Below are 113790 nucleotides of genomic sequence, written 5' to 3'. Positions count from 1 at the left end.
GCATCCGCCGCGACCGCCGCGACCGACGGGGCCGCCGCGACCGACGGGGCCGCCGGGACCGCCGGGCGGGACGGGCACAAGACGGCCCTGGCGCTCGAAGCCGGACGCGTGGAGGCCTCCGCGGACGTCCTGGCCGAAGTGGCCCTGGCGGTGCTCACGGCATCCGGCGCGTCGAGACCGCTGGCCCACCGGATGAGCGACGCGGCCGGCGTCGCCGCGCATTACGTGATCGGCCACAGCAGCGCGGCGCACATCCGTCTGCTGGTCAGCGTGCACGAGGCGCGGATCACGCTGGCGGTGACCGACTACGACGGGCGCAGTCCGCGGCCGCCGGCCTGGCTGCCGGTGTCACGCCACGACACCCTCGAACTGGCGGGACTCTGCCCCGGCGTCGACCCCCTGCGGACGTCCCCGGACGCGGCGGACGGCCTGCAACTCCACCGCACCCCGGACGGGCACATACGCCTGGCCCTCTGCGTCCCCTGGCAGTCGGCCCCCGCGCTTCCGTGATCCCGCGGCCGCCGCGGGCGGTCACCGGCATACGTCACCGGTAGCGGTCACCGGCGTACGTCACCCGGAGCGGGCGACGTGCGGCGAGGCGGTGGAGCTGAGGGTGTCCGGCAGGAGCCGGTCGGTCCGGCCGGTCCCTGCTACGAGAGGACACCGTCATGCGGATCGCCTTCGCGGCCCTGCCGCTGGCGGGGCGCGTCGTCCAGCAGCTCGTGCGCGTCACCATTCTCGACATGTCGACGCGACTTGCGGCACAGGCGTTCCTGGCCGCGCTGCCGATGCTCATCGCGGTGGCCTCGTTCAGCCCGCACGCCGTCCGGCAGGAACTGGTGCGCTCGCTGCGCACCATGCTCGGGTCGAGCGGTCCGGTGGTGGAGCGGGCCGAGGTGGTGTCCGCGGCCGGGGACACCGTGTTGCACAACTGGGGCGCGGCCAGCGTGCTGGTAGCGCTGCTGTCCGCCACGGCCTTCACCCGCGCCCTGCAACGCATGTGCGAACGCTCCTGGGACCTGCCACGCCCCGCCGTACGCCTGGTGGCCTGGCGCTGGGCCGTGTGGCTTCTCGTGTGGATCGCGATGCTCATCGTGCAGGGAGCGCTGCACCGGGCGTTCGGCGCGGGACCCGTACTGGGGGTCATCCTGCAGTCCCTCGCCGCGGTCCTGATGTGGTGGTGGACCCAGCACCTGCTGCTCGCAGGACGGGTGCCCTGGCTGCCCCTGCTGCCCGGCGCCGTGCTCGCGGGTGTGGGAGGAGCTGCCTTCAGTGCCGCGTCGGGGCTGTGGCTGCCGCGTGCGCTACGGATGAGCGAGCAGCGCTACGCGGCGCTCGGCTCGGTGTTCACCGTGCTGTCCTGGCTGATCCTGTACTTCACCACCATCGTGTTCGGCATAGCCGTCGGCCGGATACTCGCCCAGGAGGAATTCCTGCGCCACTGGCTCGGCGGGCCGAGGGCGGATCACTCGGTCGACGCCGCGGTGACCCGGCCGGCCCGCACGGCGGCGGCCAGCGCACGGTGGTCGCGCTCGTTCTGGTCGGCGTACGACTCCGCGAACCGCGCCAAGGCCCGGTCGAAGGAGTCGGAGCCGCCCAGATAGGCGGCGACGGCGATCCGGTCGCCGGAGCGCGCATGCGCGCGGGCCAGGGTCGCACCGCACATCCGGCCGAACAGCCGCATGACGTCGGGGGTCATCAGCTCGGCCTGGGGTATGGCCTTCCAGTCCCGCAACTGCCGTACGTAGAAGTCGCGTTCGCGGCCGTCGAGTCCTGTCACCCGCTCCCAGCCCAGGAACATGTCGCTGGTCGCCTGCATCAGACGCTGCCCCGCGACGACCCGTTCTCCCTGATTGAGGTGGCTGCTCACGCCCGCGAACTCCGCGAGGACCGACGACGACGCCTCCTTGGCCTGCAGCAGGAGCGGGTCGTCGTCGTCCCGGCCGAGCAGCAGAATGATCCAGCAGCGGGTTCCCACGCTGCCCACCCCGACCACTTTCCGGGCCATGTCGACCACCCGGTACTGGGCCAGCAGTGCCTGGCGGTCGCCGGGCAGCGTCAGCGCGTACCGGTCGATCAGCTCCCGCAGTTCGTGTTCAAGCTGCTTGCGCTCGACACCCGGCATGAGGTCGTGCAGCGGGGTGATCAGGGGCGGGTCGGGCGTGATCCGCAGCTGGCCGTCGACCACCCGGGCCAGCTTCTCCAACGCCTGGAGGTGGTCACGGGTGCGGGCCTTCTTGAGCGCGCGGGACATCCTCCGCCGCGCCCCCGTGTCCAGCTTGCCGGACATCGTGGCGAACAGCTCCTCCGCGTCGATCCGCGAGTACCACACGTCGAGCGTCCGCATCCCGGCGAACTCGCTCATCGACTCGCGGTACGCGCGCACCGTCGCGCGCACCACGCGGGCCCGCTCCGGCGTCTTGAAGCCGTTGTCGCGCCCCGCGATGACGAGGCTGACCACGAGACGTTTGAGGTCCCACTCCCATGGCCCGGGAAGCGTCTCGTCGAAGTCGTTGACGTCGAACATCAGATGCCGCTCGGGTGAGGCGAGCAGCCGGAAGTTCAACATGTGCGCGTCTCCGCACAGCTGGGCCCGCAGCCCGCTCGACGGGGAGGTGGCCAGGTCGGTGGCCATGATGGCGGCTGCTCCGCGGAAGAAGCGGAACGGCGACTCCAGCATCCGCCCGTAGCGGATCGGCACGAGCTCCGGGATCCTGCTCGCCGACTGCCGTTCGATCACGTCGACCGGGTCGGGCCGGTCTGGTGCGGGTACGAACTCGGCGTGGTCGGATCGCCGGGCATGGTCGCGGGCGGCCCTGCCCAGGGCTGCCCGTTCCCGCGGGGTGAGGTGCTGGTGCGTGGTCTCGGTCATGGCTCGCTCCCTCCAGGCGCTGAGGACTCTGGGCCAGGAGCGGCCGCACGGCGTCACCCCGGCGGTGTGAGGTCGCCTCTCAGGGGTGAGGCCCCGGGGCCCTCCGGGGCCGCAGACTGGGAGGCATGGAACCGACGATGCGAGGACAGCGATGGCTGGCCCGGGCGTCCCTGGCATCCGCCGCTGCCGCGGTCCTGGTGCTCGCGGTGTTCGCGGGGTTCAGGACCTTCGCGCTGCTCGGCGTGGGGCTCGCGGGCCTGGCGGTCACGGCCGCGGCGGTCTGGTGGATCCTCAGCAGGCGCGGCCTGCCGCGGATCCTGGCGGTACTGCTCGCGCTGGCTGCTCCGACCTGGGTGCTCGTGGAGTACACCCGGGCCCGTCTCACCTGGGTGGTCCTGGTGTCCGCCGCGCTGTGGCTCCTCGCGGCGGGCGCGGGCCGCGCCGCTCTTGCCCGGCACAAGGCCCCGGAGACGATGCCCGAGCGGCCGGCCGGGACGTTCCGCCGGCCGGTCCTGATCATGAATCCGCGCTCCGGCGGCGGCAAAGTGGGACGGTTCGAGCTGCGTGAGCTCGCGGGCGCGCGCGGGGCCGAAGTGGTGCTGCTTGAAGGCCCCGGTGAGACCGATGTGGCGGCCCTCGCGCGAAAGTGCGCGGCCGAGGGCGCCGATCTGCTCGGCGTCGCGGGCGGCGACGGCACCCAGGCGCTGGTCGCCGAGGTCGCGGCCGCCCTCGATCTGCCCTTCCTGGTCATCCCGGCGGGCACCCGCAATCACTTCGCCCTCGATCTGGGCCTGGACCGCGACGATCCGTCGACGGCCCTGGACGCGTTGCAGGACGGGGTGGAGCTGCGGGTGGACCTCGGCCGGGCCGGAGGGCGGCCCTTTGTGAACAACGTGTCGTTCGGTGCGTACGCCGAGGTGGTGCAGAGCCCGGCGTACCGGAACGACAAAACGCGTACCACCCTCAAGCTTCTGCCCGATCTCCTCGTGGGCCAGGAGGGGGCCCGGCTCTCCGCACGCGCCGGGGAGCACGAATTCTCGCAACCGCAGGCCCTGCTGGTGAGCAACAACCCCTACGGCACCAAGGACATCGCCGGGCTCGGCCGCCGGACACGGCTTGACGGCGGGGTTCTCGGCTGCGTCGGCGTGCGGGTCACCAGTGCCGCCCAGGTCGCGGGGCTGCTGCGGGGAGAGCAGGCCGCAGGCCTGAACCGGGCCACCGCCGCCTCCGTGATCGTCGACGCCGACCAGGAGGAGATCCCGGCCGGCATCGACGGCGAGGCGGTGCATCTGAGCGTCCCCGTGCACTGCGAGGTGCGGCCCGGGGCCCTGCGGGTGATCGTGCCGAGGAAGCGGCCGGGGGCGTACCGGGAGCGTCCGCGGCTCGACTGGCGTCAGATCGGCAGGCTCGGGCTGACCTTCCGGAGCTGAGAAGGGCTGGCCTCCCGGCGCCGGGTGACCGGCCGCGGACCAGCCGCAGGACCGGCCGCGGGACCGGCCCGGCGACCGGCCACGCCCGTCTAGAGAGGCGCTCCGTAGACCTTGTGCGCCTGAGGATGGCCGTACACGGCCAGTGCCCAGATCACCAGAACGTCGAGGCCGATGATGATGGCCGACCACACCGGGTGGTACGGGGTGAAGAAGAAGTTCTCCATCGCGCTGAGCCCCGCGACGGTGATCCCGACGGCACGGGCCCAGGTGCGACCGCTGAAGAGGCTGAACGCGGCCGCCAGGACGACGACGCCGGAAATCATCTGGATCCAGCCGCGGACGTTGGGGTTGAAGTCGAAAGGGTATTCGTTCTGCGACTGGTAGTAGTTGTCGCTGAGGACCGTGGAGAGTCCCGCGATCGCGTGGAACGTGCCGATGATGCCCAGCACACACACGGCGAAGACGACTCCTCCGACGGCGACCGGATTGACGCGCGGCTGCGGTTCGGGGACATCGGAACGGGCCTGGCCCCGAGAGACCTGATCTGCCATGTCGAACCTCCTCATGGGTGAACCCGGAGCATCCGCCCGGCCCCGCCCCCGCCGGTTCACCCGCAACGGATGAGCCCGCCGGCCCCGGTGGGAGCGCCGTCACCCGTGCAAGGTGATGCCGTCCGCGGTGGGGCCGCGAGAATGGCGGCCGATGGCCAGGCCGTCGTACAGGAGGTGTCGCCATGGGCGGGGCACAGGAGGAATCGGGGCCCGGGCCGGCCGGTACCCCACCCGGCGGCGCCGACTTCGAGATCCGCGTCAGGGGCAGGATCGGTGAGGCTTTCCGGTCGGCCTTCACAGAGATGACGATCGTGCTGCGCCCCGCCGAAACGGTGCTGGTGGGAGCGGGCCTTGACCAGGCGGCGCTGTACGGGATCCTCGACCGCATCGAGGCTCTCGGCCTCGAACTGCTCGAAGTCCGCAGGCTGCCCGGCACGGGAGGCTAGACCGCGGCGCCGACCGGTTTCCGGAGAGGGGCGGGATCCTGTTCGAAAAGAGCCGACCAGCCCCTTCCGCAGCGGTGCCGACCGCCTCACGGTGTAGGGGTAATGCCCTGCACATGGGGAGGTGAGGGGCATGTCCGTGGCGCTGTGCGCCGAGTCGCGAAGCGGCTCCAGGGGTGGGGCGGGCGAAGTTTCCGTCCTGCACGGCCGGTTGCACGTTCTCAGCCGAGAAGCCCGAGCGGCCGATAAGACCGATCTAACCGATCTGACCGGTACAGCCGATGCGACCGAACCCGCCGTGACGGCCTGTCTGGTATGGGTCGCAGGCGCCCTGGTACGGATCGCGGGGGGTATGGGCGACCTACGCAGTGCGGGTGCGCTGGTGGGGGAGGCGGCCGCTGTACTGGCCTTCGTGCCCGCGCAGCCGGAGCGGCCCGCCCGGCTGCCCGCGCAGCCGTTGACGCAGTGTCAGCTGGCCGTGCTCCGCAGGTTGCGACAGGAGGTGCCGCTGCGTCAGATCGCCGACGATCTGTACGTGTCGGTGAACACGGTCAAGAGCCACGTCCACGCCGTGTACCGGAAGCTGGGCGTGTGTTCCAGGGCCGAGGCCGTGGAGCGGGGGCGCGCGCTGGGACTCTGTTAGCGCGGCGCGTCTGCCGCGATCGGGAAGCACCGTCGCCCGTCCCGTTCCTCACAGGATCTGGAGTTCGCGGGCTCGCCGGACGGCGGCCGAGCGCCGGGTCACGGCGAGCTTGCGGTAGACGCTCTTGAGATGCGTCTTCACGGTGTTCACCGAGAGGTACAGCTCCTCGGCGATCTCCTCGGTGGTCATCATCTGCGCCAGCCGGCCCAGGACATCGCGCTCGCGCGCGCTGAGCCGCTCGGCCGGGGCACCGACGAGGGTGAGGGCGGGCCGCGCCGCCACCTGCTGCGGCGCGGCGCCGACGGCGCCCCTGTGGCGCACTGAGTCGAGCAGGGAGACGCACGCCGGCACCACGGCCCGCAGCAGGGTGCGGGGCAGCCGGGACGCGGCCACCACGTCACCGATCGGGACGACCGCCGTACCGCCCCGCTCCACCGCCGTCGCCAGCCACGCAAGCAGGGAGGCGACCTCGGAGAGGAACACGTCGGGCATGGCACGCAACACGGCGTCGGCTCTGGTGAGTTCGTGCCGCGCGCGGCCGGGTTCGGCCCGTGCCAGTTCGACCCAGGCGCGCACGAGGTGCAGGGATCCCTGGGAGCGCTCCGCCACGGTCCAGGCGGGCAGGGGCGGCTGGGTGGCCTGGGCGGCGAGTTCGTCGGCGCCCCGGAAGCGGCCGCGAAGCGCCTCGAGGAGTGCGAGGTCGACGAGGCAGTCCCGGCGCAGCGCGCCGTTGCCCGCGGCGCCCGCGGCCTTGAGGCCCCCGGTGAGAGAGGCTTCGGCGGCCTTGAGGGCGCCGGCCCGCAACTCGCCGCCACCGCGGATCATCAACGTGAGCGCGGGAATCTCGGGATGCTGCGACAGGCCTGCCTGCGGCAGACGCGCCAGAGCCGCCTCCGCGTCGGCCGCGGCGGCACGGGCCTCCTCGGGGGCACGGGAGTGCAGCTGGTCCATGCGGATCACGGCGTGGGCCAGGCGGCACCGGACGGCGCGGTCCTCACCCGCCGTCAGCTCGGCTATCAGTCGCTCGGCCAGCTGGAGATGGCGGCAGCACAGCTGATCGTCGTCGCGCACCCGGGCGACCGCCGCGGCGAGCAGAGCGGGTTCGGGGTCCCGGGCCGACAACTGTTCGGGCAGCTGCCGGATGAGCTCGTCCGGCAGTCGCAGCCTGGTGAGACCGAGCACCTGGCCGATCGCAAGCCGGTCCACGATCAGCCGGGCCGCCTGGTCCCAGTCGCCTGCGGCGAGCAGGTGCCGTACGGCGTCGGCCAGCAGACCGTGCTCGCCGAGCCAGGCCGCCGCGCGGCGGTGCAACGGCGCGACCAGGCCGGGCGTCTCGTGGCGCAGGCACATCCGCAGTACGTCGGCGAACATCTGATGGCAGCGGTACCAGCCCTGTCCGACGGGTTGCAGGAACGAGTTCTCGCGTACGAGGGCGGCGAAGTGCCGCCCCGCGTCCTCGCCGGAGAGCTCGACGGCGAGTTCGGCGTTCACGTGGTCAAGGACACTGGTCGTGAGCAGCAGTCGGCGCATGCCGTCGGGCTGCAGGTCGAGCACTTCCTCGATGAGGTAGCTGGCGATGGCTTCGTCGTCTCCGGCGAACTGCGCCACGAAACGCTCGGGATCGCTTCGCCGCTCCATGGACATCGCCGCGAGGCGCAGCCCGGCCGCCCAGCCGTCCGTGCGCCGCCGCAGCGCGCTGACCGTCTGCTTCGGCACGTCGATCCCGTGCTGGGCCAGCAGCGCCGTCGTCTCCCGGTCGTCGAAGGCCAGGTCATCGGTCCGCAGCTCGGTCACCTCGCTGGTGAGCCGGCCCCGGTGCAGGTGCAGGGGAGGGTCCCGGCGGGCGAGCACCACCAGGCGCAGCACGCCGGGCAGGTGCCGCAGGAGGCTGCTGACCCCCTCGGCGATCGGCGAGCCGGGAGCGGGCTGGAAGTCGTCGAGGACAAGGACCACCGGTCCGCCGAGCTCGTTCAGATCGGCGGCGAGCGCCGCCACGAGCAGCGGTTCGGCTTCCGGGGTCACGGTTTCCGGCAGGTCGAGGCCGGCCTCGCGCAGCGCGCCGACCACCCGCGGCCAGAAGACACCGGACTGCTCTGCGCGGCCGTCGCAGGTGACCCAGGCGAGCGGGCCCGGCAGGCGCCGGGTGTGGGCCCATTCCAGGGCCAGAGCCGTCTTTCCGGCGCCCACGGGACCCACGATCACCGTCAGCGGTCCGAGGACACCCCTGGCTAGACGGTCGGTCAGACGCGGCCGGGGGACGAGCCAGGCGGGGACCGCGGGCGCTGTGCCGGCGGGCGCCCGGTTCTCGCCTGTGACCTGTGCGGGGCCGACGGACTCGGCCATGGTAGGCACCTCGCTCTCGGAGCAGAGTGCGGCGGCTGCGGCAAGTATGCGGTCCCCGGGACAGCGGGAGCACACGGCAAGCGCCATCTCACCCGGATGAAATCCCGGTGTGAGACGGCGCCTGTCGCGCGGCCCGGTCCGAAGTCGGCGGGCCGCTTCGGGTCACTTCGTCTGCAGGGCCTCGACCAGCTCCTCCTCCCTGTCCTTGGTGAGCGACGTACGGATCACCGTGGGGTTGAAGGGACGTACCGCCTCACGTACGCGGTCGGGTGTCGAGCGCCGGACGAGGGCGAAGAGCGCCGCGCGGCCCGGTTCGAGGGTGCTGGCTGTCTCCTTGACGAAGGCGTCGTTGATGCCGATGTCGGAGAGCTTTCCGGCGATGGCGCCGGTGGCCGCGCCCACCGCGGCACCGAACACCGGCATCAGGAAGAGCATGCCGAACAGCGAGCCCCACAGGGCGCCGCCGGCCGCGCCGGTGGACGTGGTGCTGAACGTCTGGTGCACATGGAGCTTGCCGTCCATGGTCCGCCAGGCGATCGCCGCGTCCTCCAGGTCCAGCAGTTCCTGGCGGGACAGTTCCTTCGCGAGCCGCAGAACTCCTTCCGCCTTCTCCTTGTCCGAGAATCCGAGCACGACGAGATCGGCCATCAGGCCCTCCTCCGGGGGTTGGGGGTCTTGGGGTCCGGCCGGACTTCGGGTGTGACCGGGTCACCCAATTTCTGTGCCATCGCCGTGAGTTCGGCGAGTACGGGGGCCAGTGCCTCGTCGGTGAGGAAGCCCTCGGCGACAGGGACGGCACCGGCGTCGCGGAGGGCTTTGCGCAAGTACTTGGCCCACACGTGTTCCAGCAGGACGAAGGCTGCCGCGGCCCCCGGGTCGAGGGACTCGGCCATTTCCCTGATCTCACCGGAGGTCAGGCCGAAGGCGTTGCCGTCGGCCAGGCTCGGGTAGGCCTCCTCGGCCGCCTTGACGTGCTCGCCCGACAACCCGAGCAGCGCGCCGACGGTCTCGCCCATGCCCTCCGCCTGGAAGTCGAGGGCGAACAGATTCCCGCCGGGCTCCTTGCGGACGAAGAGCATGTCGAGGACGCGGATCTGCCCGTTCGCCTCGAGGATCGCCAGTTCCTCGATGATCCGTCCCTCGAATTTGGCGTCGGGTCCGAACTCGACCGTCAGAAGTTGTACCGGTCCGATCCCAGCCATCGTTTCTCCTCTCGGGAAAAAGCCGCCGTCACGGCCGCCATCACAGCGTCGGCACCCCGTCGGCGCGTCCCCCGCCGCGGGTGAAGGAAGCGGGCGCGTGCGCGGTGACGGTGGGAGGCGGAGGTGCGATGCCCATGACGCATCACGAGACACCCGACCGGGACGACGACGGGCCCGGCCGGGGCAATGCCACCGAAACCGAACTCGAGCGCCTGCGTGCGGAGGTCAGCGAGCTGCGTGAGCGCGCCGGCACCCAGCGGCGCCGCCGGGTCCGTCTGCTGTCGGTGCGGCGGATCGTGGCGGCGATCCTGATCGCGCTGGTCGCCGTCCTGGCGACCACCTCGATCGTCGGCGTGTGGGGTGCGCGGACCACGCTGAACACGGACCGCTGGATCGCCACGGTGGGTCCGCTGCCCGAGGACCCCGACGTGAACGCCGCCGTCTCCACGTATCTGGCGCGCGAGATCTTCGACCGGCTGGACGTGGAGCAGCGGCTGTCCGAGGCGCTGCCGCCACGCACGTCCTTCCTGGCGGCGCCGGTCACCGGAGCCGTCCACGACTACGTGCGTGACTCGATCTCCAAGCTCATCGACAACGAACGGTTCCAGGAGCTGTGGCGTGCGACGAACCGCCGTGCCCACGCCCGGATCATCGAAGTGATCGAGAACCGCAACGACAGCGTGAAGGTGCGCGGTGACACGGTCACCCTGAACCTGCTGCCGGTGGTCAACAACGTGCTGCGGTCCCTGGAGGAGCAACTGCCCACCCTGTTCGGCAAGAAGCTCGACCTGCCGGCCCTCTCCTCCGGCGAGCTCCCGCCGGGCCTGCACACACGCATAGAGGCCGCGCTCGGGGTGTCCCTGCCGGAGAACTTCGCGCAGATCCGGCTCTACAACCGGCATGAGCTGGGCCAGTTGCAGGACACCGTGCTCCTTGCCAAGCGTTCCGTGGTGGGCCTGCTGATCGCCGTGCCGGTGCTGCTCGGGCTCGCCCTGTGGATATCGCCACGGCGACGGCGCACCCTGCTCCAGTTCGGCCTGTGGCTGGTGGTGACCGTCACGATCCTCGCCGCGGTACTGCGGGCGGTCCGGGACCAATTGCTCGGCCAGGTGCCCTCGGGCGTCTACCGGGAGGGGGCGCGCGCCGCGATGTGGACGATCTTCGAGACCCTGCGTGACCGGGGCGACCAGTTGCTGTGGCTGGGCATCGCCATCGCCGTGCTGGCCTACCTCGTGGGGCCGGGACGCCTGCCCAAGGCGCTGCGCCGGTACACGGTGCAAGGCGCGCGCTCCACCGGCCATGTCCTGGCCAAGGCGGGCGACCGGGTGGAGGGCGCGCGGGTACGGCCGTGGCTGGCACGCCACTCCGACGTGCTGCGGGTCTCCGGCATCGTCGTCGCGGCCCTGATCGCGCTGCTGCTCACGTCATGGACCGGCCTGCTCGTCGTCGGCGTGCTGCTTGCCGCGTACGAGATCGGGCTCACCCTCCTCACCCGCGCGGAAGATCCTCCCCCGAAGGGCTCACCCCCGGAAGGTGAAGCGGGCCGGGCTGCCCCCGCGAAGACTGGCGCATCCGGTTGACCGAGGCAGGGAGACGCGCATGAAGACGCGGACGCACGCCGGGCGGATCGGACCGAAGGGTGACGGGAGCGCGCGAGCGCGCCTGTGGGGCCCGTATCTGAGCGAACGGCAATGGGGCACGGTCCGCGAGGACTACAGCCCCGGCGGCGACGCCTGGTCCTACTTCCCGCACGACCACGCCCGTTCACGTGCCTACCGGTGGGGCGAGGACGGCCTCGGAGGCGTCTGCGACGACAAGCAGCGCCTGTGCCTGGCCCTCGCCCTGTGGAACGGCCGCGACCCGATCCTCAAGGAGCGGGCCTTCGGTCTCACCAACGGCGAGGGCAACCACGGCGAGGACGTCAAGGAGTACTACTTCTACCTCGACAGCACCCCCAGCCACTCGTACCTGAAATACCTGTACAAGTACCCGCAGGCCGAGTACCCGTACAACGACCTCGTGTCCGTCAACCAGCAGCGCACGCGCCAGGAGTTCGAGTACGAGCTCATGGACACCGGTGTGTTCGAGGACGACCGGTACTTCGACGTGACGGTGGAGTACGCCAAGGCGGATCACGAGGACATCCTGATGCGCGTCACCGTCGAGAACCGGGGCCCCGACGAGGCGACCCTGCACGTCCTTCCGACGCTGTGGTTCCGCAACACCTGGTCCTGGGGCGATGACCCCGACAGGGAGCACAGGCCACGGCTCAGGGCGGTCGACGGACCCGACTCGACCGTCACGGTCCGGGCCGACCACCCCGAGCTCGGCAGCTACGACCTGCGGTGCGCGGACGGGCCCGCGCTGCTCTTCACGGAGAACGAGACCGACAACCAGCGGCTGTTCGGCTCGCCCAACGCCTCCCCCTACGTCAAGAACGCCATCGGCCGGTACGTCGTCGAGGGCGCACAGGACGCCGTCAACCCGGCGCACGAGGGCACCAAGGCGGCCGTCCACCACACGCTCACCGTGCCCGCGGGAGGCTCGCACACCCTGCGGCTGCGCCTCGGCCCCGCCGACGCGAAGCTCCCGCTGACCCGGGGATTCGACACGGTCTTCACGGACCGCATCGCCGAGGCCGACGACTTCTACCGGGAACTGACGCCCGAGGGGGCGGGAGAGGACGAGGCACGCGTTCTGCGCCAGGCCCTGGCCGGAATGCTCTGGTCCAAGCAGTACTACGCGTACGACCTGGAGAGGTGGCTGCACGAGCACGACATGACCCCGTGGAGCCCGCCGCGTCCGGGCCTGCGCAACGGCGAATGGTTCCACATGGTGAGCGACGACATCATCTCCATGCCGGACAAGTGGGAGTACCCCTGGTTCGCCGCCTGGGACCTGGCGTTCCACGCCGTGGGCCTGTCCGTCGTCGACGTCGCTTTCGCCAAGGAGCAGCTCGAACTGCTGCTTCGCGACACCCACTTGCACCCCAACGGCCAGATACCGGCGTACGAGTGGAACTTCAGCGACGTCAATCCGCCCGTGCACGCCTGGGCCGCGTACTTCGTGTACACGGTGGAGAAAGGCACGACCGGCAACACCGACCACGCCTTCCTGGAGCGCACCTTCCAGAAACTGCTCACCAACTTCACCTGGTGGGTCAACCGCAAGGACCCCGGCGGCCGGAACATCTTCCAGGGCGGCTTCCTGGGCCTCGACAACATCGGCGTCTTCGACCGCAGCGCCCCCCTGCCCACCGGGGGAACCCTGGAGCAGGCGGACGGCACCGCCTGGATGGCCCTGTACTGCCAGTCGATGCTGCAGATCGCGATGGAACTCGCCGAACACAACCCGGCCTACGAGGACCTGGTCCTGAAGTTCGTCGAGCACTACCTGTGGATCGCCGCCTCGATGGACCGGGCCGGGGAACTCCACGACGAACTGTGGGACGAGGAGGACGGGTTCTACTACGACGTGCTGCGGCTGCCCGACGGCCAGGCGGTCCGGCTGAAGGTCCGCTCCATGGTGGGACTGCTGCCGCTCTGCGCATCGACCGTCTTCCGGACGGACCAGCTGGAGCGCCTTTCGGGTCTGAGCGAGCGGCTCCAGCGGTTCGCCGAGCGCCATCCCTCGCTGAACGTGACGCTGACCTCGGCGCAGTCCGGCGCGGTGGGCGGTCCGCGGCTGCTGTCCGTCCTGGACGAGAAGAAGCTGGTGCGCGTGCTCGCCCGGCTCCTGTCGGAGGACGAGTTCCTGAGCCCCCACGGCATCAGGGCGCTCTCCCGGCACCACGCCGAGCACCCGTACACGTTCTGGGTGGGCGGCGAGGAGTACAAGGTCTCGTATCTGCCCGCGGAGTCGGACACCGGCATGTTCGGCGGCAACTCCAACTGGCGCGGCCCGGTCTGGATGCCGATGAACGCCCTCGTCATCCGGGGCCTGATCAACCTGTACGGCTTCTACGGCGACGACTTCACCGTCGAGTGCCCGACCGGCTCGGGGATCCAGAAGAACCTGTACGAGGTCGCCGAGGAGATCTGCTCGCGCCTCACCCGGATCTTCCTGCGCGACGACGAGGGACACCGCCCCGTGTACGGGGGCCAGGCGAAGTTCAGCGACGACCCGCACTGGCGCGATCTGATCAGCTTCTACGAGTACTTCCACGGCGACAACGGCGCGGGCCTCGGTGCCTCGCACCAGACCGGCTGGACCGGTCTCGTCGCGGCCCTGATGAAGATCTTCGGCACGCTCGAGCCGGACGACTTCCGGTCCGGCCCCGCGAGGAGGAAGAACCGATGACCGAGTTGCCCGCGCAACCCGTCGTGCATGAAGTCAACACCCGCGTCTGGCTCAGGGAGACAGCGCTGCGTACCGGCGGTCCGGCCGGACTGGCGGACGTGCCCAAGGACGTGTGGGACGAGATCACGCCCTCCGGGGTCGACGCGGTCTGGCTGATGGGGGTCTGGGAGCGCAGCCCGCTGGGGCGTGCCATCGCCCTTCAGGACCCGGCGCTGCGCGGCGCCTTCGCCTCGGCCGTCCCCGGCATCGGCGAGGAGGACATCGCCGGTTCGCCGTACTGCATCCGCCGCTACGAGGTCGACGAGGCCCTCGGCGGCGCCGCGGGTCTGGCTGCCGCGCGGGCCGAGCTCGACCGCAGGGGGGTCGGGCTGCTGCTCGACTACGTGCCCAACCACGTGGCGCCGGACAGCCCCTGGGTGAGCGAGCACCCCGAGTACTTCGTGCAGGGGGACGAGGAGGACGCCCGGCGCGATCCGGCCGGGTTCCTCGACACCGGGCAGGCCGTCCTCGCGCGGGGCCGTGACCCGTTCTTCCCGCCCTGGCCGGACGTGGTGCAGCTGAACGCGTTCGCCCCGGCCCTGCGGAGGGCGACCGCGGAGGTGCTCGACGGCATCGGCGGGGTCTGCGACGGGGTGCGCTGTGACATGGCGATGCTGATGATGAACGACGTCTTCGCCCGGACGTGGGGCGAGCGGGCGGGCACACAGCCGCAGGAGGACTTCTGGCCCGAGGTGCTGAGCGCCGTCCGCCGCCACCACCCCCGCATGGTCTTCGCGGCGGAGGCGTACTGGGACCTCGAATGGGCCCTGCAGCAACAGGGGTTCGACTTCTGCTACGACAAGCGGCTCTACGACCGGGTGCTGAACGAGAGCGCCGAGTCGGTCCGCGGGCATCTGCGGGCGGAGGAGCGGTACCAGCGCGGACTGCTCCGGTTCCTGGAGAACCACGACGAGCCGCGGGCCGCGCGGACGATGCCGGCGGCCAAGGAACGGGCGGCGGCCACGCTGATCGCCACCCTGCCCGGCGCGACCCTGTGGCACGAGGGCCAGTTCACCGGCCGCCGCGTCCATCTGCCGGTCTTCCTCGACCGCCGTCCCGAAGAGCCGCCGGACCCCTCGCTGCGAGCCTTCCACGAGCGGCTTCTTTCGGCCGTGCACCGCAGCGGCATGCGGACCGGGCGGTGGCAGCTCCTCGACTGCGAGGGCTGGCCCGACAACGACTCCGGCCGTGACGTGATCGCCTCGTGCTGGACCAGCGGGGCGGGCCGGTTCCTGACGGTGGTGAACCTCTCGGATCACCCGGCACAGGCGATGATCCGACTACCGTGGAGCGAACTCGGCCCGCATGACTGCGAGTTGACCAGCCTCCTCGATGCCGATCGCTACGAGCGACCGGGCAGGGAACTGACGGCGGGCGGGCTCTACGTCGATCTGCCGCCGTGGGGCACACACCTGCTCTCGGTGGCCCCGGCGGGCGTATATCTTCCCGCGTCCTAGCCCGCCCCGGACGGACGTGAATCAGCCCTGGTCCCCGGTGTCCCGGTGGACCGGGGCCCAGTCCGCGCCGCTGTCCGAACGGAAAGCCTCCACGGCGCCCTCGACGGTGGGGTGGAAACGGTCGGCGCCGAACGTACGGGCAAGGCCATAGCGCTCGATCTTGCGCCGGACCGGATCCTTGAGCTCGGCGAAGACCAGCTCCACGCCCAGCCCCCGCAGCGTCGCGTCCAGCTCTTCCAGGACGTCCGCCGCGGTCGTGTCGACGTCGGTCACCGGCTCCGCCGCGATCAGGACGCGCCGCGGCGCCGGGTCGGCGTGCACGTACCGCAGGACCTCTTCGCGGAACGACTTGGCGTTGGCGAAGAACAGGGGCCCGTCGAAGCGGAAGATCACCAGGCCGGGCAGGAGCTGGGCGCCCGGGTGCGACCGTACGTCGTGATAGCCCTCCACGCCGGACGCACGCCCGAGCACGGTGCTGTAGGGCCACCACGAGCGCCTGAAGACATTCAGGATGGACAGTCCGACCGCGACGGCGATCCCCGGCAGCACGCCGAGCAGGGCCACCCCGAGGAAAGCCGCGATGCACAGCCAGAACTCCGCCTTGCGCTGGCGCCAGAGCCGCCTGGTGCCCGCGAGGTCGGCCAGCGACAGGGAGGCCGTGATGACCACCGCGGCGAGCGCGGGCTGCGGCAGATCGCGGAAGAGGCCCGGCAGCAGGACGAGCATGAGCACGATCAGCGCCGCGCCGACGAGCCCGGTGAGCTGTGTCTTGGCACCGGCCCGCTCGGCCACGGCCGTGCGTGACCCGCTGGTGCTCACGGGGAACCCCTGGAAGAGACCGGCGGCCATGTTCGCGGTGCCGATCGCGATCATCTCGTCGTTGCCGCGGACCTCCTGTCCGGTGCGGGCCGCGAACGCGGAGGCGTTGGAGATGGTGTCGGCCAGGGACACCAGGGCGATGCCGAGGGCGCCGATGAACAGCGGGCCCAGATCGGCCAGGCCGATGTCCGGGACGGTGAACGGCGGGAGCCCCTCGGGGAGCCGTCCGACGGTCTTCACCCCGTGCTCGTCCAGGTCGAGCGCGACGGACGCGGTGATGGCCAGGACCACCATGACGAGGACGGCCGGGATCTTCGGCATCAGCCGTTGCAGCAGCAGGATCAGGAGGATGCAGCCGCCGCCCACCGCGACGGCCGCCGCCACGGTCCGCCCGTCCGCCACCCCCTGGACGAAGTCGTCCACCTCACGGATCAGCCCGTCGGACTCGGTCGAGAAGCCGAACAGTTTCGGCAGCTGCCCGATGAGGATGGTCAGGGCCAGGCCGTTCATGTAGCCGATCATGGTGGGCTTGGAGATGAGATCGGCGACGAAACCGAGCCGCGCCACCCCGGCCAGGAGCGTGATCGCGCCGACCATCAGGGCGAGGACCGAGGCGAGCGCGATCGCGCGTCCGCTGTCCCCGTCCGCGGCCACCAGTGGCAGGACCGTCGCGGCGATCATCGGGCCGAGCGAGGAGTCGGGGCCGAGCACCAGGACACGCGAGGGCCCCGCCACGGCGTAGGCGAGCAGACACATCACGGAGGTGTACAGACCGGTGATCGCCGGCAGCCCGGCCAGTTCGGCGTAGGCCATGCCCTGCGGCACCAGGAGCGTGCTCAGGACGACGCCCGCGACCACGTCCTTGAGCAGCCACTCCCGGCGGTAGGTGCGCAGTGTCTTGATCCCCGGCGGCGTTCCGACGCGCACCGGCCTCTCACCTCTGCCCGGTGGCGGACGGCGGATGACGGCGGCGTGCGGCGAGTTTGCCGAGTTCCCACAGCGCGAGGAGCGCCAGGGCGGGGAGCAGGGCCCAGCCGAACTGGCCGATGCCCAGCGGCGTGGTGTCGAGCAGCCGGTTGAAGGCGTCCGTCTGGGTCACCAGCACGGCGAGCACGAACTCCGCGAGCACGGTCCAGTTCAGCTGCTTGCTGTCGAAGGTGTCGGGCGTGAGGACCGTTCCAATCTGGCTGCGGCATTCCAGGGCGGCCACGGTCAGGCACAGCGCGAACGCGGTCAGGGCGATGGAGTTGCCCACGCGGGCGCTGTCGTAGCGCGACTCGCCGATCTGGATCATGGTCAGCAGGCCGGCCGCCACGGCCGCCCCGGCGAGCCCGACCGTCAGCATCAGGGCGCCCGTCATCACGGGCTGCCCGCGGGGCCGCGGGCGGCGGGACATGAGTCCGTGGCTGACCCGGTCGAACCCGAGGGAGAAGCCGAAGGCGGCGTTGACGACGAAGTGGATCCACAACACCTGGGCCGGGGTGAACGGTTCCCCCTCGGCGATGTCGAACAGCGCCGCCCCCAGGAACGTCAGCACGAACACGACGAGCAGCACCAGGACGAACCGGATGTACTTGGTGAGGTTGTCGTAGATCTTGCGGCCCTGTTCCACCGCGTGGACGATCGTGGCGAAGTTGTCGTCCGACAGGACCATCCGTGCGGCGTTCTTGGCGACCTCCGTGCCCGATCCCATGGCGATGCCGATGTCCGCGGCCTTGATGGCCGGGGCGTCATTGACGCCGTCGCCCGTCATGGCGACCACGTCGCCCTTCTTCTTCAGGGTCTCGGCAAGCAGCACCTTGTGCTCGGGGGCCACCCGGCCGACGACGCCGATGTCGTCGATGCGGGCGAGCCGCTCGTCCGGCGACAGGGCCGCGAAGTCGGCGCCGAGTATCGCCCGGCCTTCGATGCCGACCTGCTCGGCGATGGCGGCGCCGGTGACGATGTCGTCGCCCGTCACCATCCGCACGCGGATATGGGCGGCTTGAGCCGCGGCCACGGCCTCCCTCGACTCGGCGCGAGGAGGATCGGCCATGCCGACGAGACTCGTCACGCACAACCCCGTGACGTGGGCCAGCAGATCACCGTCCGGCGTGAACCCGGCGGGGTCGAGGTCGCGGGTGGCGGCCGCCATCACGCGAAGGCCCGCCCGCTCCATCCGTACGAGTTCGTCGTCGGCCCGCGCCCGCAGGGCGGTGTCGAAGGGGATGACCGCGCCGTTCGACAGGGCGACGGTGGTGCGTTCCAGGACGGCGGGAGCCGCCCCCTTGACGAAACAGCGCACGACCGGAAGCCCCGTGCTGTCGAGGGCCCGGTGGAAGGTGGCCATGAGTTTGTACGCCGGGTCGAAGGGCAGGGTGGCCAGCCGGGGGAGCCGTTCGCGCGTGGCGCCGACATCGAGGCCCGCCTTGTGGCCGAGCACGAGCAGCGCGCCCTCGGTGGGATCGCCCACCACCCGCCCGTCCACCAGTGAGGCGTCGCTCGCGACGAGATAGGGCAGGATCGCGTCCTCGATACGGGGGGAGCTGCCGGCGGCGTGGTGGATCCTGCCCTCCAGGCCGTAACCGCTGCCGGAGACCGTGTAGCGGTCGAAGGGGTCCACCACTTCGACGACCGTCATCTGATTCATCGTCAGTGTGCCGGTCTTGTCGGAGTTGACCGCCGAGGTGAAACCCAGCGTCTCCACCGACGGCAGGTCTTTGACGATCGCGTTCCGCCGGGCCAGGTCGAGTCCCCCGCGCGAGAGGATGGTCTGCGTCACCGTGGGCAGTGCCTCGGGGACCGCGGCGATCGCCAGCGAGACGGCGCTGACGAAGAGCACCTCCCACGACACGCCACGCTCGCGTCCCAGGGCGAACATCATGACCATGGTCACGCCGGCCGCTCCCACGATCCAGAGCGTCAGCCGGTTCAGCTCCCGGGTCAGCGGGGAGTCCTCGCGCCGGGTGGTCGACAGCATCCCCGAGATCTTGCCCAGCTCGGTGGAGGCGCCGGTGGCCGTGACCACGAGCACGCCGCTGCCATGCGTGACAGGGGTGTTCATGAACGCCATGTCCGTCTGATCAACGGGGCCGAGTCCACTGCCCCGTACCGGCACGGCGTCCTTCGCGGCGGGGACGCTCTCCCCGGTGAGCGCGGACTCGTCGATCTGCAGGGCACTCGTGGCGACGAGCCGCCCGTCCGCGGGCACCTCGTCCCCCGCGGAGAGCAGGACGACGTCCCCGACGACCACCTCCGCCGCGGGGATCTCGGCCTCCGTCTTGTCGCGCCGCACCCGCGCGGTCGCCATCGTCATCTCCTTGAGGGCGTTCATGGCGCTCTCGGCCTTGCCCTCCTGCCGTAGCCCGATGACCGCGTTCAGGACGGTCAGGGCGAAAAGCACCACCGCGGTGCCCCACTCCTGGACGGCGAGCGACACCACGGCGGCGGCGATGAGGATGATCTGCATGTACGAGGTGTACTGACCGAGGAACCGCAGCCAGCCGCTGGGCGTGCGTTCCTCCGGCAGCGTGTTGGGCCCGTCCTCGGCGAGCCGCGCGGCCACCCGCGCGGCGTCGAGGCCCACGGCCGGGTCGACGTCGAGCGCTCCGGCCACCGCGTCGGCGGAGAGGGCGTACCAGGCGTCCGCCGGTGCGAGGAGGTCCCCGTGGCCGGGTGCCTGCGCGGTCATCGTGCCCGCCTCCGATCGTCCCGGCGGCGCGGAGCGCCGGCGGCGGCCCGCGCCGCGTACGGGTCCGCCACCGCTCCGTCGGGCGCCTCGTCCACCAACTGCTGCTTCGCCAGCCGCAGCGCGTCGCGGCTCTTGTCGTCGATGACGGGATACTGCGGGTCGACCTCGATGAGGGTGTGGGCGAGTACGGCCGCCGCGCAGGTGCGCGCGAACCATTTGCGGTCCGCGGGCACGACGTACCACGGCGCCCAGGGAGTACTCGTGGCGGACAACATCTCGCTGAACGCCGTCTGGTAGGCGTCCCAGAACGTGCGTTCACGGGCGTCGGCCGCCGAGAACTTCCAGTTCCGCTCCGGGACGTCGATCCGTTTGAGGAAGCGGATGCGCTGTTCCTCCCTGGACAGGTTCAGGAACAGTTTGACGATCCTGAACCCGTTGTCCGTCAGGTACCGCTCCCAGTCGTTGATCTCCCGGTAGCGGCGGCGCCAGATCTTCTTGCCCGCGGCCTTGCCCGGCAGCCGCTGGCGGGTGAGGTGTTCGGGGTGCACCCGCACGACCAGGACCTCCTCGTAGTGGGACCGGTTGAATATGCCGATCTCCCCACGGCGCGGCAGGTTGCAGGCATAGCGCCAGAGGTAGTCGTGGCTGAGTTCCGCGGCCGAGGGCACCTTGAAGCCGGCCACCCGCACGCCCTGCGGATTCACCCCGCTCATCACATGGCGGATCGTGCCGTCCTTGCCCCCGGCGTCCAGCGCCTGCAGGCACATCAGGACACCGTGCGTGCCCTGGGCGGCCAGCCGGCGCTGGTAGTCGGCCAGCAGGAGGACGCCGCTGCGGAGCAGTTCCTGTCCGTCCTTCTTCTTCTTGACGCCCGCCTTGAAAGCGGGATCGAAGTCCCTGGACAGGTCCACCTTCGAGCCGGGTTCGACCCGCAGCGGCGCGATGAACTCCGCGATCCGTTCCGCCTGTTCGTCTGCCGCGTGTGCCCGTGCGTCCTTCATGGACCACCTCGGCCTAGTAGACGGATTCCTTGTCCACCGTGCACAGGGCCCAGATGATGAACCCGCTCATCGCGATCAGGGTGATGGACCAGATGGGGTAGTAGGGGAGGGAGAGGAAGTTGGCGATGATCACCAGTGAGGCGATGATCACGCCCGTGATCCTGGCCCACTTCGCGGCGACGAACAGACCGAAGCTGACGACCACCGCGATCGTGCCGATGATCATGTGGATCCAGCCCCAGCTCGTCAGGTCGAACTCGAAGGCGTAGCTGGGCGTGTTGACGAAGATGGTGTCCTCGAGGACGGCCATCAGACCTCGGCAGAAGTCCAATGATCCGGAGAGGAACAACATCACCCCGGCGAAGATGGTCAGCCCGGCGGCTGCGGTCTGCTTGGCGTCGGAGCGATGGTGCTGAGCTGTCGAGGTGGCCATGACAGGGCCTCCGTATTCGAGGAGGGTGCCGATTGCACCGCTGTGCCACGAGTGTTGCCCCTGACCGGTACCCCCGGTCGTCACCCTCCGGGGGTGACGTCGCGAGGATCGCGGCCCAGCAGGCTTGCCGTCGTCCGGCCCGTGCACGGGACGCGAACGGAGGCGAGGCGATGACCGTACCGTCCACCCCAGAGGGAGCAGACGCCCGGGAGGAGAAGCGCCCCTGGCCGCGGCAGGTGCTCCTGCCGCTCGCCCTCGCGCAGTTCGTCTGCAGCTTCGCGGGGTCCAACATGAACGTCATGATCAAGGACATCAGCGAGGATCTGGACACCACGGTGCAGGGCGTGCAGACCGCGATCACGGTCTTCCTCCTCGTCATGGCGGCGCTGATGATTCCCGGCGGCATCCTGACCGACCGCTACGGCCGCAAGCGCTGCCTCATCATCGGTCTCTCGGTGTACGGCATCGGCACCGTGCTCAGCGCGGTGGCGCCCGGCCTCGGCATCCTCATCCTGGGCAACTCCATCTTCCAGGGCGTCGGCACGGCCCTGCTCATCCCGCCCGTCTACATCCTCACCACCCTCCTGTTCACGAACGTGGCCGACCGAGCCCGCGCTTTCGGGGCGATCATGGCGATGGGCGGCATCGGCGCCGCCGCGGGACCCCTGATCGGAGGCCTCATCACCTCGGCGATCAGCTGGCGGGCGGCCTTCGTCTTCCAGGCCCTGGTGGTCGCCGTGATCATCGTGCTGACCCGGCGCGTCGACGATCCGCTCCCTCCGGACCCCGAGCGCGTCTTCGACACCGGCGGCGCGGTGTTGTCCGCGACCGGTCTGGTCCTGGTCGTCATGGGCATCCTCGCCGCCGACGACAACGTCTGGCTGATGAGCGGTCTGCTCCTCGTCGGCGCCCTGCTCCTGCTGGCCTTCTTCCGCTGGGTACGGGCGAAAGAGCGCGCCGGGACCCAACCGCTGCTGCACACCGGGCTTTTCCGCAACCGCACGTCCAACCTCGGCCTGATCACCCAGCACACCCAGTGGCTGATGCTCATGGGGGTGTCGTTCGTGGTGGCCGCCTATCTCCAGGTGGTCCGGGGATACAGCGCCATCGACACCGGCGTGATCTTCAGCGCGTCCACGCTGGGTCTGCTCGTGACCTCGCTCGGCGCCTCCCGGTTCGCGAGGAGGCGTGAGCAACGCACGCTCGTCATGGTCGGGTTCGCGGCGACGGTCTGCGGCATCGGTGTGCTGCTCGCCCTGGCCCACGGGGAACCCAGTGCCTGGACCTTCGTCCCCGGGCTGCTGCTGATCGGCCTCGGGATGGGAATGATGCTGACACCCTCGGTCAACGTCGTGCAGTCGAGTTTCTCCGAGGACCAGCAGGGTGAGATATCCGGCCTCTCGCGCAGTGTGTCGAACCTCGGCTCCTCGGTGGGCACCGCGATCGCGGGCACCATTCTCGTCGCGAACCCGGCCGCGGGACCGTACGCCGTGGCGCTCGTGGTGCTCGCCGCCATCGGGCTCGGCGGGTTCGCCGCCGCCGCGATGCTGCCCCGGACTCCGGTCCCCACCCGGCACGGGTGAGCACGCGCGGCCCGCGGTGCCGGCCGGCCTGCCGCCGGCCGGCTTCAGCGCCAGTCGTAACGGACGGCGCTGACGACCACCAGATCCTGTAGCGCGGCGCGGCGTCTGCTGAACGGGATCCAGACAAGGCCCAGCGGGAACGTCACGCACAGGGCGGCACGCAGCAGGGACCGGGGGAGCCCGAGCAGCGCCCCGGCGCGGTCCGTGACACGCAGCCCCATCAGCCGGGCTCCCGCCGTGCGCCCGATCGCGGCCCAGGAGCAGGCGAGGTACAGCACGGCGAGGACCCACCCGGAGACGCCGGAGAGCCAGAGGGAAGGTTCGGGGAAGCGGAACGGAGGCCCGGTGACGAGCAGTCGTACGCATCCGACGCCCGCCTGCACCGCGAAGCAGGCAGCGACCAGGACCAGCACGTCGAGTGCCGCCGCGACGCCGCGCGAGACGATCCCGGCCGGTTCGGGCCCGTTCCCGCCCTCCGGTACGGTCACCGCGCACGCCCGGCGGGTGGACCCGCGCCCTCGTCCCGAGCCGGGCCCGCACGCCTGAGGAGCAGGTCTCCGAAGCGGTTGGCGCTCCGGTCGCCGCGCCTCCCGAGCAGGCGGACCGCGTCGGTGGTCTCGGCGGCCATTCCGCCTCCGGTGTCGCGGACGATCCGTCCGAGATCGATCTCGGACAGGACTTCGCGGGTGAGTGCCACCAGATCGATCCGGACGATCACCGCGTCGACGTCGACCCGTGCGGCGATCCGGTTGACGTCGACCTGGCCGGCGACGCGGTCGACATCGATGCGGTCGGCCACGGCGTTCACGTCGACCCGGCCGGCGATCGCGTCCACGTCCACACGGTCGACGACGCGTTGCACGTCGACGCGGTCGGCGACGCGATTCACGTCGACACGGTCGGCGACCCTCTCCACGTCCACGCGGTCGGCGATCGCGTCCACGTCCACGCGTTCGACGATCTGTCGTATGTCGACACGGGCCACGATCCCGTTCACGTCGACGCGGGACACGAGATCGTCCAGGTCCATGCGGTCGAGAACCGCGGCAGCCAGCCCACGGATCACCGTGCTCGCCGCCTCATCCACGATGCCGAGCACACTCCGCGCCTGTCGTACGGCGAAGGTGACCGGGTTCCACGCGCTTGCTTCAGCCATCCGTAGATCGCAGCGGGAACCGGCGGTTCTGGCATCCTCCGCCGCGGGTGAGTCGCCCGCGGCCGGGAGGTCCGTCAGTAGTGCGGGACGACGACGACCGGGCACCGGGCGTGATGGAGCGCCGCGTGCGTGGTCCGTCCGAGACGCGGCCCGGCGGGGACGCGGCGGCCGATGACCAGCAGGCCCGCCGCCCTGGCCGCCTTGACCACGTGGTGGCCGACCAGGCCGTGCACGAGCCGGCCGGTGACCCGGGTGCCGGGGAACTTGTGCCGCCAGGGGGCGAGTTCGGCCGCGAGGCGGTGCTCCTTCTCCGGCCGGGGGTCGATGGCGTCGGCGGAGGGGATCAGGGGGGCGGTCCAGACGTGCACGACGTGGAGCGGCGCCTCGCGGGATGCCGCGGCGTCGAAGGCGTACTCGAGGAGTTCGTCTCCGGCACGTTCGAGGTCGAGTCCGAGCACGACCGGGTGGTCGGGGCCCTCCGCCGGGCCCGGGCCCGTACCTTCGGAGTCGGCGCTGGCCCGCACCAGGGCGACGGGACAGGACGCGCGTGCGGCGACGGCAAGGGCGACCGAGCCGATCAGGGCCCTGCTGAGCGCGCCGGAGCCGCGTGAGCCGACGACGAGCAGCGCCGAGGATCTGGCCGCTGCGAGCAGTGCTTCCACCGGTGGCCCGGCGACCTCCTCGTCGAGGACGGCAAGGGTGGGGTGGGTGTGCGCGATGTGCAGGACCGTGCGGTCGAGGGCGTTGTTCTCGCGGTGGGCGGGGGCGTCGACGTCCGGCGGGCGAGTGTGCTTCGCCGGTGGGCCGCCGGCGTGGACGAGGTGGAGGGGCAGGTCTCGTCGCAGGGCTTCGCGGGCCGCCCAGCGGGCGGCGTCCAGGCTCTCCGGTGAGCCGTCGATTCCGGCGGTGATGGTCTGTTGCGTGGGCATGGTGCGCACCTCCGCGGTGCGGTGTGGGAGTCAGGGGGGTCCGGGGAGCCCGGGTACGGGGGACGGCGGTCCCGGTGGCCGGGAGAGGTGGCCTGATGTGTTCGGGCTGTGACGGCAGGTCGGGGCGGAAGCGCTCGTCGCGTCGGTCTGCCAGCCGCGAGGACGGTTCGTCACGCGCCCGCGCCGCGAGTCCGCGCCCGCAGGCGTGGAGCGCCGCCGCTCGCGCGAGGGTCACAGTGCCTGCCGGGTACGGGTGTTCAGGGGCGCTGCCCGAGTGAGCGGAGCTCTGAGGACCGGCGTCGGGCCGGGGACTCCAGTGGGCGGGGTGTCGTTCACGCGCCACCACCTTCCGGCGGCCTCCGGCAGGGTCCGTGCTTCGGACGGTTTCACCGAAGGGGCCGGCCCGGGAGGGGCGAACCGGCCCCGGTCGGACCGGCCGAGGCCGTCGGCTTTTGGTCGCGGCTGTTGATTACTGTGGCCGACACACGCCTGTTCGACCCCGCCGAGTCCCTCTATGGTGGCTAATGCCCCAGACCTCGGCGTTCTACCTTTCTGTGTAGTTTTCAACTGACAGCGGGAGAGCCGGGATGTCGCGCCTCGGGGCACAGCCGCGGACTGCGTCGGCCTGCAAGGCCCGGTGCCCTTTCCCCGCGCCGCGTCCACGACGCCTCGCCCGGCAGCCGCCCATGGCGCCTGCCCGCCGGCGCGGGGGCGGCGGCCTTTCCCGGTCCGGCGAGCATTCTCGATGTTCCGCGATCCCCGTGCGGCTCCCGGGAAAGGCCGTACCCCTGTCCCGCATCTGTGTCCACGTCCTGCGAGCGGCCCGTGCCCACGTCACGGAAGAGGAGCTGCGGAATGAACATCCTGGTCGGCTACACCGGGGTGCACGGCTCCACCCACGGCATCGCCGAACGCCTCGCGACACGCCTCGCGGAGTGCGGGCACGTCACGGTCGTCGTGCCGCTGGCCGCCGAGCAGAAGACGGGCGTCTACGACGCGTTCGTGCTGGGCAGCGCGGTGCATAACGGGGCCTGGCTCGGGCAGGCCACCGACTTCATCCGTAGCCACCCCAGCACCCTGGCCACGCACCCCACATGGCTGTACAGCGTCAGCGTGCCGCCCCACGCGGGCCGCTGGCCCGTCCGCGGCGGCGCCGAGCCCCGCCAACTGGCGGGCATCCGCTCCCTCATCCGCCCCAGGGAGCACCAGATGCTGGCCGGGGCCGTCCACCGGGACCACGTCACCAGGTGGCAGCATCTGGCCTTCCGGGCGCGCGGCGGACGCTACGGCGATCACCGGGACTGGAAGGCCGTCGACAACTGGGCGGAGCGCATCCACCACCGGCTCGCCGGCGCCGACGCCGCCGGCACGGGCCTGTGAGCCCCCGCACCCCCCGCACCACGACGGGTCGGCGCGGCATGGGCCCGATACCGGGCCCCGAGGGGCGCGGCGAGATCGCGGACGCGCCCGTGGGCGGCACACGCAGCCTGCTGGAGGCGGTGCTGCGCGAGCTCAATCAGGGCCTGCACGGCCGCGGTTCGGGGGCGGCGCTGATAGCACGGGCGGGCGCAGGCGACAACAGGCGTGACACCAGCGGCAGTTGACGGTGATGTGGCGGCCGTCGCCATTCTGACCCGCCTTCGGTGCCTCCTACGGTTGCCTGCACCCCGGCGTCCCGGCCCGCAGCAGGAGTGGACGGCCCGGGGTCGCGTGATCCGCCCCGGAGACCGCGCCGCCCTCCGTCGGGAGCCGCCATGCCGTCGTACGCGAAACGTCCGAACCGCCAGTCGCCCGGAGGACCACCGCCCCGGGCACGACGCGGCGGCCGGTGGCGACGCGCCCCGGGACGGGTGATCGCCGTCGTGGGCCTGATCGTGGCCGCGGCGGTGTCCGCGCCGTCGCCCGCCGCGCAGGCGGCGCCGGCAGCCGTCGCCCTGGAGAAGGTCACCAGTTTCGGCGCCAATCCCGGCAGCCTGAACATGTACGTGTACGAGCCGGCCACCCTGGCGGCCGAACCCGCCGTGGTGGTGGCCATGCACGGCTGTAGTCAGAGTGCGCAGCTGTACGCGGACAACGCGGGCCTGGTGAAATTCGCCGACCAGCACGGCTTCCTGCTCGTCTTCCCCGAGCAGACCTCCGCCAACAACAGCAGCAAGTGCTTCAACTGGTTCCAGTCGGGCGACACCCGGCGCGGGCAGGGCGAGGCCGCGTCGATCCGCCAGATGGTGGCGCATGCCGGTTCCGTCTACGGCGCCGACCCGCAACGGGTGTACGCCACAGGGCTGTCGGCCGGCGGCGCCATGACGTCGGTGATGCTCGCCGCCTACCCGGACGTGTTCGAGGCGGGAGCCGTGGTCGCGGGCCTCCCGTACGACTGCGCCGATGACGTGATGTCGGCGTACAGCTGCATGAACCCCGGCGTCGACCGCACTCCGTCGGCCTGGGCGCAGGGCGTCCGTGACGCCCATCCCGGCTATGGCGGCCCCTGGCCGCGGGTGGCCGTCTGGCAGGGCGACAGCGACCCCACGGTCGCCAAGCGGAACGCCGACGAACTGCGTGACCAGTGGACCGCCGTGCACGGCATCGACCAGAGCCCGGACCGCACCTCCGCCATCGGGCCCAACTCCACGCGCAGGGATCAGTATCTGGGGGCGGACGGGAGCGTCGCCGTGGAGGTCGACCGGGTGCCCTCCATGGCCCACGGCACCCCGGTCGACCCGGGGACCGGCGCACAGCAGTGCGGTGCGACCGGCACCGTGAACTTCATCGACTCCATCTGCTCCGGCTACTGGATCACCGGTTTCTTCGGCCTGGACGGCTCCGAACCCGACCCCGGCGGTCTGCCGGCGCCGGGCGGCCTGGCCGCGACCGGCACGACCGACACGTCGGTCACCCTGAACTGGAACAGCGTCGCCGGCGCCGTGTCGTACGCCGTCTACCGGGACGGCAACCGGGTCGCCACACCGGCCGCCCCGCCGTTCACGGACACCGGTCTCAGCCCCGGCGGCAGCCACACCTACACCGTGGCGGCCCGCGATTCGGCCGGCAAGGAAGGCACGCGCTCGGCCGCGGTCACCGCCTCCACCACGGGCTCCGGCGCCAAATGCTGGACCGCGAACAACTACCAGCACGTCCAGGCGGGCCGGGCCACCACCAGCGGCGGCTACACCTACGCCAAGGGCTCGAACCAGAACATGGGCCTCTACACCATCGCCGTCACACACACCCTCAAGGAATCACCGACCGGCCACTACACCATCGCCGACGGCGCCTGCCCTTGACGGCCCCGCTCGGGGGCCCGGGTCGGCGGCACCGGCTTCGGCTCAGCCACTGTTCCCGCCCGCCCAAGCGCCGAAGCAGCTGACCCATGACGGCCCCTGCCCAGACCCCGGGGCGGTCGCACCCGCTTCGCCCCTGCCACCGTTCCCGCCCGGTCAAGCGCCGACGCACATGCCCCCTGCGGGCTCTCGCCCGGCAGCCCAACGCTGCGGCACCGACCCCGGTCCTGCCGCCGCTTCCTCCCACGTAAGCCCCCTGATACATACGCACGCGCCCACCGGAGGTACACGTGCCACCCGCAGTCCCGCCGAGACGCCTGCCCCGCCGGGGGCGCCAGGCCCGTTCGCTCCGCAGTGCCCTCGCCCTGTCGGCGCTGCTCGTCACGTTCGCCGCGGTCCCGGCCGCCGCCGAATCGTCGGATGCAAGGCAGGGCGGCAGCGCCGGGCACTGCGCGTCCGCGGGGAAGCTGAAGGTGCCCGGCGCCGAACGCCAGGAGATGTCCTGTCTGGCCGAGCTGACCACCGCGGGGACCGTCTCCTCGGGGCACACCGACCCGGCCGACTGGGCGGGCCTGACCCCCGCCGAACTCGCCACACCTCGCGGTGTGCCGGGTCTGCAGATCGACGGCTACTTCCCCGACAGCTCGGCCACCAACACCAACCACGGCTGGAAGCACGACGCGCAGTTCGTCATCCGGCTGCCCGACCGATGGAACGGCGGCCTGGTGGTCGCGGGCACACCCGGAGTGCGCGAGCAGTACGCCAACGACCGGGCGATCGGAGACTGGGCGCTCTCCAAGGGCTACGCGTTCGCCTCGACCGACAAGGGCAACACCGGCGCCGCCTTCTACCGGGACGGGAAGGCGCCCGGCGACGCGATCGCCGAATGGAACGAGCGCGTCACCCAACTCACGCGCGCCGCACGGGCCGTGGTCACGCAGCACTACCACCGGCCCCCCGCGCGCACGCTGGCCACCGGCATGTCCAACGGCGGCTATCTGGTGCGCTGGCAGCTGGAGAACCATCCCGAACTCTATGACGGGGGAGTGGACTGGGAAGGCACGCTGTGGCGGACCGACGGCCCGAACCTGCTCGACTTTCTGCCGCCCGCGCTGCGCGCCTACCCCCGTTACGCGGCGGGAGGCGAAGAAGCTGCCGCAGCCCATCGGCAGCTGGTCGCCGCCGGTTACCCGGCCGGTTCCGAATTCCTGTGGCCCTACCACCACCAGGTCTACTGGGACCTGACCCAGCGGATCTACCGCGAGGAGCTGGACCCCGGCTACGACGGCGCGACAGAGGCCGGCACCCCCTTCTGCACACCGGGGACACCGGCCTGCGACGCCGATTACGCCTACGCGACGCGCCCGCGCGAAGTCCGCGCCGCCGTAGCGAAGATCGCCCTGACCGGACGCATCGGCAGACCGCTGATCACCGTGCACGGCACCCTCGACGTCCAACTGCCCATCAGCAGGGACTCGGACGTGTACGCCAAGATGGTGCGGGGCGCGGGCCGCGGCGAGCTGTTCCGCTACTACCGCGTCGAAGGCGGCACCCACGTCGACTCGCTCTTCGACACCTTCCCCGACAAGCTGCGTCCCCTGGTGCCCTGTCACCGCTCCGCCTTCACGTCGATGGAGACGTGGCTCGACCGGGGAAAGCAGCCGCCGCCCAGCCGTACCGTGCCGCGTCCGCCCGTCGGCGAACCGGCCGCGGAACCGGCCGCGCTGATCGCCCGGTGTCCCCTCACGGAGTAGAAAATCCGGCAAACCCCGCCAGTACCAGGCACACCGGAAGGTCGGCTTCCTCAACGACAAGCGGAAAAAGCGGAGTTGCCCTAAGATCGCCACGCTCCCCATTCGTAAGGGAGTTCGGTGCGTTCGGGGAGGGTTCGTTCGCTGTGCTGAAGGTGTCCAGGATCGCCTGGTCAGGTACGCCGTGGTGAGCCGGCTGGGGCGCGGGTCCGTGGGCCGCGAGGCCTTGGTCTGGCTGATGGTGGTGGTCCTCGCGGCCGCGGGCGCGGTGCTCGCCGCACTGGAGGCGGCCGCCGAGTGGCGCCAGGTCCTCGCGGGCGGCTGCGCCGCCGTCGCGGTGCTGCTGCTGGCCTGGGTGCTCGTGCTGGTCCGGCAGCTGTCCGCCGAGCGGGCCGACAGGGCCCGGCAGGAGCGGCTTGCCGCGGCCCGCGAGGCCGAGGTGGCGCACTTGGCCGGCGTGCGCCTCCCGGCGATCGCGGAGCGGGTGCGCGCCGGGCAGCGCCTCGAAGGCGTACCGGGGCCGCTGGCCGCACCGGACGAGACCGGTGAGGAGTTCGCGCGGGCGCTGGCCGCCGTGTCCGCCGCGCTGGGTTCGGACGAGGCGGTACGCCGCGAGCGCGGTCTGCGCGATTCGGTGCAGGCCGCCTTCGAGTCCGTCGCCCGCACGATGCACGCGATGGCCACCGTGCAGCAGCAGGTACTCGACCGGGTCGAGCGTTCCATCGACGACCAGCACCTCATGGCCGAGGTGATGAAGGCCGACCACGCGGCCGCGCAGATGACCCGCAAGGCCCAGACGCTCCTGGTGATGTGCGGGATCTGGCCCGCCCGCCGGGAGACCCGGCCGGTCTCGCTGTACGACTGCGTACGCGGCGCACAGTCGCGCATCGTGGAGTACGGCCGCATCGAGGTGCACGGCGGACAGACGCTCTACGCCGTGCCGCCCGCGGTGGAGGGGCTGATGCACGCCATCGCCGAACTCCTGGAGAACGCCACGGTGTTCTCGCCCTCGCGCTCCCAAGTCGTCGTCACCATCCGCGAGGTGGGCGCCGGAGCGGTCCTGGAGATCGACGACGCCGGACTCGGGATGCCGCCCGACGTGCTGCACCGCGCGATGGGCCAGCTCCGCGACGACCAGGACCTCGCCCGCCTGGGCGCGGTACCCCGCCTCGGCCTGGCCTGTGTGGGCCGCTGGAGCCGCGAGCTGGGCTTCAACGTGGAACTGAGCGGGGCATCGGCCTACGGCGGCACCCGCGCGGTGACGTTCGTGCCGTTCCGGCTGCTGACCGAACCGCCGTCCCGCGTCACGGGATCCCACCGTATGAGCGCCCCGACAACGGTGTCATCGCAGCAGTCCGCCGCACCGGAGCCCGCTGCCGCACCCGCGCGGCAGCCGGTGGCCCGGGGCGGGGCACCGGAGCACGCCGCCGCGCACGTGCCGGAACAGCACGACTCCGCCGAGCAGGTGGAGTTGTCCGGACGGGCCGCGCCGAGCGCGACCCCGGCGAACGAGACAACGGCCGGCCTGCCCCGGCGGCGCAACCGGCGCCAGGCTGCCCCCGGCACGCACCGCCGGCCGGTGCCGGAGCAGCGGCAGGCGCCGGCCGCACCCGCGGCTCCCTGGACCCCCGAGGCGGCGCGTGCGTCGATCGCCAGCGTGGTGTCCGGCTCGCTGCGCGGCCGTGCGGCTCTCGACGCGGACCAGTTCGCGGCAGAGGAAGCGCATCGGTCGGCCGACCAAGGGCTGACCGCGACACCGACCCAACTCCCCACCCCTGACGAGCATGACGGAGGCCGGCAGTGACCGGAATCATCACCCCCCTTCCCGACCTGGGCTGGATGCTCCGCCCACTGATCGAGATCCCCGGTGTCCGGCACAGCGTGGTGGTCTCCGAGGACGGTCTGCGGCTCGGGCACGCGTCCGCGGAGAACCTTTCCGGGCCGGTGTCCGACCTGAGCGTCGCCGAAGCCGAGTCCCTCTCCGCGGCCTGTGCGGCGATGACCATGACGGGCCGCTCCACGACCGCGCTGCTCTTCGGCTCCGGTGCCGACGTACGGCAGTTGATGGTCGAGTCCGACCAGGGGTTCGTGCTGTTCACCCACGCCGGCGTGGGCGCGCACCTGGGAGTCGCCACCGACCTGCACGCCGATGTCGGCCTGGTGGCCCAGCAGATGCAGCTGCTCGTGGTGAAGATCGGCTCGCACCTGAGCAGCCTGCCGCGGGATCCGGCCGCCGCGGCGTCATGACGGAGCCGCGGCCGGAGGAGCCGACGGCCTCGGCGGTCCGCCCGTACGTGATCACTCGCGGGCGGGCGGCATCCGACATCGAGTCCCTGGCCTGGGAGTCCCTGGTGATGGCGACGGACGCGGCGTTCCCCGCCTCGCTGCAGCCCGAGCACCAGACCATCCTGGCGCACTGTCAGGGGCTCCTCTCGGTGGCCGAGGTGGCCGCACACATCGGCCAGCCGCCGTCGGTCGTACAGGTGCTGCTCTGCGATCTCCTCGAATGGGGACTCATCGTGACCCGTCCGCCCGTGCCGCCGGCCGAACACACCGATGTGACCATGCTCAGAAAGGTCCTCCATGGTCTCGAAAGCCGCCTCTGACGCGCCCTCGCAGGCGCCGCAACCATCCGGCTCCGGAGCCGAGGCCGCTTCAGGGCCCGGATCCGGGTCCGGGAAGTACCTCACCTCCAGCGTCGCGGGCGCCGCCAAGATCCTCGTCGTGGGGCCGCTCGGGGTCGGCAAGACCACCCTGATCGGCACCGTCTCGGAGATCAAACCCCTGTCCACCGAAGCCGTCATGACCCAGGCGGGCGCCCGGGTCGACACCGTCGTGGCCGGCGGCAAGACGACCACCACCGTGGCCCTGGACTTCGGCCGGATCACCATCGACGGCGACCTGGTGCTCTACCTCTTCGGCACCCCCGGCCAGCAGCGGTTCCTGCCCGCGTGGCGTGACCTGGCCAAGGGCGCGCTCGGTGCGCTCGCCCTGGTGGACACGCGTGACCTGGAGGCGTCCTTCGACGCCCTGGGCAACCTGGAGGACCTCGGGCTGCCCTTCGCGGTGGCCGTCAACGTCTTCCCCGGCAGCCCCGAGCACGGCCCGGACGAGCTGCGCGCGGCCCTGGACCTGCTTCCCGACACCCCCGTGGTGGCCTGCGACGCACGCGACCCCGCGTCCTCGGTCCGGGCCCTGATCGCCCTCGTCAGCCACCTCATCCACGTCGCCACGGAGACTTCATGACCTCGCCCCACGCCGCGTCCGGGCCGGCATCGCGCTGCCCGGTCACCGGAGCCCCGGCGCCGGCGACCGCACTGTACGGATCCGACCTCGACGGCGACGCGATGCCCGCCTTCTACGAGCAACTGCGCGGCACCCACGGGCCGGTGGCGCCCGTCTCCGTCGCCCCGGGCGTGGATGCCTGGCTCGTCATCGGCCACCGGGAAATGCTCCAGCTGACCCGCGACGAGCAGGACTTCTCGCACGATCCGCGCCGCTGGAGCCTGCTTCGGGAAGGCCGGGTGCCCGCCGACTCGCCGATCCTGCCCATGGTCGGCTGGCGGCCCGCCCTGCTGTTCGCCGACGGACAGCAGCACCGCCGGATGCGCGCCGCCGTCTCCGCCGCGCTCGCCGGGATCAACGGCCATGAACTGCGGCGCTCCGTGCGGGCCACGGCCGAGGAGGTGATCGTCTCCTTCGCCGAGCGCAGCGAGGCCGACCTGGTGGCCGACTACGCGCGCAAGCTGCCGCTGCGCGTCATCACCACGCTGCTCGGCCTGGACGACGAGACCGGCCGCCACCTGGTGGAGGCCCTCGCCGGCACGGCCGCCGCCACCAGCGGCTCCGCGGACGCCAGCAAGCGGATGGGCGCGATCCTGCACCGGCTCATCGAGGAGAAGCGACGCCACCGCGGCAACGACATCACCTCGGCCCTGCTGCACCACCCGGCGCAGCTCACCGACGAGGAGGTCCTGCACAACCTCGTGGTCATGTTCGTCGCGGGCAACCAGACCACCGTCAACTGGATCGCCACCACCCTGCGCATCCTGCTGTGCGACCCGCAGTTCCGCTCCTCGCTCACCGGCGGCCACCTCAGCGTGGACGACGCGCTGGACCTGGTCCTGTGGCGCTTCCCGCCCACCCAGAACTTCCCCGCCCGCTACGCCACCCGCGACATGACCTTCGGCGGGCAGCACATCCGCACCGGCGACATGCTCGTCCTCGGTCTGGCCGGCGCCAACGCGGACCCGGAGATCCTCCCGGACGACGGCACGCCGGTCGTGGGCAACCGCTCCCACCTGGCCTTCGGCGCGGGCCCGCACATCTGCCCCGCCCAGGACCCGGCCCGGCTGATCACCCGCACCGCCGTGGACACGATCCGCCACCGGCTGCCCGACCTCGAACTGGCCATCCCGCAGGGCGACCTGCAGTGGATCAAATCGCCCTGGAGCAAGGGGCTCGCCTCGCTCCCGGTCCGCTTCACCGCCCCTGTCCTGCCCCAGCACCCCGCCCCGACGCCGGAGCCCACGGCCGTGCTGTGAGCGGAAACCCCGTCAGCCCCTGCCACGCGCCCGGGCCGCAACCGGCCCCGCCCCTCGACCAGGAGAGCCCGTTGAACACGTCACAGGTGAACACCGCAGCCAGTCAGCCGCACCGCTTCGACCCGGCCGGCGGCTGCCCGCACGCGGACAACGCCCGGCTGCTCGCGGGCGGTGCCGTCACGCCGGTTGTCCTGCCCGGTGACGTGGCGGGCATGGCCGTACTGGGCCATGACGCGCTCAAGGAGTTCCTCGCCCACCCCGACGTCGCCAAGAACGCCAGGCACTTCGCGGCGCTTCAGGCCGGCGAGATACCTGACGGCTGGCCGCTGAAGACGTTCGCCACCGTGCAGGGCATGACCACCGCCGACGGCACCGACCACCGCAGGCTGCGCTCCCTGATGGGCAAGGCGTTCACACCGCGCCGGGTGGCGGAACTGCAGCCGCGGATCACGGCCTTGACCACCGAGCTGCTCGACAACCTCGACCGGGCCGCCGCCGAGGGCAACGGCGTCGCTGACCTGCGCAGGCACTTCGCGATGCCCCTGCCGATGGGCGTCATCTGCGAACTCCTGGGCGTGGACGCCGAATACCAGGACCGCCTGCACCACCTGTCGAACCAGATCGTCGCCACCGACATCGGCCCGCAGGAGGCGATGGCGGCCAACAAGGAGATGATCGAGGTCCTCACCGCGGTGGCCGCGGCCCGCGCCGCGAGCCCGGGGGACGACCTCACCACCGCCCTGATCGCGGCCAGGGAGGAGAACGGCGACCGGCTCAGCCCGCACGAGCTGATCGGCACCCTGATGCTCACGATCATCGCCGGGCACGAGACCACCCTGAACCTGATCACCAACGCCGTACGCGCCCTGTGCACCCACCCGGAACAGCTCGCCCTTGCCAAGGCCGGCAAGGTGGCGTGGGCCGACGTGGTGGAGGAGACCCTGCGCTGGGACAGCCCCGTCAGCTACTTCCCCTTCCGGTATCCCACCCGCGACCTCACGCTCGACGGCACCGTCATCCCGCAGGGCACCCCCGTCCTCGCCGGCTACTCCGCGGCGGGCCGCGACAAGCAGGCCCACGGTCCCGACGCCGACCGCTTCGACATCACCCGCGACCAGACCACGACCCGCCATCTGTCCCTGGGCCACGGCGCGCACTTCTGCATGGGCGCGCCGTTGGCCCGCATGGAGGCCACCATCGCCCTGGAGCAGCTGTTCACGCGCTTCCCGGACCTCGACCTCGCCGTCCCGGAGCCCGAACTGCCGCGCCACGCCTCCTTCGTGGGCAACAGCGTCCACAAGCTTCCCGTGCGCCCGGGCGACCGGCGGCCGTAACCGATCAGCGTCAGGTGCCCGCGGTGTCGGCGAGGACCTGGTGGGCCAGTGCCACCAGGTCCGGGATGGCCGGGTGGCCGGGCCCCGCGCGCCACACCAGGGTGACGGCAACGGGCGGCGCGTCCGGCAGCGGACGGAAGACCAGCGACGGATGCGTGTGCTGGCTCGGCGTCGCCGTGGTGGAGACCCCGACGGCGCGCCCCGCGGCGATGGCGACGAGCCACTCGTCGGTGTTGGTCACCTCGATCGAGGAGACAGGGCGGGCCGACGCCGGCCACAGGTCCATCGTCGTGGTGCCGGAGACGCTGTTCAGGGCGATGGGGTAGGCGGCGAGATCCGCCAGGGTGACCCGGGGGAGCGAGGCCAGCGGGCTGTCCGCCGGCATCACCACCACCCGCTCCTCCGAAAGCAGCAGCTCCGTACGGAGGCCGGCCCCGGTGACCGGACCGCGCAGCAGCGCCACATCGACCTTCCCCCGGGTGAGCCCCGCCGTACGGTCGTCGACGCGCAGCAGCTCCAGCGGAGTGCCGGGGTGCGTCTCGTCCCAGCGGCGCAGCAGCGGAACGGTGTGGTCGCCGAGCGCCGCCCAGGTGTGGCCGAGGCGCAGCGGCCACTTCCGCGGCCCCCGCGGATCGAGGGCGGTCTCGACCGCCGCGAGCGCGGCGGCGGCCTTGTCGCGGAACGTGCGCCCCTGGTCCGTCAGCTCCAGGTGATGGGTGGAGCGGTCCACGAGGCGCGCGCCCAGATGGTCCTCGAGCTGGCGCAGGGTGCGGGAGAGGGCGGGCTGACTCAGGTGGAGGCGGGCGGCGGCACGGGTGACACTGCCCTCCTCGGCGATGGCGAGGAAGGCACGCAGATGTCGCAGCTCCATGGTCATGTCTCTGGAGCATAACCGCAGCCGACTCGGCATTTCACGCGCAGTGCCATGCTCTCTAGCGTGGTACGCATGACCCCTCCGGCGCACACACCATCGGCACGCACCTCGTCGGTGCACACGTCTTCCCCCGCGTCCCCCGGGACCCCGGCGCCGACCCCGTCCGCGCCCACGCTCCTGCGCCACAGTGCGGGACGCGGCACCCTCACCGGCGTCGGCCTGGTCCTGGCCGGGACGGTGTCCGTCCAGTTCGGTGCCGCCTTCGCCGCGCTGCTCTTCCCGCGCGCCGGAGCGCTGGGCACGGTCGCGCTGCGGGTGGTCTTCGCCGCGCTGCTGCTCCTCGCCGTCACCAGGCCCCGGCTGCGCGGGTACTCGCGTGCCGACTGGGCGGTGGCCGGCGGGTTCGGCCTCGCGCTCGGCGGCATGAACATCCTCTTCTACCAGGCGATCGACCGTATTCCGCTGGGAGCGGCGGTCACCCTCGAGGTGCTCGGCCCCCTGCTGCTCTCCGTCGCCACCTCGCGCCGCGCCGCCAGCCTCCTGTGGGCGGGCCTCGCGCTGGCCGGGGTCTATCTGCTCGGCCGCGGCGGCTTCGACCAGCTCAACGCCGCGGGCGTGGCCTTCGCCCTGAGTGCCGGGGCCATGTGGGCGGCGTACATCGTGCTCAACGCCCGCGCGGGAGCCCGGTTCCCGCGCCTGGACGGACTGGCGATCGCCATGGCCGTCGCCGCCCTGGTCAGCCTGCCGCTGGGCATCGGGGCCTCGGGCGGGACGCTCCTGGAACCGGGGGTGCTCGTGCTCGGCCTGGTCATCGCGGTGCTGAGCTCCGGCGTGCCGTACACCCTGGAACTGCTCGCGCTGCGCCGTCTGCCCGCGGCCACGTTCGCGGTCCTGACGAGTCTGGCGCCGGCGGTCGCCGCCATGGCGGGCTACCTGATCCTCGACCAGGGCCTGTCGCTGACGCAGTGCGCCGCGATCGCACTGGTGGTCGCGGCAAGCGTGGGCGCCCTGCGCACCGGCAGGCGCCGGACCGCGGGGACGGCCGACACACACTGAGCGGGGCGGGTCACCGCCGCTGTCCGAGGCGGTAGACGGCGCGGTCCCGCCAGCGTGTGCCGTCCCTGGCGATCAGGTGCACCGCGGACACGCGACTGCTCAGCGGCAGGAACGGCTCCAGTTCGGTCTGCAGCGCGTCGTACGCGGCGTCCTGGGTCGCGGGACCCTCGCTGTTCGCGAGCGTCAGATGCGGGGCGAGCGGAGGGTCGAAGATCCCGCGGTAGGGCACGGCGTCGGGCCAGCGCCGGGTGAGGTCCTTGGTCAGGGCCGTGATGGGGGAATGCGGCCACGGGTCGAGGTAGAGGACGCCGGGGTAGCGGGCGAACTCGGCGAAGGTCAGGGTGAAGGCGTCGTGCCCGGCGAAGAGCGCGGTCAGTTCCCGGTGGGCCGCCGCGTCGAGCCGGCTCTCGTGGACGAACGGATAGAGGACCGTCACGTGGGCGGGAAACCCGGCCCGTACCAGCGGGTCGGCTTCGGGAACCTTGATGGTGAGCGCGGTGTCACCCGGTACGTCCGGCCACCCGTCCTCCGCGCTCCCGCCGTCCCGCACGCTCCTGCCGCCCTCCGCGCTCTCGCGCCCGGCGCACTGTTCATCGGCGTTCATCACACGCCATGATCGCACCGGAGGCCGAGCGTTCCCGCGGTGACCGGCAAGGCCGCCCGGGTGCGTGCGGTGTGGTGGCGGCGTTCGGCTCAGATGCCGGTGACCGCGGTCAGGATGACGGCCGAGTCGTCCAGGGCCCTCAGTCCGTGGCGCTCGTGCGGGACGGGCGCGAACTCGCCCTCGCCCAGTTCCAGGTCACCGCTCGTGGAGGTGAGCCCGACCCGGCCGCGCAGGACGAACAGGGTCGCCGCCGCGGGCGTCTCGTGTTCACCGAGCTCGTGTCCGGTGGTGAGCACGATGAGGCTCTGCCGCAGCGGGCCGTCGTGCAGGAGCAGCTCGGCGCTGCGCCCGTGCGCTGAGCCGCGGGCCATTTCGAGGTGTTCTCCGACAAGGGCGTAGAGATCGGCCACGGTTATGTCCCTTCGACAGAGAGCCGGCGAATGCGCGCGGACACGCGTCCCCAGTGTTGCCGCTGCTGACGCGGACCGCACCCGGCGGCCGGAACCTGATCACCCGATGGTGGCGTCCTACCAGGCACGTTGCCCTCCCGGACAGGAGTGGCGCAGGAGACGGGAGCTCGGGGTGGAGCAAGTGCGCACAGGCGCGCGGCCGGGGACGGTGCGGGCGTGGCTGCGACGGTGGCCGCGCTGGGGCCTGGAGGCGACAGGGCGCTCTCCCTGGGCGCGCGGCCGGATCCTCGCGTCGCTCGCCGTCCTGACCGCCGCCCTGCTGGCGTTCCACTCCGCCGTGCCCAACACGGTGGGCCGCGTCGGCAGTCTCCTGGAGACGTTCCTGCCCTGGCTCGGCCTGGGCGTTCCCCTGCTGCTCGCCCTGGCGCTGCTGCGCCGCTCGGCTCTCGCACTGGTGGCGCTGCTGATACCCGTCGCCGTCTGGGGCGTTCTTTTCGGCGACCGGGTGGCGGCCGGGGACGGGGACGACGCTGCCGCGCCTGACATGACGGCCGTCCAGCACAACGTCAGCGACGTGAACGCCGACCCGGCGGGCACCGCCCGCGCCCTGATGGACGCGGGAGCGGACCTCATCGCCCTTCAGGAGCTGACGGACTCCGCACTGCCGGTGTACGAGAGGACTCTGGCGCCGCGGTACCCGCACCGGGCGGTGCGGGGCACGGTCGGACTCTGGTCGAAGCATCCGCTGACCGGCGTCCGGGCCGTGGACATCCGACCGCGGGGGGTGGGCGAGGGCTGGAACCGCGGGGTGCGGGCGCAGGCCCGTACGCCCCGGGGAGACATCGCGGTGTACGTCGCCCACCTGCCCTCGGTGCGCGTCCAGTGGCGCGGCTTCAGCTCGCAGCGGCGGGACGAGAGCGCGGGCCTGCTGGGCGCGGAGCTGGCCGCCGAGAAATTGGACCGGGTGATCCTGCTCGGCGACCTGAACAGCACGGTCGACGACCGCGGACTCGACCCGGTCACGGCACGGATGGACTCGGCGGGAGAGGACTTCGCCTTCAGCTGGCCCGCCTCCTTCCCCGTGTCCCGGATCGACCACATCATGGCCCGCGCGGCGACCGTCGGCGGCGTGCGGACCCTGCCCGCCACCGGCAGCGACCACCTGCCCGTCGCCGCCGGCATCGAGTTCGGCCGCTGATCAGGAGGAGTTCTGCCGCTTCCAGTCGGACTGCGCGGTGTTGAGCTGGTCGGCGAGGTCATCGAGGAAGTCCTTGGCGCTCGTCTTGCCGAGCATGACCTTCTGGAAGGCGGGTTCGTTGTCGGCCTTGGAGATCGTGTTCCAGTCCGGCAGGTAGTACGGCAGCTGAACGATCGTGGTGTCAGGGGAGTTGAGCGCTTCGGCGGCCAGCCGGGTGGGCTCCGACTTCTCCACCCAGGCGTCCTCGACGGCCTTGTTGTTGGCCGGGATCAGGCCGGCGGACTCGTTGAACCTCGAGCTCGCCGCGTGGGAGGAGGCGAACTCGATGAACTTCCAGGCCGCCTTCTTCTTGGTGCTGGTCTTGAAGATCGACAGCCCGTCGATCGGGTTGGACACCTGGACGCGCTTGCCGCCCGCCGTCTTCGGGTTGGGTATGCCGCGGAACTTGCCGGGGCCGAGCGCCTTCACATGGTCCTGGTAGGAGCCCAGGTTGTGGCTGAGCATGCCGATCTGCCCGCCGTCGTACTGGGCGACCATCTGCGTGAAGTTGTTGTTGAGGTCGGCGGCCGGGGTCGTCTTCTTGTAGAGGGCCGTGTACTTCTCCAGAGCGGCGACGTTCTTCGGGTCGTTGACCGTGGTCTTCGTCTTGTCGGCGTTCCAGAAGGACTTGATGCCGCTCTGCCCGTAGACCGCGTCCAGGGCCTGTGCGATGGACCCCACACCGCCGCGGATGGTGTAGCCGAACCGGTTCTTGTCCTTGGCGGTGAGGCGGCCTGCGGCCTCGTAGAACTTGTTCCACGTGGTCGGCGCGTCCAGGCCCGCGGACTTGAAGAGGTCGGTGCGGTAGTACAGGACGCCGTTGTTGGCTGATGTCGGGATCATGAGCAGCTGCGAGGTCCCGCCCGCCGAAGTCGTCGACGCGAGCATGTTCTTGCTGAGTTCGCCGTCCAACGGGCTCTCGGCAAGGCGGTCCTGCAACGGTTCGAGCGCGCCCTGGGCCGCGATCGCGGCGAGCATGGCGGCACCGACGCCGCCGACGTCGGGCAGGCCGCCGCCCTGGATGGAGTTGTCGTACTTGGACTGGGCGTTCTCGGCGGGGATGCCGACGTACTCGACCTTGATGTCCGGGTACTTCTTCTCGAAGTCCTTGATGATCTCCATCCAGATGCCGCGCCGGACAGCCGTGTTGTTGTCCCAGAAGGTGATGGTCCCCTTGCCCGACCCCTCGCTGCCCGCCTCGCCCGCGATACCGGAGCCGTCGTCCCCGCAGGCGGTGGCGGTGATGCCGAGGAGGAGAGAAAGGGCTATGGCTACGGGGGCCGATCGACGGTGCCCCTTGCGGATACGGGAACTCATGATGGGTTCGCTCTCCTCTGAACTCGGCTCGGTACGCCACACACCGACTCGGCATGCGTACACCGCGTATGGCATACCGCGTCTCGTATATGACATACGAACCGCGGCGAACTCGAAGCTAGGAGGAGGTAGTTGGTTCGTCAACGCATCTGACAAAAGTCGCCGCGGCACGTCGCCCTCGGCGCGGGCGGTACGGCAGGATGTGCCAGGAATGGCTGGTGAAAGGGGCGTTGGGGTGGCGTATGACCTGCAAGCGGTGATCGCGGACGAGGCGTTGCTGCGCGCCGCGTCGAGAGAGCTGCCGGAGGCCCGGCCGGCGTCGATCGGGCAGGGCCTGTCGCTGCTGCCGATGACGGACACGGTCTTCGATTCCGTCACGGACGGCGACGCATCGGAGACTCCGGGATTCTGGCGGCTGCCCACCGGGTTCGCCCGGACGCTCGCCGACTGGTCGACTGCCGGGCCCGTGGCCTACGTAGAAGCCGAATACTTCGGCGGTGTGGGCGAGCAGCAGGCAGCCGTCTGGGACCGGGGCGCCCTCGTCCTCGGGCCACTCCATGAGCCGGAGGACCAGCCTTTTCCGCCCGAAGGCAGCGCGATCAGCCAGGCCCTGCGGTGGCTCGGCGTCGTGGCGGGTGACGGCGAGGACGAGTTCACGGCGGCGGGACTCGGGCGGCACAGGAGCGTCGACCACTGGATCGGCTGAGAGCGGAGTCGGGGACCGGCCGCTGTAAGATCCCCGCCACATCACAGTGGGGGGATCATGGACAACACCGCAGCGCAGATGCCTGGCTCGGCCGCGAGACGAGGACTCAACAGCTGGATGATCCTCTGTCTCGTGCTTGCCGCCGTGGTTCTCGGCGTCGGAGGGTTCCTCGCCGGGCGGGCCGGCGCGACGAGCGGCGACGACACGGACGGAGAGGACTGTTCCAAGCTCCTGCGAGTCGCCGAGAGACTGCGGGGGGAGATCCAGCGTCTGGAGACCGCCGAGGATCAGGACGACTGGCTTCTCGGCGTGCGCACGCGCGCTTACCTCATCACGCAGAACCCCGACTGCTTCACGGCCGAAGCCCGCGCGAAGGCGCGGGCCACCCTGGACGAGTACAAGCGCGGCTGACGCGTCGCCGTGGCGGCGGCGCGCAGCCTGGAGTCAGGTGCGCGCCGCCCGGGTCAGCGGGGTCTCAGCGACCGAGTATCTGCCCGTAGTACAGCGCGCCCCGCAGGCCGAACAGCGCGGGTGTCAGCGCCTTGGAGCCCGTGCCCGTGCCGTTCGGCAGGGTCCAGACACCGCCCGTGTTGCGGGTCTGGTCGTATTCCGCGCTGTTCTCGTGGTAGGCGCCGGCCGTGACATCGCCGTCCCCGTCACCGTCGTAGTCCCCGATGGCCAGCGCCGAGCCGAACTCGTCGTTGACCTCCGCCGCCCCCGGCACCCCTGCGGAGTCCTGGTGCCAGGCCGCTGACTTGGCGGTGCCCGAGGCGTCGAGCAGTCCCTCCGGGCCCGAGGCCAGCACGGTCGCCGAACCCGCGCGGGCCGCCGTCCCGATGGCTTCGGCGGGCGTGCCCGCCACCAGCTCGTCCCGGCCGTCCCCGTTGAGGTCACCCGCGGACAGCTCGATGCCGAAGTTGTCCGCGTCCTCCGCCGTGCCCGCGACACCCGGAGTGTCCTGGTTGATCGTGTGGGCGCGGGTGCCGAAGCCTGCGGCGCCCCCGCCTCCGTAGAACACCCGCACCTTGCCGCCCTTGGCCGACTCGTCGGGGCCGCAGGCTCCGGTGGACCGGTCGGCCTCCGCGGTGATCAGACAGTGCCCCAGCGCCAGGTCGTCCACGCTGTCGCCGTCGAAGTCGCCCGCGGTGATGTCGTAGCCGACGGTCGGGGACTTCCAGTACTCCTGTAGCGCCGAACCGTTCCAGCGCCACAGGGTGGTACGCGAGTAGTCGTTGGAGTACGAGGAGATCGCCAGGTCGGTCTTGCCGTTCCCCTCGAAGTCCCCGGCCACCAACGCGCCGGAGTTGCCGCCGAAGCCGGTGTCGAGCAGATGCGTCAGCGGCTTGTCCTCGGTGAGCGGGCCCGGCCGCAGGGTGACCTCGCCGAACTCCCCGTGCGTCAGGCCCACCGCCACGTCCACGGCACCGTCCCGGGTGAAGTCGCCTACGGCGAGCGAGGCACCGGCACCGCCGCCCGGCGGACCCTGCGCGATCGTCCTGCCGCGCTCGAAGCTGCCGCCGGACGAGCCGTACAGGACGACCACCGAGCCGTGGCCCGTGGCCGACGAGTCGCTGCCGACGTCCTCGCCCAACGCCCCGACGACGACATCGGTGAACCCGTCGCCGTCCACGTCGGCCGTCGCGACGGAACTGCCGAACCAGTCGTTCTTCTCGCTGGTGCCGGGCACGCCCGGGCTGTCCTGGCTGACCGTGGCGGTGGAGGCGCCGGCCCCGCCCGCTCCGCCGTAGAGCACGTGCAGATAGCCCGCGGACTGCCGGCCGTCCACGTCCCCCCGATACACGCCGGTTACGGCGTCGGCGTACCCGTCACCGTTGAAGTCGGGCCCCTGGACGGCCGCCGCCGGCGCCGCGCCGGCCGTGGGGACGAGCCCCGCCGACATCAGGACGGTGGCGGCGCCGAGCAGGGCGGCCGAGAGTCTCTTGCTGCGCACTGGTACTCCACATCACGAAGCTTGCGGGAAAGTGAGTTCGCGTACTGCCGGGCAGGCGGGTGCCTACGACTCCAGCACTTCGCCGTACGCGATGGCGCCGTTGGGCAGCGCGAAGCCGAACGGGGTCAGCGACTTGCCCACCGGGTACGTCTCCTCGGTGCTGCCCGGCGCGAACCAGACGCCACCGGACCTGGGCTCACCCGCGTTCTCCCCGGGCGCGCTCACCGCGGTGTCCCCCAGGCCGTCGCGGTTGTAGTCGCCGACGGCCACCCGGGCGCCGAAGCGGTCGCCGGCCTCGGCCGCGCCGGGCATGTTCCGGGTGCTCTGGCTGCGGGCCAGACCGCCGTAGAGGCCCTGGTCCGTGCCGTTCAGGGTGACGTATCCGCCCGCGTCCTTCACGGTGCCGACGTCCTCGCTGGGCACGCCCACCACCAGCTCGGGGTGGCTGTCGCCGTTCAGGTCGCCCGCGCTGAGCGCGGCGCCGAAGTCGTCGTCCCCCTCGGCGGTGCCGCCGACCTCCGGGCTGGACTGGGTGATGCACTTGTTCTCAGTGCCGAACGGCGCGGTCTTCGAGCCGCCCAGCACGAGCACCGCGCCGCCGTAGCGGTCCTCGCAGTGCGTGCCGTCCGACTCGGGGTTGGGCTGTACGAGGCCGACCGCGAGGTCGTCCGTGCCGTCCCCGTCGAAGTCGGCGGCGGCGAGCGCGCTGCCGCGGTCGCCGTCGGCGTACCACTGGGCGGGCTCGGCCTGCTCGTCCCAGCGCGTGATGAAGGTGCCGGAGTCCTCCATGGCCTTCCAGGTGGTGGCCAGGTCGTCCCGGCCGTCGCCGTCGAAGTCGCCCGTGGCCAGGTCGCGGGTGCCGCCGCCCATGCTGTAGTGGCGCAGGGTGGTGGTGGTCACCGGGTCGGCGGTGAGCGGGCCAGGTCGGAACCGGAGCGAGCCGCTCTCCTCGCTGCTCTCGCCGTACGCGAGGTCGGTGTCGCCGTCGCCGTCGTAGTCGCCCGTGGCGATGGTGCGGCCGATGCTGCTGAACTCGCCCGTGCCCCTGGCCACGGTGGTGCCCTTGATGTTCCACTCCGAGTTGTCGAGGACGGTGATGGTGCCCTCGTCCCTGAGCTGCTCGGAGGTGAGCGACTCGCCGCTCGCGCCGACGACGAGTTCGAAGGTGCCGTCGCCGTTCACGTCGACGGGTGCCACGGAGGAGCCGAAGCGGTCGCCCGCCTCGGGCGTGCCGGGTATGCCGGCCTCGGCCTGGCTGATGACGCCGGTGGACTGGCTCGGGCTCTGCGGGCCGCCGAAGATCACGCTGACGTAGCCGGCCTTGGCCTTGCCGTCCACCGTGGCATCGGGCATGCCGACCGCCATGTCCGCGTATCCGTCGCCGTTGAAGTCGAAGCGCGGGGTCGTGGAGGCCGCCGCGGCGCTCCCGGCGAGGGGCAGGGTCAGGCCGGTGGCGGTGAGGGCCGCTACGGCGGCGATGGCGGCCAGAGTACGTGCGCGCACGGTGGAACTCCCGGGGTCGAGAAGGGAAACGAGCGAGAAGGGAAACGAGCAGGAAGGGCTTCCTTCCGGAGGTGTGACTCACGAGGCGTACGAGTGGTTGTGCGAAGGTGGCCGCCGGGTGAACACGACTCATGACCGGCGCAGTTCGCGGTTGCGGCGCACCGGGGCGAAACGCCCTTACCGTGGGTGATCAGACGGCGATCGGTCCGCGCGTGTCGAGAACGCGGCGGCGTCTCCGTCCCGGGGACAGAGCGGCCGCGAGCGGTGGCCGCGTGACGGTGAGGACGACGCGTCATGGACCCCGAGCAGATCGCACAGGAGCTGGCCGACGCCCACGAGTTGCTGGCACAGGCGTCCATGGCGCGCCTTGCCTACAACGGACCCGACGGGCTGCCGCGCGTCATCCCGATCGGGTTCTTCTGGACCGGCGACGAGATCGTCATGTCCACCGCGGCCACGGCGCCCAAGGTCACAGCGCTCTCCGCCCGCCCCGAGGTCGCCCTGACCATCGACGCCGGCGACAGCCCCGGCTCGGCCAAGACGCTCTCGGTGCGCGGCGTCGTGCACCTCACCATCGTCGACGGGGTGGTTCCGGAGTACCTCGCTGCCGCCCGGAAGAACTTCGACGCCGAGTACGCGGCCGAGTTCGAGCGGAACTGCCGGGCCCTGTACGACCGGATGGCACGCATCGCCGTCGAGCCGCGGTGGGCACGGTTCTACGACTTCGGCGCCGGCCGGGTGCCGCGGTTCCTCGCCGATCTCGCCGAGAAGTCGGGCTGACCACGTCGCCGCACCGTCAGAGGAAGCTGACGTTCTGGGCCAGGGCGAGGCGCCCCGAGTAGTTGATGGTGTTGGTGGCGGAGCGCATGTACGCGCGCCAGGCGTCGGACCCCGACTCGCGCCCGCCGCCGGTCTCCTTCTCGCCGCCGAACGCCCCGCCGATCTCGGCGCCGGACGTGCCGATGTTGACGTTGGCGATGCCGCAGTCGGACCCCTCGGCGGACAGGAAGAACTCGGCCTCCTGCTGGTCGCGGGTGAAGATGCTGGAGGAAAGCCCCTGCGGGACGTCGTTGTGCAGCGTGATGGCCTCCTCCAGGGTCTCGTAGGTGAGGACATAGAGGATGGGGGCGAAGGTCTCCCGCCGTACGACGTCGGTCTGCTCGCCGACGCGGACCAGGGCCGGTTCGACGTACGCGGCCCGCGGCGCCGCCTCCGCCAGGCGCCGGTCGCCCCCGGCGAGGATCTCGCCGCCCTGTGCCTGTACGCGGGCCAGCGCGTCCTGCATGCCGTCGAGAGCCGCGGCGGAGATGAGCGGGCCGACCAGGGTGTTCTCGTCGAACGGGTCGCCGATGGGGAGCTTGGTGTAGGCGGCGGTGAGGCGCGAGACGAGAGTGTCGGCGATGTCGCGGTGGACGATCAGGCGGCGCAGGGTGGTGCAGCGCTGCCCCGCCGTCCCCGCGGCGGCGAAGACGATGCCCTGCACCGCGAGATCGGGATCGGCCGAGGGCGCGACGACCGCGGCGTTGTTGCCGCCGAGTTCGAGCAGGCTGCGTCCGAAGCGGGCCGCCACGCGCGGGCCGACCTCGCGGCCCATGCGGGTGGAGCCGGTGGCGCTGACAAGAGCCACCCGGGGATCGTCCACGAGTCGTTCGCCCACCGTGCGGTCGCCGAGCAGAAGCCGGTGCACGTCGCGCGGGGCGCCCGTGTCCCGCGCGGCCCGGGAAAGGAGCCCCGCGCAGGCCAGCGAGATCAGCGGGGTCAGCTCGGACGGCTTCCAGACCACGGTGTCGCCGCACGCCAGCGCCACCGCGGTGTTCCACGACCACACCGCGGCGGGGAAGTTGAACGCGGAGATCACCCCGACCACGCCCAGCGGGTGCCAGGTCTCGGCGAGACGGTGGCCGGGGCGCTCGGAGGCGATGGTGCGGCCGTAGAGCTGGCGCGAGAGACCCACCGCGAAGTCACATATGTCGATCATCTCCTGGACCTCGCCCAGCGCCTCCGAGCGGATCTTGCCCGCTTCGACGGTGATCAGGTCGGCCAGGTCGCTCTGGTGGTCGCGCAACAACTCGCCGAGGCGGCGCACCAGTTCGCCCCGGCGCGGGGCCGGCGTGGTGCGCCAGGTCAGGAAGGCCTCGCGGGCGGCGGCGACGGCATCCTCGGCGTCGGCGGCGGTGGCCGCGCCAAGGCCGAACAGGTCCTCGCCGGTGATGGGCGAACGCGCCCGGAAGTCGCTGCCTTCCGGGATGCTCGCCCCGACGCGCCGGAGGCTCGCGCGGACACGGGTGCGCAGGTCGTCGGTGGTGGGCAGCGCGGTGGTGCCGGTCATGGTGCTCCCTGGGTGAGGTCTGCGGGCGGGTTCCGGGAAGTCAGTGGAGTCAGCGGCGCGTGCCGTCGAGGTCGAGCCCCAGTTCGCGGCCGACCGCGGCGATCGAGCGGCTCTGCTGGCGCTCGTACAGGGCGTAGGGGTCGAGGACCTCGCGGTTGATGGCGCCGGAGAGCCAGTCGCTGTCGTACGCGATGCCTTCCTGCCCGGCGTTCCGGGCGCCTTCGCCGCTGAGGTTGGACTGGAAGATGCCAGCGGCGGAGCGCGGCAGGAAGTCCTCGTAGACGACGGGTTCGGCCCGCACCCAGCCTCCGCTCTCCAGTGCGCCGATGGCGGCCGGGGGCCGCGTCCCGTCGAGGGGGCGTTCGGGTGCGGCGTGATAGGTGAAGTAGGCCAGGTCCCGTGCGGCGAGCTCGCGTTCGGTGGCGGGGACGTGCGTGGCCCACAGCGTGCGGGCCAGTTCGGTGCGGTCGGCGGCGGGGTGCCGGGCCGCCTCGTCGTCGACGAGGGTGAGCAGGCGGTCGTAGAGTGCGCGGCCCGCGGGGGTGAGGGCGATGCCGCGGGCCTCGACCTCGCCGAACCGCACCCGCAGGGCACCGCGGGTGATGCTGCCGTCCGGGCGGCGCTGGGCGCGCGGTTCGGCAAGGGCCCGGAAAGACGTCTGGCGCAGCAGCAGGTCGGGGCCCTGCCAGCCGGGCGGTCCCTGAATGGTGTCGATCATCTCGATGCCGCGGTCGGTCATCCGCCGGTACAGCTCGTCGATGTCGAGGACCCGCGGGGTGAGGTGGTTGATGTGGGTGGAGCGGACACCGCCGATGTCCGCGGCGACCGCGGAGACCCTCTGCAGCTCCTCGTACCACGCCTGGTCGATCGGTTCGGCGGACAACTCGAAGGCCCGTACGGCGAGATGGAGGAAGCGCATGGCCCGGGCTTCGGTCAGTTCACGTTCGGCCTCGGCCCGGTCGGCCAGGTGGAGCAGCTCCGGCGGGAACAGCTCGCGGTCGGCGAGGAAGGCCTCCAGGCGGGAGCGGATTTCCGCGTCGAAGAAGCGCGGGTCGGCGGGCGTGAGCAGCGAGGTGAAGACACGGAAGGGGTTGCGCGCCAGTTCACCGGGGTCCACCGGGCGGAACGCCGTCGACACGACGGGTACGGCGCTTGAGGCCGCCTCCCGCAGATCGTAGAAGCCGACCGGACGCATGCCGAGCGCACCGAAGATCCGGGCGACGTCGCGCAGTTCGGCGGGGGTGCCCACGCGGATGGCGCCGTGCCGTTCCGCGGTGACGCGGCCGATCGAGCCGAGCCGCTCGGCGTCGGCGCCCCGCGCGCGCAGGGTGTCCTCGTTGACCTGGTGTGTGACGTCCACGAGCGTGGTGTAGGCGGGGACCTCCCGCCCGTACATCTCCGAGAGCCGTACGGCGAAGGCGGCCCGCAGCTGCCACTGGCTGATCATGAAAGGTCCGCCTTTCGGACGGTGGGAGTCGGGACGGGGAAGCTGTCGGGACCGGGGCGCGGTCATACGACATGAGCCTCGGGACGGGTCGCGGACCCGCTCAGAAAGCGGTCGGCGCTCATCGGGGCGATGTCGAGGCACGGTTCGCGCTCCAGGTACAGGTCGCGCACGATCTCGCCGACGGCGGGGGCCTGGAGGAAGCCATGACCCGAGAAACCGGTGGCATACAGGAAGCCGGGCAGTTCGCCGGAGCGGCCGATCAGCGCGTTGTGGTCGGGCGTGACCTCGTAAAGACCCGCCCAGCCGTCGGCGGTCGGCATCCGGGCGAGGGCCGGGGCGCGGCGGCGTACGACGTCGCGGAACAGGGCGAGCCACTCCGGGGTCCACGTGGTGTCGAAACCGTCGGGCTGGTCCGGGTCGGCGAGGCCGAACAGCAGCCCGTCGTCGCTGTTGTGGAAGTACGCCGACGAGGTGAAGTCGATGGTGAAGGGGATGCGCGGTGCCGGTGGCGAAAGGCGTTCGGTGAAGGCGAGTTGGCGCCGCACGGGCCGGACGGGGAGACTGAGTCCGGCCATGGCGCCGATCTGAGCGGACCAGGCGCCCGCCGCGCAGATCACGGCGGAGCATGCGATGGTGCCGCGGTCGGTGTGCACGGCGCTGACGCGATCGCCGGTGGTGTCCATGCCGGTGACGCGGGTGTGGGTGGCGAAGCGAGTGCCCGCCCGTTCGGCCGCGTCGGCGTACCCGTGTACGACCAGGCCGGGGCGCGCGTGCCCGTCGGTGGGGGAGTGGACGGCGGCAAGCAGGCCGTCGGTGCTCAGATACGGGCAGAGGCGCCGGGCCTCGCCGGCGTCGATCATGCGGCTGGGCACGCCCATGCTGTTCTGGAGCCGCACGCTCTCGGCGAACTGCGCTTCCTGCCGCTCCTCGGTGAGCAGGAAGAGATAGCCCACGGTGTCCAGCCGGATGTCGGCGCCGGGTCGGCGCGGGAAATCCCGGAAGGCACGCAGACTGCGGCTGCCGAGCTCGATGTTGAGCGGATCGGAGAAGTGGGCGCGCACGCCGCCGATCGGTTTGCCGGAGCTGCCGCAGGCGAGTTCGCCGCGTTCGACGACGACGATGTCACGTACTCCGGCCTCGGCGAGGTGGAAGGCGATGGAGGCGCCCATCACGCCTCCGCCGACGATCACGACGTCGGCGGTCGGCGGGACGGCGCGGAAGGCGGTGGCGCTGGTCGGACGCGATGAGGAGGTCACGGAGCCGCTCCCTTCCAGGGGCCGGCGCCCGTGAACCGACGAGCCCGCGACGCGTCGGTTCACGGGTGCGGCGGGGGCCGTCGTCCACGGGACGCTGATCAGCTAGCTGCCCGTCATCGTGACGCAACCCGACCGCGGCTTCCAGGGGGCCATCGCGCCTCCCGTCACTCCTGACGCAAACTCAGTACCAGGTCGCGCGGCAGGCCGTGGGTGTCGTGGAGGTAGTGGAAGTCCTCCTCGTCCAGCGGGCCCCGGAATCGGGGCCGGGCCAGAACCTGCCGGCCCCGCTCGAGGAGCTGCCTGAACCGCCGCTCCTCGCCGAGCAGGATCCGGCGCACTTCGTCCGGATCCATGTCCTGGCGGAAGTGGACCAAGGTGTGCCGCACCAACTCGTCCGGCAGATCCAGGAGTTCGCGCGAGGAGTCGTCGCGCCACAGCACGGTGAGCAGCCGCCGTACGAGACGGCGCAGCACGTAGCCGCGGCCGGTGTTGGCCGGGCGTACGCCGTCGCCGATCACGACCATGGCCGAGCGGAGGTGGTCGCAGACCAGCCGCAGCGACGGCTCGTCCAGCGGCCACAGTCCCGGCACGAGCCGAAGCCACGGGGCGAAGAAATCGCCGTCGTAGACCGACCGCCCCCCTTGAAGCGATGAGGCCAGCCGCTCCAAGCCGAGCCCGGTGTCGATGTTGCGCTGGGGGAGCGGCACGAGGGAGCCGTCGTCGAGCCGCCGGTGGCGCATCATCACGTGATTCCAGACCTCCACCCAGCGGTCGTCGCCGGTGGGCGTCGACTGAGGCGGGGTGTCGCCGGTCCACAGGAAGATCTCGGAGTCGGGGCCGCAGGGGCCGGTCGGTCCGCTGGACCACCAGTTGTCCTCGACGGTCAGTTCCACCGGCAGACCGCGCTCCTGCCACAGCTCCAGGGAAGCGGTGTCGGGCCCGATCCGTTCGTCGCCGCCGAAGACGGTGGCGTGCAGCAGACCGGGGTCGATACCGAACCCCTCGGTGAGCAGGCCATAACCCCAGTCGAGGCTCTGCGGCCCCTCGTAGTCGCCGAGCGACCAGGTGCCGAGCATCCGGAAGACGGTCAGATGGGTGGAGTCGCCGACCTCTTCCAGGTCCGTGGTGCGCAGACAGCGCTGCACATTGACCAGACGCCTGCCGAGCGGATGCGGCTGTCCTTCCAGGTACGGGGTGAGCGGGTGCATGCCCGAGGTGGTGAAGAGCACCGGGTCACCGGGCGGCGGCAGCAGCGTCGAGCCGGTGATCCGGCGGTGGCCCCGCTCCTCGAAGTACTCGACGAATCTGCGGACGATGTCTTCGGTGCTCAGCCGGGTGCCGGGCCCGGTGGCGGATCGGGGGTCCGGCCGGGTGTTCGTCCGGGTGTTCATGGGGTGTCTCCTTCGCGTGTGCAGCGAGCGGGGAGGCACCGGACAGCGGGTCCGCGCACCGGAACCGGGGCTGGGACGCCGCGGAGAACGGCAGAACCACCGGCGGACCGTGTCCGGTCGCCGGTGGAAAGGGAGGTACGTCAGGCGGCGGCAACCGGCGAGCTGGGCGCTCGCGCGGTCGCGGTGGTGAGAAGGCCGGTGACGTTCATACGGCCGACGATAACGCGCGCGGATCCGGGGAGCACACGGTTTTTGCCGGGGCGCGCTCTCCGTATGACACCCCCGTGACCGACCTCAGTTCTGCAGGGCGGCGCGCATGTAATGGCAGCGGTCGAGGGCGCGGCGGCGCATCCACACGGCCCAGCAGCAGAATGCGATCAGGCCGCCCCCGACGACCAATGGAAAGATCAGTGAGCCGGTGGTGGCGCCGAGGACGAGAATGCCCGCGGCGATCAGGCCCATGGCGCCCAGCCAGTAAGGCAGCCACCGGCCGCCCCGCTCCATCTGCCCCAAGTGCGCGGCGACGAGCCGTCGCATGCTCGCTCGCTCCTCGGGGTCCCTCGGCACCTCCCGATGCCGGATCTTGCGGTGGAGCTCGGCGACCCCGCGCGCGTCCGTACCGGCGGCACGGCCGGCCTTGCGGCGCTGCACGGCCACGAAGGCGATGACGATGGCGGAGTAGAACAGGCCCTGTATCACCCACACCGCCGGATGCTCGTTCCGGCGGAACAACGCGGTGACGCCAGTGACCAGCAGAAAGATGAGGGCCGCCTGAGCGACCAGACTGCGGTCGAGCCAGCGCTTGAAGGCGCGCACGGTACGTACCTCCTCGGATTCGACGGGAAACCGCTGTCGCTACCGAATACCCCGTCAACACAGCGCTAAGAAAGGGCTGTTGGCCAAGGAGCGTACGTTCGCGCCTTGAGAGTGTACGATCGTACGCATGCCGACCGACTACTTTGCCGACGACCCGCGCACCAACCTGGAGCGCATGCTCGCGGGCGACCTCTACATCGCCGACGACCCGGAGATCGCCCGCAGGCAGCAGCGCGCCGTGCGGCTCGCCGCCCGCTATCAGGCCGAGTCCCTGGAGGACCCCGGCAAGGCCCGGTCGGTCCTCGCCGAGCTGCTCGGCTCGCTGGGCGAGGGTGCCGAAGTGCGCCCGCCCCTGTTCGTCGACTACGGCAGCAACATCAGCATCGGGGCCCGCACCTTCGTCAACTACCAGCTCACCGCGCTGGACGTCGCCCGGATCACCATCGGCGAGGACTGCCAGATCGGCCCCAACGTCCAACTCCTCACCCCCACCCACCCCGTGGAGCCCCAGCCCCGGCGCGACAAGCTGGAGGCGGCGCTCCCCATCACCATCGGGGACAACGTCTGGCTCGGCGGCGGTGTCATCGTCTGCCCCGGAGTGACCATCGGGGACAACAGCGTCATCGGCGCCGGGGCGGTGGTCACCAAGGACGTGCCCGCAGGCGTGGTCGCCGTCGGGAACCCCGCCCGCCCGGTCCGCAGCCTCTAGGCCCCTCGCCATGGGCACCGGACACGCTGATCCGCGGCGGCGCGAGCGGATTCTCGCCGCAGCTCTCGATCACATCGCCGACGAGGGCGTCGCGGGCGTCTCTCACCGCAAGATCGCCGCGCGTGCCGCGGTGCCGCTCGGCTCGATGACGTACCACTTCAACGGCATCGACGATCTGCTCCGCGAGGCCTTCGCCCTCTTCGCGGGTCACATCGTGGCGGTTTTCGAACGCCACTTGGGCGGCGTCGAGGGCCCTGATCAGGCCCGCGAGGCCGTCACCGACCTCATTCACACGCTCTCCGAAGGGCCGCAGCGCGACCTGGTCCTCACGCAGGAGCTCTACACCCTGGCCGCCCGGCGCCCGGAGTACCGGGAGCTGACGCAGGCATGGATGCGCCGCAGCCGGCACCTCCTGGAACGGTACTTCGATCCGGACACCGCCCGTCAGCTCGACGCGCTCATCGAGGGGCTCACCCTGCATCGCGCGCTCGACGGCGCACCGCACGGCCGTGAGCTGACGAATCAAGCGGTCAAACGCATCACCGTCGCCGCCACCGAAGCCGCCGGATAGCGGCGGTCACCCAAAAAGCTTGTGGCGCGCGCGGACCTGACGCCGCGCGCACACTCTGAAATATTCCTTGACACGAATATTCTTTGCCACGAATATTAGGCGCATGGACGCACTCCTCTCCGCGCTTGCCGACCCCGCGCGCTGGCGGCTCGTGAGCCTCCTTGCCGAGCGGCCCCGGTCGGTCGGGGTTCTCGCGCAACTCGCGGACGCCCGCCAGCCGCAGACGACCAAGCATCTGCAGATCCTCGAACGCGCGGGTGTCGTCACCTCGCAGCGGACCGGCCAGCGCCGCGTCTACGCAATCCGGTCCGCCGCCCTGCGCGACCTGGCCGCCGCGCTCAAGGAACTCGCCGAGACCGCCGACCAGGACACCGGCCCACGCGCGACCTACGACAGTTACGGTGCGAGCCTGCGCACGGAACGGCTCGCGGCGCAGGAGCCGGGGTGGGCCGACGGCCGTTCGTTCAGGTTCCATCGGTTGCTGGCGGGGCGCCCCGAACTGGTCTGGCGCCACCTGACCGACGCCGCCCTGCTCGCCCGTTGGTGGACGCCCGACGACCTCCGCGTCTCCGAGCTCGTCTTCGAGGCGCGAGCGGGCGGACGGATCGTCCATGAGTACCGCGACGCGGAGGACACCGACGGCTCCGACCCGGTCGCCGGGCGCGCGGAAGGGGTTGTCGACATCGCACGCCCCGGTGAGCGCCTCGCCTACCGGCTATCCCCGCAACTTCCCGACGGGCGCATCGCCTTCACCGCCCACGTCGACCTGGGCCTGCGGCCCGCCGGCGCACGTGGACACACCGAACTCGACTCCCGCTGGCGGATCACCGAGAGCACCATCGACTCCGCGGACTTCATCGCAGGCATCGAGATCGGCTACGGCCAGAGCCTCGACAAGCTCGCGGCATCAGTCGCCAGGGACTCGCACGACACAGACCACCCAAGGAGCGCGAAATGACCGAGCAGAAGCAGCGGACCGCCGGCCGCCGGGGCCGTCGGGTCGTCACCAACATCAGCCTCTCCCTCGACGGCCGCTATGCCGCGCCGGACGACCCGCAGGACATGAGCTGGGTCATGCCGTACGCCCACAGCGACGTCGCCCGCGATCACTTGACCAGCCTCTGGGAGTCTGCGACGACGGCCTTGCTCGGCCGGGTCAACGCCGAGGGATTTCTCGGCTTCTGGCCCACCGTCATCGACATGGAGGGCGCCGACCCGCGCGACGAGGCCTTCGCGAAGTGGCTCGTGGACACCGACAAGGTGGTTCTCTCCTCCTCCCTGCGCGAGGCGCCGTGGGGGCGGACGACGATCGTCGACAAGCCCACGGCAGAGGCGGTCGAAGACCTCCAGGCGAGCGAAGGCGGTGACATCCTCGTGCTCTCCAGCGCCGGCGTCATCAAGGCGCTGCTGGCGGCCGACAAGGTCGACCGACTGGCGCTGACCGTCTTTCCGCTCTTCCTCGGCGGCGGGCCGCGCCTCTTCGAGGACGGTCTGCCCGCGGGGAAATGGGCGCTCGTCAGCCAGACCGCGGGTGAGCACGGCACGCTGGCGCTCGTCTACGACCGACTCCACTGAGCCGGCCGCCTCCCTCGGGGTACCGCGCGGTACCCCGAGGGAGGCGTGGAGCGTCAGTCCTGGTGGACGACGTTCGTGCCGGGGCCGCCCGAGAGGGTGTCCGTGCCGGGGCCGCCGTACAGCTTGTCGTCGCCGCTGTTTCCGTAGATCGTGTCGTTGCCGCTGTTGCCGTACAGGGTGTCGTTGCCCTTGCCGCCGTACAGGAAGTCGTCGCCGGCCGCGCCGCGGATCGTGTCGTTGCCGTCGCCGCCGGACAGGTTTTGCCTCTCGGCGCCGCCCTGGATCACGTCGTTGCCCGCGCCGCCGTCGACGGCGCTGTCCTCGCCTTCCGAGTAGATCGTGTCGCCGTCGTCACCGCCCTGCGCGATGCTGCCGCCGGCGGCGCGGAGGGTGTCCTTGCCGCCCTCGCCGCGCACGACCCCGTACTCGCCCACGCTCAGGTCGTCGTCGCCGGCGCCCCCGTTGACGGAGTTGCCGTCGACGCCGCCGGAGTGCGTCGCGGTGTCCTTGCCGTCGCCCAGGTCCGCCGAGGCGAAGTGGTAGGTCTGGTCGGTGCCGTTGTCGTAGGCGAGGCTGTCGTCGCCGTCACCGAGGACCAACCGCAGGGTGGCGTACGGGTCCTGGGTCTCCAGGGTTTCGACCGTGCAGGAGACTTTGGTGCGGTCCGCGCTTTCGGGGTACGAGCAGCCGTCGCCCGCGCTGACCGGAACGGCGTCGTCGATGACGTAGGTGATCTCTTCCGAGCCGTCGGATATGGACGCGGCCACGGTCACCTCGTTGGTCTGGCCGGTGGCGGCCGTGTAGACGATCGCGTGATCGCTCGAGCTGAACGCGGCGGTCGCCTCCGGCGCCGCGGCGGCCGCGGCGCCCGCCAGGAAGAGCGGAGCGGCCAGCGCGGTACCGAGAGCCAGCGTGGCCGCCGAAGCCGTCCGGAATATGCGGCGGCTGACGATTTGAGAGGGCATTGCAAAACCTCCATGAGGCGTACGTGGTACTTGCAACCAGAGTGACCTCCGGGGTTATCGGTTGGTTGTAATCCGTTGTGTACGGGCCGCCTGCGCGGATTTATGCAGTAGGCCTCGCAAATGCCATCTGACCAGCGGCGTTTGACTGCCCAACCGCAGAGTGCCGATTTCTCTTAAGGTGCGGTTGGGCAGAAATTCATGACGGCGGGCAGCCGCCCCGGGGCGGTTCAGGCGTTGGAACTCGGGACGCGGAACCGGAATGGGCCGCACGGCGTGCACGGCCCTTCCCGTACCTGTGCCGGGCTTTCGGGTGGGGTTGCCTATTGCTCGGTGTTCGGCCTGCGGTGGTGCAGACGCAGCACGGTACCGCCGGCCAGAATCACGGCGCCGGCACCTGCGAGGGCGCCCACAAGGCCGGCGCCGGAGGAGTTTGCGGGGGAATCCACAGCGGTGTGCTGCATGGCCGGGGTGGCGTCGGGCGCGTGTTCCTGATGGCCTTCATGCACCGCGTCCGCCTTGGTGTTCTCCTTGCCTGCGCCGAGTGAATTCACCGCGGCGGCGGACTTCTCGCCGCCGGTCAGGCCGGTGACCTCGCCGTTGCCCCCGTCGAAGACCACGTCCGAGCAGGAGAAGAAGTTCTCCTGGCTGTCGGAGCGGATCCACTGGACGAAGAGGATGTGCCGGCCGGTACGTTCGGGCAGTTGCAGGTCCCAGTAGTAGTGGCCCGCCTCGCTGCCGGCGCCGCCGCTCTGCGGAGGGTTCTGGACGGTCTGGATGTTCTCCAGGTCGTGCCAGCCCAGCGGCTGCTCCGGGTCGAAGCCCTCCTTGGTGACGTAGACCTTGAACGTGCCCGGATGGTGCGCCCAGTTGCTGTAATTCAGCTCGATGTCGGCGCCAGAGGTGAGATGGGTGACGGGCCAGTCGGTGCGGGCGGCGTTGTAGGGGGCGAAGTCGTAGGGGCTGCGGTCGCCCGCGCTGCACAGCGTGCCGTCCTCGACGTAACCCTCGCCGCGGCCACCCGCGTTGGAGTCGAGTACCGCGAACCAGTTGTACAGCGGCGTGGTGCCCGCCTCCTGTACGGCGGCCTTGCAGGCGGGGTTGGCCGGCATCTGGGTGGAGGAGTTGGCGAGCAGGTCCTTGTAGCACAGGTAGGTGCGCGACCCGGGCACCATGGCCACGCCGTGTGCGGCAGCCGTGCCGGGGACGGCAAGCACGGCCGCGGCTGCCAGGCCCGTGGCGCCGACCAGGGAGGCCAGGCGTCTGGCGCGGGTCGAGTCGCGTAAGCGGGATCGCACCCGGGCGGGCGCGGAGGAGCGGGGGGTGGTCATGGGAACGTCTCCTTCGGGGAGTTTCCGATGAACGGCTCACCCCCTGGTGGTCGCCGGTCCCCGAAAGGTTGCCGCCGTCCCGGCAGAACGCCGTTCACCCGCCGACCTCACGTCCGAATCACCCGTCGGGCGGCGGCGCGGAGAGATCTTCTGAGGCGGGCGCGTAAAAGCGGTCGGGGCGTCGTCGAAATTAATCGTAATCTGCCGTTGTGCCGCGCTATCGTGACCCGGCAGTCCGCCCGGGGCTGTCGATTTCCCGTAGGGCCGAGGCATGTCCGGTTGCGGCAAGCATCGCCGCCCATTCATAGATGTGAGTGCGGTGTGACTGAGCAGAACGGTGTCGAATCAGAGCTGGTTGACCTCGGTGCGGTCAGCCCGGCCGACGCGCGCACCCTGGATGCCGCACTCGTCGAGGCGTCGATGCAGCGGCTGTTGAGCCGTATCGACGATCCGGCCAGCAGCATGGGCGGCTACAACCCGCAACGCGACGAGTAGTGCGCACGCGGCTGGACCCTGGAGCTGGCATGGATGTCGACGCGCGACGGCCGCACCCGCATGACGCACGGCCGCCGCAACCCCACCGCGTGGCGCTTGCGCCCTACCGCGATCTGCTGTCCGGCGCCTGCGGCCCGGACGCGGTGGACGCGCTGCGTGCCGCCGAACGCAGTTGGCGCCTCCTGCTCCTGCGCGCGCTCATCGATGCCGCCGACGACATCCCCACCGCCCCGCTTCCTGCTCTCGACGCCGGGTGGCAGTTGTTGGCCCGGGCCTGGGAGGCCGACCCCGAGCCGGTGGAGCGCCTGCTGCTCTACCCCACCGTCGGCACCTGGGCCGCGTACGCCCTGCGCCGTGTGCGCGGCAGCGTGACGGGTGACTCCCCCCTGTGGGTGGAGCTAGGCCAGTTGCACGCGGTGGCCGCGTCCGCCGCGGTGCTCGCCGGGGTGGACTTCCGCACCCGGGCGCCGGTACGGGACGGATGGGTGGTGCTGCCGGGGCTCGGCGGGGCCAGAGTGCCCGAAGCCGAGGGCCGCTGGGGCAGTGCCGAGGTGTCCGCGCAGGCCGGCACGGTACGGGTCGGCGGGGTACGACGGGACGGGCCCGGCTGGGTCCCCCTGCGGGAGTTGCGCGCGGAAGGCTGCAGGATCGTCCTGGACGACCTCGATCCCTTCCGCGGGCTGCGCGCCCCCCAGCCGCCGCAGCCCGTCGAATCGGCAGACCGTTACTCCGCGCTCTTCGAGGAGGCCTGGCGCCTGCTCGCCCACGACGACCCCGAGACGGCCCGGGCCGCGGCCAAAGGCCTGAGCGCGGTGGTGCCCCGGCCGCGCTCTGAGCCCTACCGCCCGCACAGCGCCTCCTCGGGCGACGCGTTCGGTGCCGTGGTCGCCTCGGAGCCCGATGACGCGGAACAGTTCGCGGCCACCCTGGTGCACGAGTTCCAGCACAACAAACTCGGCGCCTTCATGCATCTGTTCACCCTCTACCGCGACGGCGGCCCCGAGCGCTTCTACGCGCCCTGGCGCGATGACCCGCGCCCGCTCGGCGGGCTGCTGCAAGGGGTGTACGCCTTCTTCGGCGTCGCCCGCTTCTACCGGCGGCGGCAGACTCCGCTGGGCGCCTTCGAGTTCGCCCTGTGGCGCGCACAGACCTTGCGGGCCCTGCACGGCATCCGCGAAGCGCACCGACTCACCGACTTGGGACGGGAGTTGATCGAGGAGTTGACCGCCCGCCTCACGCCCTGGCAGGACGAGCCGGTCCTCCCGCAGGCCCTGGACGCGGCCCGGCAGGCTGCCGCCGATCACTACGCGTCCTGGCGGGCCCACCACGTCGAGCCCGATCCGCACGAGGTCGTCCGCGCCGCGAAGGCGTACGCGGAAGACCGCCCGGTCAGGCTGCCGCAGGGCGCCGACATCATCGTGCCCGGCAGCCCGCGGCGCGGCCTCGACACCCGCGCCGTCCTGCTGCGCCGCCTGCTCGCCGACCCCGGGGACTTGCGCGCCCTGCGTACCGAGCCGGGGGCGGTGGTCGAAGGCGCCCGCCCGGAGGACGTCGCTCTCGTCACCGGCGACGCGGGCTGGGCCCGGCAGCGGTTCGAGGCCCGGATCAGCGAGGAGGGGGGACCCGAGGCGTGGGCAGGCCTCGGCCTTGCCCTGCGGGCCCAGCGTCACCCGGCGGCCGACGTCCTGCTGACCCGGCCGGAGTTCGTGATGGCGGTGCACGCCGAACTGGGCGGCGGCAGCGTCGATCCGGTGCGCCTTGCGTCGTCGTTCGCCGCAGACACTCCCTCAGAGCGGTAGCGGGTCGATGTAGCAGTTGGCCCGGGTGCGCTCGGCCAGGTTCGTGGTCGCGGGATGTGCGGCGCCCAGCTGCCTGCGCAACTCGTCCAGGATCGTGCCGAGCAGCTCCTCGCTCTCTTCCTGCCGTCCCACCGCCGCGAGGTCCAGTGCCCGGTTCGCGGCCGTGCTGAGCGTGGAGGGGTGCACGGGACCCAGGACGTCGACGCACCGTGCGAGTGTGGCCGTGCCCAGCGCCAGCGCCTCTTCGTGCTGGTCGAGTGCCGCCAGGTCGCTGGCCAGATTGGTCGCGACGACCAGGGTGAGCGGGTGCTGCTCGCCCAGCTTCCGGGCCAGCGCTTCATGGGCGCGCAGGTCCACCTCGTACGCCTCCCGCAGGCGTCCGTCCAGGCGCAGGGTGATGGCGAGGTTGGCGTCCGCCGAGACGGTGTGCGGGTGCTGCGAGCCGAAGATGCGCCGGTAGCGGCGGCAGCAGGCGTCGGCCAGCTCCCTGGCCCGCTCCAGCTGTCCGGCGTGCCGCAGGTCCACCGAGAGGCTGAGCGATGCGGCGATCGTGTCCGGGTGCTCCGGGCCGAACCCGAAACGGTCGACGGTCAGCCCAAGCACTTCCTCCGAGATCTCCAGGGCGCCGCGATGGTCGCCTGCCTTGCGCCGGGCCACCGCCAGGACGCGCTTGGCGTGCAGGGCGGCCGGGCTGTCCGCCAGGACCTGCCGGTATTTGGCGACCACTTCTTCCTGACGTTCGCGGGCGTGGGCGTAACGGCCCAGCTCACGCTCGTCTATGGTCAGCCCGACCCTGGTGTGCAGGGTCAGCTCGTGGTCGGTGCCCAGCAGCGTCTGCTTCAGCCTCCAGGTGGTGCAGTCCAGTTCGTGAGCGTCCTGGAAGCGGCCGACCAGGCGCAGGCACACCGCGAGATTGTGCGCGGCGTTCATGGTCGTCGGGTCGTCCGCGCCGAACGCCGAGGTCGCCTGGTCATACACCCGCTGGGTCAGCGCGAGCGCCTCGTCGAAGTCACCCGTGACCCGCAGATCGGCGGCGACGGCGCCCATGGCGTCCAGGCGACTCTCGCTGATCTCGGCCACCGGCACATGGGAGGGGAGCTGCGCGGACTCGTACGCCGCAAGCGTCGCCCTGTTGATCTCGGCCGCCTCCTTGTAGTGGCCCATGCTGAAGTGCGTCCAGCCGAGCCAGAACGCCAGGGTGAGGGTCTTTTCGTCCTCGGGTCCGAAGAGCTCGCGGGCCGCTTCGTAGGCCTCCTCGGTGAAGCGCTGCGCGCTCTCGTGATCGCCCCAGCGCTGGAGGTACTTGGCGATGCCGACCACCAGGCCGTGCACCCACGGGTCCGTGGAGTGCACGGCGTCCGCCGCCACGGCGTGCGGATACAGCATGGAGTAGCGGTTCCAGGTCGTGTGGGACTCCGGATTGCGGGGGTCGGCCGAGGCGAGGAGCATCTGGGCGCCGCGTTTCATCTGCTCCTGCTGCAGCGGTGTCATGCGGTTGATCAGCACGGCCTGGACGAGCCGGTGGATCTGGAGGGAGTCGGTCCGCAGGTCGAGGCGTGCGAGCGAGTAGCGCTTGATCTCCCGGACGGCCCGGCTCAGGCGCAGCGGATCCGCGAGCGCCGCGTCCAGCTGCGGGGCGATGGAACCGCGGTGCGCGTTGGAGAACAGGTCCCTGGGAATCGGCTCGGGCGCCAAGTAGGCGCAGACCTGGAGGAGTTGAATCGCCTCGGGGTTGGTCTGCTCGACGTGGTCGAGGGAGACGTTCCAGGCGGTGGCGATCGACTGCTGGTAGGCGTACGGCGCGGACTCGAAGAGCAGTTCGCTGCGCTTCTCCTTGAACAGCCGCAGGTACTCCTGGACCGGCATCCCCGTCTCGGCCCGCCACGCCGCAGCCTGCTCCAGCGCAAGGGGCAGATCGCCCAGCGCGTCCGCGAGTTCGTCGGCGTCCTCCGCGGTGAGCTCCGGGCCGCGCTTGTTGAGCAGCTCGACGCTCTCGGCGCGCTCGAAGATGTCCACCTCCAGGCAGCGCGCCACGTTCTCCCAGTGCGGGTTGCGCGAGGTGATGAGGACGGTGCCCAGGTGGGAGTTGGGCAGGAACGGGGCAAGCGTCTCCGCGTTCTCCGCGTTGTCGAAGACGAGCAGCCAGCGGCTGTACGGGCTTCCGCGGCGCAGCGCGTCAAGCACCGCCGGCACCGTCGTACGCGCCTCGGGCCCGTGGCTGATGCCCAGATGGGGGGCGAGCTGGGCCAGGGCGTTGATGATGCCCGAGGCGCGCTCGCTCGATATCCAGCAGATCAGGTCGTACATGCTCTGGTGCACGTAGACGTACTCGACGGCCAGCTGGGACTTTCCGATGCCTCCCAGGCCGTACATGGCCTCCGGCAGCACGGCCGCCGTCCCGCCGCTGCCCAGGCGTTCCGCCAACTGCCCGAGCAGCCGTTCGCGGCCGGTGAAGTTGGGGTTGCGCGGGGGTACGTTCTCCCACACGGCCGGCGACGCCGTGGCGTGCCGGGGAGGGGCAGGCGGATCCTGTGGCGGGATCGACTCCGGAACGGGCGCACTGGTCATGGATCCTGCCCCTCGGGCTCGGGTGACGGCGTCTGCTGACGCGATGGCGGCTGCCCCTTCGCCTTCGCGGTCCGCCAGCGCCTGTCCCAGGAGGCGGGCGCGCTCCTGGAAGGGGCCGGCGAGTGCGCACAGGGCCAGCTGCTCGATCCGCAACAGGCGGGCGCTGTCCGCGCGCACGGCGGGCAGCGGTGCGGTGGCCGGTGAGGTGACCACCGCGGTGTAGTAGCCGCCTGCCGGGCCTGCCGACGCCCGGGCACCGGACTGCGGGACGAGTTCGTCGAGCGTCATCAGGACACGTTTGGTGTCCGTGCGCCGGGCCCCGCCGAGGAGCAGGGCGCGGGTGGCGTCGTCCATGTCGAAGCCGTCGCCGTCCGGCGCCGGTACGAGCAGGCCGCACGCCCGCAGCTCGGCAAGATCGGCGGGTCCGGCATCCGGCGCGAACCGCTCGCGCAGCGCCTGGATCACCGGAAGCGTCAGCGGAGCCGCGGCCAGCAGGGGGGCGAGCGCCGCGCCGGGCGCCGAGCAGCCCGCCCGGTAGGCGGCGACCCTGCCCGCCGTGTCGGTGGCGCCCGCTGCCGTCTGCTCCTCGTGTGCCGGCCTCGGCGCGCCCGGCGGCGCGATCGCGCACGCGGGCAGCTCCGTCCAGGTGCCGGCGGTGCCCGTCAGCCAGCGGGCCCAGCACGCCAGCCACCGGCCGCGCAGGGGAAGCACGGGCAGCGGGACGGTGCCGCCGGGCAGCGCGGTGTCCTGCGGGGCGAGGGCGTTGGCGCCGACGACGATGCCGCGCATCTCGCGGCCGAGGGCGCCGGGGGCGGGAGGCGAGAGGCGGATGCGCCGCACGGGCAGCCCGGAGCGCGGCCACAGACGCTGCGGCAGCAGCTGGATACAGGCCGCCGGGTGCCGGTTCGCCCAGTTCGCCACGGTGGCCGCGGCGGTTCCGTCCTGCCAGGCGGGGCCGAGGGCGTCGGTGACGACCAGGATCAGGCGACTGCGGCTCGCGGCCGCGAAACGGTCGGGCCCCGGATCGGACGCGGGGTTGCCGTCCCAGTACAACTCGCGGACGTGAAGGCCCCGTTGGCCCCGCAGCAAGCCGCGCAGCCGAGAGGTCACCGGCTCCCACAGTGCCATCCCCGCGGCCGTGTCGAGCACCAGGTTGATCTGTCGGCCGCCGTCCGCGTGGCCGAGGCGGTGCAGGCTGCGCGCGACCACCGCCCAGTCGGGGACATCCACGGGAGCAGGGCCCGGCGCAGGCGGCTCCCCGGCGCTCAGGGGGCGCCCGAGCACCGCGCCGTCGAGCCGGTCCAGGAGCCGGCGCCCGTTCATGGTCCCGGGGCCGGTCCCCGCAGCAGGCCGAGCAGGCGTGCCGCGACAGCGTCCGGGCTCTCGTCGGGCGGCCAGGGGCCGGCCGCGGCGAGCGTGACCGCGTCCAGGGCGCGGGCCACGGTCAGCCGGTCCAGCGCGTGGGGATCGTCGGACCAGGCCTCGGCGAGCTCGGTGATGAAAGCGAGCAGGCGCGGTTCGGTGCTGTCGGTGAGCCCGGCCCGGCTTCTGACCGCTGCCGTCAATTCCGCGGCGGTCGGCACCGGGTGCTCCCAGTGCAGGCACTCCGCCATGAACTCGGCCGGGAAGACCCTGGCCCGCCCCGCGGTGATCACGGTGATCGGCAGCTCGTGGCAGGCGACGGCGCCGTGCGCCACCGGCGCCCGCACGCCCGGGTCGTCGGTCAGGACGCGGGCCGATGCCTCCTCGGCGAGCTCCGGGATGTCGAAGCCGCCGCGCCGCAGCACCGCGCGCAGTTCGACGGGCAGATCGAAGTCGCCGCGGTCCAGGCCCTCGACGAGCAGGACGCGGGGCCGCCCGTACGGCAGCAGCGCGGTGCCCGGAGGACCGAGGCGTACCCGCGTCCCGCCCTCCGCGGAGCGTGCCGTGTACAGCGCGTCCCGGAGCACCGACGCGCCGGTCACCGTCCAGTGCAGGACGCGGCCGAGGCCCAGCTCCCTGGCGATGCGGTACGCCACCGCGGAGCGGCCGACTCCCGGCGGTCCCGTGATCAGCAGCGGCTTGCGCAGCACGAGCGCGGCGTTCACCGCCGCGCTCTCGCCCGCCGCGGTCGGCAGGCCCAGTGCCGCTCGCGTCGCCGCCCCGAGCCTGCGCTCGGCCTCCGCCGCGTCATCGGGCGGCGGCGCCAGGTCGGGGCCTCCCGCGTACGTCCGCCACGGCGGGGGAGCGGGCAGGAGTGCGGACGGCTCGTGCGGCACACCCGTGCCGAGATACGGGCCAGGGACGGCCGCGGGGGCCGGGGGCCCGGCACTGAGTGGCGAGTTCACGAAGCAGCTCCGTAAATGAGCTCGGGCAACCCGTCCGGCGTGTCATAGATGATGACGACCCGGTGGTGCCAGCCGACCGACCAGGGCGAAGCGACGCCACCACCCCGGCCATCATCCCGACCGTACTCCGGTACGTCGAGGCCTCCTTCGGACATGATGCGCGTGAACAGCAGGGAGAAGTCGGGCTGTGCCCGCTCGTCGTGCCGCCACATCACCAGCGGCACCCCGTGCCGCAGCGCCTTGGTGACATCCCTGCGTCCCTCGGACGAACTGGGCTTGTGGGCCAGGACCAGGCCCGCCACCGGCTCATCGCCGTTGAACTCCCGTCCGTCCTCGCTGAGCGCCCGCACCAATTGGAGCAGCCTGCCCGCCTCCGGCTGCCCGCTGAGGGGCCGCCAGCGCTCGCGCCACGTGCGGCACCACGGAGGGTGCCGCATCCGGTCGCGGCTGTGCACGATCAGGGGGAAGGACATCCCGAACTCCGGCAGCGCGCCGCGGCGTATCAGGGTGTCCGGGTGGTCGATGAGGTCGAGCGGCAGCACGTATTCGACGTCGATCCGCTCGCCGGGCACGCCGTAGTCCCGCTTCAGCCGCTCCCTGGCCAGGTCGACCCGGCCCAGGAGGTCGACGAGGCGGATGCTGCGTTCGGTGTGCGGCAACGGCAGGCGCAGCCAGGTGCCGGGAAGCGGGCGGCAGTGGAAGTAGAAGGACACCGCCCAGTCGTCCGGGTCGTTGCCGGGATCGGGCTCCAGCTCGACCAGGAGTTTGGCGGAACTGGCGGGCTGTACGGGGATTCTGGCGAGGCTGCTGCGCAGGGTGTCGACCTGTTCCGGATAGCCGGCGCGCCGCGGTGCGCCGGCCGAAGCGGTGAGGGGCGGCCAGCCCGTCTCCGTGCGCGGGCCGGGCCCCTGCCTGGCGGTCTCCAGGCGCAGGGCCCAGGCGCGGCTGTGGGCCTGGATCTCCTTGGCGGTCGCACCGCCGACCGCGCTGGCGACGAGTTCGAGGAAGTGCACGGCCGGAGGCAGGCCCTGCGAGGGCATGTTGGAGCCCGCGAGATTGACGAACGCCTTCCACAACCCGTCGCAATGCGCGGGCATCCCTTCGCTCAGTGACCTGGTGGCGCGCGCGTAGAGCGCGGACACCGGGTTCTCGTTGAGGTCGGACTCGTACAACCGGGCCAATACGGCGCGCAGTTGGACCCATCCCTCGGGTCCGATCTGCCGCAGGGCCTCCAGTTCGTCCACCCGGAAGTGCAGTGCGGCCGCGACGGCCCGGTCCGTGGGGTACGCCTCTTCGTACGCCGCCACCAGATCGCTCATCCCGGTGGGTCGTCCGGCGCACAGGTCGACGAGCAGCGGCAGCAGGCACTCGGCCGGCAGGCGGGCGGACTCGGCCTCCTCGGCGACCGCCGGGAACAGCCGGCGCAGCAGCGCGATGCGGGGGACGTAGCCGCGCAGGGGTTCCGCCCTCTCCAGTTGGGCGCGGACCTCGGCGAGCACCCTGCGCCTGTTCTGCGGCTCGCTGAAGCCGCCGGTGTGCTCGGACAGGCGCCGACAGCAGCCGGCGTCACCCTGGAGCGCCTCGACCGACAGAACCGTCAGCTTCGTGCGGCTTCCCACGTCGCTCTGCAGGACGACCCCGACCAGGGCGCGCCGCTGGTCGACCAGGACGGCGGCGCCCGAGATGCCGCCCCAGTCGGCGCCCAGCGCCGGGCAGTCCTCCTCCGTCACGTACAACGTCATCAGTTCCGAGCGCGCGAGGTTGGCGGGCCGGAGCCGGCCGCCGCCCTGAAAGGGATTGTGGGCATACCGCTCCTCGTAGTTGAAGCTGGGAAAGCCGAAGATCTGGAACTCGGTGATGTCGGCCTCCGCGAGGCCCAGGCGCGGATTGCTGCCCCGCTCCGGCGGAACCCAGCCCGAGCCGGTCACGACGAGCAGTGCGGCGTCCAGCGGGAACGCGGGGCCCGCGTCGCCCTCGGTGCCCCAGCGCAGGCGCTCCACCGGGTGGGCGTCAAGCAGTACGGGCGGGGACGCGAGGCCGTTCCAGATGATCTCGCAGGGGTGCCAGGGCAGATGGGCCGCGTGCATGCCCTGGCGCACTTCGACGACGAGCGCGCCCGCTGCCGCCGGTCGGCCGGTGGTCCCTTCGGGCACCAGCAGGTGCGCGGCGGTCACGATCAGATCGGTGTCGAGGACCCAGCCCGAGCCGTACCCGACATGACGCCCCGTGTTGTCCCGCACGCTGATCTCCACTAGGCGGTCCGGCACAAGACGTGCGGAGCCGACCATGCATCACTCTCCCGCGCCGGGAGCCGCGGGCCCCGGCGGGCGAGGCGGCGGGGCGTTGCGGGGCCGCTCGACGCGATCGCCGACGTTCAGCGCGCCGCGGGGCTTCAGCGTGACGACCAGGCGGGTCCCGGTGCGCCTGATGCTGCCGCGCCCGCGTTTCGCGGTCACGTACCACGAGACGCCGCCCTCGGCGGTGTCGCTCTCTTCTGCCTGTACGTCCAGCTCGACGCTGATGCCGTCGACGGAGAATCCGACGGTCTTGCCGATGCCCTGCTGCTGCGCGGCCGTCAAGTCCTTGCGCAGCGACTCGATGGCGTCGGTCAGCGTCAGTCGTCGTGGTTCACGTGCCACTCGGTCCCCCCGATGCATGCGCGCCGTGTTCCGCGCACTGTGACGGTGCCACCCGGCGTCACGCCGTGAGCCCTGTCCTGTGTGCGCAGCCCCTCTTTGTACTACCCGGTTGGCAACTGCCCGACACGGCACGCGAGTTCGCCGGACGAGGAAGAGGGCGCGCCGTCGGGTCAGGGCAGGCGCGCCAGATGCACCGCTGTGCTCGCCCAGTCGCCCGGCGGCAGCTCGGGCCGCAGGCCGTACTCGCCGAGCACGGTCGCCGAATGCACCGTGCCCGTGCGGGCGTCACGGTAACGGGCGTCGGGATCGAGACCTTGCAGGCGCAGTACGGGGTGCGGGGAGCCGTGGCGCGGGGAGCGCCGCCAGACCAGGAGCAGGGCCTCGCTGCCGTCCGTGGCCGTGTACTGCACCGCGGCGGGGCCGTCGTCGACCGGGCCGCGCGGCCGGTGCAGTATCCCGTGCTGCACGAGGTGGCGCACCCTCTTGTACTGGGCGACGAGGTCTGCTCCCTCGGCCAGTTCGTCGTCCGTCCACCGGGACAGATCACCGCCGACCCCCAGCACCCCGGCCATCGCGACATGGAAGCGGAAGCGCAGCGGCACCGAACGGCCGGTGAGCTGGTTGGGTACGTCGGTGACCCAGGCGGCCATCGTCCGGGACGGGTAGATCTGGCCGTAGCCGTGCTGGATGAGGACGCGGTCCGCGGCGTCGGTGTTGTCCGAGGTCCACGCCTGGTCGGTACGGGCGAGGATGCCCGGGTCGACCCGGCCGCCCCCGCCGCTGCACGCCTCGATCCGCAGGCCGGGGTGGTCGGCGCGGAGCCGGTCGATGACGCCGTAGAGGTTGTGCACGTACGCCGTCTCCAGGCGGTCCGCGCCGTCCGCCTGATCGGGCCGGCCCGCCTCGCTGAACGGGCGGTTCATGTCCCACTTGAGGAAGTCGATGCCGTGGTCGGCGACCAGGCGGGTCAGCCACCCGTAGGCCCAGTCCGCGACGTCGGGGCGGGCGAAGTTCAGCACTAGCTGCCTGCGCAGTTCGGTGCGGGTGCGGTGCGGGAAGTGCAGGACCCACTCCGGGTGGCGACGGTAGAGATCGCTGTCCGGGCTGACGCTCTCGGGCTCCACCCACAGGCCGAAGCGCATCCCGAGCCGGCGCACCTCGCGCACCAGTGGCGCGAGCCCGTCGGGGAAGCGGGTCGGGGACGGCGTCCAGTCGCCGAGCCCCGAGCCTTCGCGGCGGTGCGCGCCGAACCAGCCGTCGTCCATGACGTAGAGCTCCGCGCCGAGCGCCGCCGCCCGGGCCGCCAGCGCCATCTGGCCCGCCTCGTCGACATCGAACCCGGTGGCCTCCCAGGAGTTGTAGAGCACCGGCCGTGTCTCGTCGGGGTGGGGCAGCACATGGGCGAGGATGTATGCGTGCCAGGCGCGGCTGGTGGCGCCGAAGCCGCCGCGTGTGTAGAGACCGGCGTGGCACGGAGTCGTGAACTCCGCGCCCGGCTCCAGGGGTTGGGTCATGCCGTCGCGGCCGGCGCCGCCGGTGAATCCCGCCCGGCCGTCGGGGGTGCGCTGCACGGTGACGCGCCAGCTGCCGCTCCAGGCCAGGGCCGCGCTCCACACCTGCCCGTGGTCCTCGTCGGCGTCACCCGCGTCGAGCATCACCCAGGGGTTGGCGTCATGGCTGGTGATGCCCCTGCGGCTGGTGAGCACCGTCTCGCCGAACGGCAGTCGTTCGCGGTGCAGTTGGGTTTCGGCGGCCCACTGGCCCGTGACATGGCTGAGCCGGTAGTCGTCCCGGGCGGGAAGCGTCCACGCGGCGGAGTCGGCCCGCAGCAGCGTCACCGGGTCCTCGCCGGTGTTGCGCAGCACGGTCCAGCGCTCGATGACGTCGCTGTCGTCGTGGACGCGGTAGTGGAGGGTGACCTGGAGGGGGTAGTGGCGGTCGCGGAACTCCAGGGCAAGCTCGGTCGAGCCCGGCGCCGGCTCATGGACGCGGTGTCCCGCGGCTTCCCATTCGAAGGCGCGGGTGCCGTCGGCGAAGCGCACTTGCAGCGAGGGGGTTCCGTACCGCGCCCCGCCGTCCACGGGCAGTTCCTCGCCGACCGGTGGCCGCCCCTCGAAACTGCTGAGGGGCGGGGGAGGGGCGATGGCGAGCTCCTGCGCCTCGTCCAGGGTCAGCCGGGGCCCCCACGCGAGGTGGCAGGGGGCTCCGGTCTCGTCGATCCACAGTGCGTAGGACGTGTGCGGAGTACGGAGCAGCCAGACCCCGGTCTCAGGGGCGAAGGAAATCACCGGCATGGATCCTCACATTCGGATGGCGCCTCGGGAGCATGCGCAGCGGCCGTCGTCAATGTACTCGGCCCGCTACAGGTGATCACCGCCGCGCGGTGCGACGTGATGACACGCCCCCTTGAGGACGAGGCATTGGCCGACCGGTGAATTCGGAAGTTGCTGGACCGGCAAGAAAGATTGCCGCTGTCAGGGCGGCGGGCGCACGGTGGCCGCATGACTGACATGACTGGAATGACCGAGCGCGACGACGCTGCCGACACGACCGTGGACGTCCTGGTGGTCGGGGGTGGCGCCGCCGGGCTCTCGGGGGCGCTGACCCTGGCCAGGGCCAGGCGTTCCGTCCTTGTGGTCGACTCCGGGGAGCCGCGCAACGCTCCCGCCGACGGGGTGCACGGGTTCCTCTCCCGCGAGGGACTCGCGCCGGGCGAGCTGCTGCGCATCGGCAGGGAGGAGATCGCCGGCTACGGCGGGCGGATCGTGTCGGACCGGGTCACAGGAGTGCGCCGAGCCGACGGGCGCTTCGTCGTGGACACCGCGGCCGGCCGCAGCCACGTCGCGCGGCGCCTGCTCGTCACGACCGGGCTCGTCGACGAACTGCCCGATGTTCCCGGCGTACGCGAGCGGTGGGGCCGCGACGTCCTGCACTGCCCGTACTGCCACGGCTGGGAAGTGCGCGACGAGCCGATCGGCATTCTCGCCACCGGCCCGGCGGCCGTACACCAGGCGCTGCTTTTCCGGCAGTGGTCGTCGCGGGTGACGGTCTTTCTGCACACCGCGGGTGAGCTGACCGAGGAACAGTGGGAGCAACTCGCCGCTCGTGGCATCGCGGTGGTCGACGGCGAGGTGACCGGGCTCGATGTGCGGGAGGACAGGCTCTGCGGCGTTCGGCTGGCCTCGGGCACGCGCATTCCGGTACGGGCACTGGCCGTGGCGCCGCGCTTCGAGGCGCGCGGCACCGTGCCGGCCGCGCTCGGCCTCGCGCGCGTGGACCATCCGATGGGCGTGGGCAGTTACGTGGCGTCGGACGCGAGCGGGTTCACGGGGACCGAAGGCGTCTGGGTCGCGGGCAACGTCACCGACCTCATGGCCGGAGTCATGGTCGCCGCGGCCTCGGGCATGACGGCAGCGGCAGCGATCAACGCCGACCTCGTGGCCGCCGACACCGCGGCGGCGGTGGCGGCGCGGCGCACCCCGGACGTCTTCGGGCCGGCTGCCGAGGCAGCCAACTGCAGGCAGGTCATGGGAGAGCGGCGACACGGCATCGAGTCCCTCCTGTAGTACGCCGAAGCGCCGCACCGCGGGAGTTGTGCCGCGCGCGTGTCGATGCGGTCGTGGTTCGTTCGACGCAATGATGCAGAGCGGACACCGAGGAGGAGAGATCATGCCGAAGGTACGCGTGCACAACGTCACCGTCTCGCTGGACGGTTTCGCGGCCGGACCCCACCAGCGTCTGGAGGAGCCCTTCGGGGACAACATCGAGGGGCTGCACGACTGGATGGTCGCAGCGATGCGCGAGCGCGCCGCAGGCAAGACGGGGATCGACGTCGAGCAGATCGAGCGCAGCGAGGAGAACATCGGCGCCACCATCATGGGCCGCAACATGTTCGGGCCGCAGCGCGGGCCGTGGCAGGACGAGTCGTGGCGGGGCTATTGGGGAGAGAACCCGCCCTACCACCACGACGTGTTCGTTCAGACCCACCACCTGCGGCCCGCCATCCCGATGGACGGCGGGACGACCTTCCACTTCACCGACGAGCCCGTCGAGACCGTCCTCGCGCGGGCCTTCGAGGCGGCGGACGGCCGGGACGTACGCATCGCAGGAGGCGCGGCCACCATCCAGCAGTACCTGCGCGCGAGGCTGATCGACGAGCTGCACCTGGTCGTCGTCCCGCTGCTGGTCGGCAGCGGCGAGCGACTGCTCGACAACGTGGCCGAGGGCGTCGACGGCTACCGGGTGTCCGAACTGATCGGTTCCGCGACGGCCGCTCACGCCCGCCTGGTCCGACGCTGAGGGTCACTCACGTGGCGGCCGGGCGGGCCCCTCGGCGGCGTGCGCATCGACCTGCCGCCCGACCTCGCGGGCCTCGTCGGTCAGCATCCGCAGCCTGGCCTCGGCCTGGTCGGCCCGCGCCTGGAGGCGGGCGGTGTCGTCGGCGATGACCTGGCAGGCCAGGTCCATCGCGGCGTCCACGTCCTGAGCCGAACCGCTTTCCGCCAGCTCCGACAGGGCGCTCTTGACCGCGGGGATGCCGCCGCGTCGGTGGATGTCGTTCCAGAACTCATAGTCCATCGGGGCAGTTTGCCGGATCGGCGTACGCGGTGCGAACCGTGTGGGTGAGCGGAGGACCTTCGGGCGTGCCCTCAGGCCCGCAGGCGCCGTATGACCTCGCGGCAGGCGGCGGCCGCGCGTTCGGTGGCCTCGGAGCAGAGACGGCAGTGCTCGTGTCGCGGCGCGTGCCGGGCACACAGCTCGTGGCTGTCGTCGCAGGCCATCACGCAGGCCTGCAACTGCGCGGCCAGCAGCCCGTGATCGGCGCCCGTGCCGCGTATCAGGACCCGCCGGGTGGCGCAGGCCACGTCGGAACAGTTCAGGTCGCGGTTGACGGCGTCCCGCAGTTCATCGGCCTCCTTCCCGGCGAGCATGCCGACCGCGCAGGCGGTGACGGCCTGCTCGCATGCGGACAGGGCGTCGGCGGCGGTGGCGAGGGTCTGGTTGTCGACATGATCGGTACGAGAGGCAAGGCTGTCGAACAACTCGCGTGTCTGGAGCATCACGTCTCCAACGGAGTCTTGTGGGGCCCCGGTCCCGGTGTCTCCCGGCCCTGAGGTGTCCCGGTCTTCCGACGCTAGTCCCGCCCCTGCCGCCGGTGAAGGGCGCGGGTACGCCAATCGCGGCGGGCACGGTCCTGCGTCGCAGCGGCGGTCCCGCCCTACGGCGGGGGCTGCCCGAGGAGCCGGCCTCCCGCGCCCGCCGATGTGGCGCGCGTCACGCAATTCCCGTGATCCGCCGGGAACTTTCGCGCCCCTTCGGCCGACTCCTGCTCCGTCCCCAACGGCGCATTCGCGCCACCCTTCATCCAGGAGAGCAGCTCATGTCCGCCGAACCCACACTTCTGGCCCCGGACGAGGGGCAGGAGACCCGGGGTGCCCCGCCCTCCGCAGGACGGTCCGGATGGGCGTCGCTGCGTCCGCTCGTGCTGCGCCTGCATTTCTACGCCGGGGTGCTCATCGCACCCTTCATACTCGTCGCCGCCACCACGGGGCTCCTGTACGCCTGCTCGTACCAGGCCGAGAAGATCGTGTACTCCCACGAACTGCGCGTCCCCGTCGGCGAGAACAAGACAGAGCTGCCGATCTCGCGGCAGGTGGCAGCGGCCCGCAAGGCACACCCCGGAGGCACGATCAGCGCGGTGCGGCCCTCCCCGGAGGACGGCGCGACGACCCGCGTGCTCCTTTCCGGGATGCCGGGCGTGGACGCCGACCGCACCCTCGCGGTGTTCGTGAACCCGTACAACGGCGAAGTGCGCGGCGCCCTGGAACAGTACGGTTCCACCGGCGCGCTGCCGCTGCGCACCTGGATCGACGAGCTCCACCGGGATCTGCACCTGGGGGAGACCGGCCGGCTCTACAGCGAACTCGCCGCCAGCTGGCTGTGGGTGATCGCGGGCGGCGGCCTGGTGCTGTGGTTCGGCCGCCGCCGTTCCCGGCGAAAGCTGCGCGGGGCCACCGGCCGTCGGCGCACGCTCTCACTGCACGGCTCGGTGGGTGCCTGGGCGGCCGTCGGGCTGATCCTGCTGTCGGCTACGGGTCTGACCTGGTCGACGTACGCCGGAGCGAGCGTCGGTGACCTGCGCCAGGCCATCGGGCAGACGACGCCCGAGCTGGCGGCGACCGCCGCCGGCGGCGGAGAGCACGCGGGGCACGGCGGAGGGGGCTCGGGCGGCTCCACCGGAGGCGACGACGCCGGGCTCGACGCAGTCCTGAAGTCGGCCCGTGCCGAGGGGCTCTCCGATCCGGTGGAGATCGTGCCGCCCGCCGACGCGTCGTCCGCGTACGTCGTGCGGCAGGTGCAGCGCAGCTGGCCCGAGAAGCAGGACTCCGTGGCCGTCGACCCGGCCACCGGCGAGGTGACCGAAGTGCTGAGGTTCGCCGACTACCCCGTGCTCGCCAAGCTGACCCGCTGGGGCATCGACGCGCACACCGGAACGCTGTTCGGGATCGGCAACCAGATCGTCCTCGCCGCACTCGCCCTCGGTCTGATCCTGATGATCGTGTGGGGGTACCGCATGTGGTGGCAGCGCGGGCGCGGCGGTTCGTTCGGTCGTCCGATGCCGCGCGGGGCGTGGCAGAACGTACCGGCGTACGTGCTCGTGCCGCTGATGGCGGCGATCGCCGTGCTCGGCTACTACGTGCCGCTGCTCGGCATCCCGCTCGCGGCCTTCCTCGCCGTGGACATCGCACTGGGGGAGATCGCCTACCGGCGCGGCAAACGCAGTTACGCCTGAGGGCTGCTCAGGCGTGGCCGTCAGCGTCGTGGCGTCCGCCTCGCCCATGCCGGGGTTGTGCGGAGAGCGGCGAACCGCCGTGCGGTGCACCGCATGGGACCGCCGCCGGGGTCGGGCCGGCGTAAGCACACGCGAGGGGCGGCAGCCGGACCGGGCGGGACGCGTCGCCCTTCCGGCCGCTGCCGCCGGGTGCCATGGCCGGGGCGGGGCGCCTAGTCTCTGAGGTGTGCTGAGCATCGTCGATGATCTGGCCGGGTTCGGACCGCTGCGGATGTGCGCCCACGCGTCGTCGGCCGACGATCCGGACGACCCGGACGACCTGACGGGTCTGCGCGTGCTTCTCGTCGCGGACGTCCTGGCCCGCGTCATGGAACTGCGCGGCCGGACCGTGCTCGTCGGCTGGACGTGCCCGGCATCGGCCGCAGCCGATGCCGCCGGTATCCGTCCGGCCGACGCCCACGGCACCCCGGACGAGCTCACCGAAGCCCTCGGTGGCCCGCCGGGCGTGCACCTCACCAGCCGGACGTACGAAGGCAAGGGCGGCATGTCCCTGCAGATCGGCGAAGCCGTCACAGGGGGAGGCGCGCACCGGGACACGAGCAGCCGGGACACGGACCAGGACACGGGCCAGGGGATGGATCAGGGCACGGGTCAGGGCGCCGCCCCGGATCCGCTCGCCCTGCGGCTGCTCCTGCTGGGGCACGCGCACCACGCACCCGTCGACGTCAGCGGGAAAGCCCTCGGCGCCGGAGGCGAGAAGCTGGCCGACTGGCGCGCGAAAGTGGCTGCCTGGGCGGACGAGCCGTCCAGGGCGATGCCCGCCGAGTTCGTGCGAGAGGCCACGGCCGCCCTGGAGAACGGTCTGGACACCCCGGCCGTGCTGCGGCTCCTCGACGACCTGGAGAAGGCCGCCGGCGTACCGGGCGGCGCCAAGTTCGAGACGTTCGCCTACTTCGACCGCGTCCTCGGCCTGGAGATCGTCCGCGATGTCGGCCGCTCGCGTCCCGCGGAGGTGTACCGGTGAATTCCGGGGTAACGCGGGGTGGCCCGGACGCTGTACATAGTCTGTGCGGATGGCCGTCTCTGTAGAAGATCCCGAACCGGCGGGTGAGCGGGAGCGAGCGGGCCGCGTCCCGGCCGTCCTCGGTGAGCCGCTGATGGAGCGTGACCACGCGGAACGCGTCGCGCGCGTGCTCAAGGCGATCGCGGATCCCACCCGCCTGCAACTGCTGCATCTGATCCAGACGGCTCCCTGCGGCGAGGCGTGCGTGGGTGAGCTGACCGAGCGGCTCGGGCTGCGGCAGCCGACGGTCAGTCATCACCTGAAGACCATGAACGAGGCCGGTCTGCTCGCCCGCGAGCGGCGCGGGACGTGGGTCTGGTATTCCGCGGATCCGGAGGGCTTGCGGGTGGTGCGGGAAATCTTGCGCGCGCCCGCCCGTGCTGAGGGCTGACTGACGTCATGTCAGGTTCCGCTTGGTGCCGGGTCCCGGCTGTCGGCAACTGCCCCGCGTGTCACCGGAGTTCGATGCAGGGGGCCTGCATTCACATAACGATGATCGTCTATATAGACGCTCAGCTATGCTTTGGGGGCGCGACACCCCCCGTACACCCGCGGTTCATATAGCCAAAGTTCGATCCAAGGTGTCTGAAGGGAGCTCCGCTCCACGCGGATCTCCTCGGAGGCCGGCTGAACTCACCGGCCTGACCCCAGGGATCGTGAGACATGAACGGGACCAGCGGTTCGAGAAGGTTCGTCGGGGGAGCAGCGCTGGCCTGTGCGGCGGCCCTCGCCTTGAGTGCCTGCGGCGGTGGTGACGCGGGCGGGGATTCCGGGTCCGGTGACGGCAAGAACCTCTCGGGCACGGTCAAGGTAGACGGCTCCAGCACCGTCGCCCCGCTGACAACGGCCGCCGCCGAGATCTTCGCCGAGGAGCAGCCCAAGGTCCGTGTCACGGTGGGCACATCGGGCACCGGCGGCGGATTCGAGAAGTTCTGCAACGAAGAGACCGACATCTCCGACGCCTCCCGTCCCATCAAGGACGAGGAGAAGGCGGCCTGCGAGAAGAAGGGCATCACCTACGACGAGTTCCAGGTCGCCAATGACGCCCTGACGGTGGTCGTGAACAAGGACGCCGACTGGGTCGACTGTCTGACCGTCGAGCAGTTGAAGAAGGTGTGGGAACCCAAGTCCAAGGTGAACAACTGGAACCAGATCGACCCGGAATTCCCCGACCAGCCGTTGAAGCTGTTCGGCGCGGGCACCGACTCCGGCACCTTCGACTACTTCACCGAGGCGGTCAACGGCGAGGAAGGCGCGTCGCGCACCGACTACTCGCCGACCGAGGACGACAACGTCACCGTGCAGGGCGTCGCGGGCTCCGAGGGCGGGCTCGGCTACTTCGGGTTCTCCTATTTCGAGGAGAACGCCGGCAAACTCAAGGCCCTGAAGATCGACGGCGGCAAGGGATGTGTGGCACCCGGCGTCGAGACCGCGCAGAACGGCGAGTACGCCCCGTTGTCCAGGCCGCTGTTCATCTATCCCAACGCCAAGTCCCTGGACAGGGCAGAGGTGCTGGCCTTCGTCGAGTACTACGTCGAGAACAACGAATCCATCGCCGAGGACGCCAAGTTCATCCCGCTCAACCAGAAGCAGGAGGAACAACTGAAGAGCGACCTCGACAAGCTGAAGGCGTCGGCGAAGTGAGCCCACCGCCCCGAACGGCCGCCCCGGACCCTGCCGCGCGGCGATCCCTGCACAGGGCCCGACCGCGCTACGGCGAACGGGTCATCCAGGCGCTGCTGTTGCTCGCCGCCCTGGTGTCCGTCGCCACGACCGCCGGGATCGTGATCTCGCTGATCCCGCCCACCGCCGAGTTCTTCGGGCGGGTGGACGTCGGCGAGTTCATCGGCGGCACCGAGTGGACCGCGCTCTTCACCAAGCCCGAGTACGGAGTCCTGCCGCTGCTCGGTGCCACCCTCCTGATCACCGTGATCGCCCTCCTGGTCGCGATTCCGGTCGGCCTCGGCGCGGCGATCTACCTCAGCGAGTACGCCAGTACCCGGGTGCGCAAGGTGCTCAAGCCCGCCCTCGAGGTACTGGCGGGCGTGCCGACCGTCGTCTACGGCTTCTTCGCCCTCAGCTTCGTCACCCCGCTGCTTCAGGAGCACTGGCCGTTCGGCGAAGGGCCCGACTTCAACAACGCCCTGTCCGCCGGGCTCGTCATGGGAGTCATGATCATCCCGACCATCGCCTCGCTCTCGGAGGACGCCATGGCCGCCGTGCCCGACGCCCTGCGCGACGGCGCCTACGCGCTCGGCTCGGGCAAGCGCGTCGTGTCCGTACGCGTCGTGGTGCCCGCGGCCCTGTCGGGCATCGTCGCCGCCTGCGTCCTGGGCGTCTCCCGCGCGATCGGCGAGACGATGATCGTCGCGATCGCCTCCGGGAACCGGGCCACGCTCAGCTTCAACCCGCTGGACGCGATGCAGACCATGACCGGGTTCATCGCCCAGGCCGGCTCCGGGGACATCCCGGTCCGGTCCTTCGAGTACAAGACCATCTTCGCCGTCGGCGCTCTGCTGTTCGTCATCACCTTCGTGATGAACATGATCAGCATCCGCCTGGTGCGCAAGTACCGGGAGGTGTACGAATGACCGACATCCGCGTCACCGAGCCACCGGCGCACGCCGAGCCCCGCAAGCTGGGGGGACCCCGCTTCAGGCCCGGCGAGGCCGCCTTCCGCGCCCTGCTCCTGTGCTGCCTGGCCGTGGGAATCATCTTCCTGGGCGTGCTGCTCACCTACGTGCTTGTCGAGGCGTGGCCGCGCCTGGACTCCCGGCTGTGGAACAACTTCCCCTCCATCCGCCGCCCCGAGCGCGCGGGCGCCCAGTCCGCGATCTTCGGCACCATCTGGGTGGTCGCCTTCACCGCGCTGTTCTGCCTGCCGACCGGTGTCATGGCCGCCATCTATCTGGAGGAGTACGCCGATCCGAACCGCTGGTACAACCGGCTGATCGAGCTGAACATCCAGAACCTGGCCGCCGTGCCCTCGATCATCTACGGCATCCTCGGCCTGGGCCTGCTCGCCCGGCAACTGGCCCTCGGCACCACGGTGCTGACGGCCGCACTCACGCTGTCCCTGCTCGTCCTTCCGGTCGTCATCATCGCCTCCCGGGAGGCGATCCGGGCCGTACCCCAGTCGATCCGGCAGGCTTCCCTGGCCCTGGGCGCGACCCAGTGGCAGACCATCCGCCGCCAAGTGCTGCCCGCGGCGATACCCGGCATCGCGACGGGCTCCATTCTCGCCCTGTCCCGTGCCATCGGAGAGGCCGCGCCGCTGCTGCTGCTCGGTGCCGTGACGTACGTGGCCTTCAATCCGGAGGGCCTGGAGAGCGCCTACACCGTCCTGCCCATCCAGATCTTCGGCTGGATCAGCCAGTCCCGCGAGGAGTTCCACCACCTGGCCGCCGCCGCGATCGTCATCCTGCTCGCCATTCTCCTCGTCATGAACGCGGCCGCGATCTGGCTGCGCAACCGCTTCAGCAAGCGCTGGTGACCCTGATGAACCATGAATCCGCCCCCGACCCCGCCACGCACCGGCAAGATCCGGTGCCCGACCTCGCCGCACAGGACGCGTCCCGTGGGCGCTCCATGGCCCTGGCGATCGGCGACCGCCGCCGCGGCAGGCCCGTGCCCTCCCTGGACGATCCGGTCTTCCACATCTCCGACCTGGATGTCTGGTACGCCGACCACCAAGCGGTCCGCGACGTGACGCTGACGATCGGCCGCCGCCAGATCACCGCGATGATCGGCCCCTCCGGCTGCGGCAAGTCGACCGTCATCCGCTGCCTGAACCGCATGAACGACCTCATCCCCGGCGCCCGGGTGACCGGCAAGGTCGTCTACTACGGCGAGAACCTCTACGACACCGAGGTCGACCCCATCGAGGTCCGCCGCCGCATCGGCATGGTGTTCCAGAAACCCAACCCGTTCCCCAAATCGATCTACGACAACATCGCGTACGGGCCGCGCGTCAACGGCATGAAGGGCAACCTCGACGACCTCGTGGAGGAGGCACTGACCGGCGCCGCCCTCTGGGACGAGGTCAAGGGCAAGCTCAAGGCCAACGCCCTCGCGCTCTCCGGCGGACAGCAGCAGCGGCTGTGCATCGCGCGGGCGATCGCCGTACGGCCCGAGGTGATCCTGATGGACGAACCCTGCTCCGCGCTCGACCCGATCGCCACCGCGCGCATCGAGGACCTGATGGCGAAGCTGGCGTCGGAGTTCACCATCGTCATCGTCACGCACAACATGCAGCAGGCGGCAAGGATCTCCGACTACACCGCCTTCTTCACCGCGGACGTGGACAGCGAGGGCGTACGTCACGGGCGTCTCGTCGAGTACGACACCACCGAGAAGATCTTCGAGAACCCGGCCGATCCGCGCACCGAGGGCTACATCACCGGCCGCTTCGGATAGGGGGGGGTGGCCCGATGCCGCAGTCCGGAGTGCGACGGCCGCCGAGCCGTCGGCCCGCCGCACCCGCGCTGCTGCTCGCCGAGGCGGACGAGGCCGTCGCCATCGAGGTGATCGCCGGACTCGCCGCCGAGGGAATCAAGGTCACCGAATGCCGCGACGGCGCCGAAGCCCTGCTGCGGGCGGGCCTGGAGCGGCCGTCCATGGTGCTGCTCGGTGCCCCGCTGCCCGTCGTCGACGCGGCGGCGGTCACCGAGCTCCTCAGCCGCTTCTGCCCGTCGACGGTCGTCGTCGGAGTCGGCGGACATGTCGCCGAGGAGGCGGTGGCCGCCCTGGACGCCGGAGCGGTCGCCGCCGTCGCACGCCCCTACCGCCTCGCCGAGATCCTGCCGCTGCTGTGGCGGGTGCCCGTGCCGGCCGAAGGGCCGGGCGAGCGGCTCGTGGTGGGCGACATCGAACTCGACGAGGCCGGCATGCACGTGCACGTACACGGCCGGCAACTGCACCTGCCCCTGCGGGAGTTCCAGTTGTTGAGCTATCTGATGCGGCACGCCCGCCAGGTCGTGCGCCGCCAGCAGATCCTGCGCGACCTGTGGGGCGGCGAACTCGCCGACACCAACACCCTCACCGTCCACATCAAGCGACTGCGCGAGAAGCTCGCTACGGGGCCCGGCAGCTGCTGCACCATCGATACGGTACGGGGCCTGGGATACCGCCTGGAGTGCCCCGTACGCGACCACGCCCGCTGACGACGCAAGTGCCGGTCGTCCGAAAGACGCCGTCCGCTTCCCGGCCTCCGGGGGGCGACATTCGGCCTCCGTGCAGAGCCGCCACACGGCGTATTGCGTCCGCGTCCCAGTCGTACGAAAGTCAAAGGACCCTTTTTAGCGGGGAATTGACGCCCTTCTATCGGGGGACCGCCCAAGACCCCGGCGATGGATCACACCTGTGATGTCAAAGCCTGCCCGCCGAGCGGGCACCCCGCCGGGGGAGCCGGGACATGGATGGACACGAACGCAGTGCGCTGACGGAACAAGAGTGCCGGGAGCTCCTTGCCAGTACCCCGGCCGCACATCTGTCCGCCGTCCACCGCGGCCGCCCGTTCATCGAACTGGTCGACCTGATCCATTTCGACGGGGAGCTGGTGGCTCTGCTGCCCGACGACAGCGACATCGCCCGCGCCCTGTCGACCGTCATCTCGCCGCGCAGGCTGGTGGCCATGCAGACCGACGACCTGACCGAGGCCCACCGCTGGGTGCGCTCCGTCACCGTGGTGGCCAGGCCCCGGTGGATCGTCGGCGTCGAAGGTCTGCGCGCATGCCGTCGCGCCGCCGCGGCCTGCGGGCTGTACGCCCCGCTGGACGCCTGGTTCCTGGCCCTGACCCACCCCGCGCTCTCCGGCCACCGCACCGCGCGGCGCGCCGGGCACCTGCGGCTCGCGACGACGCAGGCCCCCAAAAACGCCGTCGCGCGGTGACGGCACGGACCGTAAGGGGTCTGCCCCGGCGGCCCGTGGTTCAGATCTGCGGAGCCCTGCTCGCCGCCCGGCCCCGGCCCGCGACCGGCACGTCGAGGGGGCGGGCAAGACCCACCACACCTTCGTCGAGACGTTGCAGATGGCGCAGGACGCGGTAGGTGACGGTGCCCGTGCGCGGGGCGCCCGAGCCCTCGGCCTCCAGCATCGAGGCGATGCTGGCACCCGACTCGACCTCGCCGGTGGCCTTGTCGTCGTCCACGTAGGCGCTGATGACCTCGATGTTGCGGGCGATGCGCAGGCCGGCCCGCTCCAGGCGGGGATCGGCCGCGACGTTCTTGCTGAAGGGCACGAGTTCGGCCGTCGCCGCCAGGGACCGGGCGTGGTAGGCGCAGGTCTCCAGGAGCGCCACCAGGTAGCGGGCGGTGCGGCGCCGGCCGCGCAGCGGGGTGATGGGGTGGGTCAACGGCTGGATGGAGGCGCGCAGATCGTCGAGCGCGGTGTCCAAGTCCCGCGCCTTGTCCAGGAGGTCGGCGGCGGGCCCGCCGCTGAGCTGCTCGACCGAGGCGGAGATGACGTCGGCGAGCCTGGCCAGCACTGTGTTCAGGAGCTCGTCGGTGCGGTGGTCGGTGCGCACCGGCAGCACGAGGACCGCCGCGATGATGCCGCAGGCGGCCCCGAGCGCCGTCTCCTCGATGCGCAGCCAGAGGACTTCGAGGCTGTAGGTGTTCAGGAGCGTGTAGAGCAGGCCCAGCATCGCCGTGACGAAGAAGGACATGAGCGCGTACGACAGGGGGGCGGTGAAGAACATCGCGAAGATGAAGAGGAGGACGAGGGCGAACGCCACCCAGGTGTGGTTGCCGACCAGACCCGCGAGGGCCACCCCCGCGACCACGCCGAGCACCGTGCCCAGGAGCCGCCGGTAGCCCTTGACCAGGATCTCGCCCGTGGAGGCGGTGTTGAGGAAGACCACCCAGCAGGTGAGCACCGCCCAGTACCAGCGCTGGGTGGAGAGGAACTCGCCGCCGATGATGGCCAGGGTCGAGCCCACCGCGACCTGGAACGCGGCCCGGGTGGTGGGGCGCCGCAGCCCGGTGCGGTCGTCCTGTTCGGTTTCGGCGGCTTCCTCGGCGCCGGCGATCGCGATGTCCTCGGCGTCGAACTCCTCGCGGGAGCGGGTCGTGGCCGGTGAGTCGTCGGACTCGTCCTGGGGACCGTCGAGCGCGAGCCGCAGACCGAGCACGGCGCGGGCGGCCTCACCGATGCCGCGGAAGACGTCCTGGACGGCCATCGAGGCCCGCGGCAGATTGTCCTCGTCGCGGTAGCCGAGCAGCCTGTTGCGCACGTGGGCGAGGGCCGTGCCCCGGTCGTCGGCGACCGGGCGGCCGACCAGCAGGTGCAGGGCGTTCAGATCGCGGCGCAGGGTGACGGTCGCGTCGTCCTCGGCGCGGATGCGTGTGCCCGTCGCCGGGACGGGCGCGTGCGGCAGATGCAGGGTGAGGGTGTCCGCGCGTTCGGCACTGCGCGCGTTCAACAGCAGTACGCCGAGGCGTTCGGCCGCGATCTCCGCGTCCGCCACGCGGCGCTGCACCAGGGCCGCGGTGGCCGCGTCGGGGGTGCCTTCCTCCAGGCGGCCCTGGATCATCAGGGCGGTCTCGTGCAGCCGTGCGGTGCCCCGCCGCAGCTCGCCGAGCACCTTCTCCAACTGCTCGGGCGTGGCGTCCAGGAGCTCTGTCTGGGTGGCCACCAGCTGCGCGAGGCGGGCCCGGAAGGCGACGCGCAGCCGCCCCAGATCACGTCCGGGCGTCTCCGGTACGACGGCGAAGCGCACGACGGCGCTGCACGCGAAGGCGACGGCGAGGGCCAGATACAGGCTGGGCAGGGCGGAGGTCGTGGCGCCCACGAACAGGGAGACGAAGTAGACCTGAAAGCCGATCAGGCCGAGCGCCGTGCCCCGGTCGCCGAACCGGCGGCTGTAGACGGCGCCGAAGATCAGCGCGATGAAGAAGATGTCGCCCGCGATGACCTGGTCGCTGAGGAGTGCGCCCAGGGAGATCGCCGCGATCGCGACGGGCAGCCCGAGCGCCAGCGTGATCGCCTGGCCGCGGACCTCCTTCTCCTTGATGGCGAAGGTGGAGACCATCGCGGTCATGGCGCCCGCGACCATGTGGGTGACGTCGGTGCGGAGCAGCGCCAGAGCGACGAGCGTCAGTGCGATCGCGCCGACCGTCCGCAGGCCCGCCATCAGTCGCAGAAGCCCGGGGTCCGATGCCAAGAAACGGTCCCATGTGCCGGTCCTGGTCCGCCGTGTCACTGCGCTCACACCCTCATCGCCGCTGTTCAAGGCGCGATTCTGTCATGGCGGGTGCAACCGGGGCGCGAGGGTTCACGGCCTGATACGCCCGGAGCGCCGACCGGCGCCACCGTCGGCCGCGGCATGCCTCAGCGGGGCGCACCCGCGCGCAGGCCGTCCATGACCAGGTCCAGGAGGCGTCCGGCGCGCGTCTGCCAGTCGCCGTGCGGGTCGATCTGCCAGAGGCCCGCGATGGCGAGCAGGAAGTCGTCGGGGGTGAGGCCCGGGCGGATGGTGCCGGCCTCTTCGTTGGCCTGCAGCAGGAGCGTGACGGCCGAGGTCACCGGGCCGTGCCCCACCCCGGCCAGCGTGCCCCTGGTGCTGGTGGCCTTGCGCATCGCGTCGGCCAGGCCCGCCTTGGCCATGGCGTACTGCGCGAGGCGGTCCATCCATTCGCGCAGGGCCTGGTCGGGCGGGCGGGTCTGCAGGAGCTGGCAGGCGGTGTCGGCGACCTGCTGCACTTCGTAGCGGTAGACCTCGAGGACGAGTGCCTCGCGGTTGGGGAAGTTGCGGTAGAACGTGCCCTGCCCGACGCCGGCCTTCTTCGCGATCGCGCTCAGCGGGGCGTCCGCCGAGCGGGTCAGCTCGGCCAGGGCCACTTCCAGGATGCGCTCGCGATTCCGTTGCGCGTCCGAGCGCAGCGCGTCCTTCTTCGGGTGCACTCGTCCTCCTCCCGGGAATCGTCGGGCGCTCTTGCTAAGCGGACAACTGTCCGTTAAGTTTTGAAGCTAACGGACAGCTGTCCGCTTAGGGTCACCATACCGGCAGAAGAGGCCGGTGGGGAGGTCGGTCGCGATCGCCGTGCACCGCTCGCCCCGCAGCACACGCCCATGGGTGCCCCGAGCCGACGCCCCCTCACGCACAGCGCCACCCCGCCCGGACCCCGCGCCGGGCCGCCCCACGAAACTTCCCCCCCTCGCACGTGACACGAGCTGACAGAAGCGAAAGAAGGCTGATCGTGGCCCTATCGACGTCCAGCGCCATCACTCTGAACATCAACGGCGAAAAGCACACGCTGCCCGTCGACCACCGCACCACCCTGCTCGACGCCCTGCGCGAGCGCCTCGATCTGACCGGCACCAAGAAGGGGTGCGACCAAGGGCAGTGCGGCGCCTGCACGGTGCTTGTCGACGGCCGCCGTGCCGTCTCCTGCCTGCAACTCGCCGTCGCCTCCGAGGGACGGGAGATCACCACCATCGAGGGCGTGGCGCAGGGAGAGCAACTGCACCCCGTACAGCAGGCGTTCCTCGACCTTGACGGCTACCAGTGCGGCTACTGCACACCGGGACAGGTCTGTTCGGCCATCGCGGTCATCGAGGAGCACGCGGCGGGCTGGCCCAGCGCCGCCACCACCGACGTGCGGCCCGAGGCGGGCGTGCCCGAACTGAGCGCCGAGGAGATCCGCGAGCGCATGAGCGGCAACCTGTGCCGCTGCGGCGCCTATGTGTCGATCGTCCAGGCGGTCGCGCAGGCGGCAGCGAGCAACACCGAGGACACGGAGGCAGCGGCATGAGGGAATTCGGTTACGAACGGGCCTCCGACGTCCCCGGCGCCCTCGCGCTGCTCGGCGCCGCACCCGACGCACGCGTCCTGGGCGGCGGCACGAACCTCGTCGACCTGATGAAAACCGGCGTGGAGCGGCCCGGACTGCTCGTCGACGTACGCGAGTTGCCCCTCGACCGCATAGAGGTCACGGACGACGGCGGCCTGCGGATCGGCGCGACCGTCACCAACAGCGACCTCGCGGTCGACCCCGAAGTGCGCCGCCGCTACCCCGCGTTGGCCGAAGCCGTCCTGGCCGGCGCGTCGGGCCAGCTGCGCAACATGGCCACCGTCGGCGGAAACCTGCTCCAGCGCACCCGCTGCGGCTACTTCGCCGACCTGTCCAAACCCTGCAACAAACGCGAGCCCGGCAGCGGCTGCCCCGCCGTCACGGGCGAACACCACAACCACGCCATCCTCGGCGCCACCGAGCACTGCGTGGCCGTCCACCCCTCCGACATGGGCGTGGCGCTCGCCGCCTTCGACGCCGTCGTCTCCTACGAGACGGCCGAGGGCACCGGCGAACTGCCCCTGGCGGACTTCTACCTGGCCGTGGGCAGCACCCCGCACCTGGAGACCGCGCTGCCCTCCGGCGCGCTGATCACCGCCATCACCCTGCCGCCCGCCCCGGTCGCGGCCCGCTCCCGCTACCGCAAGGTGCGCGAGCGCGCGTCGTACGCCTTCGCGATCGGCTCGATCGCCGCCGCGCTCGACGTCCGTGACGGCGTCGTACACGAAGTGCGCCTGGCCTTCGGCGCGGTGGCCTCCAGGCCCTGGCGCGCCTGGGCGGCCGAGCGGGCCCTGACCGGCGGCCCGGCGACCGCCGAAGCCTTCGCCGCCGCGGCGGACGCCGAACTGGCCGCCGCACAGACCCTGCCCGACAACGGCTACAAGGTGACGCTGATGCGCAACCTCGTCGTCGCCCTGCTGACCGAGCTCACCGAGGAGGCCAGCCGATGACGGCACGGACCACGACGACCACGTCCCCGGCGCCGGCGAACGCCGCCGGCGCCTCGTACACCCGCGTCGAAGGGCGCGACAAGGTCACCGGCGCGGCCCGGTACGCCGGCGAGATCCCCTACGCGGACCTCGCGCACGGCTGGCTGGTCCTCTCCACGATCGCCCGCGGCCGGATCCTCTCGGTCGAGTCCGACCCCGTGCGCGAAATGCCCGGCGTCCTGGCCGTCCTGCACCACGGCAACGCGCCGCGCGTCGACAGCGACTACGTCGGCATGCTCGGCAAGCCCGACCCGATCGTCGAGGTCTTCCAGCACGACCGGATCCCCTTCGTCGGCTGGCCGGTGGCCCTCGTCGTCGCCGAGACCTCCGAGCAGGCACGCGAAGCCGCCGAGGCCCTGGTGGTGCGCTACGAAGAAGAGACGCACGACGTCGCCTTCAGCTCCGCACACCCCGGCACGTACACGCCGGACGGCGACGGCATGCTGATCGAGAAGGGCGACCTGGAGGCCGAACTCGCCGCGTCCACGCACGTCGTGGACCACGAGTACACCACCCCCGAAGAGCACCACGGCTCGATGGAACCGCACGCGGCGATGGCACGCTGGGACAGCGGGCGCCTCGAGATCGTCGACTCCAACCAGGGCAGCGGCTGGGTCGCGGACGAACTGGCGAAGCTGTTCTCGCTCGACCCGGACTCGGTGCGGGTGCGCTCCGAACACGTCGGCGGCGCCTTCGGCTCCAAGGGCGTACGGGTGCACCAGATCCTCGCCGTGATGGCGGCGACCCAGCTCGACCGCCCCGTCAGGGTCGTCATCACCCGGCGCCAGCTGTTCTCGCTCACCGGCTACCGCAGTCCCACCGCCCAGCGCGTGCGGCTCGGCGCCGACGCCGACGGGCGGCTGCGCGCGGTCGACCACCAAGCCCACAGCCTCACCTCGACGGTCCACGAGTTCGTCGAGACGAGTGCCGGGTTCGGGCGTCCGATGTACGCCTCCGACGCCCACCGCAGCGTCAACCGCGTGGTGCGCCTCGACGTACCGACGCCGACCTTCATGCGCGCGCCCGGCGAGGCGCCGGGCTCGTTCGCCCTGGAGTCCGCGCTCGACGAACTCGCCGAGAAGTGCGGCATGGACCCGATCGCGCTGCGCGCCCGCAACGAACCGGACGTGGGCCCCGTCTCCGGGCTGCCGTTCGCCAGCCGCAACCTCCTCGCCGCCTACCGGGAGGGCGCCCGCCGGTTCGGCTGGGCCGACCGGGACCCGCGTCCGGGCGTGCGGCGCGAAGGGCGCTGGCTGCTCGGCACGGGCACGGCGTCCGCCACCTTCCCGGTGATCGTCGCGCCGTCCACGGCGGCCGTCACGGCGGAGGCCGACGGCACCTTCACGGTGCGGGTCAACGCCGCGGACGTCGGTACGGGAGCACGGACCGCGCTGACCCTGATCGCCGCGGAAGCCCTCGAGGTGCCCCGTGAGCGCGTCCATGTGCGCATCGGCGACAGCGACTTCGGCCCGGCGGCGATCTCCGGCGGTTCGATGGGCACCCGTTCCTGGGGCTGGGCGGTCCGGGTCGCGGTGACCGAGCTGCGGGAGCAACTGGCCCTGGGCGGCGACATTCCGCCGCAGGGCATCACCGTGCGCTCCGACACCAGTGCGGCCGTCGGGGCCCTGGCGCAGAAGGAACGTCACTCCTTCGGGGCGCAGTTCGCCGAGGTCGGCGTCGACGTCGCCACCGGCGAGGTACGGGTGCGGCGCATGCTCGGCATCTTCGCCGCGGGTAAGATCGTCAACCCGCTGACCGCGCGCAGCCAGTTCGTCGGCGGGATGACCTGGGGCCTGTCCATGGCCCTGCACGAGGAGGCCCACCGGGACCAGGCGACGGGCGGCCACGTCGGCGCCGACTTCGCGGGCTACCACTTCGCCGCCAACGCCGACGTGCCCGTCATCGAGGCCGACTGGGTGGAGGACACGGACGCGGACGACCCGGTGGGCATCAAGGGCATCGGCGAGATCGGCATCGTGGGCGCCGCCGCCGCGATCGCCAACGCGGTCTGGCACGCGACCGGCGTACGCCACCGGAACCTGCCCATCCGGCCCGACCGTGTCCTGAGCGCGGGAGGAGCCCTGGATGCTTGACATCGCCGATGCGCTGCACCGCTGGATCGAGGAGGGCCGGGCCTTCGCCGTCGCCACCGTCGTGACGGTGGGCGGCAGCGCCCCGCGCGCACCCGGCGCCGCCCTTGCCGTCGACAGCGAGGGAACGGCCATCGGCTCGGTCTCCGGCGGCTGTGTGGAAGGGGCGGTGTACGACCTGTGCGTCCAGGCCTTGCAAGACGGCCAAGTGGTCCGCGAGCGCTTCGGGTACAGCGACGAGGACGCCTTCGCGGTCGGGCTGACCTGCGGCGGCGAGCTCGAGGTCCTGGTCACGCCGTTGGGCGCGGAGGCGCCGGGCCGACAGGTCTTCGCGGCGGCGCTCTCGGCCGCCGCGAGCGGCGGGACGGCGGCGATCGCCCGCGTGGCCACCGGCCCGGCCGAACTCCTCGGCAGGGTCGTCCTGGTCCGCCCCGACGGCTCGTACGAAGGGAGTCTGGACGCTCATCCGGACCTCGACCGTACGGTGGTGGGGGAGACCAGGGCGATGCTGGACGCGGGCCGCACCGGCGAGTTCACCGTCTCGGAGAGCGGATCGCGCTGCGGGGAGCCGCTGACCCTGTTCGTGGAGTCGAGCGTGCCCCCGCCCCGCATGATCGTGTTCGGTGCGATCGACTTCGCGGCGGCCCTGGTGCGCGCGGGCAAGTTCCTCGGCTACCACGTGACCGTGTGCGACGCCCGGCCGGTCTTCGCCACCCGGGCCCGCTTCCCCGGGGCCGACGACATCGTCGTCGACTGGCCGCACCGCTACCTGCGGGACACCGCGACCGACGGGCGCACGGTCTTGTGCGTACTCACCCATGACGCCAAGTTCGACATCCCGCTCCTGGAGGTGGCCCTGCGCCTTCCGGTCGCGTTCGTCGGCGCGATGGGCTCGCGCCGCACCCACGAGGACCGCAACCGGCGGCTGCGCGAGGTCGGCGTCACCCGGGAGGAGCTGGCGCGTCTGCACTCCCCGATCGGGCTCGACCTCGGGGCCCGCACGCCCGAGGAGACCGCCCTGTCCATCGCGGCGGAGATCGTCGCGACCCGGCGGGGCGGCACGGGGGCGCCGCTGACCGGTGCCGCGATGCCCATCCACCACGAGGCGGGCTCGCCGGAGTCGGGCGGCTCCCACGCCGCGGCGTGATCCGGCCGGACGCGAAGTCGGTCGCGGGGACGGTCACGGTGCTCTGTCACCGTGGCCGTCATGCCCGCCCCGCCCGCCGTGCGGCGGACGGGATGCGGCTGCGGGGACGGTCTCGTACGCGGTAGGGCCGGGTGTCAGGGGGTCGGGATGCCGCCGGGCCGGGCAGGCCGTCCGAAGCGCACCGGAACGCCCGGCGAATACAGCACGCTCACCGGGGCACCGGCCGGCCGGGGCAGGCCCGCGGCGGTCACCAGGTCCTCGTCGCACTCGATCAGGTCGGCCCGGTGCAGCGGCCAGCGCGGATGCGCGTTCGGCAGGAACATCTGCCGCCCGAAGAACGTGTTGTGCATGCCCCACCGGGCCGTCAGGAAGTGCTCGAACTCGGTGGGCTCCTCGACCCGCTCGCCCACCCGGACGGTGATCCGGCTGCGCGCGCCCCGCGGCCCGGGCCAGCGCCGGGCACTCGTGTACGTGACGGTGTCGCCGCTGTGCCGGATGCTCATCCGGGACCACTGGTACGGCAGCCGGAAGGCGCCGCGCGCGACCGCGACCGGAATCAGCCGTGCTGCGTCCAGGGAGCGGAAGACGACGCCGCGGCGGCCATGGGCGTCCACCGAGTAGAGGCGGACATTGGTCTCGGGAAACGTACCCAGATAGGGGATGCCGGGGAGCCGGAACCAGCCGACCCGGTGCATGCGGAACGCGACGAGGCCCACGTAGGTCGCCCCGTCGTGCAGATCGGGCACCGTCCCGGCCGGAAGCAGCGGCGCCACGTCCGCGGGATCCGCGGCCCAGTGCACGAAGGCCAGGTCCAGCCACGACTGCGTGAGCAGCGGGTTCTCGGTCGAGGCGGCGGCGGGCGGATCGGCGGTTATCGGTTCCGGGGCGGCGGGAGTGCGGACCACGTCATCAGGATCGCAGGGGCCTTCGCCGTGCCCGGCACGGGGGCGGGCATGCAGGCGGGCGCGCGCCCCGCGCGCCGCTGACCGGGGGCGGCGGCGCACGACCGAGCCCCCGCCTGATCGTGTCAGGGTCCGGGGGCTCGAATCGGGGTGCGGCTCAGGAAGCCGAGCGGCGCTCCTGCTCGGCGGCGTTCTTCTCCTTGATGCGTACCGCTTCCTTGCGGACCTCGGCCTGGGTGGCGCGCTCCTTCTGCAGCCACTCCGGGTTGTCCGACTTCAGGGCGTCGATCTGCTCCGTGGTGAGGGCCTCGGTGATCCCGCCGCGGGCGAGACCGGCGATGGACACCCCGAGTTTGGACGCGACGACCGGCCGGGGGTGCGGGCCGTTGCGTCGCAGTTCCTGCAGCCACTCGGGCGGCTCGGTCTGCAGGGCGTTCAGCTCGGTGCGCGAGACGACACCCTCCTGGAATTCGGCGGGGGTGGCCTCGAGGTACACACCCAGCTTCTTCGCCGCGGTCGCGGGCTTCATGGTCTGGGTGGTCTGGTGCGACGTCATGGTCACCAGGGTATCGAGCATGTGAGCTACCGCCGACCACGACCGGTAACCTGGCGGAGTGACAGACTCGCAAGTAACCCCTTCGTTCAGGCTCGCGTATGTCCCGGGGGTGACACCCACCAAGTGGGTGCGGATCTGGAACGAACGGCTTCCCGACGTGCCGCTGACCCTGGTCGCGGTCTCACCCGGCGAGGCGTGCGAGCTGCTGCGGGACCGCGGCGCCGACGCGGGTTTCGTACGGCTGCCGGTCGACGGCACGGACCTCAGCGCGATCCCTCTCTACGCCGAGACGACGGTCGTGGTGATCCCCAAGGACCACGTCGTCGCGGCGGTCGACGAGGTGTCCCCCGATGACCTCGCCGACGAGATCGTGCTGCACCCCCTCGACGACACCCTCGACTGGGAGAGCGGCCTGCCGGGCCACCCCGCGAACGAGCGCCCCGACACGACGGCGGACGCCATCGAACTGGTGGCAGCAGGGGTGGGCGTCCTGATCGTCCCCCAGTCGCTCGCCCGCCTGCACCACCGCAAGGACCTCACCTACCGCCCGCTCGCCGAGGCACCCGAATCGCGGGTCGCGCTGTCGTGGCCCGAGGACGCGACCACGGACCTGGTGGAGGACTTCATCGGCATCGTCCGTGGCCGCACCGTCAACAGCTCACGGGGCCGCTCCCAGTCCGCTGCCCCCACTGCGGACCAGTCGAAGTACAAGACCCCCGACAAGGGCGGCCCCCGCCGCAAGCCCGCGCCGGGCAAGCCGGCCGGGAAGACGGGGACGACCGGGAAGGCGGGGAAGACTGGCAAGCCGGGGAAGACCGGCAAGAGCGCGCGCAGCGGTTGGGGCGGCGCGTCGAAGGGCGGAAAGCGCGGCAAACCCCGCCGCTGAGGTGAGCGACGGGGCGAGTGGCCGCTTCCCGTGGGACCGCTCCTGTAGGGACCGCTCCTGGAGGGGCCGCTTCCGGGGCTAGCTGGTCAGTTGGTCTTGCACGTGTTCCCGGACGCGGGGTTCAGCAGCGCGATGACGTCGATGGTGTTGCCGCAGAGGTTGAGGTCGAGGTCGACGGGGACCTGGATGGCGTTGCCGCTGAGGACGCCGGGCGAGTTCGCCGCGGTGCCGGTCGCGTTGGCGCCGGGGTCAGGGTCGGCGACGGCGGTGCCGGCCCCGCCGATGACGGTGACAGTGGCGAGCGTGGCGGTGGCGAAGAGCGTGCGCATACGCATGGGTGCCTCCTGGCGAGGGAACTGACCTTTCGACCCCCAGGCCTCACCGATTCGGCATGCAGATAAAACGATCATGACCCATCCGCGGCAACCCGGCCCTTCTTTCGTGGGACCTCGGCCGTGTCGCCGGCACGGGCCGTCCGGGGACTTCACTCAGCCGTTCTGCTGTGCCCACCAGGCGAGCACCCCGGCCAGGACGAGGAGCAGGCAGATGGCCAGGTTGGTCCGCCGATAGGCGACCAGGAGCGCGGCGAACTCGCGGATCGTCGCGGTGGGCCAGAAGTACGCGGCGGTGGGGGAGCCCACCACCTGGCCGTTGATCCCGGTGCGCCGGGCGGTGATCGCGGCGCGGAAGGCGTGGTAGTTGTTCGTGACGATGACGCACCGGTAGTCCGGTCGCGCCTGCTCCATGATCGCCTTGCTGTACTTGAGGTTCTCGTCGGTCGTCGTCGAGCGGTCCTCGCGCTCGATCAGCGCGGCGGGAAACCCGCGGTCGATCAGGTAGTCGGCCATCGCATGGGACTCCGGTACGTCCTCGTCCGGCCCCTGGCCCCCCGAGGCGATCAGCACCGGTGGTTCGCCCCGCTCGGCGAGCCGCGCATGCACCGCTTGCGCCCGCTTGAGACGGCTGGCCAGCAGGGGCGGCACGGTGGAGCCGCCGATCAGGCCCGAGCCGAGTACCACCACGTAGTCGGCCTTGCGATGTACCCGCAGCCGGCCGTAGAGGAACGCGTAGCAGATGAAGCATAGAAACAGGAACGAGAGGTAGACGGCGAGACCGCCGGCCGCCGTACCCACTCCGATCCACACCGGCGTCCGCACGACCACCGCCGTGACCACAAGGCCCACTACGGCCAGAATGCACAACGCGGCCAGAAGTGAGAGCAGGTTGGTGGGGCTCCTGCCCTCCTTGCGCACCATCTGCAGGCCGTTGAGGAACAGCAGACACGTCAGTACGAGGATGCCGAGCGACCCCAGCACGAGCAGTGTCCACGCGACCGCCTGACCCGATGCCGGACCGTGCCTGATCAGTTGGAATACCCACGCCGCAAGCCCGCAGAGCGCGGCGAGCCCCAGAATCACGGCATTGCTGAACTTCCTGCGCTCGCGCACCACGCGCACGCAGAAGACGAGAAAGAGGAGCGCCGCCGGGGCGTAGACCAACATCCGCACAGCGTAGGCGTCGTGCGCCGGCGCGCGGACCCCGGCCCGTACCGGAACCGAAGCCGTCCGCTTCAGTGATCTCCGCGGTCAGGCCGTGCCCTTTCCGGGCGACAGGAGTTGGCCCCTGTATGAAGAAGCGAAGCGTACTGGCCGTTGCCTCCCTCGCCGCGGGGGCTGTCATCGCCGCGATCAGCCCGCCGCCGGGAGCGGACACCGATGACGTGAGGGACCCCGCCCACGCCGCGGGGGTGCTGGACGACCTCGGCGAGGCCGAGCAGTTCGTCGACCGCACCTCGCCGGCGCCCGGCGCGGGCAGCGGTGTGGTCGCCCCCGACATCTCCAGCACTCAAGGACTCTGATCCAGCGCTCAGGAACTCTGAGGCGACGCACGCGGGGCCGGGACGTACACGTTCCGGCCCCGCCGCCATTGCACGCTCCGGACGAACACGTGGAGCACCCACCCGTACAAGGAGGACCCGCATGCCCCGTATCCGACAGGCCCGCAGGAGCGCGGCGCGACTCGCGGCCGTGCTCGCACTGAGCCTGCTGACTCTCCCGATGCTCGGCGGCACCGCCGCGGCAGGCGGCACCTGCTTCGCCACCCGCGCCGACGCCCCGATCTACGCCGGGGACAACCCGTGGACCGAGATCGTCGGCCATCTCGACCCGGGCACACCGGTGAACGGCACCCGCGGCGGCGCGGACGCCCTGTGGCAGGTCTCGCGCACCGACAACGGGCAGAAGCTCGGCTATATGCGGCCCGCCGACCTCAGGTGCGACGGCGGCTGACCACGGCCTGACGACGACTCACCGGGCTTCGCCGCGGGCCCCGCGCATGCCGGCCCGGCCCATGCAGGCCCGGCCCTCCCCGTACTGAACCGCACGCCTACGTCCGCGCCCGCGCCGCCCCTGCCGGACCAAATGCCGTGGCCCGCCTGCTCGCCGCACCGGTATCGTCCACCTCCTGACCAGCCGCTTCGGCGGCCCGAAACAGAGGTGGATTTCTCATGACCGGCCCACCCGCGACGACGACGCTCTGGCGCCCGACGGGCCCCGTGGAGCTGGAACTGGTCCGGGACTCGGGCTGGCGCGCCTGGCCGCCCCGGCTGCCGGAGCAGCCGATCTTCTATCCCGTCCTCAACGAGGACTACGCGATCAAGATCGCGAGGGACTGGAACGTGAAGCACGACGGCTCCGGCCATGTCACGCGCTTCGAGGTCGACTCCGAGTTCCTGCGCCGTTACCCCGTCCAGCAGGCGGGCGGCAGGACGATCCTTGAACTGTGGGTCCCGGCCGAGGACCTCGACGACTTCAACGCACACATCGTCGGCGAGATCCAGCTGGTCCACACGTTTCAGTGAGCGCTGGTCCACACGCTTCAGTGCGTGGTGCAGGCCCATCGGGGAGCGGTGCAACCCCCCGATGGGCCTGCGGTCTGTAGGGATGCTTGGCAGGGCTGCATGAGGTGCGGTGCGGAGAGCGCTCTCCCGTAAACGCATCCTGCATCCGCCCCCGCGATACGTCAACGCTTGTGACCGGGACCCCGGAAGTCGCCCCGAACTGCCGCGCGGTGCTGGGCCGGGCCCGCAGGATTCGCGGCAGTCGCTCCTCAACACCCGCTGACCTCAAGGAAGTCGGCGCCCGACGATTCGCGCTCTGCGCGGGGCGCCCCGATCCCGTACGTCCGTCGCGCGCCGCCGAGCCGCCGCCGTCGGCACGCAGTCGTTCACCGTCTCTTGACACGCTCGCTTCACGATGGGAACACTCCGGGAGAGCGCTCTCCCAGCTCCGTATCCATCCGGGCGCGCACAACACCTCACAACACGCGGCTACGGGTGGCCGGTCGGCACCCCCGGCCACCCATGCCCGGCGTCCGGGAGCGCACGGCCACGGCTCCCGGCAGGCCGGTCCCCCCATCCCTTTTCACGTGGCAGGAGGTCTCCATGGCAGCACGGAGATCGAAAACAATCTCGGGAGCGCTGATCGCAGGCGCCCTGTTACTGAGCTCACTCGGCATCGGCGGCATCGCGGTGAGCGCCGACAACGCATCGCAGCCCCAGACGCGGGAGGCGCGGGCGGCACACGCGGGGCACGCCATGGCCGCGTCCACCCGCGTGTCGGCGGAGGACGCCGACGCGGACGGGTACATCCCCGCGAAGTCGCCCGTCACCGGCGTGCAGGCGGCCGCCGAGAATCCGCCGCACCGCTACTTCCACGAGTTCCAGGCGCACTGCTCGGTGACGCACACCGCCCCCGACGATCCCATCGTCTATCCCGGTCAGCCCGGCAAGTCGCACGACCACACGTTCATGGGCAACACCACGACGAACGCGCACAGCACCACGGCCTCTCTGGACGCCGGCTCCACCAAGTGCCTCGCGCCCGGCGACAGGTCGGCGTACTGGATGCCCACGCTGTACAACGGCGACAAGGAGATCCGGCCCGTAGGGGACCAGACGATCTACTACAAGGCCGGCGTCACGGACTACACGAGCGTGCGGCCGTTCCCCAAGGGGCTCAGGTTCGTCGTCGGCAGCCCGATGCAGAGCGCGCAGGAGTTCCGTGACCACCCGGGCTTCGTCGAGGGGTGGGAGTGCGGGGAAAGCTACTTCAACGTCGATTTCCCCCGGAACTGTCCCACGAGCCGTGACACGCAGCTGAACATCCGCTTCCAGGCCCCGAGTTGCTGGGACGGCAAGACGCTGGACTCGCCCGACCACCAGAGCCACATGTCCTACCCGGTGGTCAAGAGCGGCACCAACGACAACGTGTGCCCGACGAGTCATCCCGTCGCCCTGCCGATGGTCGAGTTCAAGATGGCGTTCCCCGTCAACGGGGACATGTCGAAGGTCCGCCTGGCAAGCGGGACCGGCCACTCCTTCCACTACGACTTCTTCAACGCGTGGGACGACGCGACGCTGAAGGCGCTGGTGGATCACTGCATCGTCGGCGGCCTGCAGTGCGACCCGCGCGGCTATGACCAGACGCACCCCGAGGCGGGCGCGGCGCTCGACGAGAACTACGAACTGCCGTGACCGCGTGACCGCGTGACGGCGGCCTGTGAAGGGCGGAGCTCACCCCTTGCCGCCCTTCACAGGCACTCGCCCGCCCATTACCCCCGCATCCGGCCCGCACCCCCACTCCCTCATCCCCCCTCGCCCTGGAGACCCCATGCCCAGACCAGGTACCGCTCCCTCCGCCCGCCTCGTGGCCTACACGGCCGCCGGCCTGCTCGTGGCAGGCGCACTCGTGCTGCCCGCGCAGCAGGCGCTCGCGGCCGGCAGCGTCGTGAAGGTGACCGGATCGCAAGGCGACTGGCAGCTCACCGTCGACGGCTCCCCCTACCAGGTCAAGGGCCTGACCTGGGGCCCCTCCGTCGCCGACGCCGACAAGTACATGCCCGACGTGAAGTCCATGGGGGTGAACACCATCCGGACCTGGGGCACCGACGCCTCCAGCAAATCGCTCTTCGACTCCGCGGCCGCCCACGGCATCAAGGTCGTCGCGGGCTTCTGGCTCCAGCCCGGCGGCGGCCCTGGCAGCGGCGGCTGCGTCAACTACCTGACGGACACCGCGTACAAGAACCAGATGCTCCAGGAGTTCCCCAAGTGGGTGGACACCTACAAGGACCACCCCGGTGTCCTGATGTGGAACGTGGGCAACGAATCGGTGCTCGGACTGCAGAACTGCTATGCCGGGGACGAGCTGGAGAAGCAGCGCGACGCCTACACCACCTTCGTCAACGACGTCGCCAAGAAGATCCACGCGGTGGACCCCGACCACCCCGTCACCTCCACCGACGCCTGGACCGGGGCATGGCCCTACTACAAGAAGAACGCCCCCGACCTCGATCTCTACGCGGTCAACTCCTATGACGCCGCGTGCGACATCAAGGCCGACTGGGAGAAGGGCGGGTACACCAAGCCCTACATCGTCACCGAATCCGGGCCCGCGGGCGAGTGGGAAGTCCCCGACGACGCCAACGGTGTCCCCGAGGAGCCCACCGACCAGGCGAAGGCAGCCGGGTACACCAAGGCCTGGAACTGCGTCACCGGCCACCGGGGCGTCGCGCTCGGCGCCACGATGTTCCATTACGGCACGGAGTACGACTTCGGCGGCGTCTGGTTCAACCTGCTCCCCGCCGGCCAGAAGCGACTCGCGTACTACGCCGTGAAGAAGGCCTACAAGGGCAGCACCGCCGGTGACAACACCCCGCCGGTCATCTCGGAGCTGACCGTCGACGGGGACGCGGGCAAGGTCCCGGCGGGCGCCCCGCTCACCCTGACCGCCAAGGCCGGCGACCCGGACGGCGACGCGCTCTCCTACGAAGTGCTCGCCAACAGCATGTACATCGACAAGAGCAAGGACCTCACCCCGCTGTCCGTCACGGACCAGGGCTCGGGCCGCCTGAAGGTCACCGCCCCGGACAAGCCGGGCGTCTGGAAGATCTACGTCAAGGTCAGTGACGGCAAGGGCAACGTCGGTATCGAGACACGCTCCGTGCGGATCGTGCCGCCGCCGGTCGACGGCACGAACATCGCCCTGGGCAAGCCCGCGACCGCCTCCTCCTTCCAGCCCGGCAGCGGCGACTGCCCGTGCACCGCCGCGAACGCCGTCGACGGCAAGAACGGCACGCGCTGGGCCAGCGACTGGAGCGACCCGCAGTGGCTCCAGGTCGACCTGGGCTCCACCACCTCCTTCAAGCACGTCCAGCTCAACTGGGAGACCTCGTACGCGAAGGCGTACACGATCCAGACGTCCGACAACGGAAGGGACTGGAGGACCGTGCACGAGGTGAGCGCGGGCAACGGCGGCGTCGACGACTTCGATGTGAGCGGCTCCGGGCGCTACGTGCGGGTCAACGGAACACAGCGAGGCACCGGGTACGGCTACTCGCTCTACGAATTCGGCGTCTACAAGTGATCCGCACGTGATCTGAGGCCGGCGCCGCTTCCCGTCGGGGGCAGGAGGAGCAAGCGATGACGCGGGACGAACTGCTGAAGCTGGTGGGCACGCTCGACCTGGTGCGCAAGGTGGGTCTGCTGACGGGAGCCACGGTGTGGCGCACCCGTGCCGAACCAGCGATAGGGCTACGGGAGATGGTCTTCTCGGATGGTCCCGCCGGTGTGCGGGGTGAGGAGTGGGACGAGCGCCGGCCCTCGCTGCTCCTGCCCTCGGCCTCCGCCCTGGGTTCCCTGTGGGACGAGCAGCTGGCCGGTGAACTCGGCGAGCTGCTCGCCCTGGAGGCCCTGCGCAAGAAGGTGCACGCGGTCCTGGCGCCCACCTTGAACCTCCACCGCACCCCGCTGGGAGGGCGCCACTTCGAGTGCCTGGCCGAAGACCCGGAGCTGGCCGCGCGTACGGGAGTCGCCCTGATCCGCGGCATCCAGGCGCACGGTGTCGCCGCGACGGCCAAGCATTACGTGGCCAACGACTCGGAGACCGAACGCCTCACTTTGGACGTACGGGTGGACGAGCGGACGCTGCGCGAGGTGTATCTGGCCCCGTTCGAGGCCGCCGTCCGCGCGGGCGTCTGGCTCGTCATGAGCGCGTACAACGGGGTCAACGGCACGACGATGACCGCCCATGAACTCCTTGCCGAACCACTGAAGGGAGAGTGGGGTTTCGACGGGGCCGTCGTCTCCGACTGGGGCGCCGTGCGGCTGACGGCCGAGAGCGCCGCGGCGGCCCAGGACCTCGCGATGCCGGGACCGGAGAGCCCGTGGGGCGCGGCTCTGGTGGCGGCGGTCCGCGGCGGAAGCGTTTTGGAGGAGGCGATCGACGACAAAGTGGTGCGCCTGCTCACCCTGGCCGATCGCGTCGGCGCACTCGGCAGCGGACGCGGCCTCCCGGCGCACGCCCGGCCGGGCGGCACCGCCCGCCGTTTGCTGCGCCGGGCCGTCGCGGCCGGCACGGTGCTGCTGCGCAACGAAGATGTCCTGCCCCTGGACGCCTCCGCACTGCGGAGCGTGGCCGTCATCGGACGGCACGCCTCGACGCCGCGCCTCCAGGGCGGAGGCAGCGCCGGAGTCTTCCCGTCGGACGTGGTCACCCCGCTGGACGGCATCCGGGCCCGGCTGTCCGGGCGGACCAGGGTGCTGCACGCACCGGGCCCGGACCCGGGCGGGCTGCCCCTGCCGCTCGATCCCGCCCGCTGCGAGAACCCGCTCACCGGAGAGCCGGGCGTGCTGTTGCGCGTACTGACAGCGCACGGCCGCGAGCTGTACGCCGAACACCGCCTGTCCGGGCGGCAGTTGGAGCCGCCGGTCGGGCCGGAGGCGCACACCGTGGAGATCAGCGCGCTGGTGCGTCCGGCCTGCGACGGCAAGTGGACGTTCGGGGTGGGCGGTTACGGCCGGATGAGCCTCGCGGTGGACGGACAGCTGGTGGTTGAGGGTGAGTTCGCGCGGGAGACCGAGGACCCCGCGGTCATTCACCTCGACCCGCCGCGCCGGCACGCCTCGGTCTGGCTCGAGGGCGGGAAGGCCGCCCATGTGGTGGCACGCAGGGAGCTGGCCCCCGGCACCGGCCGTGCCGTCGTCGTGACGGCCGCGGCGCCCGAACCCGACCCGGAACAGGCGCTGTCCGAGGCGGTCGAGGCCGCCCGGCAGGCGGACGTGGCCGTCGTCGTGGTCGGCACCACCGAGGGCAGCGAGGCCGAGGGGCACGACCGCACCTCGCTGACTCTTCCCGGCCGCCAGGACGAACTGGTCTCCGCGGTCGCCGCCGCCAATCCGCGCACCGTGGTCGTCGTCAACTCGGGCGGCCCCGTGGAACTGCCGTGGCGGGAGGAGGCCGGGGCGGTGCTGCTCTCGTGGTTCCCCGGACAGGAGGCGGGGACCGGGCTCGCCGACGTCCTCCTCGGAGAGAGCGAACCGGGCGGCCGACTGCCCACCACATGGGGAGCGGCCCTCGCGGACGCCCCGGTCACGCAGACCCGCCCGCAGGACGGCCGGCTCGCTTACGAGGAGGGCCTGCACATCGGCTACCGGGCCTGGCTGCGGGCCGGGCGCGCACCCGCGTACTGGTTCGGTCATGGCCTGGGCTATACCACTTGGAGCTATGACCAGCTCCGGGTCACGCGCACGAACGGCGGGGCGGGAGCGATGCTCGCCGAGGTGCGGCTGCGCAACACGGGCACGCGGCCGGGGCGCGAGGTGGTGCAGGTCTATCTCGCGCGGCCCGATTCCGCGGTGGAGCGTCCGGTCCGCTGGCTCGCGGGATTCACGGCGGTGCGGGCGGAGCCGGGGGAGCGGGTGACGGCAGCGGTTCGGATCCCGGCGAGGATGCTGCGGCACTGGGATACGGAGGAGGGTGCCTGGCGGACCGAGGAGGGATGCTGGCGGATTCTCGCCGGGCGCAGCGCCGGTGATCTGGCGCTGGCGGCGACGGTACGCGGGCCGGACGGTTGCGCCTAGCGGACGCGCGGGCATGGGAGAGCGCTCTATGACGCCCGGAGGCGGGGCGTTAGGGTTCCCGGATGGACAGACAGATGCCGACGCTGGAGGACGTGGCGCGCGAAGCGGGGGTCTCTCGCGCCACCGTCTCCCGGGTGGTCAACGGCGTGCGCAATGTCGCCCCCGCCATCCAGGACGTGGTCAACGCGGCCATCGAGCGCACGGGCTACGCGCCCAACCGGGCGGCGCGCTCCCTGGTGACCCAGCGCGCGGGCACCATCGCCCTGGTCGTCTCGGGCGCCGGCGACCACTCCGACACGGCGCAGAACGCCTTTGCCGCGCGGGTGTTCGCCGACCCGTTCTTCGGCCGTGCCGTCAGCGGGGTGGTGGGCTTCCTGCGGCCGCGCGGCATGCATCCGGTGCTGATGTTCGCCGAGACGGAGGACGCCCGCCGACAGGTACTGACCTATCTGCGCCAGGGCAACGCGGACGGCGCCCTGGTCGTCTCGACCCATGCCAGGGACCCGCTGCCGGAGTTGCTTGCCGAAGCACGGCTGCACGCGGTGTTCTTCGCCCGCCCCGCACTGCGGGCCCGTGTCACGTTCGTCGATTTCGCGCACCGGGACGGGGCGCGGCTGGCCGCCGATCATCTCCTTGCCCGCGGCTGCCGGCGGGTGGCGACCGTCTCGGGACCGCTGGACATCCCCGCGGGGCGTGAGCGCCTGGCCGGGTTCCAGGACGGCATGGAGCGCGGCGGTCAGCCCTACATCCCCGTCGCCGAGGGCGGGTTCACCCTGGAGAGCGGGGCGAGGGCGATGCGCGGGCTGCTGGCCGGGCATCCGGACATCGACGGGGTGTTCGCCGCCAACGACCTGATGGCGCAAGGGGTGTGCCAGGCCCTGAGGGAAGCGGGCAAGCGGACCCCCCAGGACGTGGCGGTGGTCGGGTTCGACGACTCCAGTGTCGCGGTCACCTGTGTGCCCCCGCTGACGACGGTGCGCCAGCCGGTCGAGGAGATGGGCGCGGAGATGGCCCGGCTGTTGCAGGAACAGATCGAGGGCGTACGGACCGACCCCACCTCGGTGATCTTCGAGCCGGAACTCGTGGTGCGCGAGTCGGCTTAGGGGCTGAACCGCTCCTGAGTCTCACCTCTGCGCACCGGAGGTGCCGGGTCGGTCCCCGGAGCCGACGATGGCGGTGACGCGGATCTCCACGCGCATGGCGGCGAGGCCGAGGACCGTGACGCCGGTCTCCGTCCAGATCGGCGCGCGACCGCCGAGGCGGCGGCGGAACTGTTCGGCCATGACCGTGTTGTGGTCGTCGCCGATGACGTCAACTCCCGGTGCGACCTTGTGGTACGAGTTGACGTGTATGACGTCCTTCCATGTCGCGCCGACCGTGGCGAGCGTGCGCTCCACGTTGTCGAAAGCCTGGATGATCTCGTCTTCCAGCGAGTCGGGGATGACCAGGTCGTCGTCCACCCCGGCCTGGCCGGAGATCTCGACCCGATCGCCGACGCGGACGGCCCCGCTGTAGCCGAGGGCCTTGTGCAGCTTCTCGCCGAAGCCCGGGGTGACGCCGAAGGTGACGGTGCTCATGATGCTCCCTCTTCCTGTCCACAGGGGTGCGTGTCCACTGGTATGACTTCACGCGTAAAGTGAAACTAGCAGCAATGACTTCAAGCGTAAAGTGACGGCGGGCTTCGCCGGAGGGTTGGGAAATTCCATGAGCAGCACGGGAGGGCCTGCGGGCGGCGCGGGCGGGCACGAGGACGGCGAGGAACTGCGATGGCTCGACGAGCAGGAGAAGACGGCGTGGACGGGGCTGATCTCCCTGGTCCTGCTGCTGCCGGCCAAGCTGGAGTCGCCGTTGCGGCAGGAACACGGCCTCACCCTGTTCGAGTACCTCGTGCTCAGCCATCTCTCCGAGGCGCCGCAGCGCAAGCTGCGGATGGGAGAGCTCGCCTTCCTCGCCAGCGGCTCGCTCTCCCGCCTGTCCAACGTCGTCAAACGCTGTGAACAGCGCGGCTGGGTCGCACGGACACCCGACCCGGCCGACGGCCGTTACACCCTCGCCGAACTCACCGACGCCGGCTACGACATCGTGGACCGGGCGGCGCCCACCCACCTGCGTGCCGTGCGCCGGATCGTGCTCGACTCGCTCGACGCGACCGACCAGAAGGCCCTGGCCCGCATCGCCGAGAAGCTCCGCATCGTCCCCGACGACTTCGGCTGACGGCGCCACGGGATGCGGAACACGCCGTGCGATGTGAGCCTGGATGTGGGGGAGACACAGAGAGGTGGTTGGCCCATGTCAGTCATGGACAAGCTCAAGCAGATGCTCAAGGGCCACGAGGACAAGGCCGGGACGGGAGTGGACAAGGCGGGTGACTTCGTCGACGACAGGACCCGGGGGAAGTACTCCAGCCAGGTCGACACCGCGCAGGACAAGCTGAAGGACCAGTTCGGCAGGGACCAGGGCCAGCCCCCGCAGTCGTAGCCTCAGCCCGCCCTCAGCCCGCATTGTCAGTGCCCGCCGCTAGCCTGGGATCTTCCATCCGCGCTGTGGCTGCAGCGCTGCCGCCCCGCCCCCGTCTCCGAGTGATGCCGGAGAGGGGGCGGGGCGTTCGGCCTTCCTGCCAGGGCTAAAGGTCAGGTCCAGGGTGAGGGTTGAGGGGATGACCGGGGGATGACCTAGGGCAAAACGCGGTAGTGCGTGGTCAGACGGTGGTTGTCGTCCAGGATGTGGAAGGCGAGGCCGGGCGGCTGTTCGCGGTCCGCGGGCTTGTCGCCCTCCCAGGGCAGCCGCAGCGTCCAGGTGATGGCGGGGCCGACGATCAGCGGGCGGGCGGCGAACGTGCTGGCGGCCGCGGTGTGGGCGTGGCCGGTGAGGACGGCGGCCACCTGCGGGTGCGCTTCGAGCAGCGCGGCGAGCTGTTCGGGCTGCTGGAGGGTGTACGCGTCGGGCAGTGGGTGATGGAGCTCGACGGGCGGCTGGTGGAAGGCGAGCAGCGCCGGGGTGCCGTCGGGCAGTGCGGCCAGGGTGGTGTCGATCCAGGCGAGAGTCTCCGCGTCCAGGAGCCCCTCGTCGCGGCCGGGAATGGTGGAGTCGCACATCAAGATGGCCGTGCCCGCGATGTGGTGGACCTCGTTGGTGGGGCCCTCGCCGGGCGCCTGGCCGAGCAGGGCCTTGCGGTAGGCGGGGCGCGCGTCGTGATTGCCGGGACAGGTGAGGACCGGGAAGGGCGCGGCCAGGATCCGGGCCGCTTCCTCGTACTCGGCTTCGTCGCCGTGGTCGGCGATGTCCCCGGTGACCAGGAGGGCGTCCACCGGGCGAGGCAGGTCGCGCAGATAGTTCATGACGTGCGTGGCGCGACGGGTCGCCCGTTCACTGCCGTCGAGGTGCAGGTCGCTGATCTGGGCAAGCAACGCTGTCATCGCTCGGTCTCCTCCTTGCGGATGCGCGGCGCGGGTGCCCGCCTCGCATGACTAACGGAAGTTTTCAGTTTTCCGTTAGGACAGTAGAGTGTGCCGCGAATGCGATCAAGAGGCTCACGGCAGCGCCCGGAGACGGGCGGAGGAAGAGGAGACGCCCCGTGGAGCGCTGGCCGGCACTGGAACTGGCGAGCACGATCCGCCACGACGGGGACGGCGGGGTCGCCGACGACCTGGCCACGGTCGAGGACGCCACCCGCTGGATCCGGGCGCAGGAGGGCCTGCTGCCCCCTCACGTCCGGGCCGCGGACCTCACGGCGGACGAGGAGCTCAGGCAGACGATCATCGAACTGCGGCGTGCGGTAAGGGCGTTGTTCGCGCGCGCGGTCAGCCCCGCACCGCCCAGCCCGGCGGACGCCCAACGCCTGATGCCCGCCGAAGAGGCGCTGGCCCGCCTCAACACGAGCGCCGCCCGCGAACTGATCGCCCCGCAGCTGGAGTGGCCACGCGAAGGAACCCCCGCCACACGGCTGCTGACGGCGCAGGACGACCCGCACACCGCCCTCGTGGCAGCCTTGGCCCGCGCCGCGGTCGACTTTCTGAGCGGCCCGCATCGCGAGCAGCTGCGCGCCTGTACGGCGCCCCGGTGCGTGCGCTACTTCGTCAAGAGCCACGGCCGGCAGGAGTGGTGCAAGGCCTCATGCGGAAACAGGGCCCGAGCGGCCCGCCACTACCGGCGTCATCGCGTGGCCCCCGAGGGCGGCTCCGCGCCGTCGTGACGAGGGCCGGTGTCCTCGGCACGACCGCTGAAATCCCAGGCACCGACGTCGCGGTAGCGGATGGGCCCCGGACCGCGGCCGAAGTTGCTCGCGACCAGATGCAGACGCCCGGCCTGCCACGGCCTGCCGGTGAACCCGGCGAGCCCGTCAGCGGCCGCCACCACGCATGACGGGGTGTCCCGGCGGGCGCGGGCCAGCGTCAGATGCGGCCGGAACGGCCGATCCGACGGGGGCAGTCCGCAGTCGTCGATGACGCCACGCACCTCGGTGGCGAGCTGATGCAGCTCATCGAGGTCCCCGCCGATTCCGCTCCACAGCACCCGCTCGTCGAAGTGCCCGCCACCGCGCAGCTCAAGCGTGAGGGGAGGGCGGGCGGCTGCGAGGCGCGCGAGCGGCGTGCTCAGGAGCCCGACCACCGAGTCGGGAACCTCGCCGAGGAACGCCAGGGTGATGTGCCAGTCCTCGATGCGGTTCCACCGCATACGGGGGTGCGCCTGATAGGCGGGGCCCAGTGCCTGCGCCAGTTCCTGCTTCGCGTCGTCGGGCGGGGCCAGTGCGATGAACACGCGGACGGTCGCGGGCTGAATCTGTTCGTTCACAGAAGACTTCGTACCGCATCCCGGCGACCGGACAGCCACCGGCCCCGCCCTGATCCCGACGACGGACGGGTCACCACGCCCTCACTCGTAGGGGCCGCCGCGGAAATACAGGCTGCCGCGCGTCCGGGCCCGGTCGCCGCGCTCGTGCGCCGCGTCGGAACGGTCGGCGGCATCCGACCGCGCGGCCAGCACCCGCAGTGTCTCCAGACCGGCAAGGACGGCGGAGCGATGCCGCGACTTCTTCATCCACGACGGCAGCCGCGCGAACATGGACATGGTCGGCCGCACTCCGTCGCGTTCGCGCAAGCGGGCGCCTACGTAGGCGGACAGTTCGGCGGCGTGCTCTTCGTTGTAGGCCCACAGGATCTCGCCGGCGCAGCGGGTCTGCAGCCACAGCGGCCGCCGGAAGAACGGGTCCTCGCTGCCGCCCAGCACGACCCCGACCAGACCGGCGCCCCGCACCTCGGGCTCCCAGTCGGCAACGGCCCCGCACCCGGCGCAGGCCAGCCGCCGTGGCTGGAACTGCAGCTCACTGAAGTACCTGGGTGCGGGGAGGCCGGGCCGGGGAACCACCAGCGCACGCCCGCCGCACGCGGGGCAGACCACCAGCATCCGGCCGGCGAACCGGGCCAGCCATGCGCCGGTGCCGTGGTGGCGGCCGGGCCCGGTGTCCGAAGCGCAATCCATGGCCGACACCCTCGCAGACGCCCGTCGCAGCGCGCCCCCCGGCTCCCCTCCGCAGACGCCCGTCGAGACACCCCGGACCCGTGAACCGTGACAGTCGGACCCTGCGATCCAGCTCATGGGCCGCACCGAGTTCTGCGTATCTCCCGTCGGGGAACTGCCGCCCGGGCCCGCGCTCTGCTACGCAGGAACTGGCCTCGCGTGAGGGCGCAGCCAGTGTGCCGTGGGGCGCCAAGGGGGGAATCATGCGCGATTCCGTACGACGTGCGAGCTCGCGGACACCCGAACGCGAGAGCCCGCGGGTGCCGGTGAGCGACCCGAAGCTGGGCGTCGAGGTCAGTCCGAACCGGGCCGGCGCTCCCCGCCACCGCCTTGTCGCGGTGGGGGATTCGCTGACGCAAGGGTTCCAGAGCGCGGCCGTCTTCAACACGGGGCTGTCGTATCCGGCGATCATCGCGCACGAGCTGGGATGGTCCTCCGGCTTCCGCTATCCCCTCTACGGGGGCTTCGGCGGAATGCCGTTCAACCTCGAGTTCTTCCTGCGCGACCTGGAGGACCGCTACGGGCGGACCGTGGACTGGTGGGAGGTGCCGCTCGCCCTGTTCCGGGCCCGCAACGTGATGGACCGGGTGGAGGACTACTGGGAGCGGGGGCCCGGCAGCAAGGTGCCTTCGACCACGGCGATCATGCACAACCTTGCCGTGTTCGGGTGGGACCTGCGCGACGCGCTGTCGAAGTCGGCGGACGAGTGCCGCAAGCGGCTCGATGTGCCCAAGGACGATCTGGTGAATCAGATCGTGCAGAACGCCGGGGAGCGCGCCGCCCTGCGGGTGCTGCCCACGCGGCCCGAAGCGGCGGGCGCCCTGACCCAGTTGGGGGCGGCGGCCGAGCTCGGCAAGGACACCGACGGCTCCGGCTCCCCGCACGGCATCGAGACGCTGGTCGTCTTCCTCGGTGCGAACAACGCGCTGCGGGCGGTGACCGAACTCCGTGTGGTGTGGAGCGAGGACTCCGGCTTCGACGACCTGGACGGCAAGCGGCGCTTCACCGTCTGGCGGCCGAAGCACTTCATCTCCGAGCTGCGCAAGGTCGCCGCGCAGGTCGCCGGCATCAAGGCGCGCCACGTCATCTGGTGCACGGTTCCGCACGTGACCATCGCGCCGATGGCGCGCGGCGTGGCGGGCAAGACCGAGCCGGGTTCGCGCTACTTCCCCTACTACACCCGGCCGTGGATCAAGGACAGCGACTTCGACAAGGGCAGGGACCCGAACATCACCGCGGAGCAGGCGCGACAGGTGGACGACGCGATCGACGCGTACAACGACGCGATCACGGAGACGGTCCTGACTGCCCGGATCAAGGGGAAGGACTGGTATCTGCTGGAGACCAGCGGCCTGATGGACCGGCTGGCGTCGCGCCGGTACGCCGAGGACCCGCTGGCGCGCCCGGACTGGTGGCAGCCCTATCCACTGCCGTCGGCGCTGCAGGCGCTGTCGCCACCGCCGAACTCCCACTTCCTCGTGAGCAAGAACGGACGGCGCGCCGACGGCGGGCTGTTCTCGCTCGACGGTGTGCACCCCACGACGGTCGGGTACGGGATTCTCGCCCAGGAGGTGATCAACGTGATGCGGCTCGCGGGCGTCCAGTTCTTCCGCCCCGACGCGAGCACGCCCCGCCAGGGCCCGGTCCTCGTGGACTTCGACCGGCTCATCCGCCATGACACGCTGGTCAACCGGCCGCCGGCGAACGTGGGTTCGGCCCTGAACGTCCTGGGCTGGGCCGATGAGGCCCTGGACCTGTTCCGGCGGGTGTTCGCCACGCTCTGACTGCCTGACGGGTCTGAACGGATTGACGAGACCGGCGAGACTGACGGGTCGATACGAAGCCGACCCCGAGGCGCACCCCTGACTGGTCCCCGAGACGGTCCCCGAGCGATCTCCGGGGCTTCCCCGATGGTGCACGGTGTGCGTGGCTGGTCAGCTGTTGTCATGAGTAAATTCCGGTCAACGCGCCGTCTGTCAGCCGTCTTTGCCGTGGTGGCTTCGCTTCTTGTCGCCGTGCCTGCCGTCGCCGAATCCCGCCGCGAAAGTCCGCGATTACCTGAGCGGACGCAGGCAGCACTGAACGACATCGTGGAGCAGGGCACGCCGGGTGTGATCGCCGGCGTGCGCGACGGCCACCGGGAGTGGAACGGGCGGGCGGGTGTCAGTGACCTTTCCACCGGCCACCCGCGCAGCATCGAAGAGAAGTTCCGCATCGCCAGCGTGACCAAGACCTTCACCGCCACGGTCCTGCTCAAGCTCGAGGCCAAAGGAAAACTCTCGCTGGACGACAGCCTCGAGAAATGGCTGCCCGGCGTGGTGCGCGCCAAGGGTTACCGGCCGGGCGCCATCACCGTGCGGCATCTGCTCAACCACACCAGCGGGATCTTCGACTACAACAGCGACGAGAAGTTCCGTGCTCTGTACGCCGGTGAGGAGTTCGACAAGAACCGTTACAACCGGTGGGCCCCCACCGATCTGGTGGACATAGCTCTCGCCCATCCGCCCAACTTCCAGCCGGAGCAGGGCAGCAGGCCCGGCGAGCCGGGAGAGTGGGACTACTCCGACACCAACTACATACTCGCCGGAATGATCATCGAGAAGGTCACCCGCGGCAGCTACGAGAAGGCGGTCGAGCGCCTGATCATCGAACCGCTCGCCCTGCACGGCACCCGGGTGCCCGGCGCCTCGCCCCGGCTCCCCGCACCGCATGCGACGCACTACTCCACGCTCTTCGCGGACGGGCCGCGGCCCGGGGTGTACGACGTCACGGAGTTCAGCCCCACGGTGGCCTTCTCCGCCGGCCAGATGATCTCGACCGTCGGCGACGTGAACACCTTCCTGTCGGAGCTCCTTGGCGGCAAGCTGCTCCCCGCCGCCCAGCAGCGGGAGTTGCTCGACGCGGTGCCGGTGGACGGCGACAAGGGGCACGGCGGTCCCGAGGACGGCTACGGCCCGGGCATCCGGCATTTCAAGCTCGCCGAGGACTGCTGGGTGTGGGGCCACGGCGGCATGATCCCCGGATCCGCGACCAGGACGGTGGCTTCGGCGGACGGCCGGCACGTGATGACCATGAACCGCAACGGCGACTGGGGCGAGCAGAAGCTGGAGGACGCGGCTGTCGAGGCCGAGTTCTGTCAGGGCTGAGTGGTCATCGGGGGTGGCCGGGTCACGGCGTGCTGTGCTTTCGGGCGCGGTAGGCGGCGGCTTTGACGCGGTTGCCGCAGGCCTGCATGCCGCACCAATTGCGGCGGGCGCCGCGCGAGCGGTCGAGGTAGAGGCGGGAGCAGCTCGGTCGGCTGCATTCCTTGAGGCAGTTGTCGTGGTCGGCGAGCAGGGTGATGGCTCGGCGGGCGACGTGAGCCAGTGCGGAGGGCAGGTCGCCGTGCAGGTGCAGGCCCGTGTCGCTGAGCCGGGCGGTGGGAGGCGGCCCGGCGGCGGCGTTGTTGAGGACGTCCAGGTCGGCCGGGCCGTAGTGGCGGCCCTGCATGCGGTCCAGGGCGAGCCGGTGGATGGCCTCGCGGAGTAGCAGGGCGGAGGCGAACGTGGCCGGGTCGGCGGTCACTTGGTCGGGCAGTTCCTCGCAGGCGAGGACCCACTGCTCGAGGTCGGAGGGGGTGGTCAGGAGGTCGGCGGGCCGGTCGTGGCGGCTCTCCACGGTGGCGACCAGGTCCAGGGCGGGGTTGCCGCTCATGAAGGCGAATTGCACGTCACCATCTTGACCGGTGACGCCCGGCCGGGCAACACTCGTCACCTGTTGAACCGGTGACGCCGAGCGGGAGGGCGGGGTGGGGAGCGGATGTCCGTGACAAGCGAGGCCGGGATCGAGGCCGTCGTCTTCGACGTACTCGGAACGATGGTGGACGAGTCGGGAGGGCTGCGCGCGGCCGTGGTCGAGGCGGTCTCCGCGTCCGGCGAGACCCCCGACGGAGCGACGGTCGACCGTCTGCTCACGGCATGGCGGGACCATGTCGAAGGCGAGCAGCGGCGCATGGGGGAGGGGAGCCGGGCGTACGCCAACAGCGAGGTCATCGACCGCGAGGCGGCGGAGCGCGTGGCCGCGCATGCCGGCCTCACCGATCCCGCGGCCGTCACCCGCCTGGCCAGGGCGGCGGAGCGCCTCACGCCCTGGGAGGACTCGGTCGCCGGGCTCGCGCGCCTGGCGGGGGCGTTTCCCGTACTGGGGCTTTCCCATGCCAGCCGTAAGGCTCTGCTGCGACTGAACGCACACGCCGGGCTGCGCTGGCACCAGGCCCTGTCGGCCGAGGACGCCCGCGCCTACAAGCCGGCCCCGGAGGTCTACCGGCTGGCGATCGACGCGACCGGCTGCCCGCCCGAGCGGGTGCTGATGGTCGCCGCCCACGCGTGGGATCTTCGCGGAGCCCGCGCGGCCGGCATGCGAACCGCCTATGTGCGGCGGCCGGTCGGGGACCCGCCGCGGAGCACCGACCGCTTCGACTGGCGGGCACAGAGCCTGGACGAACTGGCCGCGGGACTGGCGGCCGCGTAGGGGCGTCGTCGGATCAGGTCAGGAGAGGCGGCGGCACGGGGGAGGCCGGTCGTACCGTCACAGCCTGCTGCCGGTGGCCTCCTGCACGGCGATGAGCGCCTGTGTCAGACCGTGCCCCGCGTGCCGCCAGGCCCGCGACCGCTGCTCGCGCGAGTAGCGGCGCGGGACCACCTCGACCAGCATGATCAGGTAGAGGTAGCAGCGGTACAGATTCAGGCGCAGCCGTACGGATTCGGTGAACCGCACGTCCCCGCCGGCCCCGGCGTATCCGGCCAGGAGCGCTTCGTCCTCCTCGATGTCGTCGAACAGGGCGAGCGAGACCAACTCGGCGACCGGGTCGCCCCAGAACATGCGCTCCCCGTCGACGACACCGCCGATGGTGCGGGCGCCGGGAGCGCCGTCGAGCAGCAGGTTGCCCTGCCACAGGTCGAAGTGGACGAGCGCGGGCCGGGTGACCTCGTCGAGGACGCCGTCAGCCGACGCGAGTATCTCGCGCACGTCCGGTACGGGACGCGGCAGACGTGCGTCATAACGCCGGGCGTCGTGGAGCACGGCCCGCGTCATGGCGGTGAAGGCTTCGCGCCAGGTCGCCGCGGGCGGCCCGAACACGCCGGAGGGGTACCCGAACCCGTCCCCCGTCACGGCGTTCAGCCGGGCGACGATTCCGCCCAACTCCCGCCGCAGCCGCCCGCGTTCCTCGGCGGTCAGCTCTGCGTCGACCATGTGCCACGGGATCCCGGGGCGCTCGGTCATGACGAGGTGGGACACCTCCGACAGCTCACCGTCGAGCCCCGCGTGCACCACCTGCGGTACCGGCGCCCGGTGCACGGCGGCCGCGGCACCGTAGTACACGCTCTCGCCGCGCAGCAGATCGTGCTCGTACGAAAGTGACGGCGCGCCGCTGCCGGAGGGCGGCACCTTCACGACCCAGCGCCGCCCGTCCCGCAGCGTCACCCGCCGCACCGTGTTGTAGGTGCCCCCGGTCAACGGCGCGCACTTCGCGACATCGTCCGCGGCGACGCCGGCGGCGGCGAGCGCGCCGGCCACCGAGGGTTCAAGGACCGGGTCCACAGGTGCTCCTCCGTCGCTCCATCGGCCTCCCGGGAGCGGATCACGCTCACCAACTGGGCGGTTGCAGGGCTGAGTTGACAAGGTTAATACGCGAGAGGACGGAGAAGGCCCGGTTACCGGGGTGATACGAGTGCCGTCTTGGGGGCCGGGGCCTCTGCCGCGGTCTTGGGCTGGTCCGGCAGAAGGTAGGCGCGACGCCAGCGGAGGAAGGGGCGTTCGATGCCGTTGTACGTGACCACGGCCGCGGCCAGTGTGATGGGCAGGACTGCCGCGGTCGCGGTGAGGAAGGCGTCCACCACCGGGCGCCCCGTCGGCTCGAACCACCAGTGGCGTGAGATCAGCGCGGTGATGATCATGTAGTGGAGCAGGTAGACGGAGAAGCTCATTTCGCCGACCTTGGCGATGCCCCTGGACACGAGGCCCGTCGAGGAGACGGTGGCCACATAGGTCAGCACCACCAGGGACCACAGGGCTCCTTCGACGTCGACCCAGAGCAGACGCGCGGCGTGCCCTTCCTGGAAGGAGTGGGTCTGGTTGAAGGCCCATACCGCGCCGGTGACCATGGTCGTGGCGACGGCCACCTTCAGAAGGCCCTGGAACCGTTCCCGGTGGTGCACGAAGAACCAGGCGGCCACCATGCCAAGCAGGAACTGGTCGATCCTGCCCGCGAGACTGTAGTAGAGCATCGAGTTCACGTTGATGCTGCCGGTGGCCGAGGCCCACACCAGGGTGCGGAGCACGGCGATGGCGGCCAGGAGCTTGAACAGAGCCGTGGGCCCGTGCTTGGTGAGCATCCTGCTGAACAGCGGGAACAGCAGGTAGAACTGGAGCTCTACCGCGATGGCCCACCACATCTTCGACACCGCCCCCAAATTGAGGGACCCGGGCAGGTTCCCGAGACCGGCCAGGGACTGGACTACGGCCGGCAGGTCCGCGCCCTGCTTGTGCGCGCCGACACCCAGGATGATCAACGCGATGTAGAGCGGAAAGATCCGCAAGACCCGGTTGCCCAGGAAGCGGCCGTAGTGGACGTCCTTGCCCAGGGTGCCGATGGTGAAGATGAATCCGGACAGCACCATGAAGAGGGCCACTCCGGTATGGCCTTCCAGCACCAGAGTGCCCAGCGGGTTCTCCGTGTACAGCCAGCCGCGCGGATCGCTGTTCGGGGTCTCCCTGAGGAAGGGAGAGATCATCTGCGTTCCGTGGCAGAGGAGCACGAGCACGGCAGCGTAGGCACGCAGATGATCCACGGACACGAGGTACTGCCGATTGCTGCTGCGCATGCATGGACGACAGCACCCCGCACGGCCGTCGACACAGCACATCCCCGCGCGCTCCCCCTTCTGCTGGAAGACTTCACTCATCCGAGGGGGATCGGCAACACGCGGCAACGCCGCGGTCAGCCGGCCGGCAGTTGCGCGACCGCCCGCTGCGCGGTCGAACCGCGGACGACGAGTTCGGGTTCGAAGAGCAGCTCGCCGGGGTGGGGCTGGGTTCCGCGGATCTGGGCGCACAGCAGATCGACCGCCGCGCGGCCCATCGCCTCGATGGGCTGGCGCACCGTCGACAGCGGCGGCTCCGTGCAGGTCATGAAGGCCGAGTCGTCGAAGCCGACGACGGACACGTCCGCCGGTACGGAAAGCCCCCGGCGGCGGGCCGCCCTGATCGCGCCGAGGGCGAGCGGGTCGCTTCCGCACACGATGCCGGTGACCCCCCGCTCCAGGAGACGCGCGGTGGCGGCCTGGCCGCCCTCCAGCGAGAAGATCGACCGCTCGACGTGCTCATCGGCCAGCTCCGTGCCCGCGGCCCGGGCCGCCGCGCGGGCGGCCGCCAGCTTGCGGCGCGAGGGGATGTGGTCGGCGGGGCCGAGCACCAGGCCGATCCGCTCGTGCCCGAGCGAGGCGAGAT

Annotated in this window: 104 protein-coding genes (2 of these 104 cut by a window edge); 58 read left to right on the top strand and 46 right to left on the bottom strand. The window is 71.4% G+C overall.

What is annotated here, in order from left to right:
- A protein-coding gene (locus IE226_RS05815) for a hypothetical protein (RefSeq protein ID WP_190079910.1) crosses the window boundary here: on the top strand, positions 1 to 510 show its 3' portion. Its footprint begins 54 nt before the window's first position; 510 of the gene's 564 nt are visible here — the last part of the coding sequence; its start codon lies beyond the left edge, outside the window; it ends in the stop codon at positions 508 to 510.
- A 955-nt stretch (positions 511 to 1465) separates the two neighbouring features.
- Here the strand turns inward: IE226_RS05815 and IE226_RS05805 are convergent.
- On the bottom strand, positions 1466 to 2872 hold the full coding sequence (locus IE226_RS05805; RefSeq protein ID WP_190079909.1) for a DUF2252 domain-containing protein: 1407 nt from the start codon (positions 2870 to 2872) through the stop codon (positions 1466 to 1468).
- 125 nt (positions 2873 to 2997) lie between these two features.
- On the opposite strand from IE226_RS05805, the gene IE226_RS05800 reads away from it, so the two are divergent.
- Positions 2998 to 4302: a diacylglycerol/lipid kinase family protein gene (locus IE226_RS05800; protein WP_190079908.1), complete on the top strand. Its 1305-nt coding sequence runs from the start codon at positions 2998 to 3000 to the stop codon at positions 4300 to 4302.
- Between the two features lie 89 nt (positions 4303 to 4391).
- On the opposite strand, the gene IE226_RS05795 is transcribed toward IE226_RS05800, so the two are convergent.
- A complete protein-coding gene (locus tag IE226_RS05795; protein ID WP_190079907.1) occupies positions 4392 to 4853 on the bottom strand; it encodes a DUF7144 family membrane protein in 462 nt (153 codons plus the stop codon).
- A 182-nt stretch (positions 4854 to 5035) separates the two neighbouring features.
- Here IE226_RS05795 and IE226_RS05790 point away from each other — a divergent pair, with 182 nt between their 5' ends.
- Positions 5036 to 5299 carry a DUF8691 family protein gene (locus IE226_RS05790; protein ID WP_190079906.1) on the top strand — a complete coding sequence of 88 codons (264 nt, stop codon included), beginning with the start codon at positions 5036 to 5038 and terminating at the stop codon, positions 5297 to 5299.
- A 349-nt stretch (positions 5300 to 5648) separates the two neighbouring features.
- Positions 5649 to 5939: a response regulator transcription factor gene (locus IE226_RS05785; RefSeq protein ID WP_190079905.1), complete on the top strand. Its 291-nt coding sequence runs from the start codon at positions 5649 to 5651 to the stop codon at positions 5937 to 5939.
- Between the two features lie 48 nt (positions 5940 to 5987).
- On the opposite strand, the gene IE226_RS05780 is transcribed toward IE226_RS05785, so the two are convergent.
- The 3 genes from IE226_RS05780 to IE226_RS05770 all read right to left on the bottom strand — a co-directional run bounded on the left by IE226_RS05780 (position 5988) and on the right by IE226_RS05770 (position 9484).
- Positions 5988 to 8282 (bottom strand): winged helix-turn-helix domain-containing protein, encoded by a 2295-nt coding sequence (locus IE226_RS05780; RefSeq protein WP_190079904.1) that lies wholly within the window; start codon positions 8280 to 8282, stop codon positions 5988 to 5990.
- A 162-nt stretch (positions 8283 to 8444) separates the two neighbouring features.
- Positions 8445 to 8930 carry a DUF1269 domain-containing protein gene (locus tag IE226_RS05775; RefSeq protein ID WP_190079903.1) on the bottom strand — a complete coding sequence of 162 codons (486 nt, stop codon included), beginning with the start codon at positions 8928 to 8930 and terminating at the stop codon, positions 8445 to 8447.
- Entirely contained in the window at positions 8930 to 9484 is a 555-nt protein-coding gene (locus IE226_RS05770) for a DUF1269 domain-containing protein (RefSeq protein ID WP_190079902.1), read from the bottom strand. The genes IE226_RS05775 and IE226_RS05770 overlap by 1 nt, the downstream gene beginning before the upstream one ends.
- Before the next feature lie 134 nt (positions 9485 to 9618).
- Between IE226_RS05770 and IE226_RS05765 the strand changes: the two genes are divergently transcribed.
- The 3 genes from IE226_RS05765 to IE226_RS05755 are packed head-to-tail and all read left to right on the top strand — an operon-like array spanning position 9619 to position 15279.
- On the top strand, positions 9619 to 11064 hold the full coding sequence (locus IE226_RS05765; protein WP_190079901.1) for a hypothetical protein: 1446 nt from the start codon (positions 9619 to 9621) through the stop codon (positions 11062 to 11064).
- Between the two features lie 19 nt (positions 11065 to 11083).
- On the top strand, positions 11084 to 13783 hold the full coding sequence (locus tag IE226_RS05760) for an MGH1-like glycoside hydrolase domain-containing protein (protein ID WP_190079900.1): 2700 nt from the start codon (positions 11084 to 11086) through the stop codon (positions 13781 to 13783).
- On the top strand, positions 13780 to 15279 hold the full coding sequence (locus tag IE226_RS05755; protein ID WP_190079899.1) for an alpha-amylase family protein: 1500 nt from the start codon (positions 13780 to 13782) through the stop codon (positions 15277 to 15279). The genes IE226_RS05760 and IE226_RS05755 overlap by 4 nt, the downstream gene beginning before the upstream one ends.
- Before the next feature lie 21 nt (positions 15280 to 15300).
- Here IE226_RS05755 and IE226_RS05750 read toward each other — a convergent pair whose 3' ends face one another.
- The 4 genes from IE226_RS05750 to IE226_RS05735 are packed head-to-tail and all read right to left on the bottom strand — an operon-like array spanning position 15301 to position 21202.
- Positions 15301 to 17025 (bottom strand): SulP family inorganic anion transporter, encoded by a 1725-nt coding sequence (locus IE226_RS05750; RefSeq protein ID WP_190079898.1) that lies wholly within the window; start codon positions 17023 to 17025, stop codon positions 15301 to 15303.
- A 7-nt stretch (positions 17026 to 17032) separates the two neighbouring features.
- On the bottom strand, positions 17033 to 19768 hold the full coding sequence (locus tag IE226_RS05745) for a cation-translocating P-type ATPase (RefSeq protein ID WP_190079897.1): 2736 nt from the start codon (positions 19766 to 19768) through the stop codon (positions 17033 to 17035).
- Positions 19765 to 20769 carry a polyphosphate kinase 2 family protein gene (locus tag IE226_RS05740; protein WP_190079896.1) on the bottom strand — a complete coding sequence of 335 codons (1005 nt, stop codon included), beginning with the start codon at positions 20767 to 20769 and terminating at the stop codon, positions 19765 to 19767. The genes IE226_RS05745 and IE226_RS05740 overlap by 4 nt, the downstream gene beginning before the upstream one ends.
- 13 nt (positions 20770 to 20782) lie before the next feature.
- Positions 20783 to 21202 (bottom strand): DUF7144 family membrane protein, encoded by a 420-nt coding sequence (locus IE226_RS05735; RefSeq protein WP_190079895.1) that lies wholly within the window; start codon positions 21200 to 21202, stop codon positions 20783 to 20785.
- Between the two features lie 170 nt (positions 21203 to 21372).
- Between IE226_RS05735 and IE226_RS05730 the strand changes: the two genes are divergently transcribed.
- Positions 21373 to 22785: an MFS transporter gene (locus IE226_RS05730; RefSeq protein WP_190079894.1), complete on the top strand. Its 1413-nt coding sequence runs from the start codon at positions 21373 to 21375 to the stop codon at positions 22783 to 22785.
- Between the two features lie 44 nt (positions 22786 to 22829).
- Here the strand turns inward: IE226_RS05730 and IE226_RS05725 are convergent, their stop codons facing one another.
- The 3 genes from IE226_RS05725 to IE226_RS05715 form a co-directional block, all read right to left on the bottom strand.
- Positions 22830 to 23273 carry an RDD family protein gene (locus tag IE226_RS05725; protein WP_190079893.1) on the bottom strand — a complete coding sequence of 148 codons (444 nt, stop codon included), beginning with the start codon at positions 23271 to 23273 and terminating at the stop codon, positions 22830 to 22832.
- Entirely contained in the window at positions 23270 to 23941 is a 672-nt protein-coding gene (locus IE226_RS05720) for a hypothetical protein (RefSeq protein WP_190079892.1), read from the bottom strand. The genes IE226_RS05725 and IE226_RS05720 overlap by 4 nt, the downstream gene beginning before the upstream one ends.
- A gap of 74 nt (positions 23942 to 24015) precedes the next feature.
- A complete protein-coding gene (locus IE226_RS05715; protein ID WP_190079891.1) occupies positions 24016 to 24870 on the bottom strand; it encodes a universal stress protein in 855 nt (284 codons plus the stop codon).
- Between the two features lie 855 nt (positions 24871 to 25725).
- On the opposite strand from IE226_RS05715, the gene IE226_RS05710 reads away from it, so the two are divergent.
- From IE226_RS05710 to IE226_RS05665, 10 genes are all read left to right on the top strand, one after another.
- Positions 25726 to 26250 (top strand): flavodoxin domain-containing protein, encoded by a 525-nt coding sequence (locus IE226_RS05710; protein ID WP_190079890.1) that lies wholly within the window; start codon positions 25726 to 25728, stop codon positions 26248 to 26250.
- 38 nt (positions 26251 to 26288) lie between these two features.
- A complete protein-coding gene (locus IE226_RS05705; protein WP_190079889.1) occupies positions 26289 to 26474 on the top strand; it encodes a hypothetical protein in 186 nt (61 codons plus the stop codon).
- A 150-nt stretch (positions 26475 to 26624) separates the two neighbouring features.
- Positions 26625 to 28151: an extracellular catalytic domain type 1 short-chain-length polyhydroxyalkanoate depolymerase gene (locus IE226_RS05700; protein WP_190079888.1), complete on the top strand. Its 1527-nt coding sequence runs from the start codon at positions 26625 to 26627 to the stop codon at positions 28149 to 28151.
- Positions 28152 to 28438: 287 nt separating this feature from the next.
- Complete coding sequence (locus IE226_RS05695) at positions 28439 to 29902, top strand: 3-hydroxybutyrate oligomer hydrolase family protein (protein ID WP_373306883.1); 1464 nt, start codon at positions 28439 to 28441, stop codon at positions 29900 to 29902.
- Positions 29903 to 30137: 235 nt separating this feature from the next.
- Positions 30138 to 31703, top strand: a complete 1566-nt coding sequence (locus tag IE226_RS05690; protein WP_190080091.1) for an ATP-binding protein — start codon at positions 30138 to 30140, stop codon at positions 31701 to 31703.
- Positions 31700 to 32146, top strand: a complete 447-nt coding sequence (locus tag IE226_RS05685; protein WP_190079887.1) for a roadblock/LC7 domain-containing protein — start codon at positions 31700 to 31702, stop codon at positions 32144 to 32146. The genes IE226_RS05690 and IE226_RS05685 overlap by 4 nt, the downstream gene beginning before the upstream one ends.
- Entirely contained in the window at positions 32143 to 32505 is a 363-nt protein-coding gene (locus IE226_RS05680; RefSeq protein ID WP_190079886.1) for a DUF742 domain-containing protein, read from the top strand. Before IE226_RS05685 ends, IE226_RS05680 begins: the two co-directional genes overlap by 4 nt.
- Entirely contained in the window at positions 32483 to 33145 is a 663-nt protein-coding gene (locus tag IE226_RS05675; RefSeq protein WP_190079885.1) for a GTP-binding protein, read from the top strand. The genes IE226_RS05680 and IE226_RS05675 overlap by 23 nt, the downstream gene beginning before the upstream one ends.
- Entirely contained in the window at positions 33142 to 34443 is a 1302-nt protein-coding gene (locus IE226_RS05670) for a cytochrome P450 (protein ID WP_190079884.1), read from the top strand. The genes IE226_RS05675 and IE226_RS05670 overlap by 4 nt, the downstream gene beginning before the upstream one ends.
- A 71-nt stretch (positions 34444 to 34514) precedes the next feature.
- Complete coding sequence (locus IE226_RS05665; RefSeq protein ID WP_190079883.1) at positions 34515 to 35777, top strand: cytochrome P450 family protein; 1263 nt, start codon at positions 34515 to 34517, stop codon at positions 35775 to 35777.
- Between the two features lie 10 nt (positions 35778 to 35787).
- Here the strand turns inward: IE226_RS05665 and IE226_RS05660 are convergent, their stop codons facing one another.
- Entirely contained in the window at positions 35788 to 36654 is an 867-nt protein-coding gene (locus IE226_RS05660) for a LysR family transcriptional regulator (RefSeq protein WP_190079882.1), read from the bottom strand.
- Between the two features lie 69 nt (positions 36655 to 36723).
- On the opposite strand from IE226_RS05660, the gene IE226_RS05655 reads away from it, so the two are divergent.
- Entirely contained in the window at positions 36724 to 37707 is a 984-nt protein-coding gene (locus IE226_RS05655) for an EamA family transporter (RefSeq protein ID WP_190079881.1), read from the top strand.
- 10 nt (positions 37708 to 37717) lie between these two features.
- Here IE226_RS05655 and IE226_RS05650 read toward each other — a convergent pair whose 3' ends face one another.
- Together IE226_RS05650 and IE226_RS05645 are read right to left on the bottom strand one after the other, a co-directional pair.
- The gene (locus IE226_RS05650) at positions 37718 to 38311 is read right to left on the bottom strand and encodes a 2'-5' RNA ligase family protein (protein ID WP_190079880.1); all 594 of its coding nucleotides are present in this window, start codon (positions 38309 to 38311) and stop codon (positions 37718 to 37720) included.
- A gap of 89 nt (positions 38312 to 38400) precedes the next feature.
- On the bottom strand, positions 38401 to 38721 hold the full coding sequence (locus tag IE226_RS05645; RefSeq protein WP_190079879.1) for a cupin domain-containing protein: 321 nt from the start codon (positions 38719 to 38721) through the stop codon (positions 38401 to 38403).
- Between the two features lie 172 nt (positions 38722 to 38893).
- On the opposite strand from IE226_RS05645, the gene IE226_RS05640 reads away from it, so the two are divergent.
- Positions 38894 to 39919 carry an endonuclease/exonuclease/phosphatase family protein gene (locus IE226_RS05640; protein ID WP_373306881.1) on the top strand — a complete coding sequence of 342 codons (1026 nt, stop codon included), beginning with the start codon at positions 38894 to 38896 and terminating at the stop codon, positions 39917 to 39919.
- On the opposite strand, the gene IE226_RS05635 is transcribed toward IE226_RS05640, so the two are convergent.
- Complete coding sequence (locus tag IE226_RS05635) at positions 39920 to 41275, bottom strand: ABC transporter substrate-binding protein (RefSeq protein ID WP_190079877.1); 1356 nt, start codon at positions 41273 to 41275, stop codon at positions 39920 to 39922.
- A gap of 235 nt (positions 41276 to 41510) precedes the next feature.
- On the opposite strand from IE226_RS05635, the gene IE226_RS05630 reads away from it, so the two are divergent.
- A complete protein-coding gene (locus IE226_RS05630) occupies positions 41511 to 41981 on the top strand; it encodes a hypothetical protein (protein ID WP_190079876.1) in 471 nt (156 codons plus the stop codon).
- A gap of 57 nt (positions 41982 to 42038) precedes the next feature.
- Positions 42039 to 42392 (top strand): hypothetical protein, encoded by a 354-nt coding sequence (locus tag IE226_RS05625; protein WP_190079875.1) that lies wholly within the window; start codon positions 42039 to 42041, stop codon positions 42390 to 42392.
- A gap of 64 nt (positions 42393 to 42456) precedes the next feature.
- Here the strand turns inward: IE226_RS05625 and IE226_RS05620 are convergent, their stop codons facing one another.
- Both IE226_RS05620 and IE226_RS05615 read right to left on the bottom strand, forming a co-directional pair.
- Positions 42457 to 43932 carry an FG-GAP-like repeat-containing protein gene (locus IE226_RS05620; RefSeq protein WP_190079874.1) on the bottom strand — a complete coding sequence of 492 codons (1476 nt, stop codon included), beginning with the start codon at positions 43930 to 43932 and terminating at the stop codon, positions 42457 to 42459.
- 63 nt (positions 43933 to 43995) lie between these two features.
- The gene (locus IE226_RS05615; protein WP_190079873.1) at positions 43996 to 45435 is read right to left on the bottom strand and encodes an FG-GAP repeat protein; all 1440 of its coding nucleotides are present in this window, start codon (positions 45433 to 45435) and stop codon (positions 43996 to 43998) included.
- A gap of 294 nt (positions 45436 to 45729) precedes the next feature.
- Here IE226_RS05615 and IE226_RS05610 point away from each other — a divergent pair, with 294 nt between their 5' ends.
- Positions 45730 to 46215 (top strand): pyridoxamine 5'-phosphate oxidase family protein, encoded by a 486-nt coding sequence (locus IE226_RS05610; protein WP_190079872.1) that lies wholly within the window; start codon positions 45730 to 45732, stop codon positions 46213 to 46215.
- Positions 46216 to 46231: 16 nt separating this feature from the next.
- Here the strand turns inward: IE226_RS05610 and amaB are convergent, their stop codons facing one another.
- The 5 genes from amaB to IE226_RS05585 all read right to left on the bottom strand — a co-directional run bounded on the left by amaB (position 46232) and on the right by IE226_RS05585 (position 52674).
- On the bottom strand, positions 46232 to 47764 hold the full coding sequence (gene amaB, locus IE226_RS05605) for an L-piperidine-6-carboxylate dehydrogenase (protein WP_190079871.1): 1533 nt from the start codon (positions 47762 to 47764) through the stop codon (positions 46232 to 46234).
- Between the two features lie 49 nt (positions 47765 to 47813).
- Positions 47814 to 49211 carry a 2-oxoadipate dioxygenase/decarboxylase gene (gene hglS, locus IE226_RS05600; protein ID WP_190079870.1) on the bottom strand — a complete coding sequence of 466 codons (1398 nt, stop codon included), beginning with the start codon at positions 49209 to 49211 and terminating at the stop codon, positions 47814 to 47816.
- Between the two features lie 62 nt (positions 49212 to 49273).
- Positions 49274 to 50467: an NAD(P)/FAD-dependent oxidoreductase gene (locus IE226_RS05595; RefSeq protein WP_190079869.1), complete on the bottom strand. Its 1194-nt coding sequence runs from the start codon at positions 50465 to 50467 to the stop codon at positions 49274 to 49276.
- A gap of 164 nt (positions 50468 to 50631) precedes the next feature.
- A complete protein-coding gene (locus IE226_RS05590; RefSeq protein ID WP_190080090.1) occupies positions 50632 to 51798 on the bottom strand; it encodes an alanine--tRNA ligase-related protein in 1167 nt (388 codons plus the stop codon).
- A 354-nt stretch (positions 51799 to 52152) separates the two neighbouring features.
- Positions 52153 to 52674 carry a hypothetical protein gene (locus tag IE226_RS05585; RefSeq protein ID WP_190079868.1) on the bottom strand — a complete coding sequence of 174 codons (522 nt, stop codon included), beginning with the start codon at positions 52672 to 52674 and terminating at the stop codon, positions 52153 to 52155.
- A 127-nt stretch (positions 52675 to 52801) separates the two neighbouring features.
- Between IE226_RS05585 and IE226_RS05580 the strand changes: the two genes are divergently transcribed.
- The 4 genes from IE226_RS05580 (at position 52802) to IE226_RS05565 (ending at position 55529) form a co-directional block, all read left to right on the top strand.
- Positions 52802 to 53383, top strand: a complete 582-nt coding sequence (locus IE226_RS05580; RefSeq protein WP_190079867.1) for a sugar O-acetyltransferase — start codon at positions 52802 to 52804, stop codon at positions 53381 to 53383.
- Positions 53384 to 53393: 10 nt separating this feature from the next.
- A complete protein-coding gene (locus IE226_RS05575) occupies positions 53394 to 53954 on the top strand; it encodes a TetR/AcrR family transcriptional regulator (RefSeq protein ID WP_190079866.1) in 561 nt (186 codons plus the stop codon).
- 103 nt (positions 53955 to 54057) lie between these two features.
- Complete coding sequence (locus tag IE226_RS05570) at positions 54058 to 54912, top strand: metalloregulator ArsR/SmtB family transcription factor (RefSeq protein ID WP_190079865.1); 855 nt, start codon at positions 54058 to 54060, stop codon at positions 54910 to 54912.
- Positions 54909 to 55529: a dihydrofolate reductase family protein gene (locus IE226_RS05565; protein WP_190079864.1), complete on the top strand. Its 621-nt coding sequence runs from the start codon at positions 54909 to 54911 to the stop codon at positions 55527 to 55529. The genes IE226_RS05570 and IE226_RS05565 overlap by 4 nt, the downstream gene beginning before the upstream one ends.
- A 53-nt stretch (positions 55530 to 55582) precedes the next feature.
- Here the strand turns inward: IE226_RS05565 and IE226_RS05560 are convergent, their stop codons facing one another.
- Together IE226_RS05560 and IE226_RS05555 are read right to left on the bottom strand one after the other, a co-directional pair.
- A complete protein-coding gene (locus IE226_RS05560) occupies positions 55583 to 56494 on the bottom strand; it encodes a calcium-binding protein (RefSeq protein ID WP_190079863.1) in 912 nt (303 codons plus the stop codon).
- 320 nt (positions 56495 to 56814) lie between these two features.
- Entirely contained in the window at positions 56815 to 57822 is a 1008-nt protein-coding gene (locus IE226_RS05555; RefSeq protein WP_190079862.1) for a lytic polysaccharide monooxygenase auxiliary activity family 9 protein, read from the bottom strand.
- Between the two features lie 321 nt (positions 57823 to 58143).
- Here IE226_RS05555 and IE226_RS05550 point away from each other — a divergent pair, with 321 nt between their 5' ends.
- Together IE226_RS05550 and IE226_RS05545 are read left to right on the top strand one after the other, a co-directional pair.
- Positions 58144 to 58317, top strand: coding sequence for a hypothetical protein (locus IE226_RS05550; RefSeq protein ID WP_190079861.1), 174 nt, complete (start codon positions 58144 to 58146; stop codon positions 58315 to 58317).
- A gap of 89 nt (positions 58318 to 58406) precedes the next feature.
- Positions 58407 to 60116 (top strand): HEXXH motif domain-containing protein, encoded by a 1710-nt coding sequence (locus IE226_RS05545; RefSeq protein WP_229870514.1) that lies wholly within the window; start codon positions 58407 to 58409, stop codon positions 60114 to 60116.
- On the opposite strand, the gene fxsT is transcribed toward IE226_RS05545, so the two are convergent.
- From fxsT to IE226_RS05520, 5 genes are all read right to left on the bottom strand, one after another.
- The gene (fxsT, locus tag IE226_RS05540; RefSeq protein WP_190079859.1) at positions 60105 to 64007 is read right to left on the bottom strand and encodes an FxSxx-COOH system tetratricopeptide repeat protein; all 3903 of its coding nucleotides are present in this window, start codon (positions 64005 to 64007) and stop codon (positions 60105 to 60107) included. The two genes, IE226_RS05545 and fxsT, sit on opposite strands and share 12 nt — an antisense overlap.
- Positions 64004 to 65011 carry a P-loop NTPase family protein gene (locus tag IE226_RS05535; RefSeq protein WP_190079858.1) on the bottom strand — a complete coding sequence of 336 codons (1008 nt, stop codon included), beginning with the start codon at positions 65009 to 65011 and terminating at the stop codon, positions 64004 to 64006. The genes fxsT and IE226_RS05535 overlap by 4 nt, the downstream gene beginning before the upstream one ends.
- Positions 65008 to 67299 carry a VMAP-C domain-containing protein gene (locus tag IE226_RS05530; protein WP_190079857.1) on the bottom strand — a complete coding sequence of 764 codons (2292 nt, stop codon included), beginning with the start codon at positions 67297 to 67299 and terminating at the stop codon, positions 65008 to 65010. The genes IE226_RS05535 and IE226_RS05530 overlap by 4 nt, the downstream gene beginning before the upstream one ends.
- A gap of 3 nt (positions 67300 to 67302) precedes the next feature.
- Positions 67303 to 67650 (bottom strand): trypco2 family protein, encoded by a 348-nt coding sequence (locus IE226_RS05525; RefSeq protein ID WP_190079856.1) that lies wholly within the window; start codon positions 67648 to 67650, stop codon positions 67303 to 67305.
- Positions 67651 to 67820: 170 nt separating this feature from the next.
- Entirely contained in the window at positions 67821 to 69944 is a 2124-nt protein-coding gene (locus IE226_RS05520; protein WP_190079855.1) for an alpha-galactosidase, read from the bottom strand.
- Positions 69945 to 70151: 207 nt separating this feature from the next.
- Here IE226_RS05520 and IE226_RS05515 point away from each other — a divergent pair, with 207 nt between their 5' ends.
- Together IE226_RS05515 and IE226_RS05510 are read left to right on the top strand one after the other, a co-directional pair.
- Positions 70152 to 71216: an NAD(P)/FAD-dependent oxidoreductase gene (locus IE226_RS05515; protein WP_229870513.1), complete on the top strand. Its 1065-nt coding sequence runs from the start codon at positions 70152 to 70154 to the stop codon at positions 71214 to 71216.
- A gap of 103 nt (positions 71217 to 71319) precedes the next feature.
- A complete protein-coding gene (locus IE226_RS05510; protein WP_190079854.1) occupies positions 71320 to 71949 on the top strand; it encodes a dihydrofolate reductase family protein in 630 nt (209 codons plus the stop codon).
- Between the two features lie 3 nt (positions 71950 to 71952).
- Here IE226_RS05510 and IE226_RS05505 read toward each other — a convergent pair whose 3' ends face one another.
- Together IE226_RS05505 and IE226_RS05500 are read right to left on the bottom strand one after the other, a co-directional pair.
- Positions 71953 to 72228 carry a hypothetical protein gene (locus IE226_RS05505; protein WP_190079853.1) on the bottom strand — a complete coding sequence of 92 codons (276 nt, stop codon included), beginning with the start codon at positions 72226 to 72228 and terminating at the stop codon, positions 71953 to 71955.
- A gap of 71 nt (positions 72229 to 72299) precedes the next feature.
- Complete coding sequence (locus IE226_RS05500) at positions 72300 to 72710, bottom strand: four-helix bundle copper-binding protein (protein WP_190079852.1); 411 nt, start codon at positions 72708 to 72710, stop codon at positions 72300 to 72302.
- 320 nt (positions 72711 to 73030) lie between these two features.
- On the opposite strand from IE226_RS05500, the gene IE226_RS05495 reads away from it, so the two are divergent.
- The 9 genes from IE226_RS05495 to IE226_RS05455 all read left to right on the top strand — a co-directional run bounded on the left by IE226_RS05495 (position 73031) and on the right by IE226_RS05455 (position 81396).
- Positions 73031 to 74443, top strand: coding sequence for a PepSY-associated TM helix domain-containing protein (locus IE226_RS05495; protein WP_190079851.1), 1413 nt, complete (start codon positions 73031 to 73033; stop codon positions 74441 to 74443).
- Positions 74444 to 74669: 226 nt separating this feature from the next.
- Entirely contained in the window at positions 74670 to 75467 is a 798-nt protein-coding gene (locus IE226_RS05490; RefSeq protein ID WP_190079850.1) for a hypothetical protein, read from the top strand.
- 49 nt (positions 75468 to 75516) lie between these two features.
- Positions 75517 to 75897, top strand: a complete 381-nt coding sequence (locus IE226_RS05485; RefSeq protein ID WP_190079849.1) for an ArsR/SmtB family transcription factor — start codon at positions 75517 to 75519, stop codon at positions 75895 to 75897.
- 272 nt (positions 75898 to 76169) lie between these two features.
- Complete coding sequence (locus IE226_RS05480) at positions 76170 to 77150, top strand: PstS family phosphate ABC transporter substrate-binding protein (RefSeq protein WP_190079848.1); 981 nt, start codon at positions 76170 to 76172, stop codon at positions 77148 to 77150.
- Positions 77147 to 78097: a phosphate ABC transporter permease subunit PstC gene (gene pstC / locus IE226_RS05475; protein ID WP_229870512.1), complete on the top strand. Its 951-nt coding sequence runs from the start codon at positions 77147 to 77149 to the stop codon at positions 78095 to 78097. The genes IE226_RS05480 and pstC overlap by 4 nt, the downstream gene beginning before the upstream one ends.
- Complete coding sequence (pstA, locus tag IE226_RS05470) at positions 78094 to 78999, top strand: phosphate ABC transporter permease PstA (protein WP_190079847.1); 906 nt, start codon at positions 78094 to 78096, stop codon at positions 78997 to 78999. Before pstC ends, pstA begins: the two co-directional genes overlap by 4 nt.
- 95 nt (positions 79000 to 79094) lie before the next feature.
- A complete protein-coding gene (gene pstB, locus IE226_RS05465) occupies positions 79095 to 79922 on the top strand; it encodes a phosphate ABC transporter ATP-binding protein PstB (RefSeq protein ID WP_190080087.1) in 828 nt (275 codons plus the stop codon).
- 14 nt (positions 79923 to 79936) lie between these two features.
- A complete protein-coding gene (locus tag IE226_RS05460; RefSeq protein WP_190079846.1) occupies positions 79937 to 80668 on the top strand; it encodes a winged helix-turn-helix transcriptional regulator in 732 nt (243 codons plus the stop codon).
- Between the two features lie 251 nt (positions 80669 to 80919).
- Entirely contained in the window at positions 80920 to 81396 is a 477-nt protein-coding gene (locus IE226_RS05455; RefSeq protein ID WP_190079845.1) for a hypothetical protein, read from the top strand.
- A gap of 40 nt (positions 81397 to 81436) precedes the next feature.
- Here the strand turns inward: IE226_RS05455 and IE226_RS05450 are convergent, their stop codons facing one another.
- Positions 81437 to 83716, bottom strand: coding sequence for an FUSC family protein (locus IE226_RS05450; protein ID WP_373306880.1), 2280 nt, complete (start codon positions 83714 to 83716; stop codon positions 81437 to 81439).
- Positions 83717 to 83835: 119 nt separating this feature from the next.
- Positions 83836 to 84408: a TetR/AcrR family transcriptional regulator gene (locus tag IE226_RS05445; protein WP_190079844.1), complete on the bottom strand. Its 573-nt coding sequence runs from the start codon at positions 84406 to 84408 to the stop codon at positions 83836 to 83838.
- A 296-nt stretch (positions 84409 to 84704) separates the two neighbouring features.
- Here IE226_RS05445 and IE226_RS05440 point away from each other — a divergent pair, with 296 nt between their 5' ends.
- From IE226_RS05440 to IE226_RS05425, 4 genes are read left to right on the top strand one after another with little or no spacing between them, the layout of a single operon-like run.
- On the top strand, positions 84705 to 85259 hold the full coding sequence (locus IE226_RS05440) for a (2Fe-2S)-binding protein (protein ID WP_190079843.1): 555 nt from the start codon (positions 84705 to 84707) through the stop codon (positions 85257 to 85259).
- Positions 85256 to 86248: an FAD binding domain-containing protein gene (locus tag IE226_RS05435; RefSeq protein WP_190079842.1), complete on the top strand. Its 993-nt coding sequence runs from the start codon at positions 85256 to 85258 to the stop codon at positions 86246 to 86248. Before IE226_RS05440 ends, IE226_RS05435 begins: the two co-directional genes overlap by 4 nt.
- Positions 86245 to 88380 carry a xanthine dehydrogenase family protein molybdopterin-binding subunit gene (locus tag IE226_RS05430; RefSeq protein WP_190079841.1) on the top strand — a complete coding sequence of 712 codons (2136 nt, stop codon included), beginning with the start codon at positions 86245 to 86247 and terminating at the stop codon, positions 88378 to 88380. Before IE226_RS05435 ends, IE226_RS05430 begins: the two co-directional genes overlap by 4 nt.
- Positions 88373 to 89524, top strand: a complete 1152-nt coding sequence (locus IE226_RS05425; protein ID WP_190079840.1) for an XdhC family protein — start codon at positions 88373 to 88375, stop codon at positions 89522 to 89524. The genes IE226_RS05430 and IE226_RS05425 overlap by 8 nt, the downstream gene beginning before the upstream one ends.
- Before the next feature lie 134 nt (positions 89525 to 89658).
- Here the strand turns inward: IE226_RS05425 and IE226_RS05420 are convergent, their stop codons facing one another.
- Together IE226_RS05420 and IE226_RS05415 are read right to left on the bottom strand one after the other, a co-directional pair.
- On the bottom strand, positions 89659 to 90429 hold the full coding sequence (locus tag IE226_RS05420; protein ID WP_190079839.1) for a YqjF family protein: 771 nt from the start codon (positions 90427 to 90429) through the stop codon (positions 89659 to 89661).
- A 154-nt stretch (positions 90430 to 90583) separates the two neighbouring features.
- Positions 90584 to 90982, bottom strand: a complete 399-nt coding sequence (locus IE226_RS05415) for a DUF5997 family protein (RefSeq protein WP_190079838.1) — start codon at positions 90980 to 90982, stop codon at positions 90584 to 90586.
- A gap of 58 nt (positions 90983 to 91040) precedes the next feature.
- On the opposite strand from IE226_RS05415, the gene IE226_RS05410 reads away from it, so the two are divergent.
- Positions 91041 to 91868, top strand: coding sequence for a LysR family substrate-binding domain-containing protein (locus tag IE226_RS05410; RefSeq protein ID WP_190079837.1), 828 nt, complete (start codon positions 91041 to 91043; stop codon positions 91866 to 91868).
- 86 nt (positions 91869 to 91954) lie between these two features.
- On the opposite strand, the gene IE226_RS05405 is transcribed toward IE226_RS05410, so the two are convergent.
- Positions 91955 to 92203 (bottom strand): chaplin, encoded by a 249-nt coding sequence (locus IE226_RS05405; protein WP_190079836.1) that lies wholly within the window; start codon positions 92201 to 92203, stop codon positions 91955 to 91957.
- 153 nt (positions 92204 to 92356) lie between these two features.
- Complete coding sequence (locus IE226_RS05400; RefSeq protein WP_190079835.1) at positions 92357 to 93370, bottom strand: YdcF family protein; 1014 nt, start codon at positions 93368 to 93370, stop codon at positions 92357 to 92359.
- A gap of 125 nt (positions 93371 to 93495) precedes the next feature.
- Here IE226_RS05400 and IE226_RS05395 point away from each other — a divergent pair, with 125 nt between their 5' ends.
- The 7 genes from IE226_RS05395 to IE226_RS05365 all read left to right on the top strand — a co-directional run bounded on the left by IE226_RS05395 (position 93496) and on the right by IE226_RS05365 (position 101888).
- Entirely contained in the window at positions 93496 to 93726 is a 231-nt protein-coding gene (locus IE226_RS05395) for a hypothetical protein (protein WP_190079834.1), read from the top strand.
- Positions 93727 to 93847: 121 nt separating this feature from the next.
- Positions 93848 to 94156, top strand: coding sequence for a hypothetical protein (locus IE226_RS05390; RefSeq protein ID WP_190079833.1), 309 nt, complete (start codon positions 93848 to 93850; stop codon positions 94154 to 94156).
- Positions 94157 to 94374: 218 nt separating this feature from the next.
- Entirely contained in the window at positions 94375 to 94728 is a 354-nt protein-coding gene (locus tag IE226_RS05385; protein ID WP_190079832.1) for a hypothetical protein, read from the top strand.
- Between the two features lie 582 nt (positions 94729 to 95310).
- Positions 95311 to 96402 (top strand): DUF1996 domain-containing protein, encoded by a 1092-nt coding sequence (locus IE226_RS05380; protein WP_190079831.1) that lies wholly within the window; start codon positions 95311 to 95313, stop codon positions 96400 to 96402.
- Positions 96403 to 96538: 136 nt separating this feature from the next.
- Complete coding sequence (locus tag IE226_RS05375; protein ID WP_190079830.1) at positions 96539 to 98290, top strand: discoidin domain-containing protein; 1752 nt, start codon at positions 96539 to 96541, stop codon at positions 98288 to 98290.
- 56 nt (positions 98291 to 98346) lie between these two features.
- Positions 98347 to 100785 carry a glycoside hydrolase family 3 C-terminal domain-containing protein gene (locus IE226_RS05370; RefSeq protein ID WP_190079829.1) on the top strand — a complete coding sequence of 813 codons (2439 nt, stop codon included), beginning with the start codon at positions 98347 to 98349 and terminating at the stop codon, positions 100783 to 100785.
- A gap of 62 nt (positions 100786 to 100847) precedes the next feature.
- Positions 100848 to 101888 carry a LacI family DNA-binding transcriptional regulator gene (locus tag IE226_RS05365; protein WP_190079828.1) on the top strand — a complete coding sequence of 347 codons (1041 nt, stop codon included), beginning with the start codon at positions 100848 to 100850 and terminating at the stop codon, positions 101886 to 101888.
- Positions 101889 to 101909: 21 nt separating this feature from the next.
- Here IE226_RS05365 and IE226_RS05360 read toward each other — a convergent pair whose 3' ends face one another.
- The gene (locus tag IE226_RS05360; RefSeq protein WP_190079827.1) at positions 101910 to 102362 is read right to left on the bottom strand and encodes a Rid family hydrolase; all 453 of its coding nucleotides are present in this window, start codon (positions 102360 to 102362) and stop codon (positions 101910 to 101912) included.
- A 127-nt stretch (positions 102363 to 102489) separates the two neighbouring features.
- Between IE226_RS05360 and IE226_RS05355 the strand changes: the two genes are divergently transcribed.
- Together IE226_RS05355 and IE226_RS05350 are read left to right on the top strand one after the other, a co-directional pair.
- Complete coding sequence (locus IE226_RS05355) at positions 102490 to 102999, top strand: MarR family winged helix-turn-helix transcriptional regulator (protein ID WP_190079826.1); 510 nt, start codon at positions 102490 to 102492, stop codon at positions 102997 to 102999.
- A 75-nt stretch (positions 103000 to 103074) separates the two neighbouring features.
- Complete coding sequence (locus IE226_RS05350) at positions 103075 to 103263, top strand: antitoxin (protein WP_190079825.1); 189 nt, start codon at positions 103075 to 103077, stop codon at positions 103261 to 103263.
- A 194-nt stretch (positions 103264 to 103457) separates the two neighbouring features.
- Here the strand turns inward: IE226_RS05350 and IE226_RS05345 are convergent, their stop codons facing one another.
- Complete coding sequence (locus IE226_RS05345; protein WP_190079824.1) at positions 103458 to 104201, bottom strand: metallophosphoesterase; 744 nt, start codon at positions 104199 to 104201, stop codon at positions 103458 to 103460.
- Positions 104202 to 104359: 158 nt separating this feature from the next.
- Here IE226_RS05345 and IE226_RS05340 point away from each other — a divergent pair, with 158 nt between their 5' ends.
- Positions 104360 to 104977: a CGNR zinc finger domain-containing protein gene (locus IE226_RS05340; RefSeq protein WP_190079823.1), complete on the top strand. Its 618-nt coding sequence runs from the start codon at positions 104360 to 104362 to the stop codon at positions 104975 to 104977.
- Here IE226_RS05340 and thpR read toward each other — a convergent pair.
- Positions 104938 to 105576 (bottom strand): RNA 2',3'-cyclic phosphodiesterase, encoded by a 639-nt coding sequence (gene thpR, locus IE226_RS05335; protein WP_190079822.1) that lies wholly within the window; start codon positions 105574 to 105576, stop codon positions 104938 to 104940. The genes IE226_RS05340 and thpR overlap by 40 nt on opposite strands.
- A gap of 81 nt (positions 105577 to 105657) precedes the next feature.
- Positions 105658 to 106263 (bottom strand): hypothetical protein, encoded by a 606-nt coding sequence (locus IE226_RS05330; RefSeq protein ID WP_190079821.1) that lies wholly within the window; start codon positions 106261 to 106263, stop codon positions 105658 to 105660.
- A 242-nt stretch (positions 106264 to 106505) separates the two neighbouring features.
- Between IE226_RS05330 and IE226_RS05325 the strand changes: the two genes are divergently transcribed.
- Both IE226_RS05325 and IE226_RS05320 read left to right on the top strand, forming a co-directional pair.
- The gene (locus tag IE226_RS05325; protein WP_190079820.1) at positions 106506 to 108086 is read left to right on the top strand and encodes a hypothetical protein; all 1581 of its coding nucleotides are present in this window, start codon (positions 106506 to 106508) and stop codon (positions 108084 to 108086) included.
- A gap of 210 nt (positions 108087 to 108296) precedes the next feature.
- Positions 108297 to 109448, top strand: coding sequence for a serine hydrolase domain-containing protein (locus tag IE226_RS05320; RefSeq protein WP_229870511.1), 1152 nt, complete (start codon positions 108297 to 108299; stop codon positions 109446 to 109448).
- A 22-nt stretch (positions 109449 to 109470) separates the two neighbouring features.
- On the opposite strand, the gene IE226_RS05315 is transcribed toward IE226_RS05320, so the two are convergent.
- Positions 109471 to 110010: a CGNR zinc finger domain-containing protein gene (locus tag IE226_RS05315; RefSeq protein WP_190079818.1), complete on the bottom strand. Its 540-nt coding sequence runs from the start codon at positions 110008 to 110010 to the stop codon at positions 109471 to 109473.
- 90 nt (positions 110011 to 110100) lie between these two features.
- Between IE226_RS05315 and IE226_RS05310 the strand changes: the two genes are divergently transcribed.
- Positions 110101 to 110811: a haloacid dehalogenase type II gene (locus IE226_RS05310; RefSeq protein WP_190079817.1), complete on the top strand. Its 711-nt coding sequence runs from the start codon at positions 110101 to 110103 to the stop codon at positions 110809 to 110811.
- Positions 110812 to 110868: 57 nt separating this feature from the next.
- On the opposite strand, the gene IE226_RS05305 is transcribed toward IE226_RS05310, so the two are convergent.
- The 3 genes from IE226_RS05305 to IE226_RS05295 all read right to left on the bottom strand — a co-directional run.
- Entirely contained in the window at positions 110869 to 111882 is a 1014-nt protein-coding gene (locus tag IE226_RS05305) for a phosphotransferase family protein (RefSeq protein ID WP_190079816.1), read from the bottom strand.
- Positions 111883 to 111995: 113 nt separating this feature from the next.
- Positions 111996 to 113165, bottom strand: a complete 1170-nt coding sequence (locus IE226_RS05300) for an acyltransferase family protein (RefSeq protein ID WP_190079815.1) — start codon at positions 113163 to 113165, stop codon at positions 111996 to 111998.
- Between the two features lie 116 nt (positions 113166 to 113281).
- Positions 113282 to 113790: the 3' portion of a LacI family DNA-binding transcriptional regulator gene (locus IE226_RS05295; RefSeq protein WP_190079814.1), read on the bottom strand. Its footprint extends 517 nt past the window's final position; the window shows 509 of its 1026 coding nt (coding positions 518–1026); the start codon falls outside the window, past its right edge; it ends in the stop codon at positions 113282 to 113284.

It is taken from the genome of Streptomyces longisporoflavus (genome assembly GCF_014649775.1).
In the GTDB taxonomy this organism is placed as follows: domain Bacteria; phylum Actinomycetota; class Actinomycetes; order Streptomycetales; family Streptomycetaceae; genus Streptomyces; species Streptomyces longisporoflavus.
Note: the sequence above shows the minus strand (reverse complement) of the source record. Positions and strands in the feature narration are given on the sequence as shown.

Bases quoted from the DNA above. Each gene is read 5' to 3' on its own strand.
- IE226_RS05805 (WP_190079909.1), bottom strand. From the start codon at position 2,872: ATGACCGAGACCACGCACCAGCACCTCACCCCGCGGGAACGGGCAGCC.
- IE226_RS05800 (WP_190079908.1), top strand. From the start codon at position 2,998: ATGGAACCGACGATGCGAGGACAGCGATGGCTGGCCCGGGCGTCCCTG.
- IE226_RS05795 (WP_190079907.1), bottom strand. From the start codon at position 4,853: ATGGCAGATCAGGTCTCTCGGGGCCAGGCCCGTTCCGATGTCCCCGAA.
- IE226_RS05790 (WP_190079906.1), top strand. From the start codon at position 5,036: ATGGGCGGGGCACAGGAGGAATCGGGGCCCGGGCCGGCCGGTACCCCA.
- IE226_RS05785 (WP_190079905.1), top strand. From the start codon at position 5,649: ATGGGCGACCTACGCAGTGCGGGTGCGCTGGTGGGGGAGGCGGCCGCT.
- IE226_RS05780 (WP_190079904.1), bottom strand. From the start codon at position 8,282: ATGGCCGAGTCCGTCGGCCCCGCACAGGTCACAGGCGAGAACCGGGCG.
- IE226_RS05775 (WP_190079903.1), bottom strand. From the start codon at position 8,930: ATGGCCGATCTCGTCGTGCTCGGATTCTCGGACAAGGAGAAGGCGGAA.
- IE226_RS05770 (WP_190079902.1), bottom strand. From the start codon at position 9,484: ATGGCTGGGATCGGACCGGTACAACTTCTGACGGTCGAGTTCGGACCC.
- IE226_RS05765 (WP_190079901.1), top strand. From the start codon at position 9,619: ATGACGCATCACGAGACACCCGACCGGGACGACGACGGGCCCGGCCGG.
- IE226_RS05760 (WP_190079900.1), top strand. From the start codon at position 11,084: ATGAAGACGCGGACGCACGCCGGGCGGATCGGACCGAAGGGTGACGGG.
- IE226_RS05755 (WP_190079899.1), top strand. From the start codon at position 13,780: ATGACCGAGTTGCCCGCGCAACCCGTCGTGCATGAAGTCAACACCCGC.
- IE226_RS05745 (WP_190079897.1), bottom strand. From the start codon at position 19,768: ATGACCGCGCAGGCACCCGGCCACGGGGACCTCCTCGCACCGGCGGAC.
- IE226_RS05740 (WP_190079896.1), bottom strand. From the start codon at position 20,769: ATGAAGGACGCACGGGCACACGCGGCAGACGAACAGGCGGAACGGATC.
- IE226_RS05735 (WP_190079895.1), bottom strand. From the start codon at position 21,202: ATGGCCACCTCGACAGCTCAGCACCATCGCTCCGACGCCAAGCAGACC.
- IE226_RS05730 (WP_190079894.1), top strand. From the start codon at position 21,373: ATGACCGTACCGTCCACCCCAGAGGGAGCAGACGCCCGGGAGGAGAAG.
- IE226_RS05720 (WP_190079892.1), bottom strand. From the start codon at position 23,941: ATGGCTGAAGCAAGCGCGTGGAACCCGGTCACCTTCGCCGTACGACAG.
- IE226_RS05715 (WP_190079891.1), bottom strand. From the start codon at position 24,870: ATGCCCACGCAACAGACCATCACCGCCGGAATCGACGGCTCACCGGAG.
- IE226_RS05710 (WP_190079890.1), top strand. From the start codon at position 25,726: ATGAACATCCTGGTCGGCTACACCGGGGTGCACGGCTCCACCCACGGC.
- IE226_RS05705 (WP_190079889.1), top strand. From the start codon at position 26,289: ATGGGCCCGATACCGGGCCCCGAGGGGCGCGGCGAGATCGCGGACGCG.
- IE226_RS05700 (WP_190079888.1), top strand. From the start codon at position 26,625: ATGCCGTCGTACGCGAAACGTCCGAACCGCCAGTCGCCCGGAGGACCA.
- IE226_RS05690 (WP_190080091.1), top strand. From the start codon at position 30,138: ATGGTGGTGGTCCTCGCGGCCGCGGGCGCGGTGCTCGCCGCACTGGAG.
- IE226_RS05680 (WP_190079886.1), top strand. From the start codon at position 32,143: ATGACGGAGCCGCGGCCGGAGGAGCCGACGGCCTCGGCGGTCCGCCCG.
- IE226_RS05675 (WP_190079885.1), top strand. From the start codon at position 32,483: ATGGTCTCGAAAGCCGCCTCTGACGCGCCCTCGCAGGCGCCGCAACCA.
- IE226_RS05670 (WP_190079884.1), top strand. From the start codon at position 33,142: ATGACCTCGCCCCACGCCGCGTCCGGGCCGGCATCGCGCTGCCCGGTC.
- IE226_RS05660 (WP_190079882.1), bottom strand. From the start codon at position 36,654: ATGACCATGGAGCTGCGACATCTGCGTGCCTTCCTCGCCATCGCCGAG.
- IE226_RS05655 (WP_190079881.1), top strand. From the start codon at position 36,724: ATGACCCCTCCGGCGCACACACCATCGGCACGCACCTCGTCGGTGCAC.
- IE226_RS05650 (WP_190079880.1), bottom strand. From the start codon at position 38,311: ATGAACGCCGATGAACAGTGCGCCGGGCGCGAGAGCGCGGAGGGCGGC.
- IE226_RS05635 (WP_190079877.1), bottom strand. From the start codon at position 41,275: ATGAGTTCCCGTATCCGCAAGGGGCACCGTCGATCGGCCCCCGTAGCC.
- IE226_RS05625 (WP_190079875.1), top strand. From the start codon at position 42,039: ATGGACAACACCGCAGCGCAGATGCCTGGCTCGGCCGCGAGACGAGGA.
- IE226_RS05610 (WP_190079872.1), top strand. From the start codon at position 45,730: ATGGACCCCGAGCAGATCGCACAGGAGCTGGCCGACGCCCACGAGTTG.
- amaB (WP_190079871.1), bottom strand. From the start codon at position 47,764: ATGACCGGCACCACCGCGCTGCCCACCACCGACGACCTGCGCACCCGT.
- hglS (WP_190079870.1), bottom strand. From the start codon at position 49,211: ATGATCAGCCAGTGGCAGCTGCGGGCCGCCTTCGCCGTACGGCTCTCG.
- IE226_RS05580 (WP_190079867.1), top strand. From the start codon at position 52,802: ATGCCGACCGACTACTTTGCCGACGACCCGCGCACCAACCTGGAGCGC.
- IE226_RS05575 (WP_190079866.1), top strand. From the start codon at position 53,394: ATGGGCACCGGACACGCTGATCCGCGGCGGCGCGAGCGGATTCTCGCC.
- IE226_RS05570 (WP_190079865.1), top strand. From the start codon at position 54,058: ATGGACGCACTCCTCTCCGCGCTTGCCGACCCCGCGCGCTGGCGGCTC.
- IE226_RS05565 (WP_190079864.1), top strand. From the start codon at position 54,909: ATGACCGAGCAGAAGCAGCGGACCGCCGGCCGCCGGGGCCGTCGGGTC.
- IE226_RS05560 (WP_190079863.1), bottom strand. From the start codon at position 56,494: ATGCCCTCTCAAATCGTCAGCCGCCGCATATTCCGGACGGCTTCGGCG.
- IE226_RS05555 (WP_190079862.1), bottom strand. From the start codon at position 57,822: ATGACCACCCCCCGCTCCTCCGCGCCCGCCCGGGTGCGATCCCGCTTA.
- fxsT (WP_190079859.1), bottom strand. From the start codon at position 64,007: ATGAACGGGCGCCGGCTCCTGGACCGGCTCGACGGCGCGGTGCTCGGG.
- IE226_RS05530 (WP_190079857.1), bottom strand. From the start codon at position 67,299: ATGGTCGGCTCCGCACGTCTTGTGCCGGACCGCCTAGTGGAGATCAGC.
- IE226_RS05520 (WP_190079855.1), bottom strand. From the start codon at position 69,944: ATGCCGGTGATTTCCTTCGCCCCTGAGACCGGGGTCTGGCTGCTCCGT.
- IE226_RS05515 (WP_229870513.1), top strand. From the start codon at position 70,152: ATGACTGACATGACTGGAATGACCGAGCGCGACGACGCTGCCGACACG.
- IE226_RS05510 (WP_190079854.1), top strand. From the start codon at position 71,320: ATGCCGAAGGTACGCGTGCACAACGTCACCGTCTCGCTGGACGGTTTC.
- IE226_RS05505 (WP_190079853.1), bottom strand. From the start codon at position 72,228: ATGGACTATGAGTTCTGGAACGACATCCACCGACGCGGCGGCATCCCC.
- IE226_RS05500 (WP_190079852.1), bottom strand. From the start codon at position 72,710: ATGCTCCAGACACGCGAGTTGTTCGACAGCCTTGCCTCTCGTACCGAT.
- IE226_RS05495 (WP_190079851.1), top strand. From the start codon at position 73,031: ATGTCCGCCGAACCCACACTTCTGGCCCCGGACGAGGGGCAGGAGACC.
- IE226_RS05485 (WP_190079849.1), top strand. From the start codon at position 75,517: ATGGCCGTCTCTGTAGAAGATCCCGAACCGGCGGGTGAGCGGGAGCGA.
- IE226_RS05480 (WP_190079848.1), top strand. From the start codon at position 76,170: ATGAACGGGACCAGCGGTTCGAGAAGGTTCGTCGGGGGAGCAGCGCTG.
- pstA (WP_190079847.1), top strand. From the start codon at position 78,094: ATGACCGACATCCGCGTCACCGAGCCACCGGCGCACGCCGAGCCCCGC.
- pstB (WP_190080087.1), top strand. From the start codon at position 79,095: ATGGCCCTGGCGATCGGCGACCGCCGCCGCGGCAGGCCCGTGCCCTCC.
- IE226_RS05460 (WP_190079846.1), top strand. From the start codon at position 79,937: ATGCCGCAGTCCGGAGTGCGACGGCCGCCGAGCCGTCGGCCCGCCGCA.
- IE226_RS05455 (WP_190079845.1), top strand. From the start codon at position 80,920: ATGGATGGACACGAACGCAGTGCGCTGACGGAACAAGAGTGCCGGGAG.
- IE226_RS05435 (WP_190079842.1), top strand. From the start codon at position 85,256: ATGAGGGAATTCGGTTACGAACGGGCCTCCGACGTCCCCGGCGCCCTC.
- IE226_RS05430 (WP_190079841.1), top strand. From the start codon at position 86,245: ATGACGGCACGGACCACGACGACCACGTCCCCGGCGCCGGCGAACGCC.
- IE226_RS05425 (WP_190079840.1), top strand. From the start codon at position 88,373: ATGCTTGACATCGCCGATGCGCTGCACCGCTGGATCGAGGAGGGCCGG.
- IE226_RS05415 (WP_190079838.1), bottom strand. From the start codon at position 90,982: ATGACGTCGCACCAGACCACCCAGACCATGAAGCCCGCGACCGCGGCG.
- IE226_RS05405 (WP_190079836.1), bottom strand. From the start codon at position 92,203: ATGCGTATGCGCACGCTCTTCGCCACCGCCACGCTCGCCACTGTCACC.
- IE226_RS05400 (WP_190079835.1), bottom strand. From the start codon at position 93,370: ATGTTGGTCTACGCCCCGGCGGCGCTCCTCTTTCTCGTCTTCTGCGTG.
- IE226_RS05395 (WP_190079834.1), top strand. From the start codon at position 93,496: ATGAAGAAGCGAAGCGTACTGGCCGTTGCCTCCCTCGCCGCGGGGGCT.
- IE226_RS05390 (WP_190079833.1), top strand. From the start codon at position 93,848: ATGCCCCGTATCCGACAGGCCCGCAGGAGCGCGGCGCGACTCGCGGCC.
- IE226_RS05385 (WP_190079832.1), top strand. From the start codon at position 94,375: ATGACCGGCCCACCCGCGACGACGACGCTCTGGCGCCCGACGGGCCCC.
- IE226_RS05380 (WP_190079831.1), top strand. From the start codon at position 95,311: ATGGCAGCACGGAGATCGAAAACAATCTCGGGAGCGCTGATCGCAGGC.
- IE226_RS05375 (WP_190079830.1), top strand. From the start codon at position 96,539: ATGCCCAGACCAGGTACCGCTCCCTCCGCCCGCCTCGTGGCCTACACG.
- IE226_RS05370 (WP_190079829.1), top strand. From the start codon at position 98,347: ATGACGCGGGACGAACTGCTGAAGCTGGTGGGCACGCTCGACCTGGTG.
- IE226_RS05365 (WP_190079828.1), top strand. From the start codon at position 100,848: ATGGACAGACAGATGCCGACGCTGGAGGACGTGGCGCGCGAAGCGGGG.
- IE226_RS05360 (WP_190079827.1), bottom strand. From the start codon at position 102,362: ATGAGCACCGTCACCTTCGGCGTCACCCCGGGCTTCGGCGAGAAGCTG.
- IE226_RS05355 (WP_190079826.1), top strand. From the start codon at position 102,490: ATGAGCAGCACGGGAGGGCCTGCGGGCGGCGCGGGCGGGCACGAGGAC.
- IE226_RS05350 (WP_190079825.1), top strand. From the start codon at position 103,075: ATGTCAGTCATGGACAAGCTCAAGCAGATGCTCAAGGGCCACGAGGAC.
- IE226_RS05345 (WP_190079824.1), bottom strand. From the start codon at position 104,201: ATGACAGCGTTGCTTGCCCAGATCAGCGACCTGCACCTCGACGGCAGT.
- IE226_RS05330 (WP_190079821.1), bottom strand. From the start codon at position 106,263: ATGGATTGCGCTTCGGACACCGGGCCCGGCCGCCACCACGGCACCGGC.
- IE226_RS05325 (WP_190079820.1), top strand. From the start codon at position 106,506: ATGCGCGATTCCGTACGACGTGCGAGCTCGCGGACACCCGAACGCGAG.
- IE226_RS05310 (WP_190079817.1), top strand. From the start codon at position 110,101: ATGTCCGTGACAAGCGAGGCCGGGATCGAGGCCGTCGTCTTCGACGTA.
- IE226_RS05300 (WP_190079815.1), bottom strand. From the start codon at position 113,165: ATGCGCAGCAGCAATCGGCAGTACCTCGTGTCCGTGGATCATCTGCGT.